Below are 86986 nucleotides of genomic sequence, written 5' to 3' on the forward strand. Positions count from 1 at the left end.
CACCAATGGTGAGGTTGAGTTCCACGACGGGGCGAGCAAGGTGGCCATCATCACGGCTTTTGATCATTGCCAATCGCAAGAGTGGCCGTTGCAAGGTGTAGTGTTTCCCCGTGTACGGGTGGATCAGTTCAAAATGCACGATGATGTCGTTTTTGTCTTTGCGGTCACGCAGCTGTGTGCTGTTGAGTGCATCATAGGCCTCGGCAATGGCGTTGATCAGCGCGTCGCCAGTTAACCCCTTAAAGCGGGGATCGGTACTGGTCAGGTGGATCTTTTCGGCATGGAGCGACGTGGAATCGGCACCTGTATCAATCTTGGCTGACATCCCGACGCCTTTCAGGCCATCAATGTCGGGAAAAAAGACCCGCTCTGTGCGTCCCAGCACCATACGTCCGTCGATATGGTCGCGTGTATCAATGATCGCGGCATACTGAGCGTTCTCCGCGTGGGATGTTAGAGGAATAGTGAGACCGGATGTGGCCAATACGGCAGTGCACAATCCCCAGAGGGAAGCACGTCGCCAGCGCGCATGGCGTGGCGTGTTGCATGTTGAGAGAGAAGCGAGGAAGCCACGAAGGCCTAGCGTACAGGTTCGCATCGCGATCTTGTCTCCATGTCGCAAGGTAAGACATGGCTATAAGTGTATACCGTCGTGCTGTGAAGGGCGTTTTTTCGGTGGGAATGTCTGTTTATGTGTCAAGTGGACGATCACCAATGGGTGATCGTCACTGCGTCAACGTGTACTGAGGGCTATTTGGCTGGCAGATGGGCAATGGCATCGCCCATGTTGATCAGTGTATCGAGAATGCGTTCACCGGCTTCACGCAGGCCGTTGTGTTCATACTCGTTGGTGATCCACGCTTTGCTGTTCGGGATCCCTTTTAAGGTTTCTTGCGAATAAGCCAGTTCGACATACATGTCTTCGGCGTACACTGCACAGGTGACCGGAACGGTATTATGGGCTAATGCATCGATATCATACAAGGCTGGCCAATCCGCTTTTTCGGCAAGCAATTGCGCGGCGGCTTTGAGTGGGGTTAAGCAGGTAAACTGTTCAAACATCCACGGATAGACCATCTCGCCGGTAAAGAAAAAGTCGCGACCCGTTTGATAGTGAAATTGCGGGAACTGATCGCGCACGCGATGGGCTGACCAGTTTGAACTCTGGTTATGCGCCGCGTCCTGACAGTAGATAGATTCGTGCAAAATCGCATAGATAGGGTTGGTTTGATGGCTTTGCTCAGCCAGCATGGCGTTGAGGAAGGCGTAGCTCAAGGTCTCGTGGGGGGCATTGTCCGGGCCATTAATGGTGACAAACGCGTCTTCCAGCAAATAATACATGGGTAAGTTAGCGTGGCTACGGCCAAGGTTGATACCAATGAGCTGGAACTGTTCAACGGTAAAACGTTGACCGTTAGGCAGGCGCACATCATGGGCCAGCAAGTGATCGGCAATTTTCTGGCATTGTGCTTGTGCCTGAGGGAATTGGGCAAAGAAGGCATCGTTTTTATCTTGCACACGCTGATAAGTGGCAGTGTAAACATCATCGGCATGGCGGGTCAGTGACGGGACGCCGCCAGTGAGGAACGCACGGCTGAGGCTTTGTGGATAGAACGACAAGTACGTCAGGGCACAGAAGCCGCCGAAACTCTGGCCGAGGATTGCCCACTGTGTCACGCCTAATGTTTCACGGATCAGCTCTGCATCGCGCACAATGTTATCGGCACGGAAGTGGCTGAGGTAGTCGGCTTGTGCCTCTGGGGTCATTGGAGCCAGTGTTTGATGGCTGATCACCGTGCTGTTGCCGGTGCCGCGCTGATCTAACAACAGGATGCGGTATTGCTGCAAGGCACGTTTTAACCAACCTGAACGGCTATCAGGACGCGGCGAGGGAAAGCCGGGGCCGCCTTGGAAATACACCAACCACGGACGGTCACTGTTGTCGCAGGCCAGATCGCAGATCTCGCGAGCGAAGACAGATATGGTGCTGCCTTCTGGGCGGCGGTAATCAAGGGGAACGTCAAAGCGGTGTTGGCGATAAATCAGATCACCATCAATAAAACTGGCCAGCATGGTGTACTCCGTTAACATGCAAAAACAAGATGTTAACAGTAATTACGTGGTTAACCTAGTACAAGCATTGGTGGGTGAGCCTGATGCTTGGATGGCATTGACGAGAGGAAAAGGCAGATAAAACAAAGCCGACCCAGAGTGAGTCGGCTTGATCGGTGAATCACGTTCACGAAATAGGACGGGCCTTATTTCTGGTGTTGAATCACGTAGTCCAATGCACCTGTAATCGCCGCGACTTGTGCTGCGTTACATTCTGCATCCGTCACCTTATCGCTGTCTGGGTAGACTTCGGTGGTCGTGCCGTACGCGCAATCGGTCATGCTGTTACACAGGCTCAATGCTTTCAATGGGTAGTTAATCACACCTTCTTGGGTGATAGGGCAACCAATGATATTGCCGTTCGCATCTGCAGGGGCAATGTGTGTCACTTCACGCACTGCATTAATGACGGCCGTTTGGAATGCATGGTTCGGGTATTCGCTGTCACCCACGGTGTAAAAACCGTCTGGCACCGTGTCAGGCTCGTACTCTTTGCCATCACGCGCAGAAAGCGCAGGACGGAACTCTAATTCATCGGTATCCGTGGTTTCGTGCAAATCAATGTGCACCAAAATCGGCGTATCGAGCGCATCCATCATCGCCATCAGCATCGCTGACTCTTCTGCTGGGCTATCAGGATAGAAAGAGCGGTTAGGATCAATCGCTTGTGGGTTCCAGCGGTTAATCGTTTCATAACCCCATGGGCTGACACATGGCGCAACAATCACGTTGAAATCTTCGATGTAACGTTCTGCATGGCAATCAACAAACTGCAGCGCACCGTGTACACCACTGGTTTCATAGCCATGTACGCCGCCGGTGATCAATACGGTAGGTTTTTGCTCATCCCACTGCAGGCTTTTAATCGCAAATAGCGGGTATTTCTCAGCATTAATGCTCAACGCGCCATACTGGAATACGTCAAAGCGAGCACGTAGGGCATCAATTTTGGTGATCACATCGGTTTGGTAAGAACGCTTAATGGTGGTTTGTGCCAGCCATTGGATTTTTTCCGCTTCGCCCCACGGTTGGCCTGGTGTGCCGATGGGGTAAGTGTTTGCGCTTGTCATGGGTCGCCTTTACAGTCGGTGCACCTTATCAGTCGGTGCAATAGGGTGTTGCGTGACAGTTATCATGTCACTCGGGCACAGCATAATTGACTGGGCGGGGGGAAGCAAACCTATTGAGTTTAGAATGAAAAAAGCCTGACGCAGATCATCAAGCGTGATCAACTGCGGTTCAAGCTAAAAGGTGTACCCTTTATGCTAATAGTGGATATAAAAACCCAGTAATGGATTGAAATGATGTTTTTTTGTCCAAGTCCCGGCGTGATGCATCATTTTCCGTATTTTCAATATATTGGACTGACATCGTAACGTGACTTGCACGAGAGCGAGCATAACGTATCCGATCATAAACGAGATCGATGACAAAAAGAGGATAGACACCGTGAAGTTAATGCATGCAGCGTTATTTAAACAGGCGTGTTACGTCGCAGGTCAATGGATCACCGCCCCTGATGGCGCCACCGATCCGGTACTTAATCCTGCTACGGGGCGTGTAATTGCCCATGTACCGCGTGTTGGACGTGAGATGACCTTGGCGGCGATAGAGGCCGCGCACCACGCACAGCAACAGTGGAAGCTGACGACGGCCAAAGCCCGCGCGGTCATTTTGCGCCGTTGGTACGACTTGATTGTGGAACATACCGATGATCTCGCGACGGTGTTGACCAGCGAGCAAGGTAAACCGTTCGCAGAAGCTAAAGGGGAAATCACCTACGCGGCCAGTTTTGTGGAATGGTTCTCAGAAGAAGCCAAACGTGCCTACGGTGACGTGGTGCCTAGCCATAAAGCGGGGGCGCGGATCATCGTTAGCCGTGAACCGATTGGTGTGGTGGGCGCGATCACGCCGTGGAATTTTCCCGCGGCGATGATCACCCGCAAATGTGCTCCTGCTTTTGCCGCTGGTTGTAGCGTGGTGTTAAAACCGGCGCCGGATACGCCATTAACCGCTTTTGCCCTTGCGGTATTGGCGGAAGAGGCCGGACTGCCAGCGGGATTATTGAATGTTGTGACCGGTGATGCCCAAGCCATTGGCGAGGCACTCACGGGCAGTAAAACAGTGAAGAAAATCTCGTTTACCGGCTCAACGGCTATCGGCAAATTGCTGATGGCGCAATCGGCCGCGTCAGTGAAAAAACTGTCGTTAGAATTGGGCGGCAACGCGCCTTTCATTGTGTGTGATGACGCCGACCTCGACGCGGCGGTTGATGGCGTGATGGTTGCCAAGTTCCGTAACGCTGGGCAGACCTGCGTGTGCGCGAACCGTATTTATGTGCACGATGCCGTGTATGAGGCCTTTACTGAAAAATTGGTCGCGCGCGTGAGCATGTTGAAAGTAGGCGATGGCTTTGAAGACGGCGTTCAGATTGGCCCCTTGATCAATACGGCGGCTGTTGCCAAAGTACAAAGCCACATTGATGATGCGCTGGCCAAAGGCGCACAGTTGGCCTTCGGTGAACCGCAACCCGCGGGATCCTTGCTGTTTCCGCCGCAAGTGCTGGTGGCGATGACGGATGATATGCGCATTGCGACTGAAGAGACTTTTGGCCCTGTGGCGGCGTTGTTCCGCTTCAGTGACGACGACGACGTAATCGCCCGGGCGAATAATACCGATGCCGGTTTGGCGGCGTATGCCTATACCCGCGCCTTGCACCGTGCATTCCGTTTCAGCGACGGGTTGGAATACGGCATAGTGGGTATTAACGAAGGGTTGATTTCCACCGAAGTGGCCCCCTTTGGTGGGGTGAAAGAGTCGGGACTCGGCCGCGAAGGCGCCCGCCAAGGCTTGGATGATTATCTGGAAACCAAATACACCTTGCTGGGTGGCTTATAGCCCGTTCGCGTTAATTTGAATCAGGTAAGGCGACCCGCTGAGCGAATAAAGATAAAAGGGTACAAACCCTTGAATTTATTTTTTACACTGGGTGTATCAATGTGACAACGAGACTGCCATGGGGGCGTTATGTTACGCGCTTGGCAGAACGGACAGTCGCAGAGTGAAATAATAAAGCACTATAACAAGGCACAGCCTAAGGAATAACGCATGACAAAAGCAAAAATCGGTATCGTCACCGTCAGTGATCGCGCAAGTGCGGGCGTGTACGAAGACCTTTCAGGGCAAGCCATCATTGATACATTGAATGATTACCTGACCTCTGAGTGGGAGCCGGTCTATCACGTTATTCCTGATGAGCAGGATGTGATTGAAGCCATGCTGATCAAGATGGCCGATGAGGAAAATTGCAGCCTGATCGTGACCACGGGGGGCACAGGCCCTGCGAAGCGTGATGTGACACCTGAAGCAACAGAAGCGGTGTGTGATCGCATGATGCCAGGTTTTGGTGAGCTGATGCGTGCTGAATCCTTGAAGTTTGTGCCAACGGCAATTTTGTCTCGCCAGACGGCGGGTCTGCGTGGTGATAGCTTGATCGTGAACTTGCCGGGCAAACCGAAATCCATCCGTGAGTGTTTGGATGCGGTATTCCCTGCGATCCCTTACTGTATCGATTTGATGGAAGGGCCGTTCTTGGAATGTGACGAAGCGGTGATCAAACCTTTCCGTCCTAAGCAGAAATAACGCAGTATGATATTTCCAAGTGATTTCAAGGCAATTCTCTCTGAATCCTGTATCTTGAAGTAGCTTGAGTATACTTAAGGTCGAATCGCAAGATTCGGCCTTTTTTGTCTGTGGTCATGAGCGGTAAACAAAGACTGCGTATGAAGGCCGCTGATTGTGATGAAAAGGAGTCTCGTCATGAAACGAAAAATACTCGCTATTGTTGTAGCGTTAATGGTGACACCGGCTCACGCGAGCTGGGATAAGTTCAAAGAATCCGCGTCAGAGCTGGGTGATACCTTAAGTGAAAGCTCCAAACAGGCGTGGGAAGGGTTTTCCGACTTTTCCAAAGATACCTGGGGTATGGTGTCAGAGTGGGGTGCAGACACCTATAACAAAGCCGGTGAATGGACCGAAGAGTCGATTGCTAAAAGTCAGGAATGGCTTGATGCAGCGGATGCCAAATTGGCTGACATGATCAATCCAGACACACCCGAAGAAGCACGATTGGCGTTAGATACCATGGCAGATACGGCCTTGGTGCGTTTATTCAACGAAGAACCGTCTGCCAAGTTATTGTTTGACCATGCTTATGGGTATGCGGTGTTTGATTCGCGCAAATTTTCGCTCATGCTCCATACCAACCAAGGGGCGGGTGTGGCCGTGGCACGTCAAAGTGGTCAGCATACCTACATGAAAATGTTTGGGGCGGGTTTGGCTGCAGGGTTAGGCGGTAAATTCTATCAGCAAATCATTTTGTTTGAGGACAAGGCGACGTTCGAGCGCTTCATTACTGATGGCTGGGAAGCAACGTCTGAAGTGAGTGCTATCGCAGGCGGCGAGAGCGCAGAGCTGACAGCGAAATATAACGGTGGCATGGCGATTTATCAGATCGGAGAGAAAGGATTGCTGCTCGATGCCAATATTTCTGGTTCAAAATACTGGGTCGACACTGAATTAACACAAAAATAGTCCGGTTTTTCCCTGACTAAAAATGCCGTGGTTGAGCCGTGTTTTCGTGGCTAACCATGGAGTTTTTATCCTTTCCCCTGAATGGTTTTCTTCGCGTCATTTCAAAAAAATACTGCAATATCAGATGCCTGATAGGTATTTATATACATCCGCTAGCCCCTGTTCATAATTTTGTCATTTCGCCTTGTTTTGGCAAAAAGAAGGGCGTAATACATAGTCTTATAGATAACAATATCGACCAAAAGAGTCGGAAAATGACGTTGGCTTCATGAGCAGTGGCCTGATAAGGACTAAGGGGCAAAGCGATGGATACGAAACGAACATGGGGCTTTATTTCTCTTCTTCTGGGTAGCGTGTCGCTACTGTGGGGAGGTATTTCATTTGGTGGTATGTTAGGCCAATCATTGGTCATGGCGGACATGGGCAGTTTTATTGCTCAGGGAGGCGGCGACTATTTGCACACCTTTAGCCCAGACTATGCCCTGGCGGAAGTGAAAACCAAATACCAATACATTGCGACCACCGGATTGGTTCTCACCATTTTTGGTGGCTTAATGATGCGAGGACAATGGGGGCGTCGCTGGTAATCACACTGCGCGTCACCGCTAAACAGACCGAATTTGACTACACTACTCTCAATAGTCGCTGTCATGTGCCAGCCTGTTACAGGGTTGGCCTGACAGATAAAACCAATGAGAGCGGGGTGCTATGAAAGGGTTTATCAGCGGATTACCGAAAGTTGAACTGCACCTTCATATTGAAGGGACTCTCGAACCCGATATGCTGTTTGCATTTGCGCAGAAAAACGGTATTAGCTTACCGTTTGATACGGTAGAGGCCTTACGCGAGGCGTATCAATTTAATGATTTACAATCCTTCCTCGACCTGTATTACTGGGGTGCTAAAGTGTTGCGCACTGAGCAGGACTTTTATGATCTCACCTGGGCGTATTTAGCGCATTGTCACGACGATCACGTTGTGCATACCGAAATCTTTTTTGATCCCCAATCCCATATGCAAAATGGCGTGCCGATGGCGACTGTCATTAATGGGATTGATCGCGCTTTACAAGATGGTCAAGCGCAACTGGGCATTTCCAGTGGATTGATCATGTGCTTTTTACGCCACCTCAGTGAAGATGCTGCTATGGAGACCTTGCGACAAGCCTTACCGTTTAAAGACCGCATCATCGCAGTGGGTCTCGATTCTTCTGAATTAGGCCATCCCCCCGAAAAGTTTACCCGCGTGTTTACCATGGCGCGAGAGGCCGGTTGGTTGACCGTCGCCCATGCTGGCGAAGAAGGCCCCGCGGATAATATTCAAGGTGCATTAGCGCACTTACAGGTTTCACGCATTGACCATGGGGTGCGGTGTACTGATGATCCCGCCGTCATGGAAACATTACGCCAACGGCAAATTCCGTTAACGGTGTGCCCCTTATCGAACGTGAAACTCGGTATTTTCGATGTACTTACCACGCACAACATCATGCAGCTGGTGGCAGAGGGATTGTGCGTCACCATTAATTCCGATGATCCGGCCTATTTTGGTGGTTACATGACGGCGAATTTTTTAGCGGTCGCTGAGGCTTTTGATGTATCAAAAGTGGAAATGGCCAAGTTTACACAAAGGGCGATTGACGCCAGCTTTTTATCGCAGGACGAAAAAACGGTATTGCAGGCAAGGTTGTCAAATTATGTTGAGCATCAGTTTCGAGCCATCATTTGAGCGTATAGGCAGCACAAAGAGACGGTCTTTGAAAAACAGATAAAAAAAACGCCTATCAAGTCCATGACAGGCGTAGCAATAAATGATTAAGGAACAACATATTTGAAGTCCGAGAATAGTACTGATCGGGCAAAAAACGTGCAACGATCGATTTTGTAAAACTTGTATCTTGTTTTGTTAAATGACTGCTGGTGCAGCCACTTAGGTTGAATAAAAAATCATCAAAAGTTGCCCTGTTCACGTAAAAATACGCTCGATGCAGGCTTGAGCCGACAAACGCTGATTTTTTGTGGGGGCGTAGGGACGCAATGACTAGCTCAACCATTTTTTGAGTGTGACGGTGAGCGTCGCCATGAAGCCGTGATGGGGTTGAGCTTGCTTGGCATGGTCAACACCGATGTAGTAGGTGTGCATCAACGTTTGGCGCAGCGTTTCTGCAGGCCCTTGTGAGCAGTGCGAGTCGGCGTCATCAGCATAGAGTGTTTGGCTGATCAACGTAGCTTGATCGTTGGCGTAGCTGTAATCAATACCGCAGTAGCCCTGACACAATAACCACAATGTCGCGATCACTTTCAGCTCAAGAGCGTCAAGGGTGTGGAACTTACTGGCATGCGCTTCACCGACTTCGCGTTGAAACAACTGTTGCATGTCGGTGCGGGTGCTTTGCGTGGCTTGATATGCCTCAAAGGTGGTTTGGAATGATTGGGTTAATACACCCAGCGCGAGATCCGTCTGGGGTTTATCCGCGCGTTGTTGGCTAATCGCGTCAAACGCGGGCGCGCGATTAGCCAGAAAGTTGTAGGCATACTGACGTTCCTTGTCGGTAAGCGGTGTGGCATCCAAGCCAAATTCGAGCAGTAGTTTTTCGAGAGATTTCATATTATTAGTTTGATCTTAAGGAAACTTTAGAGAGTATATACCCTAGCGACCTTAAGATGTGCGTTTCAGCGAGACAGTATGGGATTTCGTTGACGGCATCCAACCATCTAGAAGGAAAAACGATGACTGCATTTTATGACTTATCTGCCAATCGTATAAACGGCGTGGCGACGGCAATGAGAGAGTTTGAAGGAAAGGTGGTACTCGTTGTGAATACGGCCAGTGAGTGTGGTTTCACCCCGCAATATCACGGGTTGCAAGCGTTGTTCGCAAAGTATGAATCACAAGGTTTGGTTATTTTAGGGTTCCCGTGTAACCAGTTCGGCGGGCAAGAGCCAGACAGTAATGCGCAGGTTGCCCAGGCGTGTGAAATCAATTACGGGGTGAGTTTCCCTATGTTTGAAAAGGTGGATGTCAACGGTGACAATAGCCATCCCGTGTTCCAATACCTGACGCAAGCTTTACCCGGATTAGTGGGGAAGAAAATCAAATGGAACTTCACTAAGTTCTTGATGGGCCGTGATGGTCAACCTATCAAGCGTTATGCCCCGACGACCACCCCAGAAGCGTTAGAAAAAGACATTATTCGAGCCTTGCAAGGCTGATAGCTATTGTTATTCCTTTGAATTATCCCGACAAGAAATAATCGGATTGGGTCGGGATTGACAATATTTTGGATTTCAAATTCTCATTAGAGTGTTTTTTGTACGTTGTATTTTATTTTTTTGGTTAATGTGTGAAATTGCTCAAAACTGCCTGTAAATCATTGAGCTTAATCGAATGAACTTCGGCATAATTTGGCTCTCTGGCCATGAAAAGAATTGAACCCGCGTAGTATTGTACTTGGTAAAATGCTTTATGTCCTAATGAGATAAATGATAGCTGTACAAGTGTATAGGGAATTACAATGAAAAAATATGCGTTGAGCTTTTTGGCGACTCTGGTGTTAGTTGGCTGTGGTGGGGAGAGTGATAGCAGTGATGGTATGGGCCCCATCACAAAGCCTGAGCCTATTACTAACTCATCAGTTTGCTATAACAACAGTTTGTATGCTGTCGGAGCGGAATTGGTGCAGGAATATACTCAAACATTGGATGGCGTAGAAGAAGATAATGTCACAATACGTCAAAAGGTAAATCGTCTGGTTAGCTATGGTGGTTATTCTGATGTGCTAGAAGTACAAAATACTGACGAGCTAGGTAATATTACGTTAAGTTATATTCAGGCAGATGATGCACTTAAGTCGCTACGTACTTTATTAGTTGTGGATGGCGATGTCGAGTATACCTATGAGCCGAGTGGTACACTGCAAGATTTCGATTTAGATGTTGGTGAAATACGCGAATATCCCACTGTTACCATTAATATGAATGGTAAAGAGAGCAGTACGGTGGAGTCTTCAATAAAATATGTGAAGAGCCAAAGCGTGCGAGTACCGGCGGGTGAATTTAATACGTGTTTAATGGAAATTCGTATGGAGTTAACGAACTGGGATGGCACGATTGTAAACGCGGTGCTACAACAAAATGTAGGTATCGGTAATGGGCTGGTCATTAAGGAAGAAATGGAAACGGTGTTGAGTACCGGAGAGCGAGTGTTGACGGCCAGCGATTTAGTGGAAGGTTCTCTCAATGGTAATATTATTAGCCCTTAGTCTTATCTAATGAATCATTGAAATAAAAAGCAGGCTTGATGTCTGCTTTTTATTTCTCATCATTTCAGCTGGAAACATTCCACATTCAAAAATGGTTAATCGGTAAGTGACCGCGAAACACGGCGATCTGTTCTAATGCACCGGCGTGGCGCTGTGCATACCGATCGTGTGTTTGGGCGATCAACGTTTCAAGGGCGGCTTTCTTCATGTCCATGCATTGTGTTGTATACAGGTAGTTATTCAAAAAAGTCTGTTGCACGGTGAGATCATTCAGATCCCCCAATGACGTTTGTAATTGCTTGAGAGCTGCCAACAGGTGTTTGCTTTTGGCGTTGGGGTACAGTGGGGCGAAATATTCCAACACATAGCGAAATTTTTTACAGTCGATACGCAGTTGATGTAACTGCGTATCGGGTGACGACGGCGATATCCCATCACAATGTTTATTGACCCGCTGAGAGTGATACACCAATACCTTACTGGCAACGTCGAGTGTCGAAGGTTGAGCGGCGTTTTTCTTCTTTTCAGTCAATGATAATTCATCAAGTAACCCACTGATCAACGTGCAATGTTGCTGATATTCATTGGATTTCAGCCAACGTTTCAGCGTTTTAAAGCGCTTGCGCCGCTGGTACTGCAGATCATCAAAAAAGCGGGTGAGGCCATTGTGGTGCGGGTGCTCCAGCAAAAAGAAATAGTCTTCCATTTTCATTAAGAACACATCGAGATCCCGTAAGGTATTTGTGTGCTGCATGAGCGTGCGCAATGCCAGCTTTAGCATGACTTTCTGTCGCTTTTCAAATAAAGGACCAAGCAAACCGATAAGAGCACGACAACGGCGTAAGGCAACGCGGTATTGATGGAGAAACTCTTCGTCGTCATCTCGAATCATCCCCGCTTCATGGCGGCAGGCGTGATGAAATTCGTTCGTCAGGTAATGATAAGTGGCAAGGGTAATGTCAGTATCCGCCGTAAGGATCACACAGGGTGATTTGCGTTTAGGCAACGTAAGTTGATCGCGTTTGGTGACGGACATTTTGCGCCTTCTCTTTCAGCTACTCCTGTCATTTTAGTGGGGGGATGGCGATTCCCCAAATCGCGCGGTCAATATTGAGGCATGGCACGTGGACTTTACAGTCAACATTGACAGTGTGGAACCCACATTGGCGGCGCAAACTTCTCATCATTTGCTCCTTACTGCTAATTCTATAAATAGAACAGCAACCAGAGGGTGTGAACATGATGGAAAAGCAAGCGAATACGCAGTTCACTGAACAGCAGCCGATAGATTTACGTGGCAACCCATTGGGCACTGATGGCTTTGAGTTTGTCGAATTTACCGCCCCGACCGAGGCTGGGATAAACGGGTTAAAAGTGCTGTTTGGGCAAATGGGTTTTGCTGAAATCGCCAAACATCATCATAAGGCGGTCTGGCTGTACAGACAGGGTGATATTAACTTTATTGTGAATGGGGAAGTGCAGTCGCAGGCGTCGGGGTTTGCCAGTGAACACGGGGCCAGTGTGAATGCCATAGCGTTTCGGGTGCACGATGCCCGTGCCGCGATGGAGCATGCCATTGGGCAAGGGGCTGAAGCGTGTGACGCGCAAGCTGGCCCGATGGAACTGAACATTCCGGCGATTTACGGTATTGGCGGGTCACTGATTTATTTGGTCGACCGTTACGGTGACCATGATATTTATGACGTCGATTTCACTTATTATCCGGATGTGGCTGTACGCTTGGCGCAACAAGATGCGGGCCTACTTGTGATCGATCACCTCACGCACAATGTGCAGAGGGGGCATATGGATCACTGGGCCCAGTTTTACGAACGCCTCGCCAATTTTAAAGAGATCCGCCATTTTGATATTAAAGGAAAAATGACCGGTTTGTTGTCACGTGCCATGACAGCGCCGTGTGGGAAAATTCGTATCCCAATTAATGAATCGCATGATGATAAATCGCAAATCGCGGAATACCTCGAACAGTATAACGGTGAGGGGATCCAACACATTGCGTTGAGCACAGAAAACATTTTCGCGACAGTAACGCAGCTACAGAAAAATGGGCTGATCTTTATGGATACGCCAGATACCTATTACGAAGGCATCAATAAACGCGTGCCTGAACATCATGAAGATGTCGCCAAGCTGCGTGCATTAAAGGTGCTGATTGATGGTGATGAAAGCGGTATTCTTTTACAGATATTCACCCAAACGGTGATAGGGCCAGTGTTCTTTGAAATTATTCAACGTAAAGGGAATGAAGGGTTCGGAGAAGGGAATTTTCAGGCCTTGTTTGAGTCGATAGAGCTGGATCAAATTCGCCGAGGAGTGTTGAAAGACGATTCATAACGATTGCCTGTAGCGTAAAAAACGCCTTAACCCGAAGGTTGAGGCGTTAGCATTTATGCATCAGATGAGGCGTGACACTTATAGCTTGTCCCAAGCATCAGACCAAAAACTGCTGGTACCCGGTGCGTAAGACGCGTTTGCACACCAGCCAGAATATGGCCATGGCTTACACTGGTATAGGTTGCCATCGGTACCCGTCACAATGTCGCCTTCGCTGTATGCGGTGCCCGGTACGTAGTCTGGGTGCTCACCGCCTGGCGGTGGGGTAACTGTCCCGCCGTCTTTTACGTTGAACGTTGCCACTTGGTTCAGAGCATCGCTGGTTGCCGTGATGCGGTACTGGCCTGCCTCTACGCCGATTAGGTTCAGCGTGAGGGTTTGCTTACCGTCAATGGCGATCGTTTTCTCGCCACCGGTAACAGGGTATCCCGCCGTATTGGTCACTACGACAGCCACATTCATCATGCTGCTGGTTTCTAGCGTGACAGACAGAGATAGTGCACCTTGGTCTGCGGTGTACTGGTTGTTTATGCCTGACATTGCAAGGGTGTCATCTTGTGGAATTTCACCACCACCACAATCGCTGTTGCCTGTTGAACGCCATACGCCCCACTCGCCGGTTGTACCAGGCTCATCACCCCGCGTCCACCATTCGGCACGCCATGATTTACCCGCGTGGTTCACACTGTCACCGCTGTTATACACGGTCGCTTTATCCCACGCGTTTGCACACACACTGCCGTCAGACACGGTCACTTTACGGGTGATTTTTACGGTTTGGTTCGCGCTATCTGTCACAGAGTAAGTGAGGGTGTAAACACCTGCAACTGCCGTGTTCACGCTACCGCTCTGCATAACCGCTTCAGTCAGATCACCGTCTTCCGCATCAATCGCTTTCACGCCTGCCATAGGGTCGAAACTTTCACCCATTTTAATCGTGATGTCTTGTACGCCTTCAAACACGGGTTTCAGGCTGTACACCTCAACGTTACGGCTGGCTTTGATGGTGTTCGCATCGCTGTCTGTCACACTGTAAACCAGTACATACTGGCCGATCTGGTTCACATTCACGGCACCGTCAACCACGATACTGAATGTTAAGTCACCGTCTTCTTTATCTTTAGCGGTGACACCTGCCATGTTGTCAAAGGCACTGCCGTGACGAACACGTACATCCGACAGGCCTGCAAATGTTGGCTTGCCTTCAGACGGTGGCGGTGGCGTTTGGCCGTGTATAAACGGGCCGTAATCGTTAATAAACTGCTCGTTGTATGCTTGGCCGGCCGCGTTTGTGCCCATGTCCCAGTTTACTGACCATGTCATCACTCCACGCAGTGGCTGACCTTGACTGGTTAGGCGGTTAAAGGCGTTATACAGATCTTGCGGCTCTTTCACAAAACCAGAGGCGGCCGCATCAATGCTGGTAGGAATACCAAACACCAACTTGTCGTGTGGGATCTTGGTGAAACCACGGGTACCGTTCGCGAGTGAGTCTGAGATGTAGTAGATGAACTTTTCTTTCATCTCATCGCTGTTTTGTGTGATCCACGCGTTTTCTTCATCCACCCAAATACCGTCACCGCCTTGGTTGTAAAATTGTGGATTGATCCAGTCATAATAACCCTCAAGGTTATTCAAGTAAGGCACGTATTTTCCCCCGGTGGTGAGGTACGGGAACTCCGGCGCCATAGTGATCAGGAAGTTTTTACCCTGCGCTTTATAGTGATCTTTTACCATACGCAGCGCAGCAGGGATCACCGTTTGGTTATCAGCTGCGGTCACCGCTGCTTGTTCTAGGTCGATATCAAGACCATCAAAGCCGTAATGATCCGTCACACGAATGATTTCGTCTGCGAATGCCTGCTCGTCACCGTTTTTTAGCTCAACGTGGGCATCTGCACCACCCAGTGCGATCAATACAGCACGGCCTTGTTGGTTTAGCTCAGCAATCTCATTAATGAAGGCTTGTTCTGACAGGCCGATCATCGGGTCAAGGCGGAACGTTGGAATGCGCCCTTCAGCGGTATTAAATACCTTCATGAAAGACACGTTCACCACGTTGTACATTGGGTTCACTTCTTTCAGGGTCACACACGGTGCGTTGCCACCTTTGTAGCCCGCACCGTCACACCAGTTGTGCCAGTAACCGACAACGACACCCCCTTCAGGGTTAACCATTTCATCCGCCATAGATGGCGCGGCGGTTCCTGCTAGTCCAAGCAAAATAGCCGCTTGTAATGCGCTGAATTTGATCATTGAGCTATCTCTCTAATACGTGACAGAATTGTAATACCTAAGCCGCCTCATGCTCGGAGACTAACGTTACCTTTGGGGCGTTATGTGCAGGAAAAATCACACAATCACCAGCGTGACATTGAGGGAGGACGCTTAGGTATTAACAAGTAATTTACGAATTTCCAATTGAGTAATAAATTTATTATTAATATTTCGAAGCGTCAAATAATAAAAGTTGAAGCAATATCACAAAACAGAGCGAAGTAATGTGTATGGTCAATAATATGACTTATTTGTAGGAAGATTCTTACGTATAATTGTTTATATAGGTTGTTCTGCTTAATTGTATTCTTCCCCCTAGAATATATGCAATGAATAAACATGAAGGATAATAACATTGTATTTCATATTATTTGTTGTTGTTTCTTTTTTCTCTTAATTTAAATGCATTTGTTTAAACTTGTTTTGTTTTATTTAATTGCTGCGTGTGTTTGAATTGCTTTCTATTTGGGTTCTTTTTGAACAGTAAATAAAAAGATGTATCCCTTGTGCTGATATTTATTCGAAAAAGCGATAAAGTGACGTATAAGACGTAGATTAAATAGATACCTATGAATAAAATCATTTATCAATTTTTTGTGATTTTCTCACTGATTTTCAGTCAATTAACGTATGCGAGTTGGGGTATTAATACCGATAAGCCTATTCAAATCAGTGAAAAAGTCAGCGATATTTCTCAGCAGATCACCGCGTTACCTGAAACGCATTTCTTTACGCAACGCGAGTACTCGAAAGTAAAGCAACTGCTGTCTACAACGTTGTCGGAGCAAAAAGCCCAAGTGGCGGTGATGTCGGCAGCGTTAGAGGCATACGGTGAAACTGCCAGCCAAGTCAATTGGCTGCAAGTGGAGAAAACACATCGCACATTGGCCTCGTTAAATGTCAGTAAACAACGTTTATTGCAATTAACAGACACTAAAACCCGCGATCAATTAACGGGCTTTGGGCCAAGCGGTGTGACACAGTTTTATGCTGAACTGGGTATCACTAAACTGAATATTCAGTATTACGTGAATTATCAAATCCGCAGTTTTAAAAACTTGCTACGGGATTTGGCCATTTCACCGGTACCGGTGATCAGCGTGATCTTCAAAGTGCTGTGTGTCATGTTCATCTTTAATTGGTGGATGCGAAACAGCGAGCGTCTGATCCATGATTTTAAAATATCGAAGATCAAGCATGCCGCAGAACCGAGTATATTCGTGCGTACCATTTGGTATTGCAGCCGTGCACATAAAGCGATTGCGTATTTGCTGTTAATTACGGCTACGCTGCGCATTATCTCGACCTTGCCGAGTTTGCAGCATTTGATTTTCCTTGAGATCTTCACGTGGTGGGTACTGGGTGGATCGATTGCGGTAAGTTTTATTCTGGAATTTGCTTACCGCAACAGTAAGCATAATCGCCGTGAAATCATTGCGCTGCGTTTGTCCACGATTCGTCGCTATGTGTGGGGCATTATTGTGGTGGGGGTGATTTTGCAAATATCCTCGCGCACGTTGGGGCAGGGCACCATTTATGCGTGGATCTCTACGCTGATGGTGTTCTTCTTTGCCATGCTGACGGTATGGAGCCTTAAGCAATGGAACAGTACGGTGTTTGCGCGTATTGCGATGTTGGATGGGTATCCTATCTCCGTACAATGGGCGATCCGCAATAAAAATACCGTTGGTATGTCCATTGTGGCGACAGCCTGCGGTGCGGCATGGCTGTTTGGCCGCACGGTGCAACATGCGGTGATCTCAACCTTGTCCAAACATGCGGCGTTTAGCCATGCCTTGGCGTACTTGTTCCGCATCGAAGTGGCCAAGCAAACCGAAGTTTCCCGCGAGCAAGCAAACCTAGTGCGCGTAAGAGGGGATGCGGCGTTTGAATACATTTTACCGGGTTCGGAAGACTCAGCGCTGATCGACGATTACGCGAAAGATGAAATGATCGCGATGTCACGCTACTTGCTGACAGACAGTCCGGCTGTGTGTGTGCTATCGGGTGAGCGCGGTGTGGGTTCAACCACATTGATGAAGCGTATTTTGGCCAAATCCAAACACGTGACGCCACTGTATATCAACTGCCCGTATGACGGCTATTCCGCGCTGTTGCCGGAGTTTGCTCAACTGTTGGGGTTGGCGGAAGACGCGACCGAGCAAGATATTCTGCATTACCTGCGCAATACCGATACGTGCTATTTGATAGCGTTTGATAATGCGCAACGTTTGGTGAAGCCTAAGGTTAACGGTCTGGTGGATTTAATGAAACTCACCAACTTATTGCGTCAAGCACGTAAGAGTCACCGTGTGGTGCTGTCGATTGAAAAATCGAGCTGGCGCTTCATTGACCGTGCCCGTGGTGAGCGTTTGTTGTTTGACTTAGTCACCTTCATGCCGCGCTGGTCTGAAAAACAAATTGGCCAACTGCTGGAGTCGCGCATTGTTGATTCCGACACGCATTCTGTGTCGTTTGAGGGCTTGGTGCTGCCACGGCAGTGGGATGAAGATAACCTGACTGATGAAGAACGCGCAAAGAACGGCTTCTACCGTATTTTATGGGATTACTCAGACGGTAACCCAACAGTAGCATTGCGCTTTTTCCGCTTATCACTGCACCGTGACAAAGACACCGATCATGTTTTGGTGCGCTTATTCCGAGCACCACAAACGGAAGATTTGGAAATGATGCCGAAACCCATGCTAGCGGTATTGCGTTCTATCGTTCAGTTGGAAGTCGCCTCGCCAGACGATGTGTGTGATTGCAGCCGTTTGAGCATTGCGGAGGTGATCAGCACCCTGCGTTATTTCCAGAGTCGCGGTTACATCGAGTGGAGTGATGATAAAGCCCGTATTTCCGATCACTGGTTCCGTCATATTACTAACGTGTTGCACCGTCAGCATTTATTGGTGAAGTAAGATGTTTCGATTATTAGCCTTGTTGGTGGCTCTGAGCGTCAGCCCGGTTGCCTTTGCCGAAGAATTGCAGATTGATAATCTGCATCAATTTGCCAGTTTGATCCGTTGGAGTGGGGTCGCGTTATCGTTGATCATCATGACGGGATCATGGTTGTTCTTGCGCTTTATTCAGTCGTTGGTTGACGGGGTCAGCAGCCAGTTTGCTCAGCGCCGAATGTTGATGCAAAAGCTACAATCTTTCTTCCAGTTTTTCATCTACATGACCACCGCTATGACCGTGTTCATGCTGAGTTTCCGTGTTGATGACCGTGTGTTGGCATTGATTGGCGGTACGATTGCGGTGTCGGTGGGTTTTGCCCTGAAAGACTTGACCGCCTCGTTCATTGCGGGCTTAACCGTGATGATTGACCGTCCGTTCCAAGTCGGTGACCGCGTGACGTTTGAAGGGCATTACGGGGATATCATCACCATTGGTTTACGTTCTGTGCGTATGCAAACACTGAACGATGACATTATCACGATCCCGAACAACAAGTTCTTGAATGACGTGACGGTGAGCGGTAACTACGGTGGTCTGGATATGCAGGTAGTGATCCCGTTTTATATCGGCATGGATCAAGATATCACCAAGGCACGCGACATTATTCAGGAAGCGGCGTCATCCAGCCGTTATATCCACCTACCTAAACCGGTGGTGGTATTGGTGAAACAGACGATCACTGATAACTATTTGGCGATTCAGTTGACCTGTAAAGCCTACGTGGTGGATATCAAGTTTGAAAAACTGTTTGAGACGGACATCACCTTACGTGTGATGCAGGAGTTCCGTAAAGAGAACATCTGCCCGCCGTCAATTGCAGTGATGGCGCGGTAACACGCTTCACGTTGATCACCGTTTTTGCAATCGTGAGAGAATGGCAGTGCTTCGGTACTGCCATTTTTTTGTGTTAAAGGGTTGCGTGTTATGTCTGGATGAGCGGAAAGTTTTCGACCGATATGCCATTCTGATATTGGATGGATTGTTTGTCTGTCGCGATTATGGATACTGAGCCGTTATCTTTCACATCAAGTCATTGGCTGCGAAACCTGCATTAACGGGAGGACGTGTGATCATACTGGGAGACAAAAGGCAGCGTTGCATTGATAGCCTGAATTTGAGCGCGTCATTGCGTCGACTTACACGTGGTGAGTTCGTGCATGATGATCTTGAATATCGCTGTTACCCGCTCACGTATTGCCTTGAGTGTGAGGCGTTTGCCCCAACGGGGATGACCTTCATTCCCTTATGGGAAGGGGAGTCATCGATCACTGGATTTTATGTTGATAATCACCGTGTTCATTACATTACTTTTCCCATTGAAGAGATCGATGAATATTCGCTTATTGGCACCAGTATGGATGACCTGATCGATTATTTAGTGCAAGAATACGGTGAGAATGAAGCAGCACTGCGGCAGACGTTAAATCAGTAATGCGTAGAAGACAATCCTGCCAGTCAGTCATCATCGAAACGATACTAAGAACGCTTTCTACAAGTGCAATCATCGTTGTGAGCATCGCCCTTGTTGCTGTTGTTAGAGGTCTATCCCAAGGGATTCCATATCCTCTAGTTGGAGATGATTGGTACTTAGTAGCCGGTTTTCTAAGTATTTGGTGTGCTAGTCCTGCTGTGTTGACCGTGGTGTTTCACGCCATCTATCCACGTATGGCACGTTTTAAAACTTACTGCGTGATAGCGATCATTCAAATTCTCATTCTGTACGGTTATTGTTATTACGTGACGATGTTACCTGATAACGAGTTTGCCAGTTCCCCCATTCTTCTTTTGGTGTTCGCAGCTTTGCCTATAGCACTTATTTATTACCCGCTATATTTTGCGGGTCATAGTAATGGCAAAGTGCGTTGTGCATTTTCAACCGTCGGGATATGCCTGATTGGGTATGCGTATATTGCGTAATACTCCATACCTCATCGATCATTCCGCGTTATACCTCTGCTCTAAATCCCACTAACGTTTGTTTAAAGGCTTGCACGTGTGCAGGCAAAGGATCACTTAAATGGTAAATCCCGACGTTACCTTTTTGTGGGATGCCGGGGTTGGGTAGGGCAACAATATCAAACTGGGCAAAGTAGTCCGCCATGGAGCTGGAGTACGGCATGATGGCTTTGGTGACGGCCAGCATGTCGAGGCTGGCTGTCAGCGATTGGATCTCATACACCATGCGCTCGGCAATTTGTTTACGCTCTTTCTCTAATAATTTTGGCTGCGGATTTTCAATTAAATGCTGGTGGATATCATGATCCGGCGTGACCAGCAGCAGCGGATACATCGACGCCGCCTCTGGCGTGAACTCTTGCAATAACAGCGGATGTGAATGGTGGACGAACAGCGCTTCTTCATCTTGCAGCAGTGGCGTAAATAGCACCTGACAGCGGCGCGACAATCCTTCAATTTCATGACCGATGAATAAGTCGATATGGCCGTGGATCAGCATATCCATCAGCTTCAGGTGATTGCCAAATTCAATCTGAAAAGAAATGCCGGGGTACTGTTGGCTATAATGGTGCAGGCTGGCTTTGACAAACACTTCCCACCACGCATCCCCTGTGCCCATTTTGATTTTTTCGGTTTTACGTGCCTTCATGTCGGTTAACTGATGCACCATGCTGTCGTGGCGGCGTTGCATTTCCAGCGCTTGGTTTTTCACTAATTGACCAAACTCCGTCAGTTCGACGCCTTTAGATCGTCGGATAAACAACGGCACATCTAATTGCTGTTCAAGCTTCTTGATGTTGTTCGTCAAACTGGGTTGACTCAGCCCCAGCAGTTCGGCGGCTTGGCTGATGTTACCGAGCTGGGCGGTGGTCAGAAAGTGGCGGTAAAGTTTGTCCATAATGTCACTGGCTGAAAAAAGCGGTTACGTCGTGAAAATTTGTTTTACCAGTCTCACATTTATTGAAATACATCACAAAGTGTTCTGAGCCAGTCTTGTGAGCAAAGTCGCCTATTTCTTTTGTGATATAGCAAAAACCTATATCACTGTCGGGTTTGTGTATTTTTACGCGCGTGAAGGACGCATTACTATAAGGGCAACTTTCAGCGCATTCACGTCGCGCTCTACGCATTTTCACAGTTAAGGACGTAACCATGAACATCACGCCGAAATGGTGGCACGATGCCGTTGTCTACCAAATCTACCCACGCAGTTACTGCGATTCCAATAACGATGGCATGGGGGATCTACGCGGTGTTATCAGTAAGTTAGATTACCTGCAAACATTGGGCGTTAACGTCCTTTGGCTATCGCCGGTGTATCAGTCACCGATGGATGATAACGGGTACGATATTTCTGACTATCAGGACATTGCGCCAATGTTTGGCACCATGGCGGATATGGATGCGCTACTCGCGGAAGCGAAGCAACGTGATATTCGTATTATCATGGATTTGGTGGTGAACCACACCTCTGACGAGCATCCTTGGTTCAAAGAAGCGCGCAAGTCAAAAGACAACCCATACCGTGATTATTACATCTGGCGCAAGCCAAATGAAGACGGCAGTGTGCCGGATGAAATGGGCTCCGTGTTTGGCGGCACCGCGTGGGAATTTGACGAGCAAACCGGTGAATACTTCCTTCACATTTTCTCTAAGCGTCAGCCTGATCTGAACTGGGAAAACCCGAAAGTGCAGGAAGAAGTGCACAAGATGATGAACTGGTGGCTAGACAAAGGTGTCGGTGGTTTCCGTCTCGATGTGATTGATTTAATCGGTAAAGAAATCGACAAGAAAATCACGGGTAATGGTCCGCGTTTGCATGGTCTGATCCAGGAAATGAACCGTGCCACGTTTGGTGACAAAGACGTGCTGACTGTCGGCGAAACGTGGGATGCGACCCCAGAAATTGCCAAGCTGTACAGCAACCCAGCCCGTGATGAGTTTTCGATGGTGTTCCAGTTTGAGCATATCAGCTTGACCTGGCAGCACGGTGACAAATGGTCGCCAATCCCACTTGATTTGCCGGCACTGAAACGTGTATTGACCAAATGGCAGGTAGAGTTAGCAGACGAAGGCTGGAACTCCCTGTTCTGGAATAACCACGATTTGCCACGTATTGTGTCAAAGTACGGTTGTGAAGGGGAATACCGTGTGCAATCAGCCAAAATGCTGGCGACGACCTTGCATATGATGAAAGGCACCCCGTACGTGTATCAAGGTGAAGAAATTGGTATGACCAATGTGGCGTTCCCAAGCATTGACGATTACCGCGATATCGAAACCCTAAACTTCTACAAAGTGCGCACGGAAAACGGCGTGTCACCGGAAGATCAGTTGGCGGCTATTCATGTCAACAGCCGTGATAATGCACGTACGCCAATGCAGTGGGATGATTCGGCTAACGGCGGTTTCTCTGAAGCGCAGCCGTGGATCAATGTGAACCCGAACTACACCCACATTAACGTGGCGCAAGCGTTAGATGATCCTAACTCGATTTTCTACCACTACCAGCACTTGATTGCGCTGCGTAAAGCGATGCCGGTGATTGTGTACGGTGCATTTGAGCCCGTGTTTGAAGATCACCCTGCTGTATTTGGTTATGTGCGTGCCAATGATGATGTACGCGTGTTGGTACTGAGCAACTTTACCCGTGAAAGCGTAACGGTTGAATTGCCAGAATCTCTGCAAGCAGAGCAGGTTGAATGCCTGATCAGTAACTATGCGGCACCAAGTACATTGGCACAGACGGTGACTCTACAGCCATACGAATCCTTTGCGGTTGTACTGCCTGCATAAGGCCGTGATTGACCAAGTTGCTATTTATTAAGGCGCTATTTATTAAGATGCTAGTTACCAAGTTAATCGTCACACAGTAGCGATTTCGTCGAACAACGACTTTGAATTAAAGCCTCCACCATGCCTCTACCTTTGCCTTTTCACAGAGCGCGGGTGGGGGCTTTTTCGTTTTAAGGACCGTTTTTTTGATGTGTTTTTGCCTAACATACCATTGAGAGGCAACCCTTCATCGCGATGCGTCAAAGGAATGTGTGACGGTGATTGCCTGTAATTCAGTTACAAAATGTAAGTGCCGAAAGAATATGGGATTCAAGAAAGCAGGTGCAAGCTGATGATGAAGGATTAAGTGTGACTCAAGTCACCTTAAGTGATCTATTGAAGGCGGTGAAATGCTGCCTATGTGATTCTTGTCACAACAAATATATGTGTGTGACTTTATGTAAGTGTGATTTATCTCAAGTGATTTTTCATTGACAAATGAATATCTTGCTTACTGAAAGAAAGTTTCATTGCAGAAATGTAGAGGTTGTCACGCTAAAAATGCTTTTGGGGGATGAAAAGGCAGGGGGAGATCACAGAAAACCCGTCATCAGTGACGTCAAAAAAATCTGTGTTAGATTAATTGGGTACTAAGCAATTGAGCGGTTTTGGCGAACCGTATCTAACACATTAAACGACTTAATCACTTTTCACATCAGACGGGGAATCCTTATGATATCACCAGATACTAAGGTCAAGGTACAAAATTTTGGCCGCTTCTTATCTAATATGGTGATGCCCAATATCGGCGCATTCATTGCGTGGGGCTTCATTACAGCGCTTTTCATTCCGACGGGGTGGTTCCCGAATGAGGAACTGGCCAAAATTGTCGGTCCCATGATCACCTATTTACTTCCACTCTTGATTGGTTATACCGGCGGTAAATTAGTCGGTGGCGATCGCGGTGCCGTGGTCGGTGCTATCACTACAATCGGTGTGATCGTCGGTACTGACATTCCGATGTTTATGGGCGCGATGATGGTTGGTCCGCTGGGCGGATGGGCAATCAAACGCTTTGACCGTTGGGTTGATGGTAAGGTGAAAAGTGGTTTTGAGATGTTAGTGAATAACTTCTCTGCCGGTATCGTCGGGATGCTGTGTGCCATTTTAGCCTTCTACATGATTGGTCCTTTCGTCAAAGTGCTGTCTACGGCATTGGCGGGTGGCGTCAACATGCTGGTAACCGCAGGCTTACTGCCACTAACGTCTATCTTTGTTGAACCGGCAAAAATTCTGTTCCTGAACAATGCCATTAACCACGGTATTTTCTCACCGCTGGGTATTCAGCAAGCGAACGAACTGGGTCAATCTATCTTCTTCCTGATTGAAGCGAACCCCGGTCCGGGCTTGGGTATCTTGCTGGCTTACATGGTGTTTGGTCGCGGTACGGCAAAACAAACCGCGGGTGGTGCGTCGATTATCCACTTCTTCGGCGGTATCCATGAAATCTACTTCCCATACATTTTGATGAACCCTCGTCTGATTCTGGCAGCCATTGCTGGTGGTATGACAGGTATCTTTGTTCTGACACTGTTTGATGCAGGGATTGTGTCACCGGCTTCACCGGGCTCTATCTTTGCCATTCTACTGATGACACCGAAAGCCTCTTTTGTGGGTGTGATTCTGTCGGTACTGGCCTCAACGGCCGTGTCGTTCGGTGTTGCCGCACTCTTGATGAAAACACAAAAAGTCACTGATGAAGAAGGCGATGACATTGCCACCGCGACACAAAAAATGAAAGGCATGAAAGCCAGCAGCAAAGGTGCACCAGCAACCGTATTGGCTGAAGGTGGTGTGAACTGGGCGAACGTACGCAACATCATTGTGGCGTGTGATGCCGGTATGGGCTCCAGTGCCATGGGGGCCAGCCTACTGCGCAAGAAAGTGCAGGAAGCCGGACTGTCAATCAGCGTTACCAATAGTGCCATCAATAGCTTACCGCAAGAGGTCGATATCGTGATCACGCATAAAGATTTAACGGAGCGTGCACGTAAGCATGCTGCCCACGCAAAACATATTTCTCTGACTAACTTCCTTGATAGCCAGGTGTACAACGATTTGGTGACCCGTATCGTTGCGGCAAGCAGCCCGGATGCGGCGAATGACGATGAGATGGTGAAAACAGTAAAAGTGTCACCGGTTGCCGCGAACGATGATACGTATGCGCCGTCATCGGATGCACAACAATCAACACAGCCACAAGTGTTCCAGATTGAATCAAAGAATATTCACCTTGGCTTGAAGGCCAACAGCAAAGAAGAGGCAATCCGCTATGCCGGCGAGCAACTGGTGAAGTTGGGTTATGCCGAAACTGAGTATGTGGATGCCATGTTTGAGCGTGAAAAACTGGTACCGACTTACTTGGGTGAATCTATCGCCGTTCCGCACGGCACGGTAGAAGCGAAAGACCGCGTGATTAAAACCGGTATTGTGATTTGCCAATACCCAGGCGGGGTACAGTTTACCGATGATGATGACGATGTTGCCAAGCTGGTGATTGGTATTGCCGCTAAAAATGATGAGCATATTCAAGTGATTACCACTATTACGAATGCGCTTGATGATCCTGATGCGATTGAACGACTGACCAGCACGAACAGTGCGGATGAAGTCCTGCAGATTCTGGCAGGTGACGCCGCCGCGTGATGGAAGGCCGAGGTGCTGACTGCTGAAGACAACATGTAATCCGGTGTTGCTCCAACCCACCTAACTCCTACTGGTGGGGTCTGAAAGCGGAAAAGTGAAAGGCCAAGTCGTTGCAACAAAGCAGTCGCTACAAACAGGTTCATTGTGTGTAACGGGGCCAGTGTGTTCCCCCACTGGCCCCACCCCAAATTCGTAACGTTATAGAGAGAATAATCATGAAAGCAGTTCATTTTGGTGCAGGTAACATCGGTCGTGGTTTCATTGGTAAAGTGTTGGCAGATGCTAACGTGGCAGTCACTTTTGCCGATGTCGATGCGCCGTTAGTTGACCAACTTAGCCATGACCAATCTTACAAAGTCAAAGTGGTGGGCAGTGAGTGTGTGGTCGATACCGTGACGCACATTACCGCCGTCAATTCAGCCAGCGAAGCGGTAATTGAGCAGATGATCCATACCGACATGGTGACCACCGCCGTGGGCCCTAACGTGTTGGATATCATTGCAAAAACCATCGCCAAAGGCCTGACGCACCGCTTTGAGGCGGGTAACAACCAGCCTCTGAATATCATTGCGTGTGAAAATATGGTGCGTGGTACGACTCACCTGAAAAATGAGGTGTATAAACACCTGAATGCGATTTACCACGCACAGGCCGATGAGTTAGTCGGTTTTGTGGATTCAGCGGTTGACCGTATTGTGCCGCCGTCCGATGCGGCTAACGATGATCCACTGGAAGTGACCGTGGAAAGTTTCAGCGAGTGGATTGTTGATAAGCAGCAGTTCAAAGGGAATATCCCGGTTATCGCGGGCATGGAAACCACCGACAACCTGATGGCGTTTGTGGAACGTAAACTGTTTACGCTTAATACGGGTCACATCATGACGGCGTACCTTGGCGCATTAAAAGGCCATGAAACCGTGCGTGATGCGATTGAAGATGCAGATATCCGTACGCAGGTGAAAACCGCGATGCAAGAAAGTGGGGAAGTGTTGATCCGCCGTTACGGCTTTGACCGAGACATGCACAACGCGTATATCGAGAAAATTTTGAGCCGCTTTGCGAACCCGTATCTGCGTGATGAAATTGACCGTGTCGGCCGCCAGCCGATCCGTAAGCTGGGGGACAATGACCGTTTAGTGAAGCCGTTGCTGGGTACCATCGAATACGGTACCGATAACCAATTGCTATTGAAAGGGATCGCCGCCGCGTTTAAATACACCAACAACACGGATCCACAAGCCGTTGAGTTACAAACGTCACTGAATGACATTGGCTTACGTGCCACACTGGAAAAATACACCGGTCTGGCTGCCGACAGTGATGTCGCGCAACAGATTGAAGCGCTCTATCATACGTTATAAGTTCTTATGGCGTACTGCCAGCAGGGCCAGATGAACGACGGATGAGTACATTATCACGCACAGGGGCTACGGTCCCTGTGCGTGTTTGCGAAATTATATGGAAATCATGAGGTAATTATGTTCTCTGCTGCCACGAAAATTAGAATTCATAACCTTGGCCGCTTTTTGACCAATATGGTGCTGCCCAACATTGGCGCCTTTATCGCGTGGGGCCTGTTAACAGCATTGTTCATTCCGACAGGGTGGTGGCCGAATCGCGAGTTAGCCACATTGGTTGAACCCATGATTATCTATTTGCTGCCGCTGCTCATTGGCTACAGTGGCGGTAAACTCACTGGCGGTGAACGTGGCGCAGTTGTGGGGGCGATTGCCACCATGGGCGTGATCACGGGCAGCGAAGTCCCTATGTTCATCGGCGCCATGATGATGGGCCCGTTAGCGGGCTGGTTGATCACCCGTTTTGATCAGGCGCTGACCGGTAAGGTAAAAAGCGGCTTTGAAATGTTGGTGAACAATTTCTCAGCCGGTATCGTCGGCATGGGGTGCGGCATTGTTGGTTTCTATTTCATTGGTCCGGTGGTGGACATCGCCTCGGCCGCGTTAACGGCGGGTGTCAAAGTCACGGTAGAGGCCGGATTGCTGCCACTGGTGTCGCTCTTTATTGAGCCAGCGAAGATCCTGTTCCTCAATAATGCCATTAACCACGGCATTCTGACCCCGTTGGGTATTCAGCAAGTGCGTGAAGTCGGTGAATCCTTGTTCTTCTTGATTGAAGCGAATCCGGGGCCGGGTTTGGGGGTTTTGTTGGCGTACATGGTCTTTGGTCAGGGTACGGCACGACAAACTGCCGGTGGCGCATCGATTATTCATTTCTTCGGAGGGATCCATGAGATCTACTTCCCGTATGTACTGATGAAGCCGCGTTTGATTCTGGCAGCGATAGCCGGGGCAATGACGGGGATCTTTATCTTGGTGATTTTTCAGGCAGGCATTGTGGCACCGGCATCACCGGGGTCTATTGTCGCTATTCTGTTGTTAACGCCAAAAGCGGATGTATTGGGCGTGAGCTTAGTCATTGTGGCTTCAACGGCAGTCTCGTTTATTGTCGCGGCATTATTGTTGAAAACAGAACCAGGGACTGAACAATAACCCCGCAAACGGTGAGAAAGTGGGAGATAGCCATGTCTTCATGGCTCTGAACCCGTTAGAATAATGTGTTTATCCTCAGTGGGTTGTCGGACATGCTTGAGGATAAAGTGGATGAAACGTTTAACGAAAGCAGTGTATGGCGAATAGTGATCAAGAAACAGACATTTTAGAGCGTTTGAACGATGCGCAGACAGTGCGAGGGTTCTTTATTGCTGCCATTGCCGTATTTGATGAGTCCGTGGAAGGCTTATTGCAGCGCATCTTCCGTAAAGATGATTTTGTGGTGAAATCGGTGGTGGAACCCTTGTTGTCCCAGTCAGGGCCTCTCGGGGAAATCACGGTACGACTGAAACTGCTATTAGGTTTAGGCGTGGTGGCGGATGCGGTGTATCACGACATTGATGCCATGATGAAACTGCGTGATTTTCTTAACCGCGATGGCAATGAATACCGCTTTACGGATGCGGCGATTTTAGATGTCATCAAAGAGCTGCATGCCGTGAAAAATATGGGCATGGTGCAGTTGGATGTGATGCCGCCGGATGATGATACCGATATGACGTTTTATCAGATGCAATTGGCACGTCAGGAGCAGGTGATCAAATCCACCATGGCATTGGCCATTGCCGGTATCTGTAATGAATTAGGCAAAGACAGTCCGTTCTAGATCTTTTTTGTCTTGTTCGCTATCCATTTGAAGTGATGATGCTCTGTATTATATCAGACGTACCAATGCTAAAAAGCCGCCTGACGGCCTGTTTATACCTTAACGTTGTGTAAACAGATCTTCAGGCGACCAAGCTCTCGTTTCTCGTTTCTCGTTTCTAGGTTCTCGTTTCTGTCTGGCACTCATCCCGATACAAAATCGTCATCGAGAGGGCGCTTTGCATATAGGTAGTCTGCACTTGACGGGTTGTATGCGTACCTTCGGAGGTATCACACACAATCTGCCAGCGTTCGCCCGCTGGTAAGCGATAGCGCGTAGGAATGGCAGACGGATTGATCAAAAACATCAGTTCAGCACCGGTTTTCTCAATGCCAAGGAAAAGGGCAAAGGCTTCAATTTTTTGCCAGTCTTCGCCATTCATTACATGACCATCAGAACGCTTCCAACTAATACGGTGATGGCCGCGGTGTGGGCCACTAAAGGAACGCGTGAACGGCACCATAATCCGTTGTCTGGCGGCAATTAATGTGGCGAGCCAGTGACGGAACTCGTCTTTGTCTTTGCTACCCGTCCAGTCGGCCCAGCTGATGGCATTATCCTGACAGTAGGCATTATTGTTGCCGCCCTGGCTGTGTGACAGTAAATCGACCGCCAGCAGGTGTGGCATCCCAAAGCTGAACAGCAAGGTGGCCATCAGGTTGCGTTTTTGGCGCTCTCGTCGACATAAGACGGCGTAGTTGTCGGTATCACCTTCAATGCCGTGGTTATTTGAGCGGTTATCGCCGTGTCCGTCACGGTTATTTTCCCCATTGGCATGATTGTGCTTTTGGTTATAACTCACCAAATCTTGCAAGGTAAATCCGTCATGGTAAGCAATAAAGTTAACGGATAATTTATCGGGCCATTGTCCGGCACTGAATAAATCGCGCGAGCCCATAAGACGGGTGGCGAATTCTTTCATGTTATTCTCTTGGCACAACCAATAGCTTTTTATTGTGTCGCGGTATTTATCGTTACACTCATTCCAACCGCGCGGGAAATGCCCCAATTGATAGCCGTCTGGGCCGACATCCCACGGTTCAGCAATCAATTTAATTTGTTTTAATACCGGATCCTGAGCAATGGCCTTAAAAAAGGCACTGTGGTGATTAAAACGATCCCCTTGACGGCCTAAGGTTGAGGCTAAATCAAAACGGAAGCCATCAATCTTATAGTTGATGACCCAATGGCGTAAGGTGTCGAGCACGATATTCAGGCTAGGCTGATAGTTGAGATCAACGGTGTTACCACAACCGGTATAATTGCAGTAATGCTTATTCTCATCTTGTAGATAATAGTGTTTGTCGAGGCGCTTTAAGTGGAAGTCAGGCCCGCCTTCGCCACCCTCTGCCGTGTGGTTAAACACGATATCCATGATCACTTCAATGCCATGGCGATGCAGCTCGCGCACCATGGTTTTCATCTCGGTCACGGCATCGTGCAGGGCATAGCGGGGCTCTGGCGCCATAAAGCACAAGCTGTTGTAGCCCCAGTAATTGACCTTGTTCATGCTCAGCAGGTGTGGCTCAGACATGCACGACGTAACGGGCAATAGCTGAAGTGTTGAGATGCCATGCTGTTTGAAGAAAGTAATCATTTCGGGCTGGCATAAGCCCAAATAGGTGCCACGTAAGGCGGGGTCGATATGAGGGTGACGCTGGGTAAAGCCTTTGACGTGGGTTTCTAGCAAGAGTGTTGCTTCACGTGGGATCTGCGGTAAGCGGGTACCTTGCCAATCGAAATCATGATTAACCACGACCGATTTAGCAAAGTGCCAGCTTTGTTCTGCGGTGAATGGCTCTACATAGTGCGGAACGGCATCTAAAGCCTGCGCGTAGGGGTCAAGTAGCAGTCTTTGACCGTCTTTATCATCAAGTTGATAGCCATACACTTGGCCGGCATGGATCTCTTCCACGAAGGTGTAGTGGATATCACCGTATTGCTGATCAAGCGGAACAAGCTGCTGGGTATTATTGTCGTTAAATAAGACAAGATGAATATTTTTATTATCTGGATTATGGAGGGAAAAATTACAACCCTGATCACATAATGTCGCTCCCAATGGAAACGGCTGCGCTAATGTGGCGAACATCCTGTTATCTCTTAGCTAAATTAGACATCATTTTCTGCTATTTAATCGCGAAAATTCGCCCAGTCAAGTAATCATTTATTTCAAAAATAAATGAAAAAAAATTCAGTTATGTTTTCTGTCAGCTTGAAAGTGATTTGTTGATAGAACTCTTATTTTTTCGTTACGTTTCGTAGTTTTATTACAGGTGTACGCCTAACGTTCGTGAGGCGTATCACGAAACCTTCCTCCTCCTTTTTTTCTACGCCCCCATCATCCTCCTGTCTACGCCCTGTATCAGGAGGATGTAGGAAGCTGTACCTGCCCTGAATATAGGCTCCGAAAAGACAGCGAGATAGCCGTCGAGATAACAATAAAATTAAAGGGACATTCCTATGAAACACAAGTTAGTACCTGTAGCAGCGGCTCTTCTTACCGCGCTCACTTCATACAACGTAGCTGCTGAATCTGCCACTGATGTGTTGACTGATGGATGGGAAATCCACGGTTATGGTTCCATGAACTACCGTATGAACGACGGCCAGTCATTTGATAACGAATTCGGTAAAGGCGATTATAAAACGGCAGGTACCTTCGGTAAAAGTAGTTCGCAGGTAGAATTTGTACTGAAAAAACACACTGAATTTGCAAACGGCGTGTACAGTGATTTTGTTGTACGTGCGGAATACGGTAACGGTGATTCATTCTATTACACCTCTTCTGGTGCAGAGAAAAAGAATACCGTTGCACAGTTTGAAATTAAAGAATCTTTTGTGTTGCTGGGTAACTTGCCTTACCTGCCTGCTGACTCTGAAATTTGGGCTGGTCGCCGTTTCCTAAACCGTTCTGCGAGTGGCATGTCGGGTGAATTCTGGAAGCAGTCTTCAGGTACTGGCTTGGGTTTTGAAACCAAATTTGATGATGGCCAACGCGGTGGTATTGCTTTAGTGTCGGCCGATCCAGAAGCGGGTGCAGTTGATCGCCCTGCTGACGGTGACCGTACGACGGTTAGCTCTCTCGACTTTTATTACTACGGTGTGAAAGGCCTAGGCGGAAGCTTCGATTTTGATATGAAGTTGATGCACCGTGCAAATCAAGATCCTGTGGTTGGTTCAGACCCGGCAGAGGACGGCATTGGCGCATCGATTACCTATAACCGTGACTACTATGGCTTCAACGGTTTCTCACAAACTGCGTTGGCATACGGTAAGGGCCTAGCGTCTAACCGCGGTGTAAACTTTGGTGGTTGGAGCACATTGGAAGATTCAGGCGAGTCATTGTTCTTCTCTACATACGGTGTTGCGACATTCAACAGCAACTGGCAGATGGGTTCTGAAATCACGTGGTTCCAAGCGTTGGATACCCTGTTCGGTGCGAAAGATCTACAGCGCGGTCTGATTGCGGTTCGCCCAAGTTACAAAGTGAACGACAACTTCCGTTGGGAATTCACGGCGTCATACGGTTACGAGAACGGTGAAGAAGGTTACTGGGGCCGTACAGGCGATGCAGTAGAAAGCCAAATCCTCAACGGTGAAGTGGCAGCGGTATTTACCGTGAATGCTGACTACTTTGGTCGTCCACAGATCAAGCCTTATGTTAGCCACATCATTGCTGACGATGCTGCCAGTGCGAAGCACATCGGCATTAAAGACGGTGACAACGAGACAATCTTCGGTGTTCACGCAGAAATCTGGTTCTAAATCACATTTCTATCAAGGCAGCCTTCGGGCTGCCTTTTTCCGTTAGAGGTTCAGTTGGATAAGCGGTATATCTCTGTGGGCGATACTGTCACCGCGTCTATAGACATATACCAATTACCCCCGTACCCCAGCGCACATGTTTTGCTGGGAAAGACCATCCGAGAAGGGTAGGGAGAACAACATGAAGATGATGAAAACCACATTGGCTGCCTTATTGGCTGCAACATTGCTTGGCTGCGCGGCTTCACCCACAGTCGAAACGGTAAAAGATGTCACGATCTCACAAGCGGCATGTTGTACCGCATTCAGTGAATTTGCGTGGATCCCGTTGGATGGAACAAGCATTGATGTCACCCTTGATGCTCACTCGCAAATTGGCGAGTTTGTTGATGGCAAGAGTTACTTCGCCGCTTTTGCCTTGCCAGATAATGTTGAACGCATGCAGGTCGACATAAAAAGCTGGATGCGCAGTGCTGGCGTGTTTGCGCCGAAAGTGCTGTTGTTGAATGCCCAATTTGAGGTGGTAGAAACGATCACCTTGGATGACTTTGATGTGAAATTGTCTGACATGTTTCATCTTGCCAGTTATCAAGATCGCGTTGTGATGGATCGAGAAACCACACCATACATGGTGATTTACTCACCAAAAAATTACCGAGAGGGTGAAATTCAAATCCCTCATCCTGAGCGCGTGCGTGCCGAAGAATTAGGATTAGCACGGCCAATGGTGGCCGACCCGGTTATCCAACACTCGACGTTTGGATCGCTGGAGTTAGACCTTAAGCCATTAGCTATGCGATCTTTCCGCGTGACGGCACCCGCTACACCTGCGGTAGTACCTGCAGTGAAAAATCCCGTCGCAGATCATGCACCCGCGAAAGTGACGGCAGCCCCGGTTGTTATCACGGGGAATACACCCGCGGCATCGAGCGTGACCATGCTGCCAGAAAGCGAGGCGTTTTATAATCAGCAGATTAAAGCCGCCGTCGATAACAATGACATGAAAAAAGCGCTGACCTTGATGGAAGAAGCCAAACGTGCGGGATCGCCAAGTGCTGAAGCGGTGTTTTTACAATTGATTAAGCGTTGATAAGGGAGCGCGCAATTAGGCCGCTACCCTTTATTAAGCAGCAATAAAAGACAACAACATCATAATAGAAAGGAAAGGCAGACCCGTGTCTGCCTTTTTAACAGGGATAGAGAAGACCCATCATGACAGAAGTAGCAGTAACCAAGGCATCGGAGCCTCTCGCAAGGGAAGCCGCAGGCAAAGCCGTCGTTTATCAAGTGTTCACGCGCTTGTTTGGCAATACCCAGTCAATGCAACGCCCGTGGGGAACGTTGGCCGAAAACGGCGTAGGGAAATTCAATGATTTCACTGATACCGCGCTGGCGGCGATCAAAGACTTGGGTGTGACTCATATTTGGTATACCGGTGTACCACATCATGCCTTGGTGGGGGATTACACCGCTTTTGGGATTGAAAGCGATCACCCTGCCGTGGTGAAAGGCCGAGCAGGTTCGCCGTATGCGGTGAAAGATTACTACAACGTGAACCCTGACTTGGCGGTGGATCCTGCCCGTCGATTGGAAGAGTTTCAGGCGTTGATTTCCCGCAGTCACCAACATGGCCTAAAGGTGATCATTGATATCGTGCCCAATCATATTGCCCGCCGTTATCAAGGGTTAAGTAACCCTGAGGGCGTGGAAGATTTTGGTGCGCGTGATAACACGGCGGTGGAATACCACCGTGACAATAATTTCTACTACATTCCGGACCAAGCGTTTCAGTTGCCCGACGCTGAGAACGGCTATCAGCCCCTTGGCGGCGACGCACATGCCGATCTGGCAACGCCGTATCAGGAATTTCCGGCTAAATGGACGGGCAATGGTTCACGTTTGGCGAAACCGATATTCGATGACTGGTATGAAACGGTTAAGGTGAATTACGGTGTGCGCCCCGATGGCACGAAAGATTTTGATACCTTGCCTGAAGCTTACCGTACATTGGGCCATGTCGAGCATGTTGCCTTCTGGCAAGATAAGAGCGTGCCGGATTCCTGGTTGAAATTCCGTGACATTGCGCTGTATTGGATTGCGATGGGCGTTGACGGTTTCCGTTACGACATGGCCGAAATGGTGCCTGTTGAGTTTTGGAGCTTCATGAATGCGTCCATCAAGCAGGCTAATCCGGATGCGTTTTTGATGGCGGAAGTGTACCAGCCGGATTTGTACCGCGACTATATTCAACTCGGGAAGATGGATTACTTGTATGACAAGGTCGATTTGTACGACACCCTGAAAGGGATTATGCAAGGGCACGGTTCCACGGATGCGCTGGTGGATGTGCAAGCGCAGTTGATGGATATTGAACATCATATGCTGCATTTCTTGGATAACCATGACGAGCAGCGTATTGCGAGCCCTGAATTTGCCGGTTGTGCCCATAAAGGCAAGCCTGCCATGTTGGTTTCTGCCGCGTTGAGTACCTCGCCAACCATGGTGTATTTTGGTCAGGAAGTCGGAGAGCCTGGCGCAGAAATGGCGGGGTTTGGTCAGCCATCCCGTACGACTATTTTTGACTATGCCGGTGTGCCACATCATCAACGTTGGATGAATAACGGTGCGTTTGATGGCGGACAACTGACGGAGGATGAAAAAGCGCTGCGTGATTTCTATCAGCGTTTATTGTCATTTACCCTGTCCAGCACAGCCTTGATGGGAGAATACCAAGAGATCCACCGTTATAACCGTGAACACACCCCGTACTATGGCGACAAGCTGTTTGCCTTCACCCGTTATGATGCCGATCAGCACTTGTTAGTGGTGGCAAACTTTGCAGATGCACCCGTTGCAGGGGATGAAAAAGGGAAATTGAACCTTCATTTACCAGCGAATGTGATTGATGCATGGCAGCTTAGCGATGGCGAGTATGTGTTGACTGAACAATTGTATGGTGAGGTGAAAGCCGCGCTAACTGTGACAAACGGGGTAGGGACGTTACCGTTGACGCTCGCACCACTCGCATCATTGATTTTGCAGCGAGATTAAATCGGTAAGCATGGAAACGCTGTTAGCTTATTAAATGGAAAAGCCGCTGTTATAGCGGCTTTTTTGTGTCAGTCGCTCTACCATGAGAGCAACGTGGTAGGCCTTCAACAGAAGGCCCGTTAATGCTTTATTTATCCATATGAAGCACGGTACGGATAGACTCACCTTTGTGCATCAGCTCAAAGGCTTCGTTGACATCTTGCAAGCCCATGGTGTGAGTGATGAACTCTTGCAGGCCAAACTCACCGGCCATGTAGCGGTTGACGATTTCAGGCAGTTCAGAGCGGCCTTTTACGCCACCAAATGCGCTGCCACGCCATACACGGCCAGTTACCAACTGGAATGGACGCGTTGAGATCTCTTGGCCTGCACCCGCCACGCCAATAATGACAGACTCCCCCCAACCTTTATGGCAGCACTCAAGTGCTTGACGCATCACGTTAACGTTACCGATACACTCAAAGGAATAATCCACACCGCCATCCGTCATGTCAACAATCACTTCTTGGATGGGTTTGTCGAATTTCATCGGATTAATACAGTCAGTAGCCCCCAGCTGCTTCGCTAACTCGAATTTGCTTTCATTGATATCCACACCAATGATGGTTTTCGCACCAGACATACGTGCGCCGATGATGGCAGATAACCCAATACCACCCAGACCGAATACCGCCACCGTATCGCCTGCTTGTACTTTCGCTGTGTTAAGCACTGCACCCATGCCCGTGGTTACCCCACAGCCGAGTAGGCAGACTTCTTCAAGTGGCGCTTCTTTAGCGACTTTGGCTAATGAAATTTCAGGCAACACCGTGTATTCAGAGAACGTTGAGCAGCCCATGTAATGGAAAATGGTTTCGCCATTAATTGAAAAACGGCTCGTTCCATCAGGCATCAAGCCTTTACCTTGTGTTTCTCGTACGGCTTGGCAAAGGTTCGTTTTGCCTGACAGGCAGTATTTACATTTGCCGCATTCTGCGGTGTAGAGCGGAATGACGTGGTCGCCTACTTCAAGGCTTGTCACGCCTTCGCCAATCATTTCAACAATACCGCCACCTTCATGACCTAAGATGGAAGGGAAGATGCCTTCTGGATCATCCCCTGATAATGTGAAGGCATCGGTATGACAAACGCCTGTCGCAATGATGCGGACCAGCACCTCACCGGCTTTAGGCAGTTGTACGTCGACTTCTTCCATTTTAAGGGGTTCGCCAGCAGCCCAGGCGACCATTGCTTTTGATTTAATTGATGTTTGACCAGGTTTGATATCAAGTGCCATTGGTTTTTCCTTATTAATCACTTATCGGTAGAAAAGCAAGCTTAATGAATAGGGTAAGTGTGGAATCGCTATAAGCGTAGTTACGTTTTCTCTTTATCTTTAGTGCTTCATGAGGATCAGTATAGAGGATCACAAAAATTTGATATTTCGATCAAAATAAAAATGGCCGAATAAACTAATTACCTTATATGAGTCGTGAAGCGGTAGAGCAATGAGGGCTAAAATGACTTAGCGACCTCATCACCTTCATGCCGAAATCATTTGGCTATCAAACATAGCCAAATGATGGGGGGCAATTTATGCTTTATTTTGCGCCGCGATGTGCGTCGCGATGGCATCCATTAGCGCTGGAGATAGGCAGTCGTACGTAGGTAGACCTAGCGCTTCAAAACGTGCGCGGATGGCATCCATATCTTTAGGATCGGTGCCTGTTTCAATGACTGATGACACGAAAGCCGCAAATTGTGGCGCCGACCAACCTTTGTCATCCGATAATTCAGTATGAACAAAATCGAGGCCAAAGAATGGGTGCGCACCATTTTCAATACGGCCATACATATGCGTACCACATGCTTTACATGCATGGCGCTGAATGGCAGCCGCTTCATCAATAATGGCTAACTTGTCTTCATTCGCAATGACTTCAAGATTATCACGTGAAATAACAGCGACTTGAGAAAATACAGCGCCTTCTGGCTTCCAGCACTTAGAACAACCGCAAGCGTGATTATGTGCTGTCTGGCCCGTCAATTTAACACGTACCTTATTCGTTTTACATTTGCAGTTTAATACACCACCGTTGAACCCTTCTTGAGTGGCTGTAAAACCTTGGTCAATAGATGGGTGTAATTTAATCACGTTCATTTTTGTTCCTTTCATAAAGGTCAGTAGCTTTGTAAGTTGTTTTTTCATGTTGTTCACATCCCCTGTTATATAAAGCAATGGTATTTAGTCGTTTGATAAAAGATTATGGGATTAACAGTTGTTGCTGCCAATGACGAACATAATAATTTATTTCATCGTGGTTGRTAATTGTGTTAATTAAAAAAATACTTTTACTTATTAGTAATAATCATTATGTTTGAAAAACACACAAATCAATCACTTAAAAAGTCTATTACCGAGATTAGAGTGCATTTTTGTGGGTTTTTCTTGTTTGTTTGATGCTTAATATATTGATATTTAATGGTTTGCCTTGATTGTTACTCTGCGGTAATAGTGTTTTAATTATTATTTCTATTGATCATTAATTGGTAATGGTTATGATGACCCCATCGAAACGAAATACGCTAGTCACAACGAACAACACGTTATATATGACATAGCAATACAGATTAGACGGAAATAAATATCTAATCCTGTTTCACCTATTTAATACTCATGGCTGATGCGGTGAGTAGCCAATACTCTAAATTAACGGAGCTTTATTATGAGCAATGTGTTTTACATGCCACCAGTTACCCTTATGGGTCCAAATGCTATTCAATCTCTAGGTGCTGAATTAGCATCAAAAGAATTGAAAAAAGCGCTTATTGTGACCGATGGTGTATTAGTTGATGTAGGCTTGGTCAGCAAACTAACCGCTGAATTGAAAGCCCATCACCTTGACTTCGTTATTTATGATGGTGTGCAGCCTAATCCGACTGAAAAAAATATTGAGGATGGCCTTGAACTCCTTGCAAGCAGTCACTGTGACTTTGTTATTTCATTCGGTGGTGGTTCCTCTCACGATACCGCGAAAGGTATTGCCTTAGTGGCAGCGAATGGTGGCCATATTCGCGATTATTCAAAAGGTGTTCACCTTTCGAAAAGGCCACAATTGCCACTTGTTACGGTTAATACGACTGCAGGTACGGCATCTGAAATGACGGTGTTTGCCATCATCACCAATCAGGAAGATGAAACAAAGTATCCAGTGGTAGATAAACACTTTACGCCAATCATTGCCGTCAATGACTCAGAGTTAATGGTGGCTATGCCGGCGTTCCTTACGGCAACAACAGGTATGGATGCGTTGACACACGCCGTAGAGGCTTATGTTTCAACAGCGGCGACGCCAATTACCGATGCATCAGCAATCAAAGCGATTGAATTGATTGCTGCAAATCTTGAGACGGCGGTTAATGATGGTGAAAACCGTGCAGCCCGTGATGCGATGCAGTATGGCGAGTATCTGGCCGGTATGGCCTTCTCGAATGCATCGCTGGGTTATGTGCATTCAATGGCACACCAGTTAGGTGGTGTGTATGACCTGTCTCACGGATTGTGTAATGCCATCCTGCTAGCAGAAGTCTCTCGCTTTAATGCACAGCAAGTACCCGCGCGTTTTGTTGATATTGCGAAAGCAATGGGGGTTGACGTATCAGCGATGACACAAGAGCAAGCCGTTAATGCCGCCCTTGAAGCGCTTGATTCACTTTCTGAAAAAGTGGGCACAAAACAGCGTTTAGCTGATCTGGGTGTAACGGAAGATAAATTGGCATTTATGGCGCAAAATGCACTCAATGATGCTTGTTCTTTAACGAACCCACGTAAAGCTAGCCTGGAAGAGATCATCGCAATCTTCAACGCGCGTATGTAATAAAACGATAGCTAATAACTTGTCGGAACGAAACAGAAAGGTCGTCAATGGCGATCTTTCTGAGTTCACAAAATGAATTATCGATCATTGTAGGTACCAAACATGCTTAAAGTCATAGCACTTTCAACGTTACTTATCACTTCTATGTCAGCCTCTGCAGCCGTGCTTAAACTCACGGATACTAATAGCGGTATTTATGTTCAGGCAAATGAGCAATCTCAACCTGTATCAGGATTAACGGTTAAGGTGACGAATGTTCCTCAACTTAACGATGCATCGTTCACAACAGATGAACATGGTCGCGTATTTATTCCTTTGTCATTGAATGCCAGTCGTTCAGTAAGAGTGGAAGCGTCTGATATGGAATCAAATACAATCTTTCATCGCAGCGGCCGTTAATCGCACTATAAATTCGCGCACGCAATATTGAATGTAAATAATAACCGAACAACAGAAAGAAGGTTTCAACATTGGCTGGTACCTTCCTCATTGAATAATAAGGCAGTATAAAATGGCAACATTAACAGATAAACCCGGTATCACGCTAATTAAATCAGGCTCATTTAAACTCAATGATTTAAGCAAATTGCTTAACGTCGAAGGACTGAAAAGTGATATGGCCGAAGTGGCCGTTACCAATAACAGTGCTGAATTGACGATTGGTCATTTCACAATGGCACCTGGTGTCGAATTCGAATATTTCTATGATGCTGTTGAATACAAGGTGGTGACGAAAGGTAAAATTGTCATGCGCGATATGGAAGGCAATAAATATGTTGCTGAAGTGGGCGATGTAATTTTATTCTCTCCTGACGTGAATGTGATTTTTGATGCGGAAAGTGATGGTGAAGCCATTTACACCGCACACCGTAAAGCGGCGCCTGACTTTGCGCCTGTAAAATAATAGGCAGTGATCTACCGTTAATAAAAAGCCTTGAACCCAGTTCAAGGCTTTTTTGTGTCTATCCATTATGTATGCTGTTGACTGCCATTATTATCAGGGTGTGGTGTGTCTAAGTTCCCCCATTGATAATAGGCCACTATTTGGCTTGGCATTGTTTGACTTGTGCACAGTCTATGTTTTTTTTCTGAGGGGTGGGTTGGCTGCTGCTGGCTGGGAAGTAAGGGGTGCACCATCCTCGGTCTTGGATGTACCAGGTGCAATGATTAGTCGCAAACGCCATGTTGGCAAAGAAAAAACTAGACGCGATCAATAGTGCTTTTAATTTCATCGTTGTACTCCTGTTGCGATGGTTTGGCGACAGAAACCTGCCATGCTTGAACATCGAGAGTGTCGTTATCTGCCGTTGTGCGTAGAGGCTTTGAGGTGCCATCATAAAAATCCGTATTAAGCCTCTGTTTTTAAGCGTAGCTGAGATCAGCCAAGGCTCAAGAAATGCATGATTTTATAAGATCTTCCCTGTGTTTACTGGCCATTCAGGGACGAGATTTCTATTTTGTTAGACTGTATTAACTGAATGTTTACGCATTATAAAATTTTATAGAGTGTCAGTTTTACTAGGTTGGTATGTAATCACCCTGCACTGATGAAAAACAGAGCCAATAAGGGGGCTGTATGGTCGAAAGCATCAATATTGAATACATGTTGTTAGGGATGGCGTTGCTGGTGGCGATCGGTATCTTACTTCATCAACCTTCGAAAACATTGGGCATTCCTTCGCTGCTGATTTTTATGGGGATTGGACTGGCATTTGGCAATGGAGAGTGGCACTTCGTTTATGACAATCTTGCGGTGACCTCTTTCATTGGTGCCATGGCACTCAACATTATCGTTTTTGTTGGCGGTTTAAATACGTCAAAACAAAACATCGCCATCGCCTATAAAGAAGGCGGTTTGTTATCGACATTTGGCGTCTTACTTACGACCGGTATTTTAGGCGGCAGCCTCGCATTCTTGTTCAACCTTGATCTGTTGCTGTGCCTGTTATTTGCCGCTGTTGTGGCCTCGACCGACGCCGCGGCGGTGTTCTCTATTCTGGAATCGAAAAAGCTCAAGCTAAAAGATAATACGGATACCGTGTTGGAGTTTGAATCTGCCACGAACGATCCGGTAGCCTTGGTGTTGGTGATCATGCTCACGGATATGCTGTTATCAAGCGGTCAGACGGTGTCTTACAGTACGTTATTGTTGACCTTGACCCAGCAAATTGTGGTGGGGATGGGATTTGGCTGGTTAATTGGCAAGCTGTGCGCGTGGTTACTCAACCATAATCGCTTAGAAGAATACGGCTTGATACCGGTGTTCATCTTGGCGTGTTTTGTTATAGCCATCTACGGCAGTGAGTTACTGGGCGGCAATATCTTATTGGCCGCGTATGTGTCTGGGGTCGTGATTGGTAATGGGGTTCAACGTGGGCGAGAGGTCAGTAAGCATTTCTTCAATAGTGTGTCGTGGTTAGCGCAAGCCTTGATGTTCATTATTCTGGGGCTACAGTTCTTCCCACTGGCGATGGTGGGCGATGTGCTGTTGGCGGTTGTTCCTGCATGCTTGTTAATGCTTATTGCACGGCCGCTGGCGGTGTTCCTGTGTTATCTGCCTTTTCGACGTGCGTCATGGCAAAAACAAACCTTTATTGCCGCCATTGGTTTAAAAGGCGCCACGCCGATTGTCTTTGCTCTGATCCCGGCATCAGCAGGAGTCCCCCAAGCACAAACCCTTATGCATATCGTTTTTTTTATCGTGTTGATATCGGTCGTACTGCAAGGCTGGGCGATAGAGCCGTTGGCCAATCGCTTGGGGTTAAAGCAAACCTGAATGTAGCGTAGCTGCATAAAGAAAGGCGCATGAAGTGTGTTCAAATTCACAAAGTCAGCGGAAAGGTGAGGGGGGCGTAGGCGCAAGGAGGATGCTCATTATGGGGGGTAGGAGGTACCTTGAGGGCATATAAACCAAGCACAATGGATGAATGGAATGAAGCGTGTAACGAAAACTTTTGCTCTGTGTACCCTAACTGCAGCGATGGCTTTTCCAATGGCAGCATCGGCCATGCAGGAAGGCGAAATCCTGATTTGGATTAATGGTGATAAAGGCTACGAAGGTTTAGCTGAAGTCGGTCGTCAATTTGAAGCGGACACTGGTGTCGCGGTGACGGTTCAGTACCCGGATTCATTGGAAGCAAAATTCCAGCAAGTTGCTGCAACGGGCGGCGGTCCAGACGTTATTTTTTGGGCACATGACCGTTTCGGTGGCTACGCGAAAGCAGGTCTACTAAAAGAAATCAAACCATCACAAGAATTTAAAGACAAACTGGTCGATTTCAGCTGGGATGCGGTCACGTACGAAGGCAAGTTAGTGGGTTATCCTATTGCGCTTGAATCCCCTTCTCTGATTTACAATAAAGATTTGCTGCCTGAGCCACCGAAAGCGTGGGAAGAATTGTACGCCATTGAAAAAGCCATGGCAGCAAAAGGTAAGAAAGCCATCATGTGGGATGTGAAAAACGCCTACTTCACATGGCCGATGATTTCTGCAAACGGCGGTTATGCGTTCAAGAAAACAGATACCGGTTTTGACGGCACTCAAATTGGCCTTAACAACGCAGCAGGCGTGGCAGGTCTGTCCTTCTTGGTGGACTTGGCTAAAAAAGGCGTCGTGAATCCAGACATGGATTACGCGGTTTCTGAAGCAGAATTCAACAAAGGTAACGTGGCAATGACCATTAACGGTCCTTGGTCATGGGGTAACCTTGAAAAATCTAAGATCAACTACGGCGTTGCTGTTTTCCCAACCCTTAATGGTGGTAAATCTAACCCGTTCGTGGGCGTGTTAAGCGCGGGTATTAACGCCGCGAGTCCGAACCAAGATTTGGTGGTGGAGTTTTTGGAAAACTACCTGATCACGGATGAAGGTTTGGCAAAAGTAAACAACGATAAGCCATTGGGTGCGGTGACACTGAAGTCTTACCAGCAAGAGTTGTCAAAAGACAGCCGTATTGCGGCTTCAATGCAAAACGCAGAAAACGGCGAGATCATGCCAAATATTCCGGAAATGACGCCGTACTGGTTTGCTGAAGGGGCGGCGATTGAAAACGCCCTGCTAGGCCGTCAAACCGTGAAAGAAGCGTTGGATACCGCGGTAACGCAGATCCGTAAATAAATTTTAGACACAGTGATTGCGCAATCTTCGCCCGGAGATTGCGCATTTTTGTACGTGCAAAGTCAGTCACGACATGTTGGGAAGGATAGGATATGAGTCATATGGACGTAGCGCCATTTTCTGCGCAGTTGTATGTAAAAGGCACATTCAATGGTTGGGGTGATGATACCCCGATGGCTTACGTAGGTAATGGGGTATATCAAGGGGTTGTGTGTTTGTCTGCGGATGCACACAGTTTCAAAATTACCGATCAGCAAGGCACAGAAGATCTGTGTTTTGCGGCAGACCAATATAAAGCGGTGGATTGTTTCTTAGGGCAGGCGCAAGTCGTTGTACCGGCAAAAGGGATCGGCAATGATTTGGTGTTCCATGCCCCTGAAACCGGTTTATATACTGTTCAGTTGGCGGTAACCGATGATGCGTTACGCATGACAATCGATAAAGGCGGCGATAACGCAGAAGAAGCGGCGGCTCGCACACTGGGTGCGTTCTCGTTTGATGTGGTGGGGAACAAGCGAGAATTGGTCGGTAAAGGTGGGGCGGTATTAGCGCCAGAATCCCTGTTCGAGCAGGTGGCCATTACGCTTGAGAGCAGCGCACCCTTTGTGTTCGGTGATAACGTGGACGGTTACTACGAAGGTAGCACTCATGCGTTTGTGGCGGCGGGTAAATACCGTCACAAGCAAGGTTGGTACCTGGGCACGTTTGCGACCTTTGTCGATGGGGTGTTGAATGCCAAACCACACGCGACGCAGGCGCAGTTGTTCCCGTATGGTGTTACACACACGTACGCCCAAGGCGGCAATTCAGTAGAAGACACGTTGATGCTGTTTTCAGGCTTGCACAATGGTGAGCGCAATGCCGCCATTACGGTACGTGCCGATCAGCCCGCTTTGTTGGCGGTGGCGCCACAATTGAATTTGGCGATCAGTGCGTCAGAGGTGACGGCGTTTGATCATGGTGTTGTGTATGCACTGGCACCTGAATTGCGTCAAGCAGGTACGCCGTCTTTCATCGCGTTGGTGGCCGATACCGCGTTTGATTTTGAAGAAACCACGTTTGCTCAAACACCCGCCCTGAAAGAGCAGGCGTTCTTCAGTGGTCACCACGTGAAGCCAGTGATCCGAACGAAGCAGCCGACTACCAGCATGACGGTGTATTTGGCCTTTGCGGAAACCGCAGACGCGGCCATTGCACAAGCCAACCGTATGCTGACCGGCGACGGTGTGACGGAACATCAGCAGAATGTGTATGACATGCTGACGCACTCGTACCTGTGGACGTCAGATTTGGCGTACAACCGTGCCTTGATGTGGGCCAAAGCGGCAGGCAAAGTGTTTGTTTCCAGTGAGTACGGCAAGGGCATTTGGGCGGGTCTTCCGTGGTTTAAAGACTGCTGGGGCCGTGACTCTTTCATCGCTGTGCCGGGTATCACGTTAGTGAACGGTGATTTTGAGGATGCCAAAACCATCATTGATAACTTCGCACAAATGCAGATGCAAGATCCCGCGGATATCAACTACGGCCGTATCCCGAACCGCGTGACCAGCAAGACCAATATGATTTATAACACCACCGACGGTACGCCGTGGATGGTGCGCGAAGTGTGGGACTACTTACGTTACAGCGGTGATGCTGACTACGCGAAATCGATTTATCCGGTTGTGCAGACCTACATTGACGGGATCGAAAAGCACTACTTGGATGCCTATGGGCTGATGACCCACCGCGATCCGGATACGTGGATGGATGCCAAGCTGGAAGGGCGCTTACCGTGGTCTGCCCGTGGTGATCGTGCGAACGATATTCAGGCACTGTGGTACACCAGTTTGTTGGTGGCGGTAGAGCTGGCCAAATTGACGGGGGATGACGCCAATGCAGCCCGTTATCAAATTATGGCTGAAAAGGTGAAAGCCAGCTTCCAGTTGATGTTCTGGGATACTGACAGCCAGTTGTTGGCTGATCGTCTGCATGCAGACAACCGCCGTGATCTGCAAGTGCGTACCAATCAGTTGATGACGTTGACGGTACCGTTTGATAATTCGCTGCTGGATAAAACCGTGGGCGCGAATGTGGTGAAAAATGCCATCAGTGAGTTGTTATTCCCGTGGGGGATCACGTCACTGTCCCAGCATGACCCGATTTTCCACCCTTACCACGCGAACCGCGAGGAATACCATAAGGATGCGGCGTACCATAACGGCACCATTTGGGGCTGGAACGCCGGCTTTGCGGTATCAAGCTTGATTGAATATGGTTATGTCGATTTTGCTTACCAGTTAACGCAAAATCTGGCGGATCAAATTTTGCACATCGGTCACCGCGGTACCATGAGTGAAAACTTGGATGCCTTCTTAAATGAAAGCGGTCAAGTCACGACGTCTGGGACATACGCACAGGCGTGGTCGGTGTCTGAATTTACCCGTAACGGTTATCAAGACTACATGGGCTTTAAGCCTAACCTGCTTGATAACAAAGTGACGTTTGCACCGTGTTTACCAAGTTGCTGGCAGCAGGCACAAGCGACGTTGCGTTTTGGTGATAGCAATGCCTTGGTGGTGGACTTCCAACGGGTTGACGGTCAACTGCAGTTTGCGCTGTCGGTGGCGACGGACACGTCGGTTAGCATTGAGTGCGTATTGATGGACTCACTGAAAGCCAAGCACAGTGTCTCTATTGCCGCGAGTACAACACCGGTTCGGGTGACGTTTGATCCTGAAACCGCGACATGTCAGGTGAATGGTGAAGCCGTGGCATTAACCTGTGTTCAGCCGAGTTTTGCCCTTGAAATTGGCGATTTGCAATTTGCTACTCCGGCAGTGAACAAATCGTTCCCGATGCTGAATGGCATGCACGTGTTGCAGCAGGATGTAGAGCAGGCGGGCTTGGTGAACGCCGCGGATTAATGGGTGTTTATCCCGTCGTGTCGTGCGGCGAGAAACAGTAAAAAGCGCTGAGTGATCAGCGCTTTTTTTATAGACATCTGTTTACAGGTATATGCACGTTGTTAGGGCGACAGGGGAGGATGAAACATGTGGACATCGATTGTGGATAACGCCACGGTGCCCGGTGTCAGGGTATTGGTATCTATTGCTCATCATCCCAAAACATGCGACCTTCTAAAGAATAAGGCTCTCGCTCATCAAGGGTATTGAATTTCCCTCTGAGTCGATTCAACTTAATTTCAAGTGATTTCGCTTCTTGGTAATCCCCTTCTTGGTAAGCAAGGTAAATGCGTTGTTCGATATCCTCAATTCTGTCATGACTGCTCATGGCTGATCCTCCATTTCGCGGAATTTAGCCGAAATGTGTGACGAGAAAAGTCGGTTGTCGCGCGCACTGATTAGGCTTGTCGCTCGTCAACACCCTCTGCTTGAGTGTAGAAAGAGATGCCCGAGTCTTCCATTTTCCCGGCTAAGCCATGCGTAAGACGCAGTGATCGATGAAGACAGGAAAACGCCGTGCCCACGCACTTTCGCTGTGGATCCCGCCTGGGTCAACATCAAACCGACACTGAACCACGGGGCCAAAGGTATGCAGTTGCTTGGCGATATCAACCGCTAAATCGTGGTACAGGGCTGGGAAACCTGCATGGCCGCTGCTTTCTTCTGTGCCAATGTCCATGTATACCGTCAGTGGCCATTGTGCGAGGTGCTCATGTGATGTGGCGGCAATGAGGGTTTTCATCGCGGTTTCGGCAAACCAAAAAGCCGGAGAAAACACCCCTGCGTTGGCAAAGGTTTCTGGGTAGGTCAATAAGGCGTACAGGCTGATCAAACCGCCCATGGAGCTGCCCGCGATGGTGGTGTGTTCACGTTGCGGCAAGGTACGGTAAGTGAGATCAATGTAGGGTTTGAGCGTCTCGACGATAAAGCGGCAATACGCGTTGCCGTCTCCGCCTTGTGGTACCAACGCTTCTGGCCAATGGGCAAGGGTAGCTTGCGCCTCGTAGGGCCACGGGGAGTACTCATCCCGACGGCCAAATTGCTCGCGCTCTGGGCTGCAGTCTACAGCGACAATGATCGCTCCAGCAAAATCGCTGTTGTGTTGCAATGCGTCGAGGTACTCGCCAGCTTGCCAGCTCATCGCAGAGATGCAAAGCTGAGGCTCAAAGACATTTTGTCCGTCATGCATGTAGATCACGGGGTAGTGCCGCTGGACGGTGAAATAATCCACGGGCAGATAAATACGCACAGTACGGGTTTTATTGAGCTGCGGTATTGCAACGTCAGGGAGTACCACCATACGGTGCGGGTCATACTGTTTTATGCGGGGATCAAACGATTCACGACGAGGATCAATCTGTTTACCACGAAGATCAAACATGAGGGGCAGGCTCCATACAAAAACGCGATATAAAAAAAGCGCTGAATAGACAGCGCTTTAATCTAAGGGGGAAAAAGTGAGGCTTATACGCCAGGTTCTTGGTATAAGCGACGGCACGCTTGCCCGTTACTGTGGAACAAGTGACAACGGTGCGCAGGGATGCCGACTTTAAACTTGTCGCCAGATTCAATATCCAAGGTATCTGGACGGCGGTAGATGAAGTCCGCATCCATGTGGTCAAGATTGATGTAGGCTTGGGTTTCATAACCAAGCTTTTCAACCACTTGAACGGTGCCTTCAATGCATGCATCGCCTTCTGCACAGGGTACGAGGTGTTCAGGGCGGATCCCCAACGACATGCGCGCGCCTTTGGTCACTGTCGTGCCATCAACCGGGATCCAGAAGCTGTTGCCATCGGCCAGTTGCACCATCACGCGCTCATCTTCCGCTTGCTCAATGAACACACTCATGAAGTTCATTTTTGGTGAACCGATAAAGCCTGCGACAAAGCGGTTTTTCGGGTAGTGGTACAGTTCAAGTGGCTTACCCACTTGCGAGACAAAGCCGCCATCAAGTACGACGATCTTCTGTGCCATGGTCATTGCTTCGACCTGATCATGCGTCACGTAAATCATGGTGCAGCCGAGTTGCTTGTGCAGCTTGGCAATTTCGATACGCATTTGTACACGCAGTGCGGCGTCGAGGTTAGACAGTGGCTCATCCAGCAAGAACACATTCGGTTGAGACACCAAGGTTCGGCCAATCGCAACACGTTGACGCTGACCGCCAGACAGGGCTTTCGGCTTACGTTCCAGTAAGTGACCCAACTGAAGGATGTCAGCCGCATGGTCAACACGGCGTTTAATTTCGCCTTTGTCCGCTTTGGCCAGTTTCATGCCGAACGACATGTTATCAAATAGGTTCAGGTGGGGATAAAGGGCATAAGACTGGAAGACCATACCAACGCCGCGCTCTGACGGGGGCACGTCATTCATGCGCTTTTCACCGATGAACAAGTCGCCAGATGTGATGTCTTCTAGCCCTGCGATACAACGCAGAAGGGTCGACTTACCACAGCCTGATGGGCCAACAAAAACGACGAACTCGCCTTCAGCAATATCGAGATCGACGTTCTTGGAAATCAGGTTATCTCCATATGCTTTACATACATTTCGTAAAGTAACACTCGTCATCGAGCCTATCCTCTAAGTTTGTTGTTGCCTGCAAGGCGCATGATATTCAAGCCGGGCCTTGCGGGTAAAGAATTTTTGCTGGATTTCCAGTCATGCGTGATGCTTTTTAGGTAAGTGTGTCTGGGCTGTTATTATTCAGTAACGTCTGACTACGGCTTATTTACCGCTCAGTTACGGAGTGCGTAGAAAAAAAGGTAGCGCATGCATCGTGAACCGAATACCGCGCCACCTGACTCAACCTGCCTTATTTACTTCCCCGAAAATAAAACAGCACGATCATCTAAATGAAGTGGTTACTGTGAAAAACGCCAACTCGCCTAAGCATGAGCATCTTCAACTACCCTGTTGGGCATAACGATAATATTACGGAGGAATGCATTGTAAACATCCTCCCAGAGCGAAATTAATGAGGGGGATGAGGGGGGGAGGAGTACTCAGATCACACTTTGTAGGTATAGAGGATGAACGTGATATTTATTATCCGTACTATGTGCGGCGTATCACAATCAAGCATTGGAATTAGATCTGCATCACTATTGAACACGACGAAGATCACGGTTTTGTTGCTTGGTGGCCGGGGGCGTAGGGGGCAGGATGATGCCTTATACCTATGACTAATGGATTATAGACCATGCAAGTTGTGCTATAGCCGTATTCTGTAGCACGCATAGATAACAATCATGAAGGATGTTAATAATGAAGAAAGTCCTCAGCACCGTCGCATTGTGTACCCTTGCTATACTGGGTTCACTCAATGCACATGCCGCCATTGAAGAAGGCCAACTGACCATCTGGATCAATGGTGATAAGGGATATAACGGCTTAGCAGACGTCGGGAAGCAGTTTGAAGCGGATACGGGTGTGAAAGTGACTGTGGCGTTTCCTGATAACTTAGCTGATCGCTTTCAACAAGTGGCTGCCGCAGGGGATGGCCCAGATATTGTTTTCTGGGGTCACGACCGTTTCGGTGGCTATGCCAAATCGGGCCTTGTGACAGAGGTGCATCCAAGCCAAGAAATGAAAGCCAAAATCATTGATTTCGCTTGGAATGCCGTGACCTACGACGGCAAGTTGGTGGGTTATCCGATTGCGGTGGAAGCACTTTCTCTCATTTATAATAAAGACTTGGTGGCTAAACCCCCTAAAAATTGGGAAGACATTGCCGAACTGGACAAGCAGCTCCAGAAAGACGGTAAGAAAGCCATTATGTGGAATGTGCGTGAGCCGTTCTTCACGTGGCCAATCATTACTGCCGACGGCGGCTATGCTTTTAAGTTCACCGCAGAAGGGTACGACGTGAAAGACGTTGGCCTGAATAATCGCGGTGCCAAAAATGGCATGAATTTTGTCAAATCGCTGGTGGATCAAAAGGTGATCTCTGCTGATATGGATTACAGCATCTCAGAAGCTGAATTTAATAAAGGCAATGTTGCATTGACCATCAATGGTCCATGGTCTTGGAATAATATTGATAAATCCGGCATTAATTACGGCGTCACGTTATTACCCAAATTAAACGGCAATCCTTCTAAGCCGTTTGTTGGGGTATTAACCGCGGGGATCAGTGCAGCTTCGCCAAATAAAGATTTGGCGGTCGAATTTATTGAAAATTACTTGCTCACCAATGAAGGGCTGGAAAGCGTTGATGCCGATAAACCCTTAGGGGCCGTTGCATTAAAATCATTCCAGTCAGTATTGGCCAGCGATGAGCGTATTGCCGCTACCATGGATAACGCCATGAACGGTGAAATTATGCCAAACGTGCCACAGATGACCGCATTTTGGTACGCGCAAGGCAATGCCATTCAGAATATTATTGATGGTCGCCAGCGTGTCGAAGATGCACAGAATGGCGCTGCCGCCCACCTGTTAAAATAATTCCGTCTTGGGGAGAGGGATCTCTCCCTATTTTATTCCTCTTATTGCGAGCAAGGAGCTGAGATGCAGTCAGTTCAAGGCGAAGCGTTTTTGGATATCCCAAAAACTCGCCCAACCTTTAATTATCGTCAATGGCTGAAATGGTCATTATTAGGCATGATCGGTATCGTCAATGGTTACGCGACGGTGCTGATGTATGCACAAGGTGAAATTCCCTTTGCCTTACTGACCGTTTTTCTCACCGCGTTAGCGCTGTATATTTTTGGGAGTAAGAAAACCTACGCGCACCGTTATATTTATCCGGGTGTCGCGGGGATGGTGGTCTTCGTTATTTTCCCACTAATCTATACCGTCGGCCTTGCGTTTACCAACTACAGTGCGTCTAATCAGTTGTCGATGGAACGCACGCAAAATGTGTTGCAGCAACGGACGTTTTTATCCGGCAAAAGTTACGGCTTTGATTTGTATCAGGTGGATAATGGCCATCAGATCATCATCAAAGACGGCGGCACCTTGCTGGCTTCTTCCGTGCTTGATTTGTCAGCCCCTGTTAGCGATGAAGCGATAGCGTTGCGTGAAGTGAGCACAGTGGAAGGCAAAAAAGCGACCATCAAAACCATCATTCAAAATCGCGCGGCTTTAAGCGAAATTGAATTGGCGATGCCGAGTGGCGCTGATATTCGTATGAGCGGCCTGCGTAAGTTTGCCTCCGAATCTGCGTTATTTACTTTGCAAGATGATGGCCAAACCTTGCTCAATAACCAAACTCAGCAATTGTTTAAGCCGAACATGGAGATTGGATACTACCAGCCAGTTGATTCTAACGGTCAGTTTGTGGATAAGCCGATTTCTCCGGGATTCGTGGTCGGCGTAGGCATGGCAAACTTTGAGCGCGTGCTGACAGATGACGGCATTAAAGAGCCGTTCATGGGTATCTTCGTCTGGACCGTGGTGTTTGCCTTCTTGGCCGTGTCACTGACGTTGGCGCTGGGTATGGTGTTGGCGTGTATTGTGCAGTGGGAGCCGTTGAAGGGCAGTGGCATCTATCGCGTACTCTTGATTTTGCCTTATGCGGTACCGTCTTTCATTTCAATCCTGATTTTCAAAGGTTTGTTCAACCAAAGTTTCGGTGAAATCAACATGCTGCTAGATACCATGTTTGGTATTAAGCCGTCATGGTTCTCTGATCCGATCACGGCACGTGTCATGGTGGTGATTGTGAACACGTGGCTGGGTTTCCCTTACATGATGATTTTGTGCATGGGCTTATTAAAATCCATTCCGGATGATTTGTATGAAGCGTCCGCCATTGATGGCGCAGGGCCGATTCAGAACTTCTTCAAAATCACGGTACCGATGTTGATTAAGCCGATGACACCGCTGTTGATTGCCAGCTTCGCGTTTAACTTTAACAACTTTGTGATGATCCAGTTATTGACGACGGGTGGCCCTAATATGGTGGGGACCTCAGAGCCTGCGGGCTACACCGATTTGTTGGTGAGTTACACCTACCGTATTGCCTTTGAAGGAGGCGGTGGCCAAGACTTCGGCCTAGCCGGTGCGATTGCGACCGTGATCTTCATTTTGGTCAGCGGCATGGCATTGCTTAACCTGAAATTCACCAATACTAAGCTTGAGCAGGACTAAGGAGTAAAGTCATGCCAATGGTTCAATCGAAATCTTTAAAATACAAGGTCTGGGCGACACACGTTGCATTGTGTGTGTTTGTAACGGCAATGGTGTTGCCTTTGTTGATGGTGATTGCGATTTCCCTGCGTGAAGGTAACTTCGCCAGTGGTGAGTTAATCCCAAGTAATCCGACATTGGATCACTGGCGTTTGGCGCTGGGGATGTCTGTCACCAACAGTGATGGCAGTGTGACGCCTCCGCCGTTCCCTGTGTTGTTATGGCTGTGGAATACGGTAAAAGTCGCGGGGATCACCTCGGTGATTATTGTCGCACTATCCACCACCAGTGCGTACGCTTTTGCGCGTATGCGTTTCAAAGGCAAGAGCACGATTTTGAAAGGGATGATGATTTTCCAGATGTTCCCGGCGGTATTGGGTCTGGTTGCGTTGTATGCCGTGTTTGACCGTCTAGGTCAGTACATTCCGTTCTTGGGCTTGAATACGCACGGCGGGTTAATCTTCTCCTACTTAGGGGGGATTGCACTGCATGTATGGACCATCAAAGGGTATTTTGAAACGATTGATAATTCGTTGGAAGAAGCGGCTGCATTGGATGGTGCGACACCATGGCAAGCATTCCGTTTGGTCTTGTTGCCGTTGTCTGTGCCGATCCTTGCCGTTGTGTTCATCTTGTCATTCATTGGTGTGGTGACGGAAGTGCCAGTGGCTTCCTTATTGCTAACGGATGTGAATAATTACACCTTGGCCGTGGGTATGCAGCAGTATTTATATCCACAGAACTATTTGTGGGGTGACTTTGCGGCGGCCGCGGTATTATCGACCATTCCTATTACGACGGTCTTCTTGTTGGCGCAGAAATTCTTGGTCGGTGGCCTGACATCGGGTGGTGTTAAAGGTTAATCCTTATACATGAATGCATTCTATTGATATAAATAAAAAGAGCCCGTGGTTATCGGGCTCTTTTTTTTAAGAGAAAAAATATATCTTCCAGGCAGTCGGTAAGTATGGAAATAAAGCATATGTAACTGATTGTTAAACCAAGGTGAGCTTTTGGTTGGCATGGGTATGCTTTATATCTATTGTAGGATTGAGCGAAAGGGGAAATGACGTGTTTCAGTGAAATTGAACAGTGATTTTTATAGCGAATAAAAGGAGTGTGAAATAAATTATTTTAATTCTTCTGTTTGGTATACACTAAGAATATAATGCTTACTGAGTATTAAAATGTTCAGAATAATAGACATATACCTGCCTTTTCACTTGGGCAGTTGACTCTCGAGTTTAGCGCTTAACGTTGGTTTGGCCGCCGATCTGTTAAACATCACTAAGCTCACTATATTGGCGTTGCTGCATAGCTGGCTTATTCTTCGTTCTATTGAAGGTAAGTTTTAGTAACCAAACCCGAACGGCATGTTCGGGTTTTTTTATGTCTGTCGTTTGCGTTATTTGGATGTAGTCAGGAACGGAAATAACCGTTTGATGTCTTCCGGTGATAGGGCTTCGACACACGCAATATTGCGTTCAGGGATCCCTTCTGGATCGGGATAATGCTTCAATACCTTTTCCATGCTGGCTTCGCGGATCAAATGAAAGATCGGGTAGGGCGCACGGTTCGTTAGGTTTTCTGCATCGTCAGGTTGGGTACCATAGAAACAGTAATGTGGATGGAAACTGGCGATTTGGTAGGTGCCGTCATAACCGCACTGGAAGATTAACGCATCCACCAAATCCAAAAACTGGTTGTAGTCATCGAAGTCACTAAACAGATTAGGCGCAACGACCAGCGTGGTTTCTAGCTGTTCAACGGGCGTTTCGTCTAAGCGCTTAAGTTGTTGATAAATGGCTTCGAGTAGCACGTCTTCAGCTGCTGTATCATCGACGTAGATATCGATTTGCTTATTGCGGTTAGGTTTCGCTGCGAAGGGACACAGGTTCAGACCGATAACAACGGCTTCTAGCCATTGCTGTACGTCTTGCTCGATAGTGCTGAGGCTGTTTTTATGGGTAGATTCTGACATAGCTGACTTATCTGTAATTATTGACCGTCACGGTCTTTATGATTGTTCTGCGTGTTGAGGGCGCAGGGAGAAACAGGCGTAAAAAAAGGGCCTGCATGTGCAGACCCTTAGGATTATATCGTAAATTCGTGCTGTAACGTCAATCGCGTGATTACGCTTTTACGGGTTCATCCGTTGCTGTTGCGTTGTCAGCCGGTGCTTCTGTGGTCAGATCCGGGAATTGTTTTACCGGTTTCGCCACAAGCTGACGTGTCGCAGTACGCACTTCAGCCAATGTGACTTCAAACTGGTCGCCCAGTTGGTATTCTTTGACTTTATCAATATTGATAATGCCTAAGTCACCGCTGCATTCGATACGGGCTTTGTTGTCCAAAATCAACGATCCTGGGATAAAGGCCGCGGCGCCATTTTCTAGCAGGCGAACACGCATACCGGCGCGGTTAATATCGAAGATTTCCGCTGTAAAGACAGTCGCTTCTTTCACCGCGTTCTTCAGCAAACGTACGTACAACCAATCAGCCACGTCACGTTCAGCCATACGGTGGTTACGGCGGTGCAGGGCAATTTCGTCACCCACGGTATCATCCGGTGTTTGCGTCGGTGCTTGACCTGAGATCAAGGCTTTTAGCAAGCGGTGGTTGATCATGTCGCCGTATTTACGGATTGGAGACGTCCACGTTGCGTAAGCATCCAAGCCCATTGCGTAATGCGGTGCAGGTGTATTACCCACTTCGCTGTACGCTTGGAACTTGCGTAAACGGTTATCAAGGTACGGTGAGTCCTGATCGTTCAACCAACGACGTAGGGCACTGAAGCCTTCCAACGTGAGCAATGCTTCTTTTTCAAACGGGGCTTCTGCGTTAGTCAGGAACTCCATCGCGGTATCCAGTTTTTCTGGATTGAAACCGTTGTGGTAGTTAAAGACACCCAGACCGAATTTGTCACGCAGTGCACGACCCGCACAAATGTTTGCCGTGATCATGGCTTCTTCGATCATGCGGTTCGCAGTACGGCGAGGGTCGGTATGAATCGCGACCACGTCGTTGTCTTCGCTCAGTTCAAAGCGGTAGTCAGGACGGTCAGGGAATACCACCGCATTGTTTGCACGCCATGCGCTGCGCGCGTTAGCAAATTTGTGCAATGCGCGAATTTGCTCTTCGATGATGGCGTTCGGTGCCCAGCCTTCACATTCGCCGTTTTCAAGCAAATCAGACACGTTGTCGTACGATAGACGACCTTGTGATTTGATCCATGCAGCGAAGAAGTGAATGTCATCTTGGATCACGCCGTCAGCGCTCACCGTGACACGGCAACAAATCGTTGGACGCTTTTCATCTTCAAGCAGTGAGCACAGCTCATCACTCAGTTCACGCGGTAACATAGGAATGTTACGGCCTGGTAGGTAAATGGTGAAACCACGCTGACGCGCTTCGTCATCCATTTTATCGCCAACCGAGATGTAAGACGTTGGGTCTGCAATCGCAATCGTGATTTCAAAGCTGCCGTCTTCCTTCACAACGGTGTACAGCGCATCATCCATATCTTTGGTGGATTCACCGTCGATGGTGATGAATGGCACATCCGTCAGGTCTTGACGCTCAAGGCCTTCATCCAGCATTGACCAGCTGGCTTGTGGCGCAGGTTCTGCATTGGGCAGGTCATGACGGGCTAGGGTGACCCACCATGGTGCAATTTTGTCGTTGCTGTCAGTGATTTTTTCTTTTATATCACAGAAGAAGGCTTTGTTATCGCCAACTAAAGGGTGACGCGTCAGCATTGCGACTACCCAGTCGCCTTCTTTCAGAAGTTCTGGATTCAAGCCTTTGACTGGGCGTGCTTTAATAGCCTCTTTTAACTGTGGGTGATCCGGCACGACGTGCAGACGATCGCGGATCATTTTCACGCGACCGATAAAGCGATTGAGTTTTTGTTCAATCAACTCTTGCGGTTCAGCCACTTCACGCTCTTTTTCTGTACGAATAACGGCCATAACACGGTCACCGTGCATGACATTTTTCATATAGTTAGGCGGAATGAAAACGCTGTCTTTGTTGTCAATTTCCAGAAAACCAAAACCGCGATCAGTGGCCTTGATGGTGCCTTCTTTTTTAGGAAGGGTTTCCTGGATCTGTTTTTTAAGCTGTGCTAGTAGAGGATTATCTTGAAACATTATGCCCGGTCTCAGGTTGTTAACTCGGACACTATAAAGTTTTCAGCCAGCAAAACCAAGTTTAACCCGACCGAGAACGTCCGATAAGGAAGATGTAAAAATAAAGTGTATATAACAAACCTGATAAAAGTATGAAATCAGGTGCAAAATATCGGGTTTGCCAATTAAGAACGTAGAAACCTATAACCGCGATCAAAAAATAGACGTCCGCCTTTTCCCTTCTGTGCCAGAATCCTTTATAAAACATTCTCCTGTGAGTAGAACACAGACGAGAGCAATCGTGCAGTTGCTCATCATACAGACAAGGAACTGCTGGCTGTTTATCGCGTAGCCTTAAACTCGGTGGGATAAGTGTCGATTTGGCGGAAGACGGATATGGAAAAGCGTGATGCGCTCTCACCATTGGCAAATCAATTGGCGAGACAAGCGAATATGGAGCATTGGTGCGTTTGCCTGCTCTCGACATTGAACCAATCATTACAGTTAGACACCATCACGTTTGTGGTTGAGCAAGAGGGAGAAAGCCATGTGATGGCTTGCTGGATGAATGGGGCATTCCGCTATTATCCTGTTCCCATTCCTCTGCACGCGTTCAACGATGTGCCCCTTGTTTGTTTTACGCAAAGTAAACATGACGACTACACCGTACAGAAAGTGGATAGCCCGGACTATGTGCCTATTTGGGACAAAGAAGAGCGGCCATTAATCCGCTTTGTGATGCCTATCCGTACTCATTTTCGTTCGGTGGGTTACCTTTATGTTGACACTACGCAACCTGAACACCTTGAAGCACAACAACAGGTACTTGAGTCCTTCTTATTTTTGATTGCCTCTGATCTCAGTGCGCGTTTACTGCAAGATGAAGTGTTGGCCCACCATATTTCCCGCCGCAGCGTCGAAGCTGAACTCGAGATGAGAAACCATTCCATTACGCATTATTTGTCGTTGCTGAAAAACTTACATGATGTGACATTGACCCTGTCTAAAGCGAGCGGCTTAGACCAACTTTATCGCGATGCTGTGATGCTAGGGCGGCAGTATTTGGCGATAGACCGCATGGCGATATTCCTGACGGACTTTGATAAAAATGAAATGCGTGGCACGTTTGGCACAGACCCTGAGGGCAACTTGGTATCGCGTGCGCAGTTTACCAGCGCCATTCCCGACCACCCATTAGTGAATGAAGCATTAAGCCGTAAAGACCACGTGGTGGTTAAAGAGAATGCACCGCTGTATTTCGGAACAACACAGGTCGGGGTAGGGTGGAACGCTATGATCGCGATGTGGAACGGGGATAATTGTATCGGTTGGGTGGCGGCCGATAACTTAATTAATCAACGTATATTGACTGAGCACCAAAAAGAAATTTTGAAGTTGTTTGGTGCCGCATTAGGGCAGCAAATTGTGATCCGTCGTAATCACGAAATGTTGCAGCAGTTGAATTTAGAATTGGAAGAGCGGGTGAATGAACGCACCCAAGCGATAAAGCTGGCTAATAAAGCGTTAGAAGAAGCCAATAAACAATTAGCATTGTGGTCAATGCAAGATGGCTTAACCGGTATTGCCAATCGCCGATTTTTTGATCTTTCTTTACAGCGCTATTGGGAATTGGCGGCGGAACAAGGCAACACGCTTCATTTGGTGATGATTGATGTAGACCATTTTAAGCGCTTCAATGATGAATATGGTCATGTTGAAGGGGATACCTGCTTAAAGCGCATTGCCAACGCATTAGATGTGATCATGAAACCCTACCTGAACGCTATTGTGAGCCGTTATGGGGGGGAGGAGTTCACGTGTTTAATGCCGTCGCTGTCAGTGAGTGACGCGAATGCCCTCTGTCAGCGAATCATTAAAACGATTGCTGCGTTGAATATCCCTCACTGCCAAAGTGAGTTAGGAATTGTCACCGTCAGTGTGGGCGTATGTAGCCGCATACCACAAAGTGGGGATGAGGCGGTGTGTTTACTTCATGGCGCGGACAAAGCGCTATACCAAGCGAAAAAAGCCGGTCGCAACCAGTTGTACCGATATAAATACGTGCTTCAGAGTGCTGAATGTGAGCTAAATTGAGGTAAATGCTGTTAAGGAAATCAMAGATTTAAGATGTAACAGATGAAGAATAGCTGTGGCGTTGTTCGCATTGTATAAATAATAGGTTATTGACAGTTATTTTGTGACGTTGCTCAATTTTTTCTGGCTTTTTATCGAGTAATGGCAGACAATGCGCGCCTCAAATCGTCGAGGCCCATGCTTGTGGTTGCTGTTGCAGAACCGTTTAAAGCCGAAGGGGCCCCGTTTTTAGTTAGATTATATATTGGGATCCCAATGCTAGAATCTGTTACAGAATTTCGCCAGTTAGAACTGGCAGATACACTATTATCCGCACTTGACTCAATGGGCTTCGTTGCGCCTACTCCTATCCAGGCGGCGTCAATTCCACTTCTATTGACTGGTACAGATGCACTTGGTAAAGCGCAGACTGGTACTGGTAAAACAGCAGCATTCTCTCTACCGCTACTGAACAAGCTAAACATCAACCAGCACAAACCACAAGCAATCGTTATGGCGCCAACGCGTGAACTAGCGATTCAGGTAGCTGCTGAAATCAAAGTACTTGGTCAGAACATCAAGGGCCTTAAAGTACTTGAAATCTACGGTGGTGCTTCTATCGTTGATCAGATGCGTGCACTTAAGAACGGTGCTCACATCGTTGTTGGTACACCTGGCCGTGTTAAAGACCTAATCACTCGTGATCGTCTACACCTTGATGAAGTACTGACTTTCGTACTTGATGAAGCTGACGAAATGTTGAAGATGGGCTTTGTTGACGACGTAACTTGGATCATGGAACAGGCTCCAGAATCAGCTCAGCGCGTTCTGTTCTCTGCAACTATGCCTCCAATCGTTAAAGAAATCGTTGACCGTTTCCTACGTACTCCAGCGCGTATCGACGTTGCTGGTGAAAACCGTACTGTATCGCAAGTTGCGCAGCAGTTCTGGGTTGTTAAAGGCGTAGAGAAAGACGAAGCAATGATGCGTCTTCTTGAAACTGAAGAAACTGATGCGTCAATCGTATTCGTACGTACACGTCAAGATACCGAGCGTCTAGCTGACTGGTTGTCTTCTCGTGGCTTCAAAGCGGCAGCACTTCACGGTGATATTCCTCAGTCGCTACGTGAGCGTACTGTTGACCATATCAAACGTGGTGTTATTGACATCCTAGTTGCAACTGACGTTGTGGCACGTGGCCTTGATGTTCCACGTATTACACACGTATTCAACTACGATATCCCGTTCGATGTAGAATCATACATCCACCGTATCGGCCGTACTGGTCGTGCAGGACGTAACGGTAAAGCGATCCTATTGGTTCGTACTAACCAAATCCGTATGCTTCGCACTATCGAGCGTGTAACTAAATCACGCATGGATGAAATCCAACTTCCTCTACGTGATGCTGTTGCTGATGCTCGCCTGAACCGTCTAGGTCTTGAGCTTGCTGCTCAGAAAGACGAATCAAGCGTAGAAGCGTTTGTTGAGCTTGTTGAAAAGCTACAAGAAACCATCGAAGTTGATGCGGCGACTCTTGCTGCAATGCTACTTCAACGCCAGCAAGGCAGCCGTCCTTTGTTCTACAAAGGTCCAGATCCAATGGTTGCTGCTATTGAGCGTGAATCGCAACGTCGTGACCGTCGTGGTAGCGATCGTGGCGAACGTGGTGAGCGCGGCGAGCGTGGCGGTGAACGTCGTGAACGCGGTGAGCGTGGCGAACGTCGTACTTACAACAACGCTGACTGGGATACGTACCAGCTACAAGTTGGCCGTGAGCAAGGCGTTCAGGTTAAAGACATCGTTGGCGCAATCGCAAACGAGCTTGGCCTAAGCAAAGAGTTCATCGGTGCAATCAAACTGGCTCCTGAGCACACTTACGTTCAGCTTCCTAAGAAGATGACTGCAGAAGTTGCAGCACAGCTTAAGAAACTGCGTATCCGTCAGAACGACGTGAAAGCTGTTGTTGTTGAAGGTGAAGTACTACGTGAGCACCGTGGCGGCAACCGTGATGGTAACCGTGACGGCAACCGTGGTGGTTTCCGTGGTAACCGCGAAGGTGGCAACCGTGAAGGTGGCAATGGTCGTGGTAATGGCGAACGTCGTTTCGACCGTAACCGTGGCGGCGACAACCGTGGTAGCTTCCGTGGCGAACGCAACCACAGCAACGCGAATAGCAATGCTAGCGGCGCACCTCGCCGTGACCGTAAGCCTCGCGAAGATTAATCTCTTCATCGATAGCGAATAGCTTATTAAGAAATCCAGCCTAATGGCTGGATTTTTTTTGCCTGCAATTTGTGAACGTCATTGTGCGGCTTCAATAGGATCATGTTGATGGTGAGAAACCGCAGGGTTTGATTCTGGGGTGATCAGGCTATACTGAGTTTTGTGTGTTAGTCAGGACCTCAACTCAATGAACAACGTATCGACATGGATGGCTCGTGATCCAGATCCAACCACACGAGAAGAATTGCAGCGGCTTATTGATTCCAATGACCAATTAGCATTGGAAGAAAGGTTTAGCGCCCGTTTAGCGTTCGGTACTGCCGGACTCAGGGGGATCGTTGGGGCTGGGCCGAACCGAATGAATCGATTGGTGATACAAGAAACGGCTTTAGGGTTGGGCACATACTTGCTTCAGCAGGTTGATGATGCGGCCGCGAAAGGGGTCGTCATTGGCTATGATGGCCGGCCGGATTCCAAACAATTTGCGACCGATGCGGCGGTGATGTTGGGGTCACTTGGGATCCACGTGTATCTTACTGAGACTGTTGCGCCGACACCTGTGGTAGCATTTAGTGTGCGGCACTTGAATGCGGCAGCCGGGGTGGTGGTGACCGCAAGCCATAATCCGCCCGCGTACAATGGCTTTAAAGTCTATTGGGGTAACGGTGCGCAAATCATTCCGCCACATGATAGCGGTATTGCCGCGCAGATCGACATTGCCGCGCAAGCCCCCCTACCGGATTTATCCCTGTCTCAAATTGAACCGCTGGGCTTACTCTCGTTATTGGGCGGTGCTTTTTATGCGCAATACCGCCATGCTGTGAATAGCAGTCCTTTTTTATCCAACCATACCGCGCCAGAAAAGGTCAGTATCGCGTATACCGCCATGCATGGGGTGGGGGCAGATCTCGCCGAAACCTTATTGGCCGATGCGGGGTTTAATCAGGTTTACAGTGTAAAAGCGCAGCGCGAACCTGACGGCACGTTTCCTACCGTGAACTTCCCTAATCCGGAAGAGCCGGGGGCGATGGATATGGTGATTGCCGAAGCGAAGGCTCACGGCGCGACATTGGCCTGTGCGAATGACCCGGATGCCGATCGTTTTGCAGTGGCGGTGCGCACGGAAGAGGGCGAATATAAAATGTTGACGGGTGACCAGGTCGGTATGTTGCTCGGGCATTACCTGCTTACCCGAGTGACGCCCAATGAAGCCTTGGTCGGCACCACGATTGTCTCGTCCAGTTTGCTGGAGAAAATAGCCAAGTCGGTCGATGCGAAGTATTTTCAGACCCTGACGGGTTTCAAATGGCTCACGAATGTGGCGATGGAAAAGGAAACGCCAGAGCAGCCGTTCGTGTTTGCGTACGAAGAGGCATTGGGCTACACCGTGGGCACGACCGTGTGGGATAAAGACGGCCTGTCTGCCTTGGTGGCATTCGCGCAATTAACCGCAGAGTTGGCCGCCAATGGCGCGACGGTGTGGGATCGCATTGAAGCGATCTATCGTGAACATGGGTTATACCTTAATGCACAACGCAGTATTGCGCTGCAGCCGGGATCACCACCGATTGGCGATACCTTGCGGGCACAACCGCCCAGTACGATTGCTGGCCGTGCCGTGGTACGTACGGATGATCTGAAAACATCACAGCGTATTGATGCCGAAGGGGTGATCGAAACCATTGACTTACCGGCCAGCGATGTATTGATTTATCATCTTGATGATGCCTCGCGTGTTGTGGTACGTCCGTCAGGTACTGAGCCCAAATTGAAGTGTTATTACGAAGTGGTGGAAGCCATGGGGCACGAAGATTGTCTGAAGCATGTTCAGCAACGAGCAGAAGAAGCGATGGCGGATTTGATCGAAAAGCATCAAGCGTCGTTACAGGGATAAGCGACATAAAAAGAACAGCCCGCCATGGTGAACATGGCAGGCTGTCGTGTTATTCGCGGTGTCTTTTTCTTGTCTTTTTTGTTTTATTTTTCGTTTTGCTTTTCGTTAAGTTCAGCATAGGTGTGCAGCAATTCCGTCAACACTTTTACCCAACCAAACGCATCGCGAGGCGCATTGTTCAGGATCGCTTCCACTTGCTCACAATGCTGTTCCAGCGTGACAGCTTCTTCCAGATTGAAAGAAATGGCGTAGAAGTGCCATAAGATCAAGCGTGTCATTCGCTCGGTATTTTGCTTGGCCATTTCGGACTCGGCAAACGCCGCTGCCACTTCACCCAAGGCGATCGCATTCATACGCAACATGGCATCGAACTGTGCTGATTTCATACGCTCTTCACTGTCGACTTCTTCTTGTTCAAAAGTAAACAGTTCTTGCATCGCTTCTTCTGGCACCATACGGCTGATCACGCGTAGGCTGAACTCTTCTAGTTCGTGGCGCGGCATGGTCATCAGGCATTCAAGGCTATAATCGCGTTCCATGGTTACTCTGTTCTTTGGTTTGCAAGGGCGCATATTTTGAGTGATTTTGCATGAAATTGCTAGCGCTTGTTAGTTGCCTCGCAGGTTGCCAATACAAGGTGCGCTTCTCTGTGGAGGAGACTCGGCTTTGACAGGGTTTTGACATTACACTGATTAGCTTGGGGTATGGTCGGCGCGAATTTGTGATGAAGAGTGACTATGAGCAAGCAACACACACCGAATGAATCAGAGCAAAAACAGGCTGGCGTGAACGCGGGTAATACCGCAACGTCATCATCCAATGCCTCGGCAACGCCACGTAAAAAGCGGCGTGTCCCGCGCTGGGTGACATATTCATGCCTTGTCGGTGTTCTGGCCGTTGGCGGTGGACTCACCAAAATGGGCTTTGCGCTGAATGGCGAAATTACCGAAAAATTTGAAGGGCAGCTCTGGCAGTTGCCTTCGGTTGTTTATGCCCGTGAGTTAACGTTGCAGCCTGGCGCGCTGATCCGATATGAAGATTTGATTAGCGAGCTGAAGGTCCTGAAATACCGGAAAGTGAATAAGCCCACTCAACCGGGGGAGTATGCTACTAGCCGATTGAAAGTGGAGTTTATCCGTCGCCCGTTTGATTTTCGTGATGGGGCACAAGAAGCCCGTCATATTATTGCGGAGTTCGATTACTCCAAAGTGAAACGGATTATCGAAGGGGATACAAAGCGCGAGTTAGGCTATGTCAGTGTCGAGCCGAAAATGCTGGGTATGCTGGAAGCTAAAACCGATGAGCAACGCATCTATCGCCCAATGGCAGAAATGCCAAAGCCATTAATTGATGCCTTAATCGCGACCGAAGACCGCGATTTTTATGAGCACGATGGCGTCTCACCGACGGCGATTGCACGTGCCTTTTTGGCCAACCTGAAAGCCGGTAAAACCGTACAAGGGGGCAGTACCCTGACGCAACAGCTGGCAAAAAACATGTTTTTGTCCAGTGAGCGTAGCCTGTGGCGTAAATTCCGTGAAGCCTATATGGCGATCATCATTGATTACCGTTACAGCAAAGATCAAATCTTAGATGCTTACCTTAACCAAGTGTACCTTGCGCAAAGTGGTCGCGATGCTGTGCACGGTTTTGAATTGGGTGCGCGTTTTTATTTTGGTTTGCCATTGTCTGAATTGCGTGTTGACCAGCAAGCGTTATTGGTCGGTTTGGTGAAAGGGCCGTCTTATTACAACCCATGGCGTTACCCTGAACGAGCAGAGCGCCGTCGTGATCTCGTCTTGAAGCTGATGATGGATAATGGTGCGTTGGATCGGTTTGATTATAAAGCGGCCATCAAGCACGATTTAGACTTGCAGGCCAAAGGGCAGATTTCTAATCGTCAGCCTGCCTATTTTGGCCAGCTTGAACGTGAACTGGAAGCCAAGGTAAGAGGTTATGAACCTGGCCAAGGGCTACGTCTATTCACCACGCTTGATCCGCGTTCACAAGCCATGGTGGAGCAGTCGGTGAACAAAGTGATTCCGACGCTAGAAGCCAAAGCCGGTAATGAGCTGGAAACTGCCGTGGTGGTGGCAGATCGAATGACCGGTGAAATCCGTGCCATTGTCGGCGGTTCACGTCCGGGTTATGACGGTTTTAACCGCGCGGTCGATGCCAAACGCCAGATCGGCTCAGTGGTGAAACCCGCGATTTATCTGGCGGCACTGGAAAAGCCGGAACAATTCTCCTTAGCGACCAGCCTGAAAGATGAACCGCTAACTGTACGGGGTGAAAATGGCGAAAAATGGTCACCGCGTAACTATGACCGTAAATACCGTGGTGAAGTGCCGTTATACCGCGCGTTAGCGAAATCCTACAATATTCCCACGGTGAACCTTGGAATGGCAGTGGGGCTGGATAGCGTGATTGATACTATGGGTCGCCTTGGCATCAATGAAAATGAAGTGCCGAAGTTACCGTCAATGCTATTGGGGGCTTTCACGCTGACGCCAGTGGAAGTGACGCAAATGTATCAAACCATCGCTAACGGCGGACAGCGCAGTGAATTGACATCGTTGAGTGCCGTGGTGGATAAAGACGGTCGAATTTTGTATCAACATTTGCCGACATCCAGCGAAATGGTGTCACCGCAAGCCGCATGGTTAACCATGTTCAGTTTGCAGAAAGTCGTCACGGAAGGGACGGGGCGTTATTTGAATTCCTTGTTGCCTTCATCACGACTGGCAGGAAAAACCGGAACGTCTGACCAAGGCCGAGACAGTTGGTATGTCGGGGTTGATGGACGCGAAGTCGTGACCATATGGATGGGGCGTGATGATAACAAAGCCGTGAAACTGACCGGTTCCTCTGGCCCGTTGCGTTTGTATGCCGATTATATCCAACACCGTGATCCAGAACCTTTGGTCATACCGGTTCCCGATCGTGTGGTGGATTTTGAGTATTACCGCGATCAACGGGGTGTGTTGGCGCWAAGTTGTACGGGCAATGTGTATCTGCCGACGTGGGATCCACAGGGCCAATTGCGTGAAGGGTGTGAGATACTGCCCGTTAAGCAGGTACAGCGTGGCGTACAGCATGTCGAGGATGGCGTGAAAGAAGGTGTGAAGCAGGTTGAAACCTTCTTCAATAAATTGTTTGATTGGTAAGGTATTTGCGTCACGCAGGTGCGATCGCTACAATGCTGCGCTCTACACTGGTCAACCGAGATAAGTTCGACATGCGTTTATTGAAATCAACCGTACACCCTGAGTTATTGGATCTTGAAGGCAGCATGTTTCACCGCAAAGCGGCACGAGGCATTATCCTGCAGGGTGACAACATCTTGATGCTCTACACCGCACGCTACCATGACTACACGTTGCCGGGGGGAGGGATCGATGAGGGTGAAGACGCGGTACAAGGGTTGATCCGTGAACTGGAAGAAGAAACCGGTGCGCAGAACATTCGTGATATCACAGCGTTTGGCATCTACGAGGAATATCGCCCGTGGTACAAACCGGATCACGATATCATGCACATGGAATCCTACTGCTTTGTGTGTACGATTGATGCGCAGTTGGGCGAAACGAACCTTGAAGATTATGAAATCAACAACGGCATGAAACCGGTGTGGATCAACATTTTCGATGCTATTGCACACAATGAGCATACCATGGCGAACAGTGACAAGAAGGGGATGTCGATTGAACGAGAGACATTCTTATTGAAATTGATTGTCGACGAGTTACTGCCTGCGCGCGCTAACGAAAAACACGTTGCATGATACGGTATACGATCACACTGCGTTGCCTTAGTTAATTTAGGGACACACCCTCGCTACAGTGTTAAAAAGCCAACCCTAACGGTAATCGTTGCGGTTGGTTTTTTTGTTTTGGCGCCTACGACGCAGTGTTGCTAGCGCACAGCGGTTTACTGCACGAGCTCATGAATGAAGTTGATGGTATTTTTCTTACAGTAATACGTAAATTTCGTTTCCTCTACCTGCACATCAATCCCAGTACTCTGTACGATTTCTTTTTCTTCATTCATGTAGTCAAACAGGGTAAAGCGAGCGTCTTCATTTTTGCAGGTCAGCATGTTACCCGTCACGAATTCGCGTTGATAGCGATTACTTTTTAGCGCACTTTTTTTGCAGCTTTCAGAGAAAATAACACGATTATTTTTCAGATCGGTGATGTTTAAATCGAAGTGACGTTCATCACGTCTCAACTCAATCATCTTTTGATTACTTTCACAGGAAAAGATCAGTGAACGAGGTTTTTCTTTGGGTAATGCCATCGCAGGCGCGCTCAGCGAGGCACATAACAGACAGGTAAGAAAGTAAGCATTTTTATTCATCGTAACGAGCCCGCGTTCACGCAATGTGAATGGTTGATGGATTGGATTTAAGTTATTGAGTAACTAGTAAATTCTATGCCTTGACGGCTTATCTTGGCGTTATGCTGGCATGGTGATGTTTTTTTGCACGGTACAAATAAAAAGAGTTAAACCGACGGCACATTGTGGTGCTTGGTGGTACATAACACGAACATCAAGCTGTGATGTTAGCCGTGATTTTTTGGGTGAGGAAAAAAGGAAAAATACCTGATAATAATAACAATAGCGTGATCGTGAGCGGGTAAATGTGCAACGTGGGGCGTTGTTCACGTTGAATGCTGTGGTCTGCCCCGCTAAATACCGCTATACGGCCTTAGGTCTATTGATTATTCAATGGCTTAGGGGACTTAGATGATGGGGTAGGTGTTTTTTTGTACGCATAATGCCTGCGTGGTGAAACTTACTTTTATATGTGCATTTAGGAGAAAATAATCCTCCCATCATGGGCAAAGGGAGGACATATGAGAAAACAATTATCTGTTGAACGGTGTAAATTATCCCTTATAAGAACAAGGGCATCTGATGGTAAACACAGCCCAGCCCGTTACCTCTACTTACGCTTGAATAAAGGTTTTTGATAATGAAAAAGCACCTATGGACCGGTTTTATTGAGACAGTTAAACGTGAAGTGGTACCTGCATTAGGTTGTACCGAGCCTGTTTCGGTTGCATTGGCTGCGGCCATTGCTACACGCACTTTGAAAGGTCAGCCTGTGCGTATTGACGCGTTTGTGTCACCTAACCTAATGAAAAACGGCATGGGTGTTGGCGTACCGGGTACGGGTATGGTCGGTTTGCCGATTGCTGCGGCAGTGGGTGCTTTGGCGGGTGAGCCAGATGCCGGTCTTGAAGTGCTAAAACACATTACCGCAGATGATGTTGCGAAAGCCAAAGTGCTATTGGATAACAATGCCGTAGCAGTAGGCGTGGCGACCGTAAGTAATATTTTGTATGCGAAAGTCGTTGTTGAGACAGCGGAAGAGACGGCGAGTGTGATCATCGCAGATGGCCACACCAATGTGGTATCGATTGAAGTGAATGGCACCGTGACGTTCATTGCCGATCAGCCGACGGATTCTGCTCCGGTGAAAAAAGAAAACATTTTCGAGCAAGCGACGGCGCACGATATTTACGATTTTGCGTTGAATGCGCCTCTGGAAGACATTGATTTCATTTCACAAGCGTACGATTTGAATAATGCGTTGTCAGAAGAAGGCTTGACGGGGAATTATGGTTTGCAAATTGGTGCAACGTTCCAGCGTAACGTTGACCGCGGTTTGCTGACTGGCGGTTTGATGACAGACATTCTGCGTCGTACCTCTGCCGCGTCTGATGCGCGTATGGATGGCGCAATGATGCCAGCAATGAGTAACTCGGGTTCAGGTAACCAAGGCATTGCGGCAACCATGCCTGTTGTCGTCGTGGCTGAGCATGTGAAAGCGGATAAAGAAACAACGATCCGTGCTTTGATGCTGTCTCACCTGATGGCTATTTATATTAAGAGCTACCAAAATAAGCTGTCTGCGCTATGTGGTGCAACAACGGCATCAATGGGGGCGGTGGCAGGCATGACATGGTTACTTGGTGGTCAGTTTACTCAGATTAGTGATGCGATTTGCAGCATGATAGGTGACATTACCGGTATTATCTGTGATGGTGCAAAAACCAGTTGTGCTATGAAGGTCTCTTCATCGGCGAGTGCTGCACTGAAAGCCGCGTTGATGGCGTTGGACGGTATCCGTGTGACGGGCAGTGAAGGTATTGTTGCGGATGACGTGGACAACTCTATTCGTAACATGTCGGCATTGGCAAACGGCGCAATGACACAAACAGACGTACAGATCCTTGAGATCATGGTACACAAGTAATCACAGATAAGTTATTGATTCTCTGACTATGTCGAGTACCAAAGGAAAGACATAGTTAGCAGGATCTCGGCGTTAAGATACATCTTCGATGACTCTGCATTAAAATGAAATCGCAAAATTGCCAATGATTTCATTCTCTCTATTCTTGATACTCCCTTCACGTGACTCTTCACAGTATGAAAAAGCGAGATGGATATTCTCTACGTTTCCGTACATCAATACATGCCGTAATAATATGTCACTGTTTAACTGATGAATGTGTGACTCCCACGAAATGGCGCTTTTAAATAAATTAAAATTTACTTTCATAGATTGAATGTTTCCTTTTTTACTGTGTGATTTTGTTCACGATATTGTTGAAACCAAAATCGTTTTCGACCGGTGGATCGAGACATAGGTATCCTTATGATGTTATTGGTAGAGGAAATAATTGCGTATAAAACAGACAGGGTGTGAAATTTTTATGACTGAGAATATAACGAATGGATGGGATGCAAAGAGTAACGATATTGACAAAAGCAGGGAGTGGGAAGTGTTAAGCTTTTTGAAGATACGGTATAGATGATTGCGTGACGTGAGTGAAAAGTGACGTAAATGGCGAGAACGCCATTTACGTCGACTTTCGAAATTATAGCGCTACAACGTTAGCTGCTTGAGGGCCTTTTTGACCCTGCTCTACTTCGAAAGATACTTTTTGGCCTTCAGCAAGAGTTTTGAAACCCTCTGAAGCGATAGCACGGAAATGAACGAATACGTCAGCACCGCCGTTATCTTGAGTGATGAAACCGAAACCTTTCTCTTCGTTGAACCACTTAACGATACCAGTTGTTTTGTTAGACATAATATGTCCCTTATATAATTAAATTCATAAAATTATCGCAAAATGCGATGCGCTGATAGTCTGAATTATTTAATGTGACGATAAAGCTAAGGGAAACACTGAGAATAACAACAATGACGAAGAAATACTGAGGCTTACTTTTACTTGAAGTTTCATTAATAACTCCTAACAACAGAGCGAGATGGATAATACCTCAGTTGAGATTTATGTAAAGGTTTTTAATGAAAATTAAGGTGAAATGAACGAAATTTATCTGCTTTCGAACAAAATTATGCCACGTAGAGCGTTGTATCATCAGGGGGGAGACATTTTCTGGAAGGATGATATCGATGAGCCTGAATGTGACGTCACTCAGGGGGGGCGACCAGTACACGCCCGTAGCGACTTTTCTGTACCAGATCTTGAAGCAAGCTTTGTTCATTGCTGGTACAAAACAATTGACGAACAAAAATGCCTTGCCATGTCACCGCACCTTTTTCGTAATGTGGGGCATCGGGGCCCGCAAACCGTGAATAGTCGTAAATTTCAAACCGTACCTCAGGGCTTTCCTCATCAGCAGGTTTATGGCACACCGCTTTATAGCGAAAAGCCAATTGCCGTTCTTGGGTGTCACGCGTAAACGACACGTATTTCTCGGGGCAAGTTTCATCAAAGTCTACGGTTGCGTTGTGGCTGATCGTGAGCCGATACGTGTCGTTTAATTTAGAAAAGGTGATGGCATTACCACCATTGAGGCAAGAAAAGAACGATTCGGGCACCTGTGCCTGTGTACTCAGGGGGAATAACAGGGTTATGCATGCCGCAATGCACCCTGCGGTGACGGAAGATGATTTCAACACAATGATCTCTGTTTGTTCCCGAAACGGCAGGGAGGGTGAAGGTCGTTGTGCGTCATCCTGTCATGTGCTGTGGTGTTTGCATTCAAAACGTGGTGAATATTCCACCGTCATTACATTCTCTTTTCTGGTTTTCATTCGTTACCTGTTTGTATGTTACCTATGGCACACAATGTGTCTTGTCTTCCGTCTTTTATTTTCCCGCCTTAGCTATCTTCCTTGATGGCCAAGGCCTGCTCTTTTCATGCTGAGTATTCAATGATCTTATGTTATTGGGGTGGGGATGTGTCCTTCTCTTCTGGCACATAGCCTTTGGATGGCGGCGAACTGACATCGGATGTCACCCATCCACCGCCTAACACTTTGTACAGCGTGAGGAAATTCAGCTGTTCAGAGAGCTTGGTATTAATCAGTTCTTGTTGTGCGGTGTAGTAAGAACGTTGTGAGTCTAATACGGTGAAATAATCATCAATCCCTTCATCAAACCGCAAATTGGACAAATGGAAACTGTCGCCTGTCGCGTTGACGAGCATTTGTTGTGCGGCCACTTGATCTTTCAATGTTGCTTGATTGGCTAGCGCATCGGCCACTTCCCTGAAGGCCGTTTGAATGGCTTTTTCATATTGATTGAGCGCAATTTGTTGATCCGCTCTGGCAACGTCTAATTGTGCATCCAGCTCGCCCCAACGGAAAATAGGTAACACCAAGGTTGGGGTAAAGGTCCAGCTTAAACTGTCACTGGAAAATAGGTCACTCGCTGAAGCGCTCAGTAATCCGCCCGTGGCGGTCAATGAAATGGCAGGAAAATAGGCGGCTCGTGCCGCTCCGATACTGGCGTTGGCCGCAATAAGCTGATGCTCCAACGCCTGGATATCAGGGCGGCGTAACAGGACCGTTGAGGGCATACCCACCTGAATAGGTGCAAATTGAATGCGATCGGCTTTTTGAGGTAAGAGGTTGGCTGGAATACGGGTGCCGACCAAGGTGGTGAGTGCATTAATGTCTACATTCACTTGGCTGGTGAAGCGGGCGACATCTTTCAGCGCGGTGGCAACCGTGGTTTGTGCCTGTGCCACATCCAAGCCGGTGGCGACGCCGCTGTTTAAACTCTTTTGGGTTAAGTTGAGGGAGTCTTGCTGCAGCACCAAGGTGTCTTTTGCTAGCTGCAATAAATACTGATCCGCAAGCAGGGTGAGGTAAGCTTCAATCACCCCACTGACTAAACTGAGCTGGGTGTTTTTTCTGGCCTCAACGGTCGCCATGTATTGCTCTAAGGCTTGTTGCTCAAGGCTGGCCACGCGGCCCCAAAAGTCTATTTCATAACTGGTGATCCCGAGATCCACGCTGTATTGTCGGCTGATGGTTGAATTGCCATTGTTGGCATTTTCAGGCAAACGTTGGTTCGCGGCCCCGGCAGCGGCATCAATGTTCGGTAAGCGGCTGGCACGTTGAATGCCAAACAGCGCTTCTGCCCGCTGAATGTTCAAGATAGCGATGCGTACATCACGGTTATTGTTTAGAGCCAGATCCACCACTTGTCGGATATTGTCATTTTGTACAAACAAGCGCCAATCTTGTTCGACCGACACCGCTTGTTGATGGGATGGCGGGGGCGCGGCCGGTGTGTGCGGGGAGGCCGAGGCATTAGGCACGGCATCACTGGATAGCACGAGTGGGTTAGTGGCATACGTGTTGCTGTTCGTCGCCGTGTAAATGGAGTAATTGCCTCCTGCCGCCGCATTGGACGATACCGGCCACTCAGACGCCACCGGTAAGGCCGTTCGTTCATAGTCAGGAATAAAACTGGCACACCCTGAGACGAACAACGCCACCATGACAGAGAGGGCAACGCCGGATGGATTAGTCATGGTTCGGCTCCTTATGCTCGACGTTTGCTGGCTTATTAGCGGGTTCGGGATCGTTACCGTGGAACACGCGCGTGACCACCACAAAGAACAGGGGAATGAAGAAGATACCGAGGAATGTTGCGGTGAGTACGCCACCGACAACGCCGGTCCCCACCGCATTTTGCGCCCCTGAGCCTGCCCCATTGGAAATGGCCAGTGGTACCACTCCCATCCCAAAGGCCAGTGAGGTCATCAATATTGGACGTAGGCGAATTTTGGCGGCATGAATAGCGGCGTGGTAGAGATCTTCACCGGCGTCATGGTAGGACTTGGCAAACTCAACAATCATGATGGCGTTTTTAGATGCCAACCCAATCGTGGTTAGCAATCCCACTTGGAAATAGACATCGTTATCCAGCCCGAAGAACAAGGTGGCGCTCACCGCCCCGAGGATGCCCAGTGGAATGATCAAAATAACTGAAAATGGCACAGCCCAACTTTCGTACAAGGCCGCCAAGCAGAGAAACACAATCAAAATGGAGAGGGCATACAGTAGCGGTGCCTGACCACTGGAAATGCGTTCCTGATACGACATTCCTGTCCATTCTACGCCGACCCCCGCCGGTAATTGACTGACCAGACGTTCCATTTCTAGCATGGCATCACCAGTACTGACACCGGGAGCGGGTTCTCCGAGAATTTCCATCGCCGCTGTACCGTTATAGCGTTCGAGGCGGGGTGAACCATAGGTCCATTCGCCGTCGCTGAATACCCGCATCGCGACTAAATCGCCTTCGCTATTCCGCACCTTCCATTCCATGATGTCTTCTGGGTTCATGCGATACTGCTTATTGGCTTGGACATACACCTGCTTGACTCGGCCCCGATCGACAAAGTCATTCACGTAACGACTACCAAAGGCCGTGCCGAGAGTGGTGTTGATGTCATTAATAGATACGCCCAATGCGCGGGCCTTGAGTTGATCAATTTTGATGTGGTATTGCGGTGTATCGTCTAAACCGTTGGGGCGCACAGCAGTCAAAAGTTTGCTTTGTGCGGCCATGCCAAGCAATTGATTGCGAGCTTGGGTCATGGCTTCGTGGCCCATACTGGCACGGTCTTGTAAGAACATGTCAAAACCGGTGGCATTACCCAACTCCATGATAGCGGGAGGGGCAAAAGCGAAGATCAAGGCTTCTGGAATTTGGGTAAATGCGCCCATGGCCCGTCGGACAATGGCGTTGACCTTATCCTGCGGCTGAGTACGTTCATCCCAGTCTTTGAGTGAAACGAACATCATGCCGGTATTGGCACCGGCACCGGCAAAACTGAAGCCGGCGACGGAGAAAACCGAGTTCACGTTTTTCTTTTCTTTTTCTAAGAAATAGTCTTCGACTTGATCGAGGATTTCCAGCGTTTGGCCTTGGGTTGATCCACTGGGCAGTTGCACCATACTCATCATCACCCCCTGATCTTCATCCGGTAAAAAGCCGCTCGGCAGACGTAAAAAGATCAAAGCCATCACCACCCCAATTCCAAGGTAAAGCAGCAAAAAACGCACACTGCGATGAGTAATGAATGTCACCGCTTTGGTGTACTTTGTGGTGGCATTGTCAAAATGGCGGTTAAACCAGCCCGCAAACCCTGTGGTTTTATGGCCGTCGGTGGTCTTTAGTAAGCTGATGCACAAGGTAGGGGTTAAGATGATTGCGACCATCACGGACAGTGCCACGGCCGTCACAATGGTGATGGAAAACTGACGATAAATGGCCCCGGTTGACCCCGCAAAGAATGCCATCGGCACGAATACCGCACACAGCACCATCCCGATCCCGATCAGGGCGCTGGTGATTTCATGCATGGATTTTTCTGTCGCGGCACGAGGGTCAAGCCCTTCCTCTTCCATGATCCGTTCGACATTCTCTACCACTACAATGGCATCATCCACCAATAGACCGATGGCCAGTACCAAGGCGAACATGGTTAAGGTGTTAATGGAATACCCCAATACCAGTAAGACGGCAAAGGTGCCGAGCACCACGACAGGCACGGCGATGGTCGGGATCAAGGTCGCACGTAAGCTTTGCAGAAAGAGCAGCATCACCAAGAACACCAAGAACACAGCCTCGAGTAAGGTTTTGACCACTTCCTCGATAGAGATTTTGATGAAGGGGGTGGTGTCATAGGGGTAAACCACACTGATCCCTTCTGGAAAGAAGGGTTTCAGTTCATCCAGTTTTTCACGCACCGCATCGGCCGTTTCTAGGGCATTTTTCCCAGTGGCTAAGGCAATGGATATCCCTGACGCGGGCTGTTTGTTATACGCAGACACGGTTTGGTATGACGCTGCCCCCAATTGCACTTCGGCGACATCTTCAATCAGCACTTGCGAACCATCGGGGTTCACTTTAAGCAGGATTTTTTCAAATTGCTCGACGGTCTGTAAGCGGGACTGCGCCGTGATTGTGGCGTTGAGTTGCTGTTGGGGCATCGTCGGTGCGGCGCCGAGTTGCCCGGCAGAAACTTGGGCGTTTTGCTCTTGAATGGCCGCCACCACATCCGACGGCATTAAATCAAAGCTTTCTAACTGGAAGGGGTTGAGCCAAATGCGCATGGCATATTCTGCGCCGAAAAGTTGGGTTTGGCCGACGCCATCAACCCGGCTAAGCGGATCAAGCACGTTACTGGCGATGTAATCCGAAATGTCATTGTTATCCACGTTGGGATCGTCCGATACAAAACCGATCACCATCAAAATAGAGTTACTGGCTTTTTCAACCCGTACCCCTTGGTTTTGTACATCAATGGGGAGCAACGGGGTAGCCGCTGATAGTTTGTTTTGTACCTGCACCTGCGCAATATCGGGATCGGTCCCAGCAGCAAAAGTCAGGGTGGTGGTGGTGTTCCCGAACGAGTCTGATGTTGAGGACATATAAAGTAAGTTGTCCAACCCGTTCATCTGTTGTTCAATCACCTGAGTCACGGAGTCTTCTGCCGTTTTGGCGGATGCCCCCGGGTAAGTCGCTGAGATTTGGATCGCAGGTGGCGCAATGGTGGGATACTGCGCAATGGGCAGCATGATGATGGCAATCACCCCTGCGAGCATCACTAATATCGCGAGTACCCAAGCAAAGACAGGACGAGCAATGAAAAAATGAGCCATAACGCGTTCCTATTGCTGACTGTTTTGGGGGGAGTGCTGAGGAGTGTGTTGAAGACCCGTGGAAGGATCCACTTTCGCGCTGACCTCATGGGATTTCGCGACAGGGCTGCCGGAACGAACAAACTGCACCCCATCGACCACCACTTTTTGCCCGACATCTAGCCCCTTGGTGATGAGCCATTGGTTGTTAACGAGTCGACTGGCTTCGACCGTTTTGATTTCGACGGTATTTTCGTTATTGATGACAAAAACTTGTGCATCGCCTTTGGGGGTGCGAGACAGCGCTTTTGCCGGAATCAGTATGGCTTTATCGATCACCCCGCGTGGCAGTGATGCACGCACAAACATACCCGGCAATAAAATCTGGTCAGGGTTGGGAAAGCTTACACGCAGGACAAAAGAGCCGGTCGCTTCATTGATATTGATGTCAGAAAACAGAATTGCACCACGGTGGTTATAGGTGGTGGTGTCTTCTAAAAAGAGCGTGATGTTTTTGGATTCATTATGGGTGCGGGTAAATTGCCCTTGGGCGAGTTCACGGCGAAACTGCAGCAGTTCGGTGCTGGAGGCGGTGAGATCCACGTACATTGGGTCATAGGTTTGCACCGTGACTAAAGGTGATCCTTGATTCGCGGTGACTAGCGCCCCTGCGGTGACGGTCGAACGACCGGCGCGTCCGGCAATGGGCGAATAAACGCGGGTATAGTTGAGGTTGATTTTTGCGTTTTCAACGGTCGCAACGGCACTGGCAACATTGGATTGCGCTTCTTGATAGGTCGCGACGGCATCATCGAAATCCTGCCGTGATACCGCCCGTTCTCTCACCAAACGGCGATAACGTTCTGCGCGATTGCGAGCGGTAGACTGATTCGCGAGCGTTTTTCTAAGATTTGACTGTGCTTGATCGAGCTGTAACTGGAAAGGGGCGGGGTCAATTTGATAGAGAGGCTGACCTTTTTTCACCATCGTGCCTTCATCAAATAATTGACGGAGGATAATCCCGCCTACCTGTGGGCGAACTTCTGCCTCAAAAGAAGCCAGTGTACGGCCCGGCATTTCATCTTTCAGTTCTACCGGTTGGGTCTGAATGGTGACATAACCAATATCATATTGTGGCCCCTGTGCGGCGGGGGTTTCTTTCTTGTCACACCCTTGCAGCAGGCTGGCACTGAGCCATACGGCCGTGAGAGACAAGCGTTTTAATGTGCACAAATTCATCATAATCACAGCGTATGTCCACCCCATTCATCAATGACAAGCGCACGCTCAGCAAAAGCCTGCGGATTATGAAAGCTTATTGAATATTTTTAGGGGCTTATGTCTTAACTTTGCGTTAAGTGGCGAGGGGAGAGACGGTAGAGGGGAGTATGCGGCCGCTTTTCAGTCAGTTACTGCGTGAACGACCGCATGGGGAAAAGGATGAAAAAGGATAAATAAGTGCTCTATGTGTCCGCGAGTTTTTTCATTTGTAGGCCAAGGAAGACAAAACTGATCCCTTCTATCAATAATGACACGCCAACAAAGATCCCCAGTAACGATAATGAGAACGTCGGATCATCCAGATAAGAAAAGAAATACACGCCAATGATGACGGATAACAAACCACTTAAAATAATCCACGTACTGCCGGGCAAGGCGCGATTGCTCATGCCAAAAATCATGCGCGTGACACCGTTGAAAATCATCACAATAATCATCAGCATCGTGATGGTCACCAAACCGGCCAGAGGTTTGAACAGGATGAACAGCCCACCGACGATATAGAGCACGGCACTGAGTACGTACCAGAGTTTGACCTTCCATGCCTGAATACTGAAGGTGTGATAGGCCTGCACTAAGCCGCTAAACAGAAAAATAGCGCCAATAATGGTCGTGATGGTGATGCCAGCTGCTATGGGCAGACTGATCGCGCCAATGCCGGCGAGCGCGATAAGCAGGCCGACAATGACAAACCATTTCCAGCCTTTCGATAAAAAAGCATGCCCGACAGAGGACTCCGGTGTTTGACTTGGTGTTTCCATGCGTAACCCCTCGCTGTGATGGTAATGATGACTAATTACTTACTGTGATTGGTATGACGTGCAGTGTTAATGCGCTGCAATCATGGTGAATAATCATTCCAAGTCTAGTTGAGGTCAGCTGACGATATGATCTTTCAGGGAAAATACGTGAAGATAAGACGAAGCGCGACACCACCGAAAAAGTGATGCCGCGCTAGGAAGGCGTATTATGAAAGCTTGTTATGAAAACAGCGGCGTGCACCTTGGCACGGGGCTTACACCGCCATCGCCGTAGGGTGAAGATACTGCTGCCATGCCGTGTGGTACAAGGCTTTAGAGGTGGCACGCAGTTGGTTAATTTGCGCGTTTTCAAACTCGCTGACATCACGTTGTTGAGAAAGAGCAACACGCTCAATGCGTTGGATTTGTTCGTAAATCTTGTGCTCTTCACCGTTTTTGACATCAGAAACGGCGGCCAAGTGTAACTGCACTTCGGCAATCAACTGTGACTCAGGTAAACGTACCAAGACTTTCAAGTCACGGTAACCAGATGCCGTCGGATTTTTAAAGCGGTTCTTTACCGCAACCAAAGTGGCTTCTTTTCCCATCAACTCAAATGCTTGCACAAGACTAGGGATATCTTTCGCGACTAATGAAGCACGCGCAAGGTCAGTGATTTTTGTGACGTCACCAGCCAGTTCTGTATCGATTTTGGTCTGTGCACGTTGCTTAGATTTGACGCCCGGCAAGATGACCTCAGTGTGTGTCAGCATGCCAATTTCTTGCATGAGATTACTCAGTTCATTTTGTGCGGTCGGTGCTTGTGCGTACAGCGCATCAAACTGCGAGTACGGCTGAGCAATACGCGGCGCACGCCAATCTTGAATGCTGTATAGACCGCTCAAGCTTTGCTGGAAGGATTTTTTGCTGCCTTCCGATAAGCGAGCAGGGTACTCATATTCTTGTTTGTTGTGATCAGTTATTACCGGTGCGGCAACGGCTGAACTTCGGCCCAAAACAAACAAAAGGATAAAACATGTGCGAAGTAACGACTTCACGTCCATTCAACAACTCCTTGTGCCAGGGGTCTCTGGCTATACGTAAACGGGGGGTATCAACGGATAATGCCGATGAGAAAAAAGACGTATATTGTGGTGTCGTATCGCGCTACAAGACGAAGATTATCAGAGTTAGCTGAACGAGAGATGAACTTCGCTCACACCATGAAGTGTGGATAGGGGGCTGATGCGACTTGCTTTCTTAATCTGTGATGAAAGCCCATTGTACGGGTGGGAGAACGCAATGGTGTGATAAAAAAAGGAGCCGGTCAGGCTCCTTCTGCGTGAAATGTATGTGTTGTCCGTTTACTTGTCTGCTTGTTTGTTTATCGCTCAGTGGCTCTTACGCTATTAGCAGGCGAGCGGCAATGGCTGATGGGCTTGTGTTTGAGAAACGAGTGACGGATGCAAGTATTGATGCCAAGCTTGCTGGTACATTTCTTGCGATTGATGACGCAGTTGTGCGACGGTCGCTAATTCAATGTCATTCATGGCGCGCTGTTCGGCTTGGGCGTTACGTTCAATTTGCTGAATGGATTCGTAGATATCATGCTCAGGGCCACTTTTAATATCCGCAATCGCATCAAGGTGCAGCTGAATTTCAGCGATGATGCCACTGTGCGGCAGTTTCACCAGCATTTTCAAATCGCGGTAGCCAGAAGAGGCCGGGTTTTTAAAGCGGTTTTTTGTTTCCAATACCGTGGTTTCACGGCTAAGCAAGGTGTAGGCATCCACTAGAGAAGCAATGTCGTTCGCCACTAAACTGCCACGGGCTAAATCGGTTAAATGTTCCGGGTGGCCATTCAGTTCAGTCTCAATTTTATACATGGCACGTTGCTTCGCTTTTACGCCAGGTAGCACCGGTTGGGTTGATGTATGCAGGCTGATTTGAGTCAGCAGTTGCTGCAATTCATGCTGTGCGGGCTCAGCGAGTTGATATAGGCGGTCAAAGTCAGTGAATGGCTGATGAATGGTGGCCGCTCGGAAGCTTGGAATAGCATAAAGGCCGCTGAGTGAGTGTTGGAAACTGTCCTTGGTATCTTGTGTAGGTGATGCGGGATGTTCGATATCCGCATCCGTGAATTGGGGAACCGTTGCGTTGGCAACAGGGCCTCGTCCTAAAATACACAATAGGACAAAACACGTTCTGAACAAAGACTTCGCGCTCATTGAATCTCCTTGAACTCACCACCGAAACTGATGTGGTGCTATTGAAGATATCGGGTCTGATTGTGGGTTTTCAATGCGACCAAGGTCGAAATATCCTTAATCATTAAAAGGTTGTGATCCGGTTCTCACTTAAGTTATGCGTCACTTTTTCTATGTGTAACATTCCATGACAGTGACGAACTGGCATAAAAAAGAGTGCTAGAATAACGCCGTTTGTTAACCGAGAGATTTGTCATGCAACAGGATTTGATCATTATTTTTGCCATCGTGTGGGTTGGGATGGCGGTAGGCAGTTACATGTTGTTCCAACGCGGAAAGGATGTCGCAAGGAAACGTAAATTGTGGCCGATATATACCATTGGCAGTAATGTCGTTGTCGCTGCGGTGATTGTTTATATTCAGCCGCCGCTATACACCATGTTGGCCTTGTTGGCACTATTGGTTCCCGTGACAATCATGACCGTACGTTCAACCAAGTTTTGCGATGCGTGCGGTAGCCCTTCGCGTTCACCGTTTTTCATGAAGCCACCGGCAAACTGCTCACATTGCCAGAAGCCATTGAAATAATTTTCTGCTTTTTATTTCACGCGCTATTGCAAGCCACGCGCTCATACTCTCTTAGGGCATTGGTATACGGTACCGTCACCGGAGAGAGACAACATAAGCCGTGGTTTGTGATTAAGCGTTCACGCATTTTTCCGTTAATGCGTTGGTCTCAAACTGAATACCTTGCCAACCATATTTCATGAAATTACGGATATTTTGATGATCGTCGCCTTCTGGGTGTTGCAGTACGTCTAGGCGATAATGCTCACCGAAACAGGCTAGCACTTCGGCTTCTGATAATGCGTGGCGTTGAGCAAACGCAAATACACGGCATGAGCCTTCATTTTTCCCTTGCGCATTGTGCAAGGTTTCTTTGCCTAAGCCATTGGTAAAGGCGGTGGGGGAAAAATCGTAATGCTGATTAATCGTGTCAATCACGGTTTTGAAGCTGAGGGTTTCTGGTTGGTGTTTGATGTGATGAAGTAGCGTTTCCATCGCGATACTCTCCTTTTATCGGTCTTCTTCTATTGGATGGTGATAAATCAAGCCCGTGAGCGTGTGGAATGCACTCACGAGCCTGTCTTAATTAGCGCTGACCTTGTTTTTTGGTCTGCTGCTTGAGTTCAAATTCTAACTCATCAGGGAAAACAACCAAGCCGTCTTCGTCTAGGTTCGGGAAAATAACCACAGCCAATTCGTCATCTTCAAGGCCATGTGTCCAGCGACTGTGCCATTTGTTCAAAGAAATGGCTTCTGCTTTACAGTTATCCCAGTCACCGGTTGCCCAAGACTCCGCGAATTCTTTGTTTGGCCAAACCGGCACGCAATCTTCATCGTCCGTGTTGAGCATCACACAACCGTGCTCATCGGTCAGAATCCAAATTTCGCGGTTAGCAACCACTTCTTTAACCAAATATTGGTAACGCTTTTCAGCATCATACGCTTGGATTGTTTCAATTTGGCTTGGATCTAATGGCGTAGACATTTGTCTTTTCCTGTAACACATAGTAATAGCGTCATAGCATAGAGGAAAATTAGACTTTAGTCATTGTGTTAGCCCTACAGACTGGCTGTAGGGCAACGAAAAAGCCACGGGGAAGTGAGTGGGGTGTATTAACGCAAGGTATAAGGAATACGAACGGAGAGTTGGAAATCGGGTGCATCCGCGGTCAGGCCGGCATTGACCCCTACGTTTAAGGTGGTTTCTGGGTTTATCGCGTAGTTTGCCCCGAGCGAAATGGAATCAAGCTGCAGCAATTTCGCGTCTGATTGTGTTTCACCGTTGATCTTCGATTTCAAAATGGTTTTATGACTCAGGCCAAGACTGAACGAAAATTTAGGGTTCACCGCAAAGCCCATCCCCGCACTGAAGGAGATGGTATCCCCCAAATCAATGGTATTAGCTTGCAAGCTGCTGGTGGTGCCATCTTCATTATCTACGGTGACATCGACTTCAACATCGTCCTTAATATTCCAGATATAGCTAAAGTTGGCGTAGATAACCGCAGGATCCATCGGCAGGATCATGGTTAGCCCAGGCTCAATACTGGGGAACCCAGACCCTGTCGGCAATTCCTCAAAGTCACTCAGGTCGTTGATAGGCACATCATACGGAGAGGTCCCCGTTGTGGTTTTAAAGCGCAAGCCTGCAATCCAGTAGGGGGGATTTTCCATATTGATCTGGTATTTAAAGGCGGCTTCGATATCACCGATGTCGCTGCCTTCTACAGTGCGTAAGGTATCACTCGGTACCCCTTGCTGTAGTTCACGCTCAAAAATAGAGTCTGAACGGTAAACCCATGGCACGCGGGCTTCTACTTCTAAGCGGTTAGTGATGCCGTAACGGCCCGTTAACCCGAAGGTGAGAGTGGTTCTATCAATGTCACTGGCGCGGATCAGCCCGACAATCAGTGACGGCAGGACGGTGTAACCGACGATAGAGACACTGTTTGATGAGTTTTGGGTGTATGAAAAACTTCCATCGATGACAAAAGAGCCTTTGGGCGTAAGAACGCCGGGCAAATCAGGATCCAGTAAATCCCCAAAGGTCTGTACACGCTTGGGTTTTTGTTGCCCTTGCGTGGCATCGGTCGTGTCTGCCGCGACGGTCCCTGACATCAAAGCAAGAAGCGCGATAAAGCTTTTATTATTGAACGTGCTCACGATAGCCTCACTTACTCTATTGATTTACCGACTCTTTAGTACATAAAAAGAGGGGTAGGATTAGCACTTTTTTACGTGGTTATTAGGTAAATAACAGATAACTCGGATAAGAAAATCATAGTTGAGGTGAGAATAAGAGGGTAATTGAGATTCTCAGATACAGTCTTACACTTGAGAAGATTTGCGTGTCTATTTATGACTCYTTATTGCTGTAGCTCATTCTGGTTTCCAATGAATAAGGCAGTATTCTAATAGTTGAAATGTTGAGACTGATTTTCATATTTTAGGCATTATAAGTAATGGAAATAAATAACAAAAAGTTCAGATTCAAATGGATCAAAAATTATTAAAAATAATACAGACGGGAAACTTGCCAACACTATAGTTAAGTTATCTCGCAAACACATGCGGGTGATTATAAGAAAATAACTACTCAATATATTTGGAGTAATATCATGCGTAAAACACATATCGCACTTTTAGTAGCAGTAGTAAGTTCTCCTTTAGCACTTGCAAATTCATATTATGACCCGTACAACCCTTATTACGATGACGGCAATGATAAAACCATTACCGATTCATACAACAAAGATCTTGATGCCACATTAAGTAAGAGTGTGCATAAAGAGTACAACATTGAAAAGACGTATAAGTCAGATGATGACACGTTGAAAATGTATGATGTGAACAACACGGATAAGCATGAGTACATTAATAACAGTACTCATGACTATAGCCAAGACTGGAGCATCAACATCGAAGAAACCTGGAATACCGCAGAATCAAAACTGGATGGTTCTGTTGCGTACAGCAGCGTTTCATACGGCGGCGCATGCTGTGAAGACAAAGGCGGTTACTACGGTAAAGGTTACGGTGCGCCACAAGCGCCATCAAGCTTAACGGTAACGCACAGTAACGACATGTCAGGGGCATTCTCTGGTGCGTCAGGTATCAACATTGCAGGTCAGAATGCGGGTAATAACTCGTTGGTACAGCAGAGTGCTAGCACCAATGCCATGTTAGCCGGTAATTAATACATAACTGAGGGCTGTACGCAGCCCTCAGGAGGATGTCATGAAATATTTAACACTGATAGCGGCGGCCTTTATTTCAATGAGTGCGACAGCGGCTGATGAGTTGGATATTCTAGCAAATTCTGAATTGTTGACAGATGAGTTGATGACCGTATCCCGTGGCGGTGAATACGAGTTAAAACTGGATAACATCTCAGCCAGTTCAGATATGTATGGCGATGTTGCAGGTAATGGGGCGTATAACAATACAACGGGTGATAATATCATTGACGCTGGGTCGTTAAGTAATTCATCAGGTGTGTTTAATATTGTCCAAAACACCGGTAATAATGTGTTAATTCAAAATGCAACCGTGGTAAACCTGACATTGAAGTAATTGTTAGTCTATCTACGCTGGCACAGTATGTGTCAGCAACCAATCAAATAACAAGATAAATTGAATTGGTTTCGCAGGGGTAACAAATGTGCTTCTTTATTTATGGTTAGAACAATAGGTTAACCATATCACACGGATGTGCATTATAAAAATAGATTACATATTTTGGAGTAGTATCATGCGTAAAACGAACGTTATGCTTTTAGCAGCATTAATTGCCACGCCGTTCGCAATGGCTGATGGCGGCTATGATAACAAGTACGATGATAAAAAATACGGCGGCGGATATTATGACAAGCACGATGGTGATGTCACCATCGAAGGCAGCAAAAATAAATCAGCGACCATTGATGTCGATGTAGATTACAGCAAAAAAGTGCATTACAACAAAAGTGAGTATTCAGATGATGATTATCTGAGTATGAAAAATGTGGGCAATACCTACTACTTGAAAGACGAAGATAATTCAGAGTGGGACGCATCGATTGATGTGCATATTGAAAAAGAAATCAATCACTATCTTGCTAAATCAAAGCTTTACGGTGGCGTAATGGCAACCGAAGTGACCTACGGCGGGGCGTGTTGTAAAGGTAGCGCGTCTGCCGTAATGGTGGATCATTCAAACATGATGGGTGATGCGTATCAGAGTGCATCTGGTATCAACATTGCCGGTCAGAACGTGGGTAACAACTCAATGGTTCAACAAACAACAAGTACCAATGCAGCGCTTGTTGGCTCAGGTGGAGGTACCTTACCGGGTGGCTCATATTAATTAAATAAAGGGCCGCAAGGCCCTTTCTTCATTGAGGTATCATTTCTAATATTTGTGATTGAACGGTTTTGCTTATAGTGAATAAACAGGTCATCACGTTGGGTAGGCGGTAACGCGTATGAAAAAATCAACTGTATTGCTTCTCAGCTTATTAACCACATCAAGCGCATTTGCGTTGGATTATTTTCCTAATCGAGGCGGCTACAATGTGCCTGTGCAAAGCTATCAAGAGCAATTATTTGGTGATGTATTCCGGCAGCAGTATGATTTTAGCTGTGGGTCCGCTGCCGTTGCATCATTGCTGAAATTTCACTATGGGATTGAAGCGAAAGAAAATGTAATTTTTGAGTACATGTTTAAAAATGGCAATCAAGAAAAAATAGAGCAGGAAGGCTTTTCCATGCTGGACATGAAAAAGTACCTTGTTTCTCTCGGGTTGGATGCGAATGGCTATAATATTCCATTAGAAAAATTCCGTCAGTTACGGATCCCGGCGATCACCATTGTTAACTTTGATGGGTATATGCACTTTGTGGTGATTAAAGGTATGAATACCGATAACGTGATATTAGGCGACCCTTCTCGCGGTACGATGTTAATGGCCATAGAAGATTTTAAACATTACTACAAAGGTTCCGTGTTGTTAGTTAAAAACAGAGCAAGGATTGGTCGGGAAAGCTTTATTACAGCTGATAATTATAATATTTACTCCCCCTCACCAGTAGCAGAAGCCGTTGCGAGAGACTCTCTGTCTACCTTCAGTATTACGTTACCTGGTGCAAATGATTATTAGAGGCTAGTATGAGAAAGTCAACGAGATTGCTTGTTGCGACAGCAATAGGCAGCACGGCACTGATTGCGAATGCATCTCTTGGTTTTTTGTCGGTAGATGAAGTCGCCATCGCGTCATTGAGTGATGGTGAAATGTCCTCCTTGCGGGGGGGATTTGTCTCTGTCAACAATAACATTATTAATATCGGACTCTCCATTAACACGGCAATTAACGGTGAGACGGTACTCTCCACCCATATTGCAGACTTCACAATCAATAATGGAATACTCACGAGCCAAGACGGTAAACAAACCTACGATTATGCCGACCCTCTCCAAGTGATTAAAGTCGGGGATAATAATATCTACGGCGGTAAACCGGGTTCTGATGTCGCCGGTGTGGTGGTGCAGAATGCGTATGACGGTACCGTGATTAATACACAAACCGTATTGGATATTGAAGCGGATATCGATGGATATAACCGACAGACGTTATTTAAAAACCAGTTAGAAAGCGCTATTCTCTTTAATGGTTACTGATTGATGTAATACTTTTTTGATATTAATATCACTTTTTTGCTATTTTCATAGGCATTGCTAATCGCAATGCCTTTTTTGTATGTGTTATCCCGGCGGTGATAGGAAAAAGTTCCATTAAAAATTGTTTATTTTTGCATGTGTAACTTATTGATAGTTATCTTTTTTGTTATTAATAGTTGTGATTGTTTAATTC

At 47.9% G+C, this 86986-nt stretch carries 68 protein-coding genes and 2 pseudogenes; 41 read left to right on the forward strand and 29 right to left on the reverse strand.

Annotated features, from left to right (window positions below; genetic code table 11):
* The 3 genes and pseudogenes from L4C36_RS10260 to L4C36_RS10270 all read right to left on the reverse strand — a co-directional run.
* Positions 1-598: pseudogene (locus tag L4C36_RS10260) on the reverse strand (hypothetical protein); the annotation flags it as partial.
* Positions 599-750: 152 nt separating this feature from the next.
* On the reverse strand, positions 751-2073 hold the full coding sequence (locus tag L4C36_RS10265) for an alpha/beta fold hydrolase (RefSeq protein WP_428477711.1): 1323 nt from the start codon (positions 2071-2073) through the stop codon (positions 751-753).
* A 185-nt stretch (positions 2074-2258) separates the two neighbouring features.
* Positions 2259-3182, reverse strand: a complete 924-nt coding sequence (locus tag L4C36_RS10270; protein ID WP_428477712.1) for a M14 family metallopeptidase — start codon at positions 3180-3182, stop codon at positions 2259-2261.
* Positions 3183-3561: 379 nt separating this feature from the next.
* On the opposite strand from L4C36_RS10270, the gene L4C36_RS10275 reads away from it, so the two are divergent.
* The 5 genes from L4C36_RS10275 to L4C36_RS10295 all read left to right on the forward strand — a co-directional run bounded on the left by L4C36_RS10275 (position 3562) and on the right by L4C36_RS10295 (position 8433).
* Positions 3562-5010 (forward strand): NAD-dependent succinate-semialdehyde dehydrogenase, encoded by a 1449-nt coding sequence (locus tag L4C36_RS10275; RefSeq protein ID WP_428477713.1) that lies wholly within the window; start codon positions 3562-3564, stop codon positions 5008-5010.
* A 210-nt stretch (positions 5011-5220) separates the two neighbouring features.
* Positions 5221-5754 (forward strand): molybdopterin adenylyltransferase, encoded by a 534-nt coding sequence (gene mog, locus L4C36_RS10280; protein ID WP_428477714.1) that lies wholly within the window; start codon positions 5221-5223, stop codon positions 5752-5754.
* 177 nt (positions 5755-5931) lie between these two features.
* Positions 5932-6705, forward strand: a complete 774-nt coding sequence (locus tag L4C36_RS10285) for a lipid-binding SYLF domain-containing protein (RefSeq protein WP_428477715.1) — start codon at positions 5932-5934, stop codon at positions 6703-6705.
* A gap of 305 nt (positions 6706-7010) precedes the next feature.
* Complete coding sequence (locus L4C36_RS10290; RefSeq protein WP_428477716.1) at positions 7011-7292, forward strand: hypothetical protein; 282 nt, start codon at positions 7011-7013, stop codon at positions 7290-7292.
* 121 nt (positions 7293-7413) lie between these two features.
* On the forward strand, positions 7414-8433 hold the full coding sequence (locus L4C36_RS10295) for an adenosine deaminase (RefSeq protein ID WP_428477717.1): 1020 nt from the start codon (positions 7414-7416) through the stop codon (positions 8431-8433).
* A gap of 312 nt (positions 8434-8745) precedes the next feature.
* Here L4C36_RS10295 and L4C36_RS10300 read toward each other — a convergent pair whose 3' ends face one another.
* A complete protein-coding gene (locus tag L4C36_RS10300; RefSeq protein ID WP_428477718.1) occupies positions 8746-9312 on the reverse strand; it encodes a hypothetical protein in 567 nt (188 codons plus the stop codon).
* A gap of 122 nt (positions 9313-9434) precedes the next feature.
* Here L4C36_RS10300 and L4C36_RS10305 point away from each other — a divergent pair, with 122 nt between their 5' ends.
* Together L4C36_RS10305 and L4C36_RS10310 are read left to right on the forward strand one after the other, a co-directional pair.
* Positions 9435-9917 (forward strand): glutathione peroxidase, encoded by a 483-nt coding sequence (locus tag L4C36_RS10305; protein WP_428477719.1) that lies wholly within the window; start codon positions 9435-9437, stop codon positions 9915-9917.
* Positions 9918-10219: 302 nt separating this feature from the next.
* Positions 10220-10966 (forward strand): hypothetical protein, encoded by a 747-nt coding sequence (locus L4C36_RS10310; RefSeq protein WP_428477720.1) that lies wholly within the window; start codon positions 10220-10222, stop codon positions 10964-10966.
* An 85-nt stretch (positions 10967-11051) separates the two neighbouring features.
* Here the strand turns inward: L4C36_RS10310 and L4C36_RS10315 are convergent, their stop codons facing one another.
* Positions 11052-12002, reverse strand: a complete 951-nt coding sequence (locus L4C36_RS10315) for a CHAD domain-containing protein (protein ID WP_428477721.1) — start codon at positions 12000-12002, stop codon at positions 11052-11054.
* Between the two features lie 203 nt (positions 12003-12205).
* On the opposite strand from L4C36_RS10315, the gene hppD reads away from it, so the two are divergent.
* The gene (hppD, locus tag L4C36_RS10320; protein ID WP_428477722.1) at positions 12206-13321 is read left to right on the forward strand and encodes a 4-hydroxyphenylpyruvate dioxygenase; all 1116 of its coding nucleotides are present in this window, start codon (positions 12206-12208) and stop codon (positions 13319-13321) included.
* Between the two features lie 78 nt (positions 13322-13399).
* On the opposite strand, the gene L4C36_RS10325 is transcribed toward hppD, so the two are convergent.
* Positions 13400-15577, reverse strand: a complete 2178-nt coding sequence (locus tag L4C36_RS10325; protein ID WP_428477723.1) for an immunoglobulin-like domain-containing protein — start codon at positions 15575-15577, stop codon at positions 13400-13402.
* Between the two features lie 590 nt (positions 15578-16167).
* Here L4C36_RS10325 and L4C36_RS10330 point away from each other — a divergent pair.
* The 4 genes from L4C36_RS10330 (at position 16168) to L4C36_RS10345 (ending at position 20476) form a co-directional block, all read left to right on the forward strand.
* A complete protein-coding gene (locus tag L4C36_RS10330; RefSeq protein ID WP_428477724.1) occupies positions 16168-18519 on the forward strand; it encodes an ATP-binding protein in 2352 nt (783 codons plus the stop codon).
* Position 18520: 1 nt separating this feature from the next.
* On the forward strand, positions 18521-19393 hold the full coding sequence (locus L4C36_RS10335; protein WP_428477725.1) for a mechanosensitive ion channel family protein: 873 nt from the start codon (positions 18521-18523) through the stop codon (positions 19391-19393).
* A 232-nt stretch (positions 19394-19625) separates the two neighbouring features.
* Positions 19626-19991 (forward strand): hypothetical protein, encoded by a 366-nt coding sequence (locus L4C36_RS10340; protein ID WP_428477726.1) that lies wholly within the window; start codon positions 19626-19628, stop codon positions 19989-19991.
* Positions 19991-20476, forward strand: coding sequence for a hypothetical protein (locus L4C36_RS10345; RefSeq protein WP_428477727.1), 486 nt, complete (start codon positions 19991-19993; stop codon positions 20474-20476). The genes L4C36_RS10340 and L4C36_RS10345 overlap by 1 nt, the downstream gene beginning before the upstream one ends.
* 28 nt (positions 20477-20504) lie before the next feature.
* On the opposite strand, the gene L4C36_RS10350 is transcribed toward L4C36_RS10345, so the two are convergent.
* The gene (locus L4C36_RS10350; RefSeq protein WP_428477728.1) at positions 20505-21413 is read right to left on the reverse strand and encodes a LysR family transcriptional regulator; all 909 of its coding nucleotides are present in this window, start codon (positions 21411-21413) and stop codon (positions 20505-20507) included.
* Between the two features lie 254 nt (positions 21414-21667).
* Between L4C36_RS10350 and L4C36_RS10355 the strand changes: the two genes are divergently transcribed.
* The 5 genes and pseudogenes from L4C36_RS10355 (at position 21668) to L4C36_RS10375 (ending at position 29173) form a co-directional block, all read left to right on the forward strand.
* Positions 21668-23311 (forward strand): glycoside hydrolase family 13 protein, encoded by a 1644-nt coding sequence (locus L4C36_RS10355; RefSeq protein WP_428477729.1) that lies wholly within the window; start codon positions 21668-21670, stop codon positions 23309-23311.
* Positions 23312-24022: 711 nt separating this feature from the next.
* Positions 24023-25996 carry a PTS mannitol transporter subunit IICBA gene (locus L4C36_RS10360; RefSeq protein WP_428477730.1) on the forward strand — a complete coding sequence of 658 codons (1974 nt, stop codon included), beginning with the start codon at positions 24023-24025 and terminating at the stop codon, positions 25994-25996.
* Between the two features lie 215 nt (positions 25997-26211).
* Positions 26212-27357, forward strand: a complete 1146-nt coding sequence (locus tag L4C36_RS10365) for a mannitol-1-phosphate 5-dehydrogenase (protein ID WP_428477731.1) — start codon at positions 26212-26214, stop codon at positions 27355-27357.
* A gap of 117 nt (positions 27358-27474) precedes the next feature.
* Positions 27475-28503 (forward strand): annotated as a pseudogene (gene mtlA / locus L4C36_RS10370) (mannitol-specific PTS transporter subunit IIC); the annotation flags it as partial.
* A gap of 139 nt (positions 28504-28642) precedes the next feature.
* Positions 28643-29173, forward strand: coding sequence for an MltR family transcriptional regulator (locus L4C36_RS10375; RefSeq protein WP_428477732.1), 531 nt, complete (start codon positions 28643-28645; stop codon positions 29171-29173).
* A gap of 157 nt (positions 29174-29330) precedes the next feature.
* On the opposite strand, the gene glgX is transcribed toward L4C36_RS10375, so the two are convergent.
* Positions 29331-31304 (reverse strand): glycogen debranching protein GlgX, encoded by a 1974-nt coding sequence (glgX, locus tag L4C36_RS10380; protein WP_428477733.1) that lies wholly within the window; start codon positions 31302-31304, stop codon positions 29331-29333.
* 371 nt (positions 31305-31675) lie between these two features.
* On the opposite strand from glgX, the gene L4C36_RS10385 reads away from it, so the two are divergent.
* The 3 genes from L4C36_RS10385 (at position 31676) to L4C36_RS10395 (ending at position 36031) form a co-directional block, all read left to right on the forward strand.
* Entirely contained in the window at positions 31676-32980 is a 1305-nt protein-coding gene (locus L4C36_RS10385; protein ID WP_428477734.1) for a carbohydrate porin, read from the forward strand.
* Positions 32981-33161: 181 nt separating this feature from the next.
* Positions 33162-34070, forward strand: a complete 909-nt coding sequence (locus L4C36_RS10390; protein ID WP_428477735.1) for a MalM family protein — start codon at positions 33162-33164, stop codon at positions 34068-34070.
* 122 nt (positions 34071-34192) lie between these two features.
* Positions 34193-36031, forward strand: coding sequence for an alpha-amylase family glycosyl hydrolase (locus L4C36_RS10395; protein WP_428477736.1), 1839 nt, complete (start codon positions 34193-34195; stop codon positions 36029-36031).
* Between the two features lie 127 nt (positions 36032-36158).
* Here L4C36_RS10395 and L4C36_RS10400 read toward each other — a convergent pair whose 3' ends face one another.
* The gene (locus L4C36_RS10400; protein WP_428477737.1) at positions 36159-37307 is read right to left on the reverse strand and encodes an S-(hydroxymethyl)glutathione dehydrogenase/class III alcohol dehydrogenase; all 1149 of its coding nucleotides are present in this window, start codon (positions 37305-37307) and stop codon (positions 36159-36161) included.
* Between the two features lie 297 nt (positions 37308-37604).
* Entirely contained in the window at positions 37605-38171 is a 567-nt protein-coding gene (gfa, locus tag L4C36_RS10405; RefSeq protein ID WP_428477775.1) for an S-(hydroxymethyl)glutathione synthase, read from the reverse strand.
* A 565-nt stretch (positions 38172-38736) separates the two neighbouring features.
* Between gfa and L4C36_RS10410 the strand changes: the two genes are divergently transcribed.
* The 3 genes from L4C36_RS10410 to L4C36_RS10420 all read left to right on the forward strand — a co-directional run bounded on the left by L4C36_RS10410 (position 38737) and on the right by L4C36_RS10420 (position 40792).
* Positions 38737-39888 (forward strand): iron-containing alcohol dehydrogenase, encoded by a 1152-nt coding sequence (locus tag L4C36_RS10410; RefSeq protein WP_428477738.1) that lies wholly within the window; start codon positions 38737-38739, stop codon positions 39886-39888.
* 102 nt (positions 39889-39990) lie between these two features.
* The gene (locus L4C36_RS10415) at positions 39991-40287 is read left to right on the forward strand and encodes a hypothetical protein (protein WP_428477739.1); all 297 of its coding nucleotides are present in this window, start codon (positions 39991-39993) and stop codon (positions 40285-40287) included.
* A gap of 112 nt (positions 40288-40399) precedes the next feature.
* On the forward strand, positions 40400-40792 hold the full coding sequence (locus tag L4C36_RS10420) for a hypothetical protein (protein ID WP_428477740.1): 393 nt from the start codon (positions 40400-40402) through the stop codon (positions 40790-40792).
* A 136-nt stretch (positions 40793-40928) separates the two neighbouring features.
* Here the strand turns inward: L4C36_RS10420 and L4C36_RS10425 are convergent, their stop codons facing one another.
* Positions 40929-41120 carry a hypothetical protein gene (locus tag L4C36_RS10425; protein WP_428477741.1) on the reverse strand — a complete coding sequence of 64 codons (192 nt, stop codon included), beginning with the start codon at positions 41118-41120 and terminating at the stop codon, positions 40929-40931.
* Between the two features lie 344 nt (positions 41121-41464).
* Between L4C36_RS10425 and L4C36_RS10430 the strand changes: the two genes are divergently transcribed.
* The 3 genes from L4C36_RS10430 to L4C36_RS10440 all read left to right on the forward strand — a co-directional run bounded on the left by L4C36_RS10430 (position 41465) and on the right by L4C36_RS10440 (position 46911).
* Positions 41465-42664 (forward strand): potassium/proton antiporter, encoded by a 1200-nt coding sequence (locus tag L4C36_RS10430; RefSeq protein ID WP_428477742.1) that lies wholly within the window; start codon positions 41465-41467, stop codon positions 42662-42664.
* 156 nt (positions 42665-42820) lie between these two features.
* Positions 42821-44005, forward strand: coding sequence for a maltose/maltodextrin ABC transporter substrate-binding protein MalE (gene malE / locus L4C36_RS10435; RefSeq protein ID WP_428477743.1), 1185 nt, complete (start codon positions 42821-42823; stop codon positions 44003-44005).
* 92 nt (positions 44006-44097) lie between these two features.
* Positions 44098-46911 (forward strand): amylo-alpha-1,6-glucosidase, encoded by a 2814-nt coding sequence (locus tag L4C36_RS10440; RefSeq protein WP_428477744.1) that lies wholly within the window; start codon positions 44098-44100, stop codon positions 46909-46911.
* 181 nt (positions 46912-47092) lie between these two features.
* On the opposite strand, the gene L4C36_RS10445 is transcribed toward L4C36_RS10440, so the two are convergent.
* The 3 genes from L4C36_RS10445 to malK form a co-directional block, all read right to left on the reverse strand.
* Positions 47093-47278, reverse strand: coding sequence for a hypothetical protein (locus tag L4C36_RS10445; protein WP_428477745.1), 186 nt, complete (start codon positions 47276-47278; stop codon positions 47093-47095).
* A 141-nt stretch (positions 47279-47419) separates the two neighbouring features.
* The gene (locus tag L4C36_RS10450) at positions 47420-48331 is read right to left on the reverse strand and encodes an alpha/beta hydrolase (protein ID WP_428477746.1); all 912 of its coding nucleotides are present in this window, start codon (positions 48329-48331) and stop codon (positions 47420-47422) included.
* 83 nt (positions 48332-48414) lie between these two features.
* Positions 48415-49524, reverse strand: a complete 1110-nt coding sequence (malK, locus tag L4C36_RS10455) for a maltose/maltodextrin ABC transporter ATP-binding protein MalK (protein WP_428477747.1) — start codon at positions 49522-49524, stop codon at positions 48415-48417.
* A gap of 696 nt (positions 49525-50220) precedes the next feature.
* Here malK and malE (L4C36_RS10460) point away from each other — a divergent pair.
* From malE (L4C36_RS10460) to malG, 3 genes are all read left to right on the forward strand, one after another.
* Positions 50221-51402, forward strand: coding sequence for a maltose/maltodextrin ABC transporter substrate-binding protein MalE (gene malE / locus L4C36_RS10460; protein WP_428477748.1), 1182 nt, complete (start codon positions 50221-50223; stop codon positions 51400-51402).
* Positions 51403-51465: 63 nt separating this feature from the next.
* Positions 51466-53049 (forward strand): maltose ABC transporter permease MalF, encoded by a 1584-nt coding sequence (gene malF / locus L4C36_RS10465; protein WP_428477749.1) that lies wholly within the window; start codon positions 51466-51468, stop codon positions 53047-53049.
* A gap of 11 nt (positions 53050-53060) precedes the next feature.
* Positions 53061-53951: a maltose ABC transporter permease MalG gene (malG, locus tag L4C36_RS10470; RefSeq protein WP_428477750.1), complete on the forward strand. Its 891-nt coding sequence runs from the start codon at positions 53061-53063 to the stop codon at positions 53949-53951.
* Between the two features lie 542 nt (positions 53952-54493).
* Here malG and L4C36_RS10475 read toward each other — a convergent pair.
* Together L4C36_RS10475 and L4C36_RS10480 are read right to left on the reverse strand one after the other, a co-directional pair.
* A complete protein-coding gene (locus L4C36_RS10475; protein WP_428477751.1) occupies positions 54494-55069 on the reverse strand; it encodes a DUF1415 domain-containing protein in 576 nt (191 codons plus the stop codon).
* A gap of 151 nt (positions 55070-55220) precedes the next feature.
* Positions 55221-57239 (reverse strand): exoribonuclease II, encoded by a 2019-nt coding sequence (locus L4C36_RS10480; RefSeq protein WP_428477752.1) that lies wholly within the window; start codon positions 57237-57239, stop codon positions 55221-55223.
* Between the two features lie 375 nt (positions 57240-57614).
* On the opposite strand from L4C36_RS10480, the gene L4C36_RS10485 reads away from it, so the two are divergent.
* From L4C36_RS10485 to L4C36_RS10495, 3 genes are all read left to right on the forward strand, one after another.
* Entirely contained in the window at positions 57615-59312 is a 1698-nt protein-coding gene (locus L4C36_RS10485) for a sensor domain-containing diguanylate cyclase (protein WP_428477753.1), read from the forward strand.
* Between the two features lie 255 nt (positions 59313-59567).
* Positions 59568-61517 carry a DEAD/DEAH box helicase gene (locus L4C36_RS10490; protein ID WP_428477754.1) on the forward strand — a complete coding sequence of 650 codons (1950 nt, stop codon included), beginning with the start codon at positions 59568-59570 and terminating at the stop codon, positions 61515-61517.
* Positions 61518-61704: 187 nt separating this feature from the next.
* A complete protein-coding gene (locus L4C36_RS10495; protein WP_428477755.1) occupies positions 61705-63411 on the forward strand; it encodes a phospho-sugar mutase in 1707 nt (568 codons plus the stop codon).
* A gap of 83 nt (positions 63412-63494) precedes the next feature.
* On the opposite strand, the gene L4C36_RS10500 is transcribed toward L4C36_RS10495, so the two are convergent.
* Entirely contained in the window at positions 63495-63950 is a 456-nt protein-coding gene (locus tag L4C36_RS10500; RefSeq protein WP_428477756.1) for an exoribonuclease R, read from the reverse strand.
* Between the two features lie 198 nt (positions 63951-64148).
* Here L4C36_RS10500 and mrcB point away from each other — a divergent pair, with 198 nt between their 5' ends.
* Positions 64149-66578: a penicillin-binding protein 1B gene (gene mrcB, locus L4C36_RS10505; protein ID WP_428477757.1), complete on the forward strand. Its 2430-nt coding sequence runs from the start codon at positions 64149-64151 to the stop codon at positions 66576-66578.
* A 71-nt stretch (positions 66579-66649) separates the two neighbouring features.
* Positions 66650-67195: an NUDIX hydrolase gene (locus L4C36_RS10510; RefSeq protein WP_428477776.1), complete on the forward strand. Its 546-nt coding sequence runs from the start codon at positions 66650-66652 to the stop codon at positions 67193-67195.
* Positions 67196-67341: 146 nt separating this feature from the next.
* On the opposite strand, the gene L4C36_RS10515 is transcribed toward L4C36_RS10510, so the two are convergent.
* Positions 67342-67650, reverse strand: coding sequence for a hypothetical protein (locus tag L4C36_RS10515; RefSeq protein ID WP_428477758.1), 309 nt, complete (start codon positions 67648-67650; stop codon positions 67342-67344).
* Between the two features lie 739 nt (positions 67651-68389).
* On the opposite strand from L4C36_RS10515, the gene L4C36_RS10520 reads away from it, so the two are divergent.
* Positions 68390-69676 carry an L-cysteine desulfidase family protein gene (locus L4C36_RS10520; protein WP_428477759.1) on the forward strand — a complete coding sequence of 429 codons (1287 nt, stop codon included), beginning with the start codon at positions 68390-68392 and terminating at the stop codon, positions 69674-69676.
* 628 nt (positions 69677-70304) lie between these two features.
* On the opposite strand, the gene cspE is transcribed toward L4C36_RS10520, so the two are convergent.
* The 8 genes from cspE to L4C36_RS10560 form a co-directional block, all read right to left on the reverse strand.
* The gene (gene cspE / locus L4C36_RS10525) at positions 70305-70517 is read right to left on the reverse strand and encodes a transcription antiterminator/RNA stability regulator CspE (RefSeq protein WP_428446033.1); all 213 of its coding nucleotides are present in this window, start codon (positions 70515-70517) and stop codon (positions 70305-70307) included.
* Between the two features lie 347 nt (positions 70518-70864).
* Complete coding sequence (locus L4C36_RS10530; RefSeq protein ID WP_428477760.1) at positions 70865-71356, reverse strand: hypothetical protein; 492 nt, start codon at positions 71354-71356, stop codon at positions 70865-70867.
* 266 nt (positions 71357-71622) lie between these two features.
* Positions 71623-73221 carry an efflux transporter outer membrane subunit gene (locus tag L4C36_RS10535; protein ID WP_428477761.1) on the reverse strand — a complete coding sequence of 533 codons (1599 nt, stop codon included), beginning with the start codon at positions 73219-73221 and terminating at the stop codon, positions 71623-71625.
* On the reverse strand, positions 73214-76363 hold the full coding sequence (locus L4C36_RS10540) for an efflux RND transporter permease subunit (protein WP_428477762.1): 3150 nt from the start codon (positions 76361-76363) through the stop codon (positions 73214-73216). Before L4C36_RS10540 ends, L4C36_RS10535 begins: the two co-directional genes overlap by 8 nt.
* Positions 76364-76372: 9 nt before the next feature.
* Positions 76373-77584 carry an efflux RND transporter periplasmic adaptor subunit gene (locus L4C36_RS10545; protein ID WP_428477777.1) on the reverse strand — a complete coding sequence of 404 codons (1212 nt, stop codon included), beginning with the start codon at positions 77582-77584 and terminating at the stop codon, positions 76373-76375.
* Between the two features lie 221 nt (positions 77585-77805).
* Positions 77806-78384 (reverse strand): HdeD family acid-resistance protein, encoded by a 579-nt coding sequence (locus L4C36_RS10550; RefSeq protein WP_428477763.1) that lies wholly within the window; start codon positions 78382-78384, stop codon positions 77806-77808.
* 254 nt (positions 78385-78638) lie between these two features.
* The gene (locus tag L4C36_RS10555; protein ID WP_428477764.1) at positions 78639-79427 is read right to left on the reverse strand and encodes a nucleotidyltransferase family protein; all 789 of its coding nucleotides are present in this window, start codon (positions 79425-79427) and stop codon (positions 78639-78641) included.
* Positions 79428-79772: 345 nt separating this feature from the next.
* Positions 79773-80591 (reverse strand): nucleotidyltransferase family protein, encoded by an 819-nt coding sequence (locus L4C36_RS10560; RefSeq protein ID WP_428477765.1) that lies wholly within the window; start codon positions 80589-80591, stop codon positions 79773-79775.
* Positions 80592-80825: 234 nt separating this feature from the next.
* On the opposite strand from L4C36_RS10560, the gene L4C36_RS10565 reads away from it, so the two are divergent.
* A complete protein-coding gene (locus tag L4C36_RS10565) occupies positions 80826-81158 on the forward strand; it encodes a hypothetical protein (RefSeq protein ID WP_428477766.1) in 333 nt (110 codons plus the stop codon).
* Between the two features lie 111 nt (positions 81159-81269).
* Here L4C36_RS10565 and L4C36_RS10570 read toward each other — a convergent pair whose 3' ends face one another.
* The 3 genes from L4C36_RS10570 to L4C36_RS10580 form a co-directional block, all read right to left on the reverse strand.
* Positions 81270-81632 carry a HopJ type III effector protein gene (locus L4C36_RS10570; protein WP_428477767.1) on the reverse strand — a complete coding sequence of 121 codons (363 nt, stop codon included), beginning with the start codon at positions 81630-81632 and terminating at the stop codon, positions 81270-81272.
* A 91-nt stretch (positions 81633-81723) separates the two neighbouring features.
* Positions 81724-82122, reverse strand: a complete 399-nt coding sequence (locus tag L4C36_RS10575) for a DUF2750 domain-containing protein (RefSeq protein ID WP_428477768.1) — start codon at positions 82120-82122, stop codon at positions 81724-81726.
* Between the two features lie 128 nt (positions 82123-82250).
* Complete coding sequence (locus L4C36_RS10580) at positions 82251-83300, reverse strand: transporter (protein WP_428477769.1); 1050 nt, start codon at positions 83298-83300, stop codon at positions 82251-82253.
* Between the two features lie 455 nt (positions 83301-83755).
* Between L4C36_RS10580 and L4C36_RS10585 the strand changes: the two genes are divergently transcribed.
* The 5 genes from L4C36_RS10585 to L4C36_RS10605 all read left to right on the forward strand — a co-directional run bounded on the left by L4C36_RS10585 (position 83756) and on the right by L4C36_RS10605 (position 86793).
* Positions 83756-84334 (forward strand): hypothetical protein, encoded by a 579-nt coding sequence (locus tag L4C36_RS10585; protein ID WP_428477770.1) that lies wholly within the window; start codon positions 83756-83758, stop codon positions 84332-84334.
* 40 nt (positions 84335-84374) lie between these two features.
* Entirely contained in the window at positions 84375-84710 is a 336-nt protein-coding gene (locus L4C36_RS10590; protein WP_428477771.1) for a carbon storage regulator, read from the forward strand.
* Between the two features lie 178 nt (positions 84711-84888).
* On the forward strand, positions 84889-85482 hold the full coding sequence (locus L4C36_RS10595; protein WP_428477772.1) for a hypothetical protein: 594 nt from the start codon (positions 84889-84891) through the stop codon (positions 85480-85482).
* Positions 85483-85600: 118 nt separating this feature from the next.
* Positions 85601-86275 (forward strand): C39 family peptidase, encoded by a 675-nt coding sequence (locus tag L4C36_RS10600; protein WP_428477773.1) that lies wholly within the window; start codon positions 85601-85603, stop codon positions 86273-86275.
* A gap of 8 nt (positions 86276-86283) precedes the next feature.
* Positions 86284-86793: a hypothetical protein gene (locus L4C36_RS10605; RefSeq protein WP_428477774.1), complete on the forward strand. Its 510-nt coding sequence runs from the start codon at positions 86284-86286 to the stop codon at positions 86791-86793.
* The last annotated feature ends 193 nt before the right edge of the window (positions 86794-86986 follow it).

It is taken from the genome of Photobacterium japonica, from assembly GCF_050337005.1.
Taxonomy (GTDB): Bacteria; Pseudomonadota; Gammaproteobacteria; order Enterobacterales; family Vibrionaceae; genus Photobacterium; species Photobacterium japonica.

Excerpts from the sequence above, each read along its gene's own strand:
- L4C36_RS10385 (WP_428477734.1), top strand. The coding sequence starts at position 31,676 with ATGAAACACAAGTTAGTACCTGTAGCAGCGGCTCTTCTTACCGCGCTC.
- L4C36_RS10315 (WP_428477721.1), bottom strand. The coding sequence starts at position 12,002 with ATGTCCGTCACCAAACGCGATCAACTTACGTTGCCTAAACGCAAATCA.
- L4C36_RS10305 (WP_428477719.1), top strand. The coding sequence starts at position 9,435 with ATGACTGCATTTTATGACTTATCTGCCAATCGTATAAACGGCGTGGCG.
- L4C36_RS10540 (WP_428477762.1), bottom strand. The coding sequence starts at position 76,363 with ATGGCTCATTTTTTCATTGCTCGTCCTGTCTTTGCTTGGGTACTCGCG.
- L4C36_RS10355 (WP_428477729.1), top strand. The coding sequence starts at position 21,668 with ATGAACATCACGCCGAAATGGTGGCACGATGCCGTTGTCTACCAAATC.
- L4C36_RS10360 (WP_428477730.1), top strand. The coding sequence starts at position 24,023 with ATGATATCACCAGATACTAAGGTCAAGGTACAAAATTTTGGCCGCTTC.
- L4C36_RS10325 (WP_428477723.1), bottom strand. The coding sequence starts at position 15,577 with ATGATCAAATTCAGCGCATTACAAGCGGCTATTTTGCTTGGACTAGCA.
- L4C36_RS10265 (WP_428477711.1), bottom strand. The coding sequence starts at position 2,073 with ATGCTGGCCAGTTTTATTGATGGTGATCTGATTTATCGCCAACACCGC.
- L4C36_RS10345 (WP_428477727.1), top strand. The coding sequence starts at position 19,991 with ATGCGTAGAAGACAATCCTGCCAGTCAGTCATCATCGAAACGATACTA.
- L4C36_RS10595 (WP_428477772.1), top strand. The coding sequence starts at position 84,889 with ATGCGTAAAACGAACGTTATGCTTTTAGCAGCATTAATTGCCACGCCG.
- L4C36_RS10490 (WP_428477754.1), top strand. The coding sequence starts at position 59,568 with ATGCTAGAATCTGTTACAGAATTTCGCCAGTTAGAACTGGCAGATACA.
- L4C36_RS10410 (WP_428477738.1), top strand. The coding sequence starts at position 38,737 with ATGAGCAATGTGTTTTACATGCCACCAGTTACCCTTATGGGTCCAAAT.
- L4C36_RS10270 (WP_428477712.1), bottom strand. The coding sequence starts at position 3,182 with ATGACAAGCGCAAACACTTACCCCATCGGCACACCAGGCCAACCGTGG.
- malG (WP_428477750.1), top strand. The coding sequence starts at position 53,061 with ATGCCAATGGTTCAATCGAAATCTTTAAAATACAAGGTCTGGGCGACA.
- cspE (WP_428446033.1), bottom strand. The coding sequence starts at position 70,517 with ATGTCTAACAAAACAACTGGTATCGTTAAGTGGTTCAACGAAGAGAAA.
- hppD (WP_428477722.1), top strand. The coding sequence starts at position 12,206 with ATGATGGAAAAGCAAGCGAATACGCAGTTCACTGAACAGCAGCCGATA.
- L4C36_RS10520 (WP_428477759.1), top strand. The coding sequence starts at position 68,390 with ATGAAAAAGCACCTATGGACCGGTTTTATTGAGACAGTTAAACGTGAA.
- L4C36_RS10440 (WP_428477744.1), top strand. The coding sequence starts at position 44,098 with ATGAGTCATATGGACGTAGCGCCATTTTCTGCGCAGTTGTATGTAAAA.
- L4C36_RS10450 (WP_428477746.1), bottom strand. The coding sequence starts at position 48,331 with ATGTTTGATCTTCGTGGTAAACAGATTGATCCTCGTCGTGAATCGTTT.
- glgX (WP_428477733.1), bottom strand. The coding sequence starts at position 31,304 with ATGTTCGCCACATTAGCGCAGCCGTTTCCATTGGGAGCGACATTATGT.
- L4C36_RS10445 (WP_428477745.1), bottom strand. The coding sequence starts at position 47,278 with ATGAGCAGTCATGACAGAATTGAGGATATCGAACAACGCATTTACCTT.
- L4C36_RS10295 (WP_428477717.1), top strand. The coding sequence starts at position 7,414 with ATGAAAGGGTTTATCAGCGGATTACCGAAAGTTGAACTGCACCTTCAT.
- L4C36_RS10335 (WP_428477725.1), top strand. The coding sequence starts at position 18,521 with ATGTTTCGATTATTAGCCTTGTTGGTGGCTCTGAGCGTCAGCCCGGTT.
- L4C36_RS10375 (WP_428477732.1), top strand. The coding sequence starts at position 28,643 with ATGGCGAATAGTGATCAAGAAACAGACATTTTAGAGCGTTTGAACGAT.
- malE (WP_428477748.1), top strand. The coding sequence starts at position 50,221 with ATGAAGAAAGTCCTCAGCACCGTCGCATTGTGTACCCTTGCTATACTG.
- L4C36_RS10565 (WP_428477766.1), top strand. The coding sequence starts at position 80,826 with ATGCAACAGGATTTGATCATTATTTTTGCCATCGTGTGGGTTGGGATG.
- L4C36_RS10590 (WP_428477771.1), top strand. The coding sequence starts at position 84,375 with ATGAAATATTTAACACTGATAGCGGCGGCCTTTATTTCAATGAGTGCG.
- gfa (WP_428477775.1), bottom strand. The coding sequence starts at position 38,171 with ATGAACGTGATTAAATTACACCCATCTATTGACCAAGGTTTTACAGCC.
- L4C36_RS10350 (WP_428477728.1), bottom strand. The coding sequence starts at position 21,413 with ATGGACAAACTTTACCGCCACTTTCTGACCACCGCCCAGCTCGGTAAC.
- L4C36_RS10365 (WP_428477731.1), top strand. The coding sequence starts at position 26,212 with ATGAAAGCAGTTCATTTTGGTGCAGGTAACATCGGTCGTGGTTTCATT.
- L4C36_RS10575 (WP_428477768.1), bottom strand. The coding sequence starts at position 82,122 with ATGTCTACGCCATTAGATCCAAGCCAAATTGAAACAATCCAAGCGTAT.
- L4C36_RS10330 (WP_428477724.1), top strand. The coding sequence starts at position 16,168 with ATGAATAAAATCATTTATCAATTTTTTGTGATTTTCTCACTGATTTTC.
- L4C36_RS10585 (WP_428477770.1), top strand. The coding sequence starts at position 83,756 with ATGCGTAAAACACATATCGCACTTTTAGTAGCAGTAGTAAGTTCTCCT.
- malK (WP_428477747.1), bottom strand. The coding sequence starts at position 49,524 with ATGACGAGTGTTACTTTACGAAATGTATGTAAAGCATATGGAGATAAC.
- L4C36_RS10480 (WP_428477752.1), bottom strand. The coding sequence starts at position 57,239 with ATGTTTCAAGATAATCCTCTACTAGCACAGCTTAAAAAACAGATCCAG.
- L4C36_RS10400 (WP_428477737.1), bottom strand. The coding sequence starts at position 37,307 with ATGGCACTTGATATCAAACCTGGTCAAACATCAATTAAATCAAAAGCA.
- L4C36_RS10495 (WP_428477755.1), top strand. The coding sequence starts at position 61,705 with ATGAACAACGTATCGACATGGATGGCTCGTGATCCAGATCCAACCACA.
- L4C36_RS10485 (WP_428477753.1), top strand. The coding sequence starts at position 57,615 with ATGGAAAAGCGTGATGCGCTCTCACCATTGGCAAATCAATTGGCGAGA.
- L4C36_RS10600 (WP_428477773.1), top strand. The coding sequence starts at position 85,601 with ATGAAAAAATCAACTGTATTGCTTCTCAGCTTATTAACCACATCAAGC.
- malF (WP_428477749.1), top strand. The coding sequence starts at position 51,466 with ATGCAGTCAGTTCAAGGCGAAGCGTTTTTGGATATCCCAAAAACTCGC.
- L4C36_RS10300 (WP_428477718.1), bottom strand. The coding sequence starts at position 9,312 with ATGAAATCTCTCGAAAAACTACTGCTCGAATTTGGCTTGGATGCCACA.
- L4C36_RS10390 (WP_428477735.1), top strand. The coding sequence starts at position 33,162 with ATGAAGATGATGAAAACCACATTGGCTGCCTTATTGGCTGCAACATTG.
- L4C36_RS10285 (WP_428477715.1), top strand. The coding sequence starts at position 5,932 with ATGAAACGAAAAATACTCGCTATTGTTGTAGCGTTAATGGTGACACCG.
- mog (WP_428477714.1), top strand. The coding sequence starts at position 5,221 with ATGACAAAAGCAAAAATCGGTATCGTCACCGTCAGTGATCGCGCAAGT.
- L4C36_RS10290 (WP_428477716.1), top strand. The coding sequence starts at position 7,011 with ATGGATACGAAACGAACATGGGGCTTTATTTCTCTTCTTCTGGGTAGC.
- malE (WP_428477743.1), top strand. The coding sequence starts at position 42,821 with ATGAAGCGTGTAACGAAAACTTTTGCTCTGTGTACCCTAACTGCAGCG.
- L4C36_RS10430 (WP_428477742.1), top strand. The coding sequence starts at position 41,465 with ATGGTCGAAAGCATCAATATTGAATACATGTTGTTAGGGATGGCGTTG.
- L4C36_RS10545 (WP_428477777.1), bottom strand. The coding sequence starts at position 77,584 with ATGATGAATTTGTGCACATTAAAACGCTTGTCTCTCACGGCCGTATGG.
- L4C36_RS10310 (WP_428477720.1), top strand. The coding sequence starts at position 10,220 with ATGAAAAAATATGCGTTGAGCTTTTTGGCGACTCTGGTGTTAGTTGGC.
- L4C36_RS10605 (WP_428477774.1), top strand. The coding sequence starts at position 86,284 with ATGAGAAAGTCAACGAGATTGCTTGTTGCGACAGCAATAGGCAGCACG.
- L4C36_RS10475 (WP_428477751.1), bottom strand. The coding sequence starts at position 55,069 with ATGTCAGAATCTACCCATAAAAACAGCCTCAGCACTATCGAGCAAGAC.
- L4C36_RS10570 (WP_428477767.1), bottom strand. The coding sequence starts at position 81,632 with ATGGAAACGCTACTTCATCACATCAAACACCAACCAGAAACCCTCAGC.
- L4C36_RS10500 (WP_428477756.1), bottom strand. The coding sequence starts at position 63,950 with ATGGAACGCGATTATAGCCTTGAATGCCTGATGACCATGCCGCGCCAC.
- L4C36_RS10555 (WP_428477764.1), bottom strand. The coding sequence starts at position 79,427 with ATGGACGTGAAGTCGTTACTTCGCACATGTTTTATCCTTTTGTTTGTT.
- L4C36_RS10425 (WP_428477741.1), bottom strand. The coding sequence starts at position 41,120 with ATGAAATTAAAAGCACTATTGATCGCGTCTAGTTTTTTCTTTGCCAAC.
- L4C36_RS10395 (WP_428477736.1), top strand. The coding sequence starts at position 34,193 with ATGACAGAAGTAGCAGTAACCAAGGCATCGGAGCCTCTCGCAAGGGAA.
- L4C36_RS10550 (WP_428477763.1), bottom strand. The coding sequence starts at position 78,384 with ATGGAAACACCAAGTCAAACACCGGAGTCCTCTGTCGGGCATGCTTTT.
- L4C36_RS10415 (WP_428477739.1), top strand. The coding sequence starts at position 39,991 with ATGCTTAAAGTCATAGCACTTTCAACGTTACTTATCACTTCTATGTCA.
- L4C36_RS10510 (WP_428477776.1), top strand. The coding sequence starts at position 66,650 with ATGCGTTTATTGAAATCAACCGTACACCCTGAGTTATTGGATCTTGAA.
- L4C36_RS10515 (WP_428477758.1), bottom strand. The coding sequence starts at position 67,650 with ATGATTGAGTTGAGACGTGATGAACGTCACTTCGATTTAAACATCACC.
- L4C36_RS10420 (WP_428477740.1), top strand. The coding sequence starts at position 40,400 with ATGGCAACATTAACAGATAAACCCGGTATCACGCTAATTAAATCAGGC.
- L4C36_RS10560 (WP_428477765.1), bottom strand. The coding sequence starts at position 80,591 with ATGAGCGCGAAGTCTTTGTTCAGAACGTGTTTTGTCCTATTGTGTATT.
- L4C36_RS10535 (WP_428477761.1), bottom strand. The coding sequence starts at position 73,221 with ATGACTAATCCATCCGGCGTTGCCCTCTCTGTCATGGTGGCGTTGTTC.